Raw genomic sequence first — 113,077 nt, forward strand, 5'->3', positions numbered from 1 at the left:
AAAAAAACATTTTTAAGCCTTATTTTCTTTAAAAAATATTTTTAAAAGAGGATTTTTACTTTCCTTAAAAAAGTTTTTTGGATCTTTTTTAAGTTTTTTAAAAAGCCTATAAAATTTAGTATGAGAAAGCTTTGTGATGAAGGGGCTTAAAAGGCTTAAGCGTAAGCCTTTGAAATGTCCAAGTTCAAATTTATAAGCTGTGTAGGCTAGGGAGTTTAGGCTGATTTGATTTTTGCTTTTATCCGGACCTTGTTTTTTGCAAAAGGCTTCAAATTCTTTGATTTGTTCATAAAAAATTTGATGATTTTTTTCTTTGTGATCAAGATAGCCGTTTTGATTTGGATTTTCATGCCAAAAATGAAGAGCATAGATCCCATAAAAAGCTCCCTCATATCCAAGCAAGGAAAACAAAGCCCTAAAGCCTTTAAATTCGCTAAAATCCCAAGTCCTGCTATCATAACTTAGATCCTTTGGCAAGGCTTCAAAATAAGAGCTTTGCCTTAAAAATCTAAGCAAAAACTCAAAGTCTTCATAACCATGCCCTATAAATTTATCACTAAAGCCCTTAAGTTTTAAAAAGATTTGCTTGTTATAAACGATCAAAGATGAGGCAAGAGCGAAATTTTGAATAAATCTTTTTTCCTTACTCATCAAGTCATTTTGAGCTAGGCTATCCCATGTTTTTTCATCATTTTTTTTAAGTAAAGTGCTTCCTTCTTTGCTTAAATAAAGACAAGGAAGCATTAAAAATTTGTTTTCATTTTCTGCGATTTGTTTTGTTTGGATAAACTGCAAAAGCCTTTGCAAAGAAAACAAAGAAAGATAACAATCCACATCTAAAAACATGATAGCTTCAGCCCTTGCATGCCTTGCTCCTAAATTTCGACACTCACCTTGTGAGAAAGCACAAGAAAGTTCTTGAGCCTCATCTTTAAGATAGATATGTCCTTGTTTTAGGATCAGTTCTTTGAGTTCTGGGTGTTTTAAAGATGAAAAGCCCTCTACAAATATGAATTCCACATTTGTATCACTTGTATAGAAATTCGCCTTTTCTTCCACTCTTTCTTTGATGAAAGCCCTTTGTAAGCTCGTTCCAAAGGGAATGATAATGGAAAGTTTCATAAAGCCTTTAAATCCTACCTATATCATAAAGTTGTATTATGCCTGCGATTTTGCCTTGATCCTTGACAACGATTTCTTTTATTTTATGCCTTAACATAAGCTCTTCAGCCTCTGTTGCCATGGCTTCAGCGTCGATTGTTTTAGGGTTTTTGCTCATGATTTCTTTTGCTTTAAAATCAAATCTTGGTTTTTCACTCGCTTTTAAAGATCTACGCAAATCCCCATCAGTGATAATACCTACAAGCTCATCATTTTCAACCACTATACAAAGTCCAAGTTTTCCACTTGTCATCACATCAACAAGCTCGTTGAAATTTGTATCCAAATGCACGATAGGAAGCTTTTTTACCATAAGATCTTTAACCTTAGTAAGAAGTTTTCTGCCTAAACTACCACCTGGGTGAAACAAAGCAAAGTCATCAGGCTTGAAATTTCTTGCTCTCATCAAAACAACAGCTATAGCATCACCCATAACAAGCGTTGCTGTGGTTGATGAGGTGGGTGCTAGTTGCAAGGGGCAAGCTTCTTGTTCAACTGAGATATTTAAAAAACAAATTCCTTGTTTTGCTAGGGTTGAGCGAGCGTTTCCGCTCATTGTTATGAGAGGAATTTTTCTTTTTTTGATAGCTGGTATGATTTTAAGCACTTCTTCTGTTTCGCCTGAGTTGGAAATTGCTATTACCACATCATCAGTTGTTAGCATGCCAAGATCGCCGTGTAAAGCCTCGCCCGGATGCATAAAAAAGCTTGGCGTGCCTGTACTTGCCAAAGTTGCTGCTATCTTAGCGGCAATATGTCCTGATTTACCCATACCTGTGATCACACAACGCCCCTTTGCATGCAAGATCAAATCAATAGCCTTATTGAAATTTTCATCAAGTAAATTTTGTAAATTTATAATGCTGTCAGCTTCTATTTGCATGACTTCTTTGGCGATTTTGATCTTATCCATTGTGCATTTCTCCATTATTTATTGATATTTAATACGACATTTGTTGCAATGGCGATTTGATAGACGATTTGAGTGAGCATTCCTATGATTTGTAGGTTTTGACTATCTACCTTTGGTAAAACAAGGATAGAATCACCGGGTTTTATCTGTATGGCTGAGCTAAAAAAGCGGCTCGAGTATCTTTCAGCCTTTCCGCTTGTCCTGATGACAAGAATTTTTGACAAATCAGCCCTATCGCTAAAATCTCCTGCTAGATTGATATAGTATTTAAGCCCCTTACCTTGAGCATGAACGAAGGCTCCTGGGAGTGAAACTTCGCCCTGAACTAAGATGAGATTGTTTTTGTTTGGGATATTGATCACATCTTCATCTTCTAAGATGACTGATTTATAGGCATTTGGATTTTCGATAACGATTTGACCCTTTGGCTCAACCTCTTTTGCTCTTTGGATAAACTCAAGAATATTTCTTGCTTGATTTACCCTCATAGCAGCGCCTTCTGAATTTGCTGAAGGAGCTGTTAGAGCTAGTGTTTCAAGCTCTTTGAGCTGAGCTTCTATGAGTTTTTTTTGTGTTCTTGCTACACTTTTTCTAAAAACCTGCACCGAGTTCATGTCTGATTGGCTATTTGGCTTGATGAGTTTAACAACTTCTTCTAAGCTCGTGCCTTTTCTTACTACAAAAGAGTGCAAACCACCATGTTCGCCCTCTATCTTCACGCTAATACTTTGGGAGTTAAAATCAGGACGAAACTCTATCTCATCGCCACTATTAAGAGCCGTGTTAGCAAAGTCTTTTTTATTTACAGCCTTGATGTGAAGCTCGTGATTGTCCCCATAAGTTCTTATGATAGCACTTGTTGTAGTGGGCTTCATGCCTGCGATATTTGCAAGATCAAAAAGTGTTTTGATATCATCTTTAAGTTCAAATCTAAAAGGCTTTTGCACCTCGCCACTTGCTAGAGCATAATGCTTTAAATTTGAAACTAAGATCACATCTCCACTTCTAAAAGGAAATAAATACATCTGCCCACGCAATAAAAAATCATATAAATCAATGGTGTTAATAAGCTTATTATCCCTTAAAATTTGTATATTTCTAAAGCTTCCATAGTCTAAATTTATCCCACCTGCCTTATCGATGTATTGGATTATAGAATCAGAGCTTAGTCCTTGATAAAGTCCGGGATTATTCACATTCCCGGTTACAAAAACACTAACATTTTGATAAGCATTCATATCTGCATAAACAAAAACATTGCTTTTATAAACCTTGCTTACACTTGCTTTGATCACGCTTAAAAGCTCGCTATTTTTTACGCCCAAAACCCTTATCGCTCCAACTTGAGGGATAAAGATATTTCCTTGAGAATCCACGACTAAATTTCTTTCAAATTCAATCGCACCCCAAATTTTAAGGCTGATTTGATCGCCAACAGCAATTTTATAATCAGGATTATAAAGATGTTGCGTTGTTGCGATAAATTTCCCACCAAACAAATGAGAGCCAAAGACTTTAGGTGCTTGGTTGATGACTTGTGTTTGAGGATCTTGATTTGTTTGAGTGCTTGGTTGAGCTAAGGAGCTATTTTCATCATAAAGGCTTGCTTGTGCTGCTTGTGTTCCTGCAATCTGCGAGACATCAACTGCTAAGACATTTAGCATGCTTATAATGCTTATTAAAAGGATTTTTTTCATCAGTATTTATGCTCCTCTATGATCGTTCTAATAAGTTTTAAAACCCCAAATACAAGGCTTAAGACTACAAAGATAGTGATGATATTATAAATTTTCTTAGGATACTCAGCACTTTGTGGCAAGGTTGGAGCTTGCACGATGACTAAGTGTTTGATCTTTCTTATCGTCTCAATCCTTGTTGTTTCATAAGCCTTAAGGGCTGCTTCATACGCACTTTGAGCAAAGCCTACTTCGATTTTGAGGCTTTCAAAATCAGCAGCGAGATTGTTTAATTTTTGCGTTTGTTCGTTTAAAGATATGATTTGAGCCTTTTCTTTTTCAAGTTGGGCTTTTAAAGCTTTGATCTCAGCTTTTAAGATACTTAATTGAGGGGCGTTATCTTGGATATAGCTTTGCATGGCTAAAAGTTCTGCTTCTTTTGTGGCTATTTTACTTTCCATTTCGGTTAAAAAACTGCTTCTGCCCTTTGCTTCTTGTGAGGGATCAAAGACCCCATGTTCATTTTGAAAGACGATAAGTTTATTTGAAGCTTCTTGGTATTTTTCTTTATATTTGATAAGCTCGCTTTCGGCAAAGTTTAGATCCTCTCTTGCACTTTTATGAGAAAGTTCGTTGATAAATCTTTCACTTTCTTTAAGTATAGCACCTGCTATAAGCCTTGCTTGCTCAGGCGTAAATCCTTCTACTTGTATATTTAAAAGAGCATTATCTTCTGTGATTTTGATGCGGTCTTTGTAATACCTCACAAATTTATCTTCATTAGCACTAGGGCTTAGAGAAAAGAAAAAATCGAGCTTTTGTGCCTCATAAATTTGACGAATATTAATCTCTTTTTCTAAAACCCTGAGCATATCAGGAGATAAAATATAGGTTCTAAGATAATTTACATCATCATTTGAGCTTAAACTTGAACCACCAAGTAAAGAGCCAAGCCCGGAAATTGCTATACCTGAACTTTGTTCGCTTGATTTAACCGTAACAGCTGTTTCACTGACAAAACGATCAGCTGCGATGAAAGTATAATAAATCACAACCAAAATCATAAAAAAAATCACAGCCTTAAAGCTTCCTAGCATGAAAAGTTCTTTAAGTTTTTGAGCAAGGCTAGTTTGTTTTATGGTTTGAAAAGTGGTTGCTCCACCCTTTTTTAAATTTCTAAAGTTTTGCACAACTTCTTTTCGGTTAAAATGAGGAAGTCTTTTCATTTAAGCTTTCCTTGATACACAGCTATACCCTCATCAACATCATCATAAACATGGATATTTCCATTATCAAGTAGGACGATTTTATCGCACCATTGTTTGATTTCTTGGATATTATGAGAAACCATGATCACTTTTGAGCTTGAAAGCCTTTCTTCGTAAAGTTTTCTACTTTTTTTAGCAAAGGCAGGATCGCCCACCGCTCCAGCTTCATCGATCAAGTAATAATCAAAGTCAAAAGCCATGCTCAGTCCAAAGCCTATCCTTGAACGCATACCAGAACTATAAGTGCCTATAGGTTCATCAAAAAATTTACCAATTTCTGCAAAATCTTCTACAAATTTGATCTTTTCTTTGAGTTTTTGCCCTCTAAAGCCATAAACCCTAGCAACAAAGGCAACATTTTCTCTTGCTGTTAAAGCATTTTGAAAGCCTCCTCCTAAGCCAAGTGGCCAAGAGATGCGGACATTTGTGATGATTTTTCCACGATTTGGCACTTCAGCCCCACTTAGCATATTCATCAAAGTTGATTTTCCAGCCCCATTTTTACCCATAAGTCCAATGCTGCAATTATCAGGAAATTCAAAGGTAAAATCCTTGAAAACATAATGCTTCGTGCCATTGTTAAGCTGGTAAAATTTAGTGATATTATCAAGTCTTATCATGGTCTTGCCGCCGATAACTCTTGTCTTTTATAATAATACACCCAAAGCCCAACAAGAAGCAGTATAAGACTTACGATGATAGGATAAAGTATATTTACACCCTCTCTTGCAGGATAATGTTCAAAATAGTTCATTTTAATGGTTTCTGTTATATGAAGCCAAGGATTGTAAAGTAAGTATTCAAATAAAGAATCAGGAACAATCCAGCTTGGATAAATGATAGCTGAACTAACATAAATCAACACAACAAAATAAGGCAGGATAGATTTTAAAGGCTCAATGAAGTGATTAAGTATAGTAAGGCAAAGTCCTAAAGCAAAGCCTGAAAATACTAAAACTAAAAAAGCTCCATAAACTTCTAAAAAGTGATAGGGTAAGACACTAAGATGAAAAATCCAACCAACTAAAATCATTGTTAAAACAAAAATAAAAAAATAAATAAAGCTCTCAACTAAGGTTCTTGCGATAAAAACATGTATGGGTTTTACCGGTTTATAAGTAAAAAGCCCTAAATTTCCGCTGATTCCACCAAGCATTTGAGTAACTGTGCTTCGAAACATAAAATAAGGGATAATCCCTGTAGCTAAAAACATGAAGATAGATATCCCCTCTGGCATGGGAAAATGTCTATACTGCCTTATCATCGTAACAACGCTTAAGATCACTAAAATTTGCCCCATAGGTTCGCCAATAACCCAAAAATAACCAAGCCTTCTGTTTTTACCAAAACGAGTTTTCAACTCTCGAAAAAAAAGGGCATAAACAACATTAAACATAGCTTGATAGGCATTCATCTATATCTTATCCTCAAGTTGTTCCTTTGGCGTGAATTTAAGCACATTAAAATTAATAATTATAAATTTTTTTTACTTATATTTTACTTTGCTAAATTCGGAGTTTTTTTATAAATCTTTAGTATTCATTTTTTTATAAAAATACCGATATGAGTTTTATCTTCTTAAATCAAGGATAAAAAATGCAAGTTGAAGCAAGTAAAAATCAAAATTTCGGTTTTTCTTATACCACAAGTACCGGAAAAAGTTTATCTCTTTCCATGTTTGATAACAAAAGTGCCTCAGCTAGTCAAGATGAAAACTCAAAAAGTTTAAGTCTAAGACATGAATATGGCTTTAGTTTTTCTTTTCAAGGCTCTAAGCTCACTGAAGATGATGTGAGCGAGATCAAAAATGCCATGAAAGAAATAGAGCCTATCTTAAACGAATTTATGCAAAATAGCAAGGTTGGCGAGCTAAAACCAAAGGATTTTATCCAAAATGCTATGCAAATTGCAAATCTTTTGCCAAGTAGCGAAGATGAAAACAAGCAAAATGCAACCCTAAATAATCTTGTTAATTTAATGGACAACACCCTAAAACAACACCAAGGTGGCATTCAAAGCGAGAATGTAAATTTACTTGAAGATACTAAAAAGCTTTTTGAAGAGGTTTTAAAGCAAATTCAAGAAAAACTTGAGGCACAAAAGAAAGAGCTTGAGGAAAAAAATTCGCAAAAAGGCGAAAATCAATTCGATTTTTATGTTTGATATTTTATAATTGTGTTTAAATTTTAAAACGAGGATCAAACATGACTTATGCACAAATTGTTCAAAGTATGCTCGAGCTTCAACAAAGGCTTAATGACGAAACCAACGGCGTTGGCTGGGAAGATGGCTACACGAAAGAAGGCAAGCTCATCAGCTTTAGAAGGTGCATTTATATGGAATGTGCTGAGCTTATGGACTCTTTTGCATGGAAGCATTGGAAGAGCATAAAAAACCCTACGAATTGGCAAAATGTGCGTATTGAAATCGTCGATATCTGGCATTTTATCTTAAGCTTACTTTTAGAAGAATATAAAAGGAAAAACCCAGATAAAGAATTTATCGCTAAAGAAGTCATTAGCGTGGGTTCTTTTAATGATTTTTGTAAAGAGACAAGTAAGCCAAATGATGAAGATATTTACGGCGTTTTAAATGATATAGAGCTTATCATTCATAAGTGCAGTGGCTTTGGCTTTGATCTTGGAGAGCTTTTATCGGCGTATTTTATCCTTGCTATTAAATGTGGCTTAAATCTTGAAACCCTTTATAAAACTTATATCGGTAAAAATGTGCTTAATGCCTTTAGGCAAAATCACGGCTATAAAGATGGCTCATATAAAAAAGTGTGGAATGGCAAAGAAGATAACGAAGTTTTAAGCGAAATTTTAGAAAACGAGCTTGAGTATGACGCCATTTATCAAAGCTTAGAAAAAGCCTATAAAAACGCAAAATGAAAGAAGTTTTAAGCCTCGCACTTAGGGATTTTTTTACGAAAAAATTTCTTAAATTTGCCTTTTTGCCTTTGTTTTTAAGCTTTATTTTGCTTGCGATTTTAGCTTTTTTTGGCTTTCATTTTTTGCTTGATTATTTTGATAGCTTGTTTGCAAGCAGTGATCAAAGCGGAGTTTTAGCGTGGATTTATAGCTTTGCTTTCGTGCAAATTTTGCTTGTGATTTTAAGTTTTTTATCTGCTTCTTTTATCGTGGTTTTTGCCTCGGTTTTTTTGGCGATTTTCATCGTTTCTTTTTTAACCCCCTTAATTTCAAAAGAAATCAACGCCAAATACTATCACCACGAGCTTAGAGGGGAAGTAAGCTTTTTTAAAGCCTTACAAAAAATGCTTTGGATATTTTGTAAATTTATTTTCTTTTTTGCTTGTGCTAGCGTGCTTTTGCTTGTGCCTTTTGTGAATTTGTTTATTTATTATGTGGTGATTTACTATCTTTTTCATAAGCTTTTGATCTTAGATGTGGCAAGTAGCGTGCTTAACAAAGCAGAATTTGAACACTTTTATTTAAAAACTACGCCCTTAGAGTTTAAATTTGCAACGCTTTGCTTTTATTTGCTCTCATCAGTGCCATTTTTTGGGCTGTTTTTGCAAGTTTTTTATGTGATTTTCCTTACTCATCTTTTTTATCAAAAAGTTCTTGATCTTAAACCCTTGCAAACTGCACAAAATCAGCTATCTTAAGCCCTTTTTCAAACAAAAAGCTTCTTAAAAAGGGCGGAATTTTGGCTTTTCTACACTCTTCTTTAAATTTTTTGGGCATTTTTTCATTTTTTAAAAACTCAAAAACAAAAGCCTTTCCCTCATAAAAGCAAAGTGCGATTTTACCACTCATTACGCAGTCTTTTTTCATCATTTGCTTTCTTTGTTTAAAAGAAAGCAAAATTCCTTTTTGCTTAAAAGCCTTTGCGATAATGCTAGCATTTAAAGCACATTTTAAAATCCCCTCAAACTCGCTTAAATTCTCATCTAAAAGTGCTTTTAAATCCTCATTTAAATACTCAAAACTTTTCTTCGCTCCACTTGAAAAATGCTCTAAAAACTCGTTTGCAAAATGCTTTCTAAAAAAATTCCGCTTAAATTTCTCATCAGCATTGCTCTCATCTTCAAAAAAATGAATTTTATTTTGCTTTAAAAAGGCGTAAATTTCGCTCTTTGGCGTGTAAAGCAAGGGTCTTAAAAGAGTGTAGGATTTTCTTTTTTCAAGCTCTTTCATTCCCAAAAGCTCCAAAAGCCCAGCACCCTTGCTAAATTGCATCAAAAACCACTCAAATTGATCATTAAGCTGATGTGCTAAGATCAAGTTTTCATAGCCTTTTTGGACGCAAATTTGCTCAAAAAAATCATATCTAAACGCACGCGCATTGCTTTCAAAATTGTTTTGAAAAAAGGGTGCTTGTGTGCTAAAAATTTTTTTCTTAAATTTAAGGGCAAGTTTTTTGGCTTCAAGTTCTTCAGTATCGGCATTTAAACGCATTTTGTAATTAATCATAGCCAAATCAAAAGCAATATCAAGCCTCGTTAAAAGATAAAAAAGTGCGGTAGAATCGCTACCATAAGAAAAAGCAAGCAGATTTTTGCCCTTTTTAAGCTCTTTTAAAACCTCGGCATTAATGTTAATCATCTATTTTTCTTAAAGCCGTTGCAATGAGCTTTTTATCAACACTTTGCGTGATTTTACACTCATAAATCAAGCCACTTTCAAGCTTTCCACACAAGCTTTCATTTATAAGAATTTCCCCGTCAATTTCATGCGTCCAACGCAAATCCTTGCCCGCCACAAAAAATTCTCCCTCGCTTGAAGTGCCTGTGCATATTACTTTTCTTATCTTTTGCACTTCTTTTTCAAAGTTTTCATCTAGTTTTTGTTCGACGATTTTTTCGATGATTTTAAGGCGTTGGTTGATGATTTTGCTTGGAATTTGAGACATATCAAAAGCCTTGGTATCTTCTTCTTTGGAGTAGCCAAAAATGCTGATCCTATCAAAGTCAAATTCCTTGATAAACTCGCAAAGTTCTTTAAAATCCTCCTCATTTTCTCCCGGGTGTCCTACGATAAAACCCGTTCTTAAAAAGCTTTGCTCTGCTTTTCTCATCAAATTTAAAAGCTCTTTTAAATGCGAAGAATCAGCCCCTCGCTTCATGATCTTAAGCATTTTATCGCTGATATGTTGCAAGGGCATATCAAAGTAATTCACAAAAATATTTGATTTTATAATGCGTTCTATGAGCTTAAAACTTGCCGTAGTTGGATAAAGATAAAGTATGCGCGCAGCCTTTATGCCCTCTATCTTTTCGATCTCATCAATCAAACTTATAAGCCCATCTTTTTTGCCCTCATCAAAAAGATACGAACTTGTATCTTGAGCGATGAAAGAAAAGTCTTTAAAACCTCTTTTTACAAGGCTTTGAACCTCATTTACTATGCTTTTTATGCTTCGTGATTTAAGCCTACCTTTAAAGCTTGGGATAGCACAAAATGAGCAGTTTTGATTGCAACCCTCAGCGATTTTTATAAAGGCGTGAGAGTTTGAGCCTGTGATAATGCGAGCGGTATTTTCGCCTTGCAGGTAAGTTGAATTTGAGAAAAGATTTTGTTTTTTTAAGATAAGCTCATCTATCTTTTCAAAATCCCCTGTTCCGCTGAAAATATCAACCTCCGGAAGCTCTTTCATCAGCTCCTCGCGATATCTTTGCATCAAACAGCCAGTTACCACGAGCAAAGAGCCTTTTTTACGGCTTTCGTGAAGCTCTAAAATAGCATTTATACTTTCTTCTTTAGCACTTTTGATGAAGCCACAGGTATTGACGATCAAAACATCAGCCTTGTTTGGATCTTGCGTTAAAGCGTAGTTGCTAAGACGCCCTAGCATGATCTCGCTATCCACAAGGTTTTTGTTACAGCCCAAAGATTGTAAATAAAGTTTTGGCATTTGGCTCTCTTTAGATAAAAATAAAGCAAGATTATATCAAATTTGGCTTAAATTTGAAATCTTATTTTTATTAAAATATGGGTTTAAATTTTTTATAAAAATACCGATTTTATCTGAGTAAATTTAACATTTCAAGGAGAAATCATATTGAAAAAAATTATTTTACTCACTCTTTTATCAACCTTTCTTATAAGTTTGCTTGAAGCAAGACGCCCTTATAGACCAACAAATCCTAGTTTATCCGTAGATAGATCTTACAGACCAGGATATGCTGATCAAAACAACTACTACAACCGCTTTGAATACTGCAAAAGAATGTATGGGCATAATCGCTTAAAATATCTTGCTTGTTTGGGTTATTGATGATAGGACCTCTTTCTTATTCTCCTTATTCAAAGCTTATAAATGATAAGGCTTTGCTTCAAGCAGCTGTTTATCGCACAGGCTTTGTTAAGGGAGGAAATTTAACCCAAAAAGAGCTTGAAAGCCTTGATGAAAAGCTCAGCCAAAACAAACTTGCTTTAAATTCAAGCTCTCAAAACGAGCTTGATAACAAAGAAAAAGGCTTTTTGACAATTTATTTAGACGAGGAAAAAAGCGTTAAGCTTAGCGCTTTTTCTGTGTATTTACTTGATAGTAATTTTCAAGGTTTATATGAAAGAAAAGATGGCTCTTTCATAGCTCATGGCTCAAGTTTAAATTTCCTCAAAGCTTGGCATAATGAAATCGCTTTTAATAGAGGATATTTAGCAGCTGATGCAAACAAAGATTCATTTATAGATGAGCAAGAAAGCTTAAATCTCAAAACAGCCTTTAAACCCTCAAAAACCTTGCTTTGTTATGATCAACTTTTTATGCAAACTTATGGAGGGGTAAATTCTTATGATAAATTAAGTAAATATACCCACTTAATAGATGAAAAAACTCGCAAGATTTTTATCCAAGAAAGTTTAAATTTAGCCCTTGATACGAGTATAAAGCTGGATAAAAATTTAGACGGAATCATCACTTATGAGGATATTATCCATCAAAATTTAGATACAAAAAATAATTTTCATCTTTTTGTAAAAAATTATTTCAATGAAAAAATGAGCGAGTTTAAACCTGAGGAGTTTTTGAAATGGTATGAAGAGCAAAAAGCTAAGATCAATGCTCTTATGCAAGAAAAAATTAATGATGAATTAAAAAATTTAGAAGAAGACGAAACAGCAGAGCTAAAAAGTAAGCTACTAACACAAGGCTTTGAAAGTTTAAGTGCTGATGAAAAGCTTGCCGTAAGGAGACTTTTTCCTGATCTTGTGAAAAGCTTGGATTTGGAAGTTTAAATTTCTGCTTTGTGATTTTAATCCTTCCAAAGCAAAGAATAAAATTTGATCTATATACTCAAAAAGCTTATGAAGTGCGTTATACTTATATTGATGGTTTGCATTTAGCCTGCAAGATCAGCTCTCAAAATTCTTTAATTTCAAATGTGGATTATAGAAGATATGATTTGGCACACACTCCATATGAAAAAATACAAGCTCCAAATGATATTATCCAAAAGGTAAATTTATTAATGAATGAAATGGGGTTAAAATATGCTGCTTTAGATTTTATCGTTACTCCAAAAAATGAATGGATTTTTTTGGAAGCAAATTGTTTTGGACAGTGGCTTTGGATTGAAACTCTGAGCGGTTTAAATATTTCAGATGAAATTGTAAAATGGCTAGAGGGTCAATCATAAATTATAAATCTATGTGATTTTAATTTGAGCTTTAATTTTTAAATTTAAGTCAAAATTTGCTAAAATTACGCCTTTATTTAAGGAAAATTTTATGGACAATTACGAATACACCGAGCTTTTAAAGACTTTAAAAAATAAAGTAAGTAACATTGCTTCCATCATCAAGCCTGAAAATATCAAGGCAAGGCTAAAGGAGATCGAGGCTCTTGAAAATGACCCAAGTTTTTGGAGCGATGTAAAAAATGCCGGCATTATAGGCAAGGAAAAAACAAAAATCACAAATTTACTTAAAAACTACGAAAACGCTTTTAATGCCATTAACGACGCAAGCGAGCTTTTTGACCTAGCTAATGCAGAAAATGACACCGCCACGCTTGAAGCTATCTTTAATGACGCAAACAGCCTTGAGGACAGCATTACAAGCCTTGAAATTTCTATGCTTTTAAGTGGGGAAAATGACAGCAAAAATGCTATCGTTAGCATTCACCCAGGAGCTGGTGGAACTGAAAGCAATGACTGGGCGAGCATGCTTTATAGAATGTATCTTAGATTTTGCGAGCGTGAGGGCTTTAAGGTGGAGACCTTGGACTTTCAAGAAGGCGATGAAGCGGGGCTTAAAGATGTGAGCTTTTTGGTTAAGGGCGAAAATGCTTATGGGTATTTAAAGGCTGAAAATGGCATTCACCGCCTCGTTCGCACAAGCCCTTTTGATAGTGCGGGACGCAGGCACACAAGCTTTTCAAGCGTTATGGTAAGCCCTGAGCTTGATGATGATATTGAAATCGAGATCGAGGAAAAGGACATTCGCATTGATTATTACCGCGCAAGTGGTGCAGGCGGACAGCACATCAACAAAACAGAATCCGCCGTTCGTATAACGCACAATCCAAGCGGCATAGTCGTGCAGTGTCAAAATGACAGATCCCAGCACAAAAACAAAGCCACCGCCTTTAAAATGCTAAAATCCCGCCTTTACGAGCTTGAGCTTATGAAGCAACAAGAGGCAAATAATTCAAGCGAAAAAAGCGAAATCGGCTGGGGACATCAAATCCGCTCTTATGTGCTTTTCCCTTACCAGCAAATAAAAGACAACCGCTCAAACGAAGCCTTTTCTCAGGTTGATAGCATACTTGATGGAGATATTAAAAAAATGATCGAGGGCGTTTTGATTGCCCTTAAAAACGAGTGATTTTTACAAACTAAAATAATGCTTGTCCTGAAAAAAACGAAACATAGAAAACATAGACTATGTATAAAAATATAATGAGAGCTAAAAATTTAAGAAATGTTTTTACATTTTGCATTATTTTTCCTTTATAGTTTGAAGACAAATTCGCATGTATTCTAAGGCTTTAGAGCGATGAGAAATTTGTGCTTTTTCGTCAAATTTAAGTTCAGCTAGTGTTTTATCGTAATTTTTAGGGATAAAAAGTGGATCGTAGCCAAAGCCATTTTCTCCTTTTGGCGAAGTGATGATTTTTCCATGCAAATATCCATGTGTGCAAAATTCCACCAAATCCCCCTTAGCTGCTATACAAGCAACATAATAAGCCTTACTTTCTTGCAAATTTAAGTCCTTAAGTTTTTTTATCAACAAAGCATTGTTTGCAAGGTCTGTTTTTTCCGGACTAAATCTAGCCGAATAAATGCCCGGAGCATTGTTTAAAGCCTCAACACAAACCCCACTATCATCACTTAAAACAATAAATTCTTTTTTCTGCCTTTCATCAAGGGCTTCAAAAACAGCCTTTGCTTTAATCATAGCATTTTGTTTAAAGCTTGTGCCATTTTCTTCGATCTCAAAAGGAGTTAGCACCTCATGAAATGCGTAAATTTCAAAATTCTTAAGCAAGGCTTTTAGTTCTTTGAGTTTATGAGAATTCGAGCTTGCTAGAAGTATTTTCATATCCTGCCTTTGTTTTATTTGGGTTTTGAAATTATAGCAAAGTTTATAAATTTAACAAAGTGTTAAAAAAAATCATAGTAGAATTTATGCTTGCTGATTTTAATTTTTAGGAAAGAAAATGCTAAAGAGTGTTTTACCGCTTTCTTTTATCGTTGGAACTAGATTTTTTGGACTTTTTATAGTACTTCCGGTATTAAGTTTATACGCTACACATTTACAGGGTGCAAACACCCTTTTGATAGGATTTTTAGTAGGTGTTTATGCTCTAGCACAAATGTTTTTGCAAGTGCCTTTTGGTATCATGAGTGATAAATTTGGACGCAAAAAAACCTTGCTTTTGGGGCTTGTTATTTTTATCATCGGCTCTTTTATCTGTGCTTATGCAGATCATATTTATATGATGATTTTAGGGCGTGCTATACAAGGAGCTGGAGCTGTTGGAGCTGTGGCTGTGGCAATGATTAGTGATTTTGTGGAGGAAGAAAACAGAGGCAAGGCTATGGCGATAATGGGTATTTTTATAGGACTTAGCTTTGCTGCTTCTATGGTTATTTCTCCTTTAATGAGCGAAAAATTTGGGCTTTCAAGTCTTTTTGAGCTGAGTGCTTTTTTAAGTTTTATTTGTATTATCTTACTTTATACCTTAGTGCCAAAAGCCCCTTGCATTACTCATCAAAATATCAAAACCCCTTTGCATAAATTTTTTACCCAAAAGAATTTTGCCCTTATGAATTTTACAAATTTTATGCAAAAAATGCTTATGAGCTTGGTTTTTGTGTTTTTTCCTGTGTTGTTGGTTGAAAGTTTTGATTATCCTAAGCAAGATCTTTATGTGATCTATACTTTTTGTATGATAGCTGGATTTTTAGCTATGGGTTTAGCAGGGAGCTTAGGAGAAAAAAGAGGTTTGAGTAAAGCTATGCTTTTATTTGGAGTTTTTTGCTTTTTGGTAAGCTTTGTTTTATTTGAGTTTTCTTTTTATTTGGAAGCACTTTCGTGTTTTATCATAGCTTTTATCGTTTTTTTTATAGGTTTTAACATACATGAACCTATAATGCAAAGCTGTGCTTCTAAATTTGCTAAGGTTAATGAAAAAGGTGCTGCTTTGGGCGTTTTTAATGCTTTTGGTTATGCGGGTAGCTTTTTTGGTGGGATTTTTGGTGGGATTATGATGTATTTTGGATATTTTATTTATATGATTATCGCCTTGATAATCCTTTGGTTTATTTTGCTTTGTTTTTTAAAAAATCCAAATGAGTTTAAGAATTTATATCTTGGTCTTGATGAAAAATTTGATATACAAAAATTGCAAGATACCTTGGGTATAATCGATATATACCAAAATGCAAAAAATAAAGTGATCAAATTTGATAGTAAAATTTTAGATGAAGAGAAGATAAGAACTTTGATAAAGTGTTAAATAAAATAAGATACAATCTAATTAAATCAAATTTTTAAGGAAAAAAATGAAAAAGTTTTTTATAACAAGTTTATGTTTAAGCAGTATGCTTTTTGCTGCGAGTAATGAAGAGATTATTAAATTTTATTCGCAAATCGTTCAAACTCAGCTTCCTAAGGCTAAGGTCAGTATCATCAAAAGACAAAAGGTGCAAAACTCAGACATTGAAAGTGTAGAGCTTAAGATAAGTAGCCCTGATGGCGAGCTTACGGAGCTTTTATTTACTAAAGATAAGTTTATCTTCCCAGAGCTTATAGATATAAAGGAAGGAATTTCTTATAGGCAAGAATTTGAAATGAATAAATTTCAAGAAGCTAAATTAGCTTTTGAAAAAAAAGCTCTTGCAGAACTTAAAAAAGAAAAGCTTATTATTTCACTAGGAGATAAAAATAAACCAAAGATGTATGTTTTTAGTGATCCTGAGTGTCCTTACTGCAGACAGCATTTAGCAAATATAGAAGCAGAGCTTAAAACACATCAAATTGATTTTGTCTTTACGCCTGTTCATGATAAATCAGCTTTTGAAAAATCAGCCCTCATCTACAAAGAAAGCAAAAATGCAAAAAGCGATGCAGAAAAAATTGCTATCTTTAGAAAGTATTTTGATCCAAAGCTTCAAAACTATCCAAAGGTAAGTGAGCAGGAGTTAAAACAAATGACAGATTTGTTTTCTAAGTATCAAAAGCTTGGTTTAAGAGCTGTGCCTGCTATCATCAATGATAAATAAAATCTTAATATTTGTTTTTGTATTTATCTTTAGTGCTTGCACAACGCCTAAGATAAATACTTTCATTCATACAAATAATGAGGGCATTTTTATCAAAAATTTTTATAACAAAAGCGTAAGCTTGCATTTTCAAAATCCCTCAAATATCCAAACCAAACTAGAGCAAAAACTCAGCCAAGCTCTTGAACAAAAGGGTTTAAGAGTAGTAAAAGAAAATGCAGATATGCAAATTTTACTCAATATCGTTGATTTCAGAAAGTTAATGTATGCTCAAAGAATGAGCAATTATACCTATACCTTTTTTTATGGACCATTTATGAGAGTTGATGCAGATGTGGAGTTTGAAAATTATTTTTTAATGCAAGTGAATTTGCAAGTTATCCAAGGAGTAAATTCTCAAAGTACAAGCCTTGTTGCAAGGACAAGCTATCTTGCAGGAGTAAGTGAAAGTAAAGAGGCTTTAGAAGATAAGATCGTTACGCAAATCATCAGCTTTTTTTATTGATTTTTAGGCAGGAACGCTTTTATTAGCTTAAATTCATTATAATCACAAAAAATTTTTAGGAAGATTATGCAAAGCATTATACTTGTGGGCAAACCAAATGTCGGTAAATCAAGCCTTTTTAACCGCATCGCAAGACAAAGGATTGCCATTACAAGTGAAATTTCAGGCACAACAAGAGATGTCAATAAAACCGAAGTTTTTATAAATTCAAAAACAGCTACGCTTATTGATAGTGGCGGACTTGATGAAAGTAGCGAGCTTTTTAAAAATGTCAAAAAAAATACCTTGAAAATGGCTAAAAATAGCGATATTATCCTTTATTTAGTCGATGGTAAATTTTTGCCAGATGATGAGGATAGAGTTTTTTTTTACGAACTTAAAAAGCTTAAAAAGCCTATGGCTTTGGTCATTAACAAGGTTGATAGCAAAAAAGATGAAGAAAGAGCGTATGAGTTTGTAAATTTTGGCGTGAAAGAAATTTTTAACATTTCAGTAAGCCATAATAGCGGACTTGACGAGCTTTTTTCTTGGCTTGAAAAATTTTTAGATGAAAGCGTTTTGATCAAAGATGAGGAAGAAAGCTTAGAAGAATTCTTAGAAAATTTTGATGAAAGCTTTGCTGAGGGCGATTTTGAAGCTCAAAAAGAATTTAAAAAAATCGATGAAAATCATATCAAAGTAGGCATAGTAGGTCGCGTAAATGTCGGTAAATCAAGCCTTTTAAACGCCTTGGTTAAAGAAGATAGAAGTGTGGTGAGTGATGTGGCTGGAACTACCATTGATCCGGTTAATGAAAGTATCGAGTATCAAGGAAAGGTTCTTGAGTTTATCGATACTGCAGGCATTCGAAAAAGAGGCAAGATCACAGGGCTTGAGCGTTTTGCACTAAATCGCACGGAAAAATTGCTTGAAAAAGCTCAAATAGCACTTTTAGTTTTGGACGCAAGCGAGGGCTTTAACGAGCTTGATGAGCGTATTGCTGGGCTTATTGGTAAGCATTTTTTAGGCGTTATCATCGTGCTTAATAAATGGGATAAAAGTGAGCTTGAATTTGACAAGGTCGTAAAAGAGCTTCGTCTTGATCGTTTTAAATTCCTAGCTTACGCTCCTATCATTAGCGTTTCAGCACTCAGTGGCAAACGCGTGCATGTCTTGCTTGAAAAGATTTTGCAAGTCTTTGAAAACTGTACGCAAAAAATCCCAACTGCAAAGCTAAATGCCCTTATAAGCGAGGCGACAAAGGCTCACCCCTTGCCGCATGATTATGGAAAATTGGTTAAAATTTATTACGCCGTTCAATACGATATCGCTCCAGCTAAAATCGCTCTTATTATGAACCGTCCAAAAGCCTTGCATTTTAGCTATAAAAGGTATTTGCAAAATCAAATAAGAAAAGAATTTGACCTTGAGGGCTGTCCATTAATCCTTGCTTCACGCAAAAAAGGTAGCAAAGAAAATGAATAAAAATATTTTTCTAATAGGCTTTATGGGTAGTGGAAAAAGCACTGTGGCTAAGGCTTTAGCAAAAAAAATAAATTATAAATTTCTTGATACGGATTTGGCTATTGAGGAAAAAGTTAAACTTAAGATTAAAGCAATTTTTGCCCAAAAAGGCGAGCAGTTTTTTAGAGATGAAGAAGCAAATTTAGCCCTTGAGCTTAAGAAATATAAAAATACTGTCATTGCTACTGGTGGCGGTTTTCATAAAAATTTAAAAAAAGATAAGGCAAGTGTCATTGTGTATTTAAGGGCTGATTTTGATTATATTGAAGAAAGGCTTGGTAAGAGTGGGGCTAAAAAAAGACCCCTTTTTCAGGATAAAGAAATGGCAAAAAAACTTTTTGAAACTCGCCTAGAAGAATACGAAGAAAAAGCTGATCTCATCATTGATATTAAAAATAAAAGTGTTTTAGAGATCATCATGCAGATTATGAAGGAGCTAAAATGAGGATTTTAACAGGACTTCAACCAAGTGGGGATTTACATATAGGCAATTTTTTCGGTGCTATTAAGCCTATGATCGAGGCTCAAGATGATAATGAAATGCTGATTTTTATAGCAAATTATCACGCTATGACCTCAAATCAAAATGGCGAAATTTTGCGTCAAAACGCCCTCAAAGCAGCAGCAGCTTTTTTAGCCCTTGGAATTGATCCTAAAAAAAGTATTTTTTGGCTTCAAAGTGATGTAAAAGAGGTTTTAGAACTTTACTGGATACTTTCTCAATTTACCCCTATGGGGCTTTTAGAGCGTGCTCACAGCTTTAAGGACAAGGTTGCTAAGGGCTTAAATGCTAGTCATGGGCTTTTTTCTTATCCTGTTTTGATGGCTGCTGATATTTTGCTTTTTGATACCCAGCTTGTGCCTGTTGGAAAGGATCAAATTCAGCATGTTGAAATCGCTCGCGATATAGCCTTAAAGGTAAATAATGAATGGGGCGAGCTTTTTACCCTGCCAGAAGCAAAGATAAATGAAGATTTAGCCGTGGTTTTAGGAACTGATGGGGCTAAAATGAGCAAGTCTTATAAAAATACCCTTGATATTTTCGCACCCCTAAATACACTTAAAAAGCAAATTTCAAGTATAATCACCGATAGCACCCCGCTTGAAAGTCCAAAAGATTGGCAAACTTGCAAGGTTTTTAATATCGCTAAATTATTTTTAGATGAAAAAGGCACGAACGAGCTTAAGGCAAGATATGAAAGAGGAGGCGAGGGCTATGGGCATTTTAAAGGGCTTTTAAACGAGCTTATGCTAGAGTATTTTGCTAAGGCTAGAAGCGAGTATGAGCTTTTGCTTAAAGAACCTAACAAGCTTAAAGAACTTTTAGAATTTGGTGCGAAAAGGGCTAAGGAGCTAGCTTCGGTAAAAATGCAAAAAATTTATGAAAAGATAGGATTATAATCATGCTTGATTTAAAAAATTTACAAAACAGCTTTGATGCGGTGGCTAAAAAGCTTAAAAATAAGGGCGTTGATGAGGCTTTATTAAGCGAGCTTAAGAGCCTTTTTATAGAGCTAAAGGCTGAAAAACAAGCACTTGAAGAGCTTCAAGCTTTTCAAAATAAATTTAGTAAAGAATTAGCTAGTAGCACGGATAAAGAAGCTTTAAAGACTAAGTTAAGTGAAAATAAAGAAAAAATTTCAATTCAAAATGCCAAGGTAAATGAGCTTGAAACAAGGCTTGAAAGCTTAGCTTCTAGCATTCCAAATATCCCTGCCGATGAGGTTCCTGTTGGAATCGATGAAAGTGAAAATGTGGAGCTTAAAAGGGTTTTAACCCCACCTAAATTTGACTTTGTGCCAAAGGAGCATTTTGAGCTTGGCGAGGCCTTGAACTGGCTTGATTTTGTAAGAGGAGTTAAGATAGCAACAAGCCGTTTTTGCGTGCTTAAAAATGAGGGTGCTTTGCTAAGCCGTGCTTTAGTAAATTACATGATAGATTTTAACCGCTCAAGGGGCTTTGAGCTTGTAAATGTGCCTTTTATCGTAAATGCTAACACCATGTTTGGCACAGGACAGCTTCCTAAATTTAAAGATGATGCTTATAAGATAGAAGGAGAGGATAATTATTTAATCTCAACCTCAGAAATCCCTGTAACTAATCTTTATAGCGCAGAAATTTTAAGTAGCGAAGAACTTCCTATAAAAATGACTTGTTATAGCGCTTGCTTTAGAAAGGAAGCTGGCAGTGCAGGACGCGATACAAGGGGCATCATAAGACAGCATCAGTTTGAAAAGGTGGAACTTGTAAGCATTACAAAGCCAGATCAAAGCGAGGCAGTCTTTGAAGAAATGCTAGCTTGTGCTAGTGATTTGCTAAGTTCTTTGGGACTTGCTCACCGTCATTTAATGCTTTGTACAGGAGATCTTGGCTTTAGTGCTGCTAAGACTGTTGATTTAGAAGTTTGGCTTGCTGGACAAAATAAATATAGAGAAATAAGCTCGGTGTCAAACTGCCTTGATTTTCAAGCAAGAAGGGCTAAAATTCGCTTTAAAAACGAGCAAGGCAAAAACGAGCTTGTACATACGCTTAATGGCTCAAGCCTAGCAGTTGGTCGAACTTTAGTAGCGATTATGGAAAATTATCAAGATAAAAATGGTAAAATAAGTATCCCTGATGTGCTTAGGAAATACTTTTAAGGGGCTAACATGGCTGAAGAAGAAGTAATACTCAAAGAAAATAGCGGAGGTGGCTCTGGTTTTTCAAGAGATTCAGGCAAAGAAGAAGCTGAAAGCGGTTTTGAAGAAGTAAAACCTAAAAAATGGTATGAAGATAGTAAATTTATTTTTATTTTAGCTGTTTTGCTTGGTATTTTGTTATTTTTGATTGTAGTTTTGATGTTTTTGTATTCGCAAAATAAAACCCCTGCTAATGTTATAATCCCAAGTTCTGTTGAAGCAGGTCCTATTCAAACTACTGATGAGAGTTTAAAATTTGAAGCAGATAAGATTGATGGTATGATCCAAAAAGCAAACGCTCTTTATTTGAAAGGAGAAAGAGAGCAAGCCTTAAAGGTTTATGAGCAGATAGCTCTTTATAGTGAAGCTTTATCAAACTATAATCTAGGTGTTTCACAGATGAATCAAAAGAATTTCACTCAGGCACTTCAAAGTTTTCAAAGAGCCATTCAAAGCAATGAAAATCAAACAGTGGCAGCGATAAATGCCGCAGTTTGTGCCTTGTATCTTGGCGATCAAAAACAATTTGATTATTATTTGGATTTAGCCCTTGTGTATCTTCCAAATGAAGGGGATTCCGAGCTTTTTGAATATTATCTAAGTCTTATAAATTATTACAAAGGTTTTTATCCTGAGGCTTTACAGAGTTTTCAAAAGGTTCAAGTTGAACATTATGCTGATGAAAGCAAATTTTTAAGTGCAAAAATTTATGCAAAAATGGGACTTAATACCAAATCAATAGAAAATTTGCAAAACCAAGGTAGCTACGAAGTAAGTCTTCCTCTTGGACTTTTATATGCTAGAATGGGTCGTTATGGCGAGGCTAAGACAAATTTAGAAAGAGCGATGAAGATAGAAAGAGATTTTAATCAAAGCCTAGCAGCACTTTCTTTTATAGATCTTAAAATTGGAAAATATCAAGACATGTTAGAAAGGCTTAATGCTCTTGTAAAGGGCAATGAACATAATATCTTAAAAACAAATAAAATCAAAGTAAGCCTTAAAAAAGAGCTTACAAGCATACAAATCGCTCAAGATAATTTTATCAAGGATTTTTTAAAGGATAAAAAGGAACAAGCTGATATCTTGTTTTATTTTGCACCTTATCAGGTTTTTGATGCTAAAGAGGCTGCTAATTATATCAACAAAGCAAATGTCAGCAGTTTCTTGCAAGATGATCAAGGAGGCGATTCGTATTTGATGAGTTCGCATACACTTTCATCAACTAATGTTAAGCTTGCAAGGATTATTTCTCATGCTCTTGAGCATAAGTTAAGTCTTGCTAATGAAGAATTTAAAAATTTGCTTCAAACCTATAAAGAACATTCTATTTTGCAGTATAATCTTGCTTTAAGTTATGCACAGCTTCAAAACTATGACCTTGCTTTTAAGCATTTTTCAACTGCTTATCATATCAATCCCAAAAACTACGCAGCCGGAGCTTTTGCTATACTAGCAGGATCTTTAAGCGATAAAGATATTTTAAAGCTTCAAGGCGAAATTCTTGACAATATCAATACCGATGATAATTTTGATCAACAGCTTTATCAAAATATCATGTTCTTTGCCAATAACGAAAGCTCGACCATGCTTTCTTATCTTGATAGTGAAGATAATTCATCATTTAGCCTTATTTTTAAGGCTATTATTGCTAAAATGAATAATCTTCCTAATGAATTTGACAAAGATATTAACTTACTCAAACAAGCCTTAAATGACGATATTTTAGTAAATATTTTATATTTTAATGCAAAAAATTCAAATTTAAATATCAAAGAATATGCTCAAAATGCTCAAATTTATTTTAAGGATTCTGAGCTTGATTATAGAGCTTTAGCAGGTGGAGCAAGGGTGGTAAGGGATAGTTATGTAAGTTTAATGCGTGTTGTAGGGCTTTTAAATCAAAAAAGAGAATTCATCAAACAAAAGCTTGCGATAAAAGATGAGGATCAAGTGGGTCTTACTTCAACTTTAGCTTATATGGATATTTATGCCGGGCTTTATGGTGAAGCTTATGCACTTTATGATACTTTGATTAATGATTATAAGGTTAAGGACTCTATGACTTATTTTTTAGCAGCAGTTGCTGCCATAGGTTCAAATAACCCAAATGCCGCCATAGCTCTTTTGGAGCTTTCAAAACTTGAAGATACAGGAAATCAAGAATCAAGAGTAGCATTAGGATTGCTTTATCATGAGGTTCAAAACTACGAACCTGCTTTGTATCAATATCAACAGATTAAAAATGATTTCCAAAGCAAATTCTTTACTTTTGATATATTAAAAACTCCCTAAAAGGGAGTTTAAATTTAAGCATTGATATTAAGTGCATTACCACCAAGTTCTGTGATTTTGGCACTGACCTTTTCTATGGCTTTATCTATAGTATCTTGAGAAATCTGTGGTAGTTTTCCTCCCCAAATTTTTTCAGCTTCTTCAAAGCCTCGTTTCATACCCTCAAAGCCTTTTTGAAGTTTATCAAGATCATCTCCAGCACCCATGATCACAAAATCAGCAATTCTACTTGCCGTATTTTCAATACCAAAAAAGCCATTTTCACCCAAAAGTGCGTTAAGCTCATCAGAATTCATAGATAAAGGATTTTTTCCTGTATAACCAATAGAGGCAAAGTCAATTTGCGAAAGAACACTTGTTGCCTTTGTGCTATCCCCAAAATTACCGCTTAATAAGTCTGTTATGCTTGATTGAGTGCCTAAATTTCCAAAAACATTGTTTAGACTTTGTTGCTGGAATTGTTGGAAATAAAGCTGAGTTATACCCTTGCCACCCAAAGATTTGAGCTTATCTAATGTTTCCTGATCGACAGTAGAGCTTGACTGAGCATTTGCCGAGGCCGTGCTTTGGGTATTGGTTTGAGAATCTTGCGTTTTTTTCTCATCTTTGTTCGCCACATTTTGTGCTGCTAAATTTGCAACACTTGCTGAATTTACTTGCATCCTTGCTCCTTTATATTTTAGTGTTATGCACTGATTATGATCGTCAAAAAAAATAAAAAATTTATACTTGAAAATAAAAACTTACAAATGATTTACCCTAAGAGCTTATACTTTCACTTGCACTTAAGATAATTTAATTTATTTATAAGTTTACCTCCTTAAAGATAAAGCTCCAAAGTATTTTGGAGCTTATTTTATCTTCTCAAAAAGCGCTAAAACTTCTTCTTGAATTTGTTTTGATCTTTGTAGCGTGGTTGCTTCAAAACGCGTTACAAGATAAGGACTTGTGTTTGAAGCTCGAAGTAAAGCCCAGCCATCTTCAAAAGTAATCCTTGCCCCATCAACTTCACACAAATCCTTAACGCCGTTTAAGGCTTGATTTTTGACCGCATTTTTAAATTTTTCAACAAGTTCAAATTTTTCTTCTTCGCTTACCGGAATTTTTAGTTCTTCTGTGGTGTAAAGTTTTGGTAAGGCTTCGATCATTTTTTCAAGATCAAAGCCCTTGAAAACAAGCTCAAGAGTTCTTAAAAAAGCATAAATTCCATCATCATATCCAAAATAACGATGCTTAAAAAAGATATGTCCGCTCACTTCAGCTGCTAGGTCTATGTTTTGTTCTTTCATCATTTTTTTGATATTAGAATGTCCCGTTTTTCCCATAAAAATTTGTCCAAATTTAGCAACCTCATCAAAGAGATTTTTAGAGCATTTTACTTCCCCTAAAACACGAGGATTTTCTATATTTTTAGCAAACAAATAACAAAGCTCATCGCCAAAAAATACTCGGTTTTGATTTAAAACGACTAATCTATCAGCATCGCCATCAAATGCAAAGCCAAGCTTTAAATTTGGATTTTGTTTTAAGCATTCTTGTAGCTGTATCAAATTTTCTTTTTCTGTTGGATCAGGGGCATGATTTGGAAACTGACCATCAGGTTCTTTAAAAAGAATTTTTGCTTTTAAATTTAGGGCTTTGATTAAAGGCTCTATCACGACTCCACTTGCTCCATTTGCACAATCAACCCCAAATTCAAAATCAAAATTTTTTAAATGCTTAAATTGCTGTGTCATAAAGTTTAGATAATCGCTTAAAACATCATATTCTTCACAGTTAAAATTATCTTCAATATACATATCTAAATTTTCTTCGACCACTTTTCCAAAGGCTTTAAGCTCGCTTCCAAAAAAACTTTCTTTGTGGATAGTGATTTTAAAACCATTATAATCTTTTGGGTTGTGAGAGCCTGTGATCATGATATTAGCATCAAATTCCTTGCCCGTATAAAGAGAGAAATACCCAAGCGGAGTTGGCACAAGCCCTAGTGTAAAAACCTTTATACCAGCTTTATTTAGCCCACTTACAAGATATCTAAAAAACTCCTGCGCACTATATCTTGCATCAAAACCCACACTAACGCTTTTGCAATCTTCTTCAAGCATTTTCCGTCCTAAGAAATAACCGATGACTTTGACACTTTTTTCATTAAGTTCCTTGCCATAAAGCCCACGAATATCGTATTCTCTAAAGATAACATCTAGCATTTTCGTCCTTTGTTCGAAAAAATTTTAATTTTAACTTGTAAAATTTGGATATATCAATAAATTTTGCTACAATTTTACAATAATTTTTTTAAATTGAGGAAAAAAAATGGAAGAACAAGAAGTAGAAGCCACAGAACCCAAAAAAAAGGGCGGTTCTTTAGTCTTAATCATCGTTATATTTTTATTTGTTCTTTTGCTCGTTGTCCTTGGAGCAATAGCCTTTTTAATGTTATCTTCACCAGCTGATGAAGCAGAAGCAGCACCAGCGGCGACAACAACAACCGCAGCAAAAGAAACAAAGGGTGCGGGTGCAGCTGCTGGTGCAAAGGCAAACAATGCACAAAGGGGTAGTGATTATGCTAATATTGGTCCTATGTTTCCTTTAGCTCCTTTTACTTTAAATTTGCTCAGTGAAAGTGGAGCTAGGTTTGTAAAATGCACTATTCAGCTTGAACAAAGCACAGAGCTTTTAACCCCAGAACTTGAAAAGAAAACAGCTATCATTCGTGATGTTGTGATCAGAACACTTACTTCAAAAACCTTTGAAGAGGTTAGTACGACTAAGGGCAAGGAAAGGCTTAAAGATGAGCTTGTGGGCAGAGTGAATGAAATTTTAACTGATGGCTTTGTGAAAAATATTTATTTTACAGACTTTGTCGTGCAGTGATTTTACTTGGTTGTGATATAAGTTCTATTTCAAGGATAGAAAAAATTTATAAGAAGTATGGCAAGGCTTTTTTGGATAAGTTTTTAAACTCTCATGAACAAGCTTTAATTAAAAGTCCCGCTACTCTTGCGGGATTTTTTGCTGCTAAAGAAGCTGTGAGCAAGGCTTTGGGCGTTGGAATTTGTAAAGAGTGCAGTTTTTTTGATATAGAAATTTACAAGGATAGCAAAAATGCTCCTAAACTTCGCCTAAGTGCTAGGATCATGGAAAATTTTCGTATCAAAACAAGTGCTTTAAGTATCTCACATGATGGAAATTTTGCTATTGCTGTGGCAGTTTTGGAAAAGTAAGGATTTTAAATTTCTTTTGATTTGAGTTAAATTTGCTTGCCAATGGTTTGTTTATCAAGTCCATTTTTTAGCATGAGATCAACTATGGGTTGCTCTCTTTTGTTTGATCTTTTGCAGTGATCTTTTTGAAAGACATTAGTGATCTTGATCACAATCTTTGCCCAAGTTTTGTGTCTATCCCTCCAAGCATGCGAAGAAATAGACTCCCAAGCATAGCCATTAAACAAGGTTGCATTGACAAAATGATCCATAGCACGAACACCTTGTCTTACTCTTGACACGCTTCCAAAAGTTCCTATGATCACAATGAGTAAATATCCAACAATAGCCAAAGGCACGATAGCACAAAGCAAAATCGTCCCTGCAAGCTTTTCTTTCATTATAACCTTTAACGCTTTGTAAATTTGATATTCATGCCATTTGCAGAGCGTATAGTAAGACGCCCAACTATATCTGGCACAAAATTTTCTTGTAATTGTAGCTTATATTTCCTTAAAATACTCGCAAGGATTAAAATTGCTTCTTGCATAGCAAAGCCTTGTCCTATACATATACGCTCGCCCATACCAAAGGGCATATAAGCATCTTTTTTAAATTCTCTTTCATATCTTGAGGGATCAAAGCCATTTGGATTATCCCAAAAGCCTTTGTGGCGGTGTATGAGCCAAGGAGCAACCACTACTCCTGAATGCTCGGCAATGATTTTATCGCGCATTTTAGTTTCTTTTTTTGCTTCTCTTGCAAAAAAGCCTACAGGGGGATAAAGTCTTAGGGATTCTTTAAAGACATTTGTGAGGTATTTCATTTTCTTAAGATGAGCAATGTTAAATTTCTCATTTCCAGCAACCTCTATAACCTCTTGATAAGCCTTTTCTTGCTCTTGCTCAAAGAGGCTTAAAAGATAAAGCGTCCAAGTAAGAGAGCTTGCCGTAGTTTCATGACCTGCTAAAAAGAGCATAGAAACTTGGTCTAAAATTTCTTTAAAAGAAAATCTTTCATTTGTTTGTGCATCAACAACAAGAAGCAAAGAAGCTAGGATATCTTCTTTGTCTGGGATTTGATTTTTACTTACAGCTTCGTAGCGAGGTTTGATGATATTTGTTAAAACTTCTCTGATTACATTTCCTGCTTTCATTCTTTTTCTTTCGCCCAAAAGCTTTGAAAGCCAGTCAGGAAAGCAAAACATTTTCCTCATCGCTGTTCGCACGGTTTGTTCTTGAAAGGTTACAAAGGCATCAAGTATGATTTTTCCTTTTTCTTCATCAAGTTTTTCAGACATAATAGTTCTAAAAATCACATCAGCAGTTACAAAGGTCATCAACTCATCAACTTCTATAATAGCACCATCTTCATAAGTATCAAATTTATGCATCAAATCATCAACAGCCTCGCTCATAAGGTTAAAAACCTTAGTGATCCTTGTCATTTCAAAAGAAGGTTTTAAAAGCTCTCTTTGTTTGTGCCATACTTCTCCATTTGTCGTAAAAATACTTTCTCCAAGTAAGGGTTTTAAAAGCGTGTGTAAAAGTTCGCTTTTTGGGAATTCTTTAACCTGATCGACCATGATTTTACGCACTTCTTTTGTGTCATTGACGACAAAAAGTTCAAAACCGGGCATTTTAACCTTGCCCATTTGCATACTATAACTTCTCTCATAAAGCCCATCAAGCCAAGAACGCCTTTTAAATAAAAAGGTTGCTAGGGTTGAAGCCTTGCTTTTTTGTGGTTTTGGGTGAAATGGACATTGCATGTTGTTTCCTATAAGTTGATTTTGTTTTCAAGAAAATTTTCGCCTGCGATAAAGTCGAAAAAATCATATCTTCCCTTAAGTTCGCTTGCACAAAGGTATAAAAAATGCGCTCTATACCAGTCTCTTCTTATCTTTTGATACTCTTGTGGGGTATAAAGTTTATGAAACTGCGTTGATAAAAGCTTAAGTTTGAGTTTAGAATCTTGTATATGCGTATCTTTGATAAAATCGACCAAATAAAAACAAGCCCCATCTATTTTTGAAGTAAAATCAAACCAAATTAAATCTTGCTCCTGAGAGAGTTCTTTCAAGCCTTGTATAAATTCATTAGAACTTTTATGAAAGCTCATTAGCGGGATACATTCTCCAAGGGTAAGAATTTTTAAAGCCTTGTAAGAACATTGCGTTTTTTTGCAAAGTGCTATGAGCTTTGCTGCAACACTGCTTGCTAGGATTGTTCCTACGCTATGAGCAACAAGGATAAGTTCATATTTTTCTTCCTTGCTGTTTTGTTTGAGCTTTTTAAAGATAAACTCGGCAAATTCATCGGTTCTTGTGTTGATATTTTCAATATTTCCTTTAGACCATCTTGCACAAAAAGCACAAATTCTAGATAGCCAAAAGGCTGCTGTTTTGTTGCCTATCTTTAAAATGAGCTTACTTGCCAAAAAAATCAAAGCAAAAGATATGATCAAAGCCACGATAAAATGCGTTTTTACTGCAATAAAAGTAAAAGAATAATAAATAATTAAAAATACAAAAAGATAAGAAAACAAAACATAAAAAAAAGGATAAAAACCAGCGATTAAGGGTGCTTTACAAGATCTTGCAAAACGAAAAAAAAGCCCTGTGATGACATAAATTCTAAAAAAATCAAAGCAATCTTGCAAAACGGCAAAGATATTTTTAGGCCAGTTTTGTCTTACGATGTCATTCCAAGCTAGGAAAGTATAAGAAGTTGTTACATTTGGTGCATGAATTTGCCAAGAAGGATAGGTGGCTTGCTTTGCTTTTTCTAGTGTATAGTTTTGCGAGTGGTATTTATTTTGCAAGGCTATATTTTTTTTAAATAAAGAATAATAATACCTATAACCCCTAGGATCATATCCAGCGATATAAAACACATCTCTTTTTAGTTGCATTGAGCTTCTTTTAAATTTAAAATAAATTGCCCAATTTTACTTAAAAATGATTAATGAAAAACTTAAGAATACACCTAAAAAACTCTTATTAATCAATGTTTAGACAAGCTAAGTCGAGTTTTTTATATATTAAATAAAAGATAAATAAATTTTAAATATATCATTTGAAATTATTTAAAAAGCAACTTTTATAATAATTGCCATTGATTTGATTTGTATCAAGTAAGTAGTTTTTGAAATTGACATAAAGCTGATTAGACGGACGATTTGCGTGCGATTCTTTCCAGAAAAAATCAAGCTTTCCTTGATAAGTAAGCCCTGTTATATCATAAAAAGCTTCACCGCAAACTTTCAAGGGGCAGTTATGATAAAGAGCAGAAATACCTACTGTGCTGTTGATACTCACACAACCTAAAGCCCCATTTAAAAGGGTTGGTAAGTGTATATCATGCACATAAAAGACTCTATTTTGAAGCTGGTATCGCTCGCATAAATTTTTTATCAAGTGGCTATAATTTTTATATCCTCTATCCATGGGGTGATGTTTAAATACCAAAAAATGCTTATCTCTGGCGTTTTTTGCAAAGGATATGAGCGTATCTTCTATAAATTTTTCTATACTTTTATTTTTGTAGTGTGTTAGAATTTGTGTGTCATTAAAAACTTGCAAAACAGCAACGAAATATTTTTTTTTGTTTTCTAAGATATCTTCACAAAGTTTTTTTTCACTAAAATGATAAATGATTTTTCTGTATAAAGAGCGTATCCATGGAAAAACTTCTAAGGGATTTAAGGTTCTATGATGTAAGCGGTTATTGTAATGCCAGCCCATTAAAAAGGCAAAAAGCCAATACAAAAATGCATAAAAAGCCATGATTTTAAAAGCTCCTTTTATGCTTTTGTTTTTTTGGTTTGAGCATTTACTTAAGTAGCCAAGATAAAATTCTTTATCGCGTGGAATTTTTGAGTTTGCATTAACGCCGTCTTTTTCAAGAGTGATAAAATTTGGACGCAAGTAGCCCTCTTCAAAAACATAAATTTTTACATTCATTCTTCTTGCGACCTTGATAGCTATGCGGTGCAAAGGACGGCAGTCATTATAAACGATGAGTGTATTAATCTTATGTTCAGTGAAAAAATGTTTTATAAAATGTCTAAAAGCTTGCAATTTCCCAAGATAAGCATGAGCCTTAAAAGGATAAAATATCTTATCTCCGCCGTTAAAATTAAGCTTAAAAACCTCAGCATTCAAGCTTCTTAATTTCCTTGCGAATTTGTTAAAAAATGGACCTATAGGACCTTGAAGTAGCAATACTCTTTGATCCTTAAATTCTTTTATCTTTTCTTCAAATTTCATTTTTTTAAATTCTTCACACCAAATTCAAACATTCTTCTTATCTTTCGCAATGCAAAAGTTTTAGTATCGATCATAAACCTAATATGCCTTTTTGAAAAATAATCTTTTTGTAAATTTAACATTGTATCAAAACAAACTTCAAATTCACATAAATTTTTCGTTTTTACATCAATATATCTTGGATAAAGTAAAAGAGTACCTGCTATAAGTTCATCAAGACTTAATTTTCTTGTCCTTCTTTGACATATAAGCCTATCTTTGCTTAAACCCCAGCCAGCATAAAAGGGCAGACCATAGGTAAAAACTTTTTTATTTCTTAAAAGAGCTTCAAAACCTGTAGTAGAAGTGATAGTATGCACCTCATCACATAGATTTAAAGCACTATCAATGCTTGTATTTTTTATCACCTCATCGCAGTATTTTAAGATAATCTTTTCATCTTTTAAGCCTATTCTGTTGCCACTTAAAACATCAGGGTGAGGTTTAAAAATGATATAGGCTTTAGGATTGTTAAGACGAACTTCTTTGATGAGATCAAGGGTGCTAAAGCCCATGCCACCTAGGATCATAGAGGCATCATCTTCAACTTGAGCAGGTATGAGTATCACTTTTTGAGCAGGGTCATTTTTAGGCTTGATTTGTGTGTGTGAAAGATTGTTGTATTTAGAAAATTTATGTTTGATGATATTTTCTTTAGCCTTTTTTGCTCTTTCAAGCAAGTTTTCATCAAATTCGTAATTTTGCAAGATATTTTCAAGCTCACTTTCTTCACTAGGATCAATATAAAGCCCTTTATTATCCACGACCAAAGAATAAGGACGAGTAAGATCAGAGCCTAAAGAAACAGAGCGAATGAAGCCATCTTCAACATGATAAATTTGTTCTTTTTTGATAGCAATTTTTTCTAAAATCATCTTTTTTGTAAATTTATTGCCCCAGATGAAAATTTTATCCTCGCTTTTGATATTTAATTTTTGCAAATTTTGAAGTGAGGATAAAAAAATGATTTGGTTATTTTTTGCCTTGAAAAAGGGCTTCATAAACCATCTTTTCCAAAGTGAAAACCCAAGAAAAAACAAGCGATGAGAATTAGCTTGTTCTATTTTTTTATACTTAGCGAGTGTTTTTATGGTATCAATGATATTTGAGTTTTGTTTTAGGTAGGGGTTAAAATACCTTGGATAAAGGATATATGCTCCTGCAAAAAGTTCTTCCAAGCTTAGCTTTCTTGTCCTTCTTTGACATGTAAGCTTATCTTCGCTCAAACCCCAGCCAGCATAAAAGGGCAGACCATAACAAACGCATTTCACTCCCATGATCAAGGCTTCAAAGCCCATACCAGAAGTTTTAGTATAAACTTTTTCAAAATAAGAAAGCAAGTCTATGGGATTGAAATTTTGAGTGATGAGTATGCAATTTTGCGGTAAATTTTGGACATTAAAATCGCTTTTTTTCTTGCCACTTAAAACATCAGGGTGGATTTTGATATAAATTGTTGCTTCTTTGTTTTCATTTATTGCGTCTTTGATGATATTTTCTGTGTCAAAATTTTGTGCTAAGCCGTATTTTAAAGAAGCATCATTAGCGGTTTGAGTGATGATAAGAATGCGTTTTTCATCTTTTTTGAAAAAATCTTTAGGAACGCTTTGATTTGTGTTGTATTTAGAAATTTGATATTTTTTTATTAGTTTTATGGCAGTTTTGGCTTCTTGGAGTAAATTTAAATTTTTGCTAAAATCATAGTGATTTAAAAGTTCTTCAAGTTTTGAAGCCTTGTTTGCATCATAGTAAATTCCAAGCTCATCAAAAACCAAGCTAAAGCTTGGAGAATTTTCTACTCCAAGTGCTAAAGAGCGTATAAAACCATCTTCTAAAAGCATAAATTTAGCCCCGTATTTTTGCGCAAGTTCTATGGCTTTTTGTCCTGATTTTTTGCGTCCCCAACCATAAAAAATAGCCTCTTTAAGCGGAGGCTTTAAAAAATCATAACTCTTTGGATAAGGCTTGATCGTGATGAAATCTTTAACACTTTTGATGAGTTTTTTAGAGCTTGAAAAATGAAGCATTTGCAAGTTTTATCATTTCTTAAATTTTTTCAAATACCTATAAACACTAGGTTCTGAAATTTTCAAAAAATTTGCCACTATGGGAACAGCTCCTTTGATATTAAAAATTCCCTTCTCATAAAGGCTTTTGGCAAGTTCTTCTTTTTGAGTGGGGCTTAGCTGATAAGGAGAGTCTAGATAACTCATATCCACACTTTGAGCTAAAATTTCTTCTATAGAGCCACTTAGGGTTTCAATGCTTTGCGAGCTTGAGCCTTGAGTTAAAAACTCGCCCACATCTCCTATCTTTTCTATATCTATGATCTTACAAACCAAATCCCTCATCAAGCTTGTATCATGGTTTATACATAAAATTCCTACAAGCTTATCCGCATTTTTGATAAAAAAAGTTGAACCCCTGACGAGTTTATTTTTGCCGATCAAGGCTTTATAATCACATAAAAAATCTTCTTTTAAATACGCCTTATTTTGTATCAACTCGCTTGCAAAAGCACTAAGAGGAGAATTAAGCGTGCGTTTGCTGATATGATTGTTTGCGATAGCTGCTATGTAAGCTCCTTTTTTTGAGATGACATGAAAAACAACCTCGTATTGTTTTCCTAAGACCTCTCCTAAAAAATGCGTGAGTTTGATGAATTGTTCTTTTTGATTTTCGTCCATAAATTTAGCCTTGATAATTTATGAATTGTATCTTTGTTATGTTTAAAAAGGGATTAAAAATAAAAATTTATTATTGTGATAATAAAATATTGACAAATAATTATTATGATGATAAAATATGATTACATTTTTATTAAATGACTAAGGAGAAAAAATGTTAAGTTACCCTAAGGCTATAGGTCCTTACTCAGCTTACAAAGAAGCAAATGGCTTTGTTTTTGCTTCAGGACAGCTACCTATCAATCCAAGCTCAAGCCAAATAGAGGCTATGGATATAAAAACTCAAACCAAGCAGGCTTTGAGAAATGTCGGTGCTATTTTAGAAGAAAATGGCTTAAGCTTTAAAAATGTCGTAAAAACGACTTGTTTTTTAGCAGATATAAATGATTTTGCTGCGTTTAATGAGGTTTATGCTGAATTTTTTGAAGCACCTTATCCTACAAGAAGTGCTTTTGCGGTCAAGGACTTGCCTAAGGGTGCTAAGATAGAGATAGAAATCATCGCCTTTAAAGGATAAAAAATGCTAGGTTTATCTTTTGCACTAATTAGCGTTGTTTTGCTCGTTTTTATGCTTTACAAAAAAATCAATGCTCACATGGCTTTGCTTTTAAGTGGTCTTTTCTTGCTTAGTGTGGCTGGAATTTTTCATTATTTTGATGTGAGTGGTTTTCATGCTATCACTGAGAAAAAGTCCCTAAATTTTGGCTTTTTTGATATTTTCCAAGTGGTCAATACCACTATGTCAAGCACTTTGGCTGGGCTTGGGCTTACTTTGATGTGTATAGCAGGATTTTCAGCTTATATGGATCATGTGGGTGCAAGTTATGCTTTGTTTAAGGTTTTTGAAAAGCCTTTAAAATCAGTTAAATCCCCTTTGCTTTTGCTTATAGTGGCGTATTTTATCGTGCAGTTTTTGGTGCTTTTTATCCCATCTCATGCTGGGCTTGCACTTTTGCTTATGGTAACAATGTATCCTATCTTGGTTCGCACAGGCGTTTCTAAGCTTTCGGCCTTGAGTGTGATTGCGATTTGTCAGTATATTGATCATGGTCCTGGTTCTGGTAATGTGATCATGGCTTCAAATGTTGCAAATATCGATCCAGCCGAGTATTTTGTAAGCTATCAATTACCAACCACCTTACCTATCATCTTAGCTGTGGCTGTGGCGATTTATTTTTCAAATCGTTATTTTGATAAAAAAGAGGGTTTTAAATTTAACGCAGAGGCTGTTGAAGCCGAACTTGTAGAAAATTCAAATAAAGAAAAAGAGCTTAAAAAACCACCTTTGATTTATGCGATATTGCCTATCATTCCTTTGGTTTTGATACTTGGTTTTAGCTCAGTGCTTGATAGTATCTTGGTTTTATGTGGTCTTACCACAGCTGAAGCTGTAAAAGAAGGAGCTAGCACAGCTATTAAAATGAATGTGCCTGTTGCTATGATCATTTCAACTTTTATTGCCATTGCTTTTGAGATGATTCGTTATAAAAGCGTGGTTGAAACCTTAAATTCAATCATGATTTTCTTTAAGGGAATGGGACATTTATTTGTTATCACAGTTTCGCTTATCGTTTGTGGTCAAGTATTTGCAAGCGGACTTTTGTCAGTTGGCTTTGTGGATACCTTGCTTGAGCTTGCTAAGGGAGCTGGATTTGGCGTTATGGCTATTATCATCGCTGTTTCTATCTTGCTTGCTGTTTGTGCTTTTTTAATGGGTTCAGGAAATGCAGCCTTTTTTAGCTTTGCCCCACTTATCCCAAACATAGCAAAATCTTTTGGTATAGAAACGATCACAATGATAGCACCTATTCAAATCATGACAGGTTTTGGGCGTTGCGTTAGTCCTATAGCTCCTGCTATTTTAGCAATTTCAGCGATGACTAAGGTTAGTCCATTTCAGGTTGTAAAAAGAACAGCAATTCCTATGCTAACAGCAGCTGTTGTTAATATCATCATGACTTACATTTATTTATAAGGAGAAAAAAATGAAAAACAAAACAAAACTTATCCATTGTGGAAGAGGCGATCAAAGCCTTGAAGTAAGAGCGGTTAATCCAAGCGTAATGCGTGCTTCAACTATACTTTTTAAGGACCATGAAACTTGGCAAAAGTATAGAGAGCTTAGAAAAACGCAGCGCGTTTTAAGTTATGGTGCTAGAGGAACGGCTACAAATTTTGAGCTTGAAAAATTAGTTTGTGAGCTTGAGGGTGGTTATAGGGCTCAGCTTTTCCCAACAGGACTTGCAAGTCTTGCTATGGTGCTTTTAAACTATGCAAGTAAGGACGCTCATTTTCTTATCACTGATGCGATTTATGGACCAGTTCGCACTATTTGTGAGCTTTTTTTAGAAAAAATGGGCGTTGAAATCGACTTTTTAAAAGCTGATGCAAGCGATGTTGAAGAAAAGATCAAGCCAAATACCAAGCTTATCTTATGCGAAAGTCCGGGTTCAATCCTTTATGAAATCATCGATCTTCCAAAGCTTTGCAAAATCGCTCATGCTCATAATATCCCTGTTGCTATTGACAATACTTACTCAAGTGGGTATTTTTTAAATCCTCTTAAGCTTGGTGTAGATATTTCAGTTATCGCAGCGACTAAATATCTAAGCGGACATAGTGATGTAACTATGGGTATAGTAGTGATCAATGAAAAAGAATGGAAAAATTTTGACAAGCTTCCTGAAGCCTTAGGTTTTACTACAAGCCCTGATGATGCGTATTTGGTTCTTCGTGGTATGAGAACGCTTGATCTTAGAATGAAAGCTCATGAAAAAAGTGCTGATGAGGTTGTAGCTTTTTTACAAACAAGAAAAGAGATCAAAACAATCTTTTATCCAAAGCTTAAAACACACCCAAATCATGAAATTTTTGCAAGAGATCATGTAGGTGCTAATGGTATGGTTACTATAGAATTTGCTGATGGTTATACTAAAGATGATGCGATTAAATTTGTTGATAAGCTTAAATTCTTTTCTATCGGTGCAAGCTGGGGCGGTTATGAAAGTTTAGCCACAGTTACTACTCCTCCAAGAACGGTTACTGATTGGAGCAAAAGAGGTCCTTTTGTGCGTTTTCATATAGGACTTGAAGATGTTAGCGAACTTATAGCTGATCTTACTCAAGCACTTGATTCTATCACAAAATAAGGATAAACAATGATAAGCGTATTTGATCAAAAATTACTTGCTGATTCTTGGAGTTCTCCTGCTATGCGTGAGGTTTTTTGCGAGCAAAACCGCATTCAAAAATGGCTTGATGTAGAAGCAGCTTTGGCTAAAGCTCAAGCTAAGCTTAATATTATCCCAAAAAATGCAGCCGATGAGATCGCTAAAAAGGCTAAATTTAAATTTATGGATATGGATTTTATTTATACTGAGTTTAAAAAGACTAAACACCCTTTAGTGCCAACTGTTCGCGGGCTTGAAAAAGCTTGCGATAAGGGCTTGGGTGAATTTGTGCATTTTGGTGTAACCACGCAAGATATTATCGATACGGGGCTTGTTTTGCAGTTTAAAGAGGGTTTAGCTCTCATCAAACAAGATCTAAAAGACATAGCCAAAGCCTTGCTTAAGCTCAGTAAAGAGCATAAAAATACTGCCATGATGGGAAGAACCTTGTCTTTGCAAGCCTTGCCTATCACTTTTGGGCATAAAAGTGCGATTTGGCTTAGTGAGCTTGTGCGTCATTTTGATAGAATCACCGAGCTTGAAAATAGACTTTTTGTAGGAAGCATAGTTGGTGCTGTTGGAACTAAGGCTAGTTTAACTGACAAGGCAAATGAGGTTGAAAAGCTTACTTTAGAAAATTTAGGGCTTAATGTGCCTGAAATTTCTTGGCAGCCAGCAAGGGACAGATTTATCGAGCTTGGTTATGTTTTGGGCAATATCAACGCCACATTTAACAAAATCGCTCATCAAATTCTTATCCTTGCACATAATGAGATAGATGAACTTGCTGAGCCTTTCGGTAAGGGTCAAGTAGGTAGCTCAACCATGCCTCATAAAAGAAATCCAGCAGTAAGCGAAAATGCCGTAACCGTGAGCAATGCCTTGAAAGCAAATTTAGCTATCTTAAGTGATATCGAAAGACATGAGCATGAAAGAGATGGACAGGTTTGGAAAATGGAATGGAAGCTTTTGCCAGAAATTTTTTTAATGCTTTCTGTGGTGCTAGCAAATATGAAATTTGCACTTAGTGGTCTTGAGCTTAAAAAGGACAAAATGCTTAAGAATTTAAACACACTTAAAGGCTTTGTTTTGGCTGAACGCGTTATGTTTGCTTTAAGTGATCATTATGGCAAGCAACACGCTCATGAAATCGTCTATGAAGCAGCGATGAAAGGAATGGAGCATAACAAGGGCTTTAAGGAAGTTTTAATGGCAGATAAGAGGGTTTCAAAGGTCTTAGATGAAAAACAAATCGATGCCTTACTTGATGCTACAACTTATGTAGGCTATGCTCCAAAGCTTGTTGATGAATTTATCGTTAAAGTCAAAAATGCTAAAATTTTCAAATAGGCTTAAAAGATGACTTATAGTGAAGTTTTAGCTGAATTTATCACAAATTTAGACTATGAAGATATCCCCAAAAATGTCGTTGGGAGGGCAAAAGAACTTATGCTTGATAGCTTTGGAACGGCTTTAGCAGCCCATGATCAAACAAGCGTTTTAAATGCTATCAAGGCTTTAAGCTCTTTGCCAAACTCAGCAGGAAATGTTCAAATTTGGGGGCAAGATGAGAGCTTAAGGGCTGATTTGGCTGCTATGTGTAATGGCATAGCAGCTCATGCCCTTGATTTTGATGATACGCACACTGAGGCGATTTTGCATGCGAGTGCTATTTTAACGCCACTTTGTCTAAGCTATGGTTTTAGCGTAAATCAAAACGGCAAGGATATCTTAAAAGCCTTTATCGTTGGCTGGGAAGTAGGGGCTAGAGTAGGTATAGCAAGTAAAGGAAGCTTTCATAAAAAAGGCTTTCACACCACAGCCATAGCAGGAAGTTTTGCCGCCACAGCTGCTGCAAGCGTACTTTTAAAGCTTGATAAAGAGCAAACTATAAATGCCTTAGGCTTTGCAGGAAGCTTTGCAAGTGGGGTGAATGAGTTTTTGTCTAATGGCTCAAACTCAAAGGTCTTACATATCGCAAATGCCATTAAAAACGCTATTTATATAGCACATTTTGCAAAAAATTCAATGTTTGCACCAAGAAGCATTTTTGAGGGCAGGGATAATGTATTTCGTGCATTTGGCATAGAGGAACTTTGCGACAAAAGCAAGCTCACGCAGGGCTTAAATGAAATTTGGCAGGTTTTGCAAGTATCAATAAAGCCTTATCCAAGCTGTCATTTTGCTCATGGTTTGATCGACTGTGCTTTGGAGCTTAGAAAAGAGGGCTTAAAAGCAGATGATATAAAAAGTATTCATTGCTTTGTTGATGAGGTGCCAAGCAGTTTTATTTGCGATCCTATAAATGCAAAATACACCCCAAAAACAGCTTACGAGGCTAAATTTTCCATGCCTTTTTTAATGGCTCTAGCCTTTTTTGACGGACAGGTGAGCTTAAAATCTTATGAAAATTTAAACAGGGCTGAAATTTTAGAATTTGCTAAGAAAATAAGCTATGAAAAAAGAGCATCAAGTGGCTTTCCTAAGTATTTTCCGGGTCATTTAGAAGCCATTTTAACAAATGGAGAAAAGCTTAAAAAAGATGTCTTTATCAATAAGGGCAATTTTGACAATCCCCTAAGCTTTGAAGAACTTGAGCTTAAATTTTTAAATAATGCTAAGCTTTGTATAGATGAAGCAAGTGCAAAAAAACTTAGCGAAAAAATCTTAAGCCTTGAGACACAAAAAAGCTTTATATAGCCTTGCTTTTTAAATCAAAGTGAAAGTTTTATCGCTTTGATTTGAAATAAATATAATTTTTTACTTTAGTTTTATTTTAGTGTTGATTTGAGTTAAATTTAAAAAGAAAAATTTAAGCAAATCAATTAAAAGCTATACTATATGCAATTTTATGCTTGCGTTTGTATTGTTTTTCATGAGCTTCTTTTGTATCAATGTCAAATTTTGCACTAAATATTAAGCTTACACCACCATTTAGACTAAATTTATTGCTTATATCTAGATACTCATCGTTAGTCTTTATAGTTTCTATTTTGTATTCGTATCCGCCTAGTTTTACTTCGTCTTTGTCTAAAAAGAGTTTGACTAGATTCTTAAACTCTGTTGGTAATGCGTCAATATTAATATGCTCTTTATTGATATATTCATGTAACTCCTTTCTTGTATGTTTGCCTCCCATTACCCGTGTGCCAACACTTGTAGTAGTGCTATTATTTCGTTCTTTATTAGCTTCTACTTCTCTTTTAAATTCTGCTTCACCGTTATATACTTTATAATTACCCCCAGCTCCTACACTAAAACTACTGCTATTATTCTCACTAGAAACTTCTTCTAAAAATCCAGCAGCAACAATTTTAACATTATCTCCCATACGATTAGCTAAATCGTGCATACATTCCCAAATCTCACCATAATACACATTATTATCATATTTATATAGTGGATAATATCTGTTTTTATACACAGGACTTTGCACATACAAACCAAACTTAGCCTCATTTATCGGCACTTCATGCATATTGCCATGTATTTTTATATCCTTAGCCTCATCTGGCAAGCTATCACGCTCTACAATAGTAAATTTATCGGATATATCCTTATATGCCTTATCAAATTTTGTATTAAATTTCATCTGTTTATCTGCTATAAATATCTTATCAGGTAATTTTGTCATATTTTATCCTTTATCATTAATCTTTAAAAAGCCCTTATACGCTTTATATCCTAAAAAGCCACCGATTACGGCACCTAATGCTACTATCGCTACATTGTCTTTATAAGTATAAGCTAAGCCTCCTCCTACCACCGCACACGCAACTACTAGCATAGGCATACGCTGTGTCTTAAGAGTATTGTTTTTAGAAACTAAATATTTTTGTCTTAGATTTTTAAATCTATCGTATTCTAAGCCCATTATATCAAGTGTTTTATGCACTATATCTTCATTTTCATTTTGACTAAATAACACTAGGGCTATACGAGTTCTACCTATATCATCTTTTTTGGGATGCTGTATCAGACATAGATAATATTCATTTGCGATAGCATAAAATCCCTCATTTTCATTATTATTTATATCGCTATGATTAATAATGCTAAAAAGTTTTTCTAAGCATTTATCTTGTTCTTGATTTTCAACAAGCCTACCATCACAAGCACTAATATGCTTACCACCACTAGAGGTATCTGTGCCTTGTATTGTCGCTATTATCATCACTTTATCCTTTTTCAAAAAAATTTGGCATGATCCCCAGTGATTTCATCATTGCCACCCATGCTTTTAAAAATAAATTTCGAGCTACCCATACTTTCAAAAATAAATTTCGATATCTTTGAATGCAAGCTCTTTTTATCACTATCTTTTAGATTAAATATCTTACATTCAACATTCTTTTTGTTAAACTCATTAGTAAAAATATCTATTTCGCTACTATCTATCATATCTGCGTGAGTGCCTAGAGTAATAAATCTTTTTATTTTTTCTTTATTCATTTCAGCTTTTTCTTTGTAGCATTGTATAGACATATTGACAAATTCTTGCTGACGCATATGGTCTTTTTCACGAATCACATCGTGCTTATACTTTTCAATATCAAAGACATAGATCAAACATATTTCATCTGCAGATTTTAATTCACTTTCTATTAAATTCATATTTTCGCCTAGATTGCTACCACCTGTGTCTATGAGTGTTGAGTCTAAATAAGGTGAAGTGTTAGGGAGTTTGTGTCTTTTAGCGTTAGGAGTTGCTGTATGTTCGGTAACTTCCTCGCCCATTAAGATTTGCTTTAAGGTCGTCTTACCAGCGGCGACATCTCCTACTAGGATAAAATCTACTTTTTTAGGAGGTGCAGGAGTATCGGTATTCTCCCTCCCCCCCTAACCATTTCGCTGCTACATAGATTCCAGTTCCAACCGCACCAGCTACAGCCACACCTACTAGAACAACAGGTAATATAGGTAACATACTTCAATCCTTTCAAATCAAATATCAAAATTTAAATGTGGATTATAACATAAAAAATAAGCTTTATCAAATCTTAGATTTAATAAAAGGCGAAATAGAGCTAAAAGAGTAAAAATAAAATATCTGTTTTGATATGCTATAAATAAAGAAAGATTTATACATATTTTTTCCTCGGTAACTTTTTGCTATATGAAATATATGGCTAATAAACATTTTAATCAAGCTCTAAAACTTCTTTCAATTTACTTATCAAAACCTTTTTCGCGTTCTTCGAAAAAGTCATCAAAATTTTCTAGCGACAAATCAGTATTTGGTATTAAATGCTTCTGTAAAAACTCACTTTTACCGCAATTTTCATTAACCCACACTTACAAAGGCTTGTTTTGGACATATTAAAAGCGTTTTAAGCCCATTTTCTTACTCATCATAATCAAAGAGCAGTCATCTTTGGTGGCTTTGATGATTTTATTTTTAAAAACCTTTTCTAAAATTTTTTGCGCGACCTTTTCTCCTCTTTTTCTTTGTAGTTTAAAGAGCTTTTCTAAAAAAAGAGCAAATTTTTCATCTTTTTTTCTAAATAAACTTTCTTGTGCCCCATCACTCATCAGTATAAAAGCATCTATTTTATCTAATTTTCCTTTTATTAGTTTAAATTTGCTCAACACATTTTTAGAGCTTACAAAATTTGTGCTATTTACAAAGTCTTCTTTATCTTCTTTGCTTGCAGGTTTTATTTGCCCTTCTTTTATATAAGCAATCAACCCATCTCCTATATGTCCTATAATAAAGTCTTTTTGATTGCAAGCGACAAATAAAAGAGTAGAAGCTAGATCCTTAAGATCGCAATTTAATTTATTTGCTAAAGAATTCAAATCCTCACTTAAAGACTTTATAAGTTCTTCTTTGACCTTTAGGGCATTTTCTTCATTTAAAAAGCTTGTAAAATTATCTTTTAAAACCTTACAAATTTTAATTACATTTTTTCTTGCTCCTAGCTGAGAAAGTTTGGCAGAGCCTGCTCCATCAGCTAGTGCTATGCAAGTAAATTTTTTACTTGAAGTATAGTGGGTTTTATCCTGACAAGGAAGTTTTTCTTTTATATGCCCTCTACCTCTTTGGGCTGTATGTATAATATGCCACATTTTAAAGCTCAGCCCAATCACTAATAGTATCCGTATCAAGAGTAACCTTATCTCCGGGAGTGGATTGTGAAACTCTACTCAAGCTTTTTGAAAGCCATTCAAAATATTCTCTAAAGCTTAGACCTTTGAGTTTTAAAGGTTTTCTTTTAGGAGAAAATTTAGCTAAAGTGTCCATATCAGCATCATCTCCTATGCCTATAGCAAATACCGTAAGTTTTTTGTCATTGACCAAATCACAAGTATCCCTAATAGCCTTGTCTAGCTCGTAATTATCCCCATTTGGTTGTCCATCGCTCATTAAAACAAGCCAAGGTTGATAATAATCCACCCCATTATTTTTATAATCTTCCTTGCGTTCTTCCAAGCATTTTAAGGCTAAATTCACACCCTCTCCCATAGGTGTTCCACCATCTGCACTTAAAAATGGAGCTTGTGGAGCTAAATTTAAAGAAGCAAAATCTTGATAGCATTTTACACTTTCTCCAAAACCAACTATGCAAATTTCAACCGCATCAAAAGCATCTTCATCTTCTTTGATATTTTTATAAAAAAGATCGATCCCATTTTGAAGCTCTTGCAGTTTTGTTCCGCTCATAGAGTAACTAAGATCAAGGCATAAGCATACTGCAACTCTTGGCGTTGGATTATCTACTAAATCCTCCATTCTTTCTTTTTCTGTCATTTTTTCTCCTTTATGGTGTTGTTAAGTGTTTGAAAAATGAAGTAAGTAGCGATGCAGTATTAAGATCATTCACTACACTTACTTCATTTTGCAAATTCTTATTATGTTTTATTTTTTTTTTTTGACTACATGCAGAACACATTTTAAACTCATTAGAAATTTCATTTTTCTTACAATAAGGACAAATGATATATGTTTTATTTTTATCTTTTTTAAGTCTTGTGGGAAAAACTTCCAAGCTCATGGGATCATTTTTATACATAGATCCATTATCTAAAACTTCTAAGTAATATTTAAATAATTCAAGCCATATTTTAGGCTTTAATCTATTTTTAGGTAAGGAGCATCGACCATTTTTGATAAAGCTGTGATAAAAGGCTTCTTTTATTTTATAGCTTAAATGAGACCACATGTATTTCCAAGTTCCTTTTGGCGTTTTTTTATTAGACCTTTCTTTAAAAGGATAAGAAAAATTCATATTTATAATATTTTTAACCATATCTTCGCTTCCTTGCATAGCATAAGGATTTTGACCGGGTAACATGATCATAAAAAGCATCACTGCAATAGCAAAATACTCATCTTCAAAAGTTCTAAGCTCAGTTTCGTATTTACCGCCTTTTTTGTGAAATTCAGGCGAGGTAAAAATGATCGTTCCAACAGGACAAGGAAAGGACTCTATTTGATAGCTATCTGTATCGACAAAATATATATCATTTCCATTGATCAAAAAATTATTAGGATTAATATCTCCTAAAATAATATTTTTTTCGTGCAAGAAAATGATCTTTTGTAAAAAGTTAATGGCGATTAAGACCAAATCCCTTTTTTTCATATTTGGATAGTTTCTTTTAATCTTTTGAGCTTTAAAAGCTGTGAAATTTTTGCCCCTTGCAGCTGGCATTGTAAAACCAATAAATTCATTATTTTTGTTGAATAATAATTTTTGAGGATAACAAATTCCTTGATAAGTTATATTTTTGCTTACCATAAGGCGAAGTTTTTCAAATTTAGCCTGAGTAAGCTTTTCTTTAAAATATATTTTAGCAACTAAATTATTTTCTATATCATAGACTATACCTTCTCCACCTTTTCCTAATTCTTTTTTTAAAATAATTTTTTCTTTATTTTGCGTAAAAACGATGTCCTTTTCTTTTGGGATATATGAAATTATAAGTTTAGTATTTGCGGTCATACTTAACCTGCAAGGATACCTAAATTTATCATTTTTAGAAACTTTAGAAGATGTGTATTTGATTAAATTTCCGTTAGCTTCTATACTAAAGACTTGAATTGCATATTTTGTTTTGACGCTTTCTTGTTTTGAAATTTGAAGTATATTTTCACTAAGTTTTTTATCTTGAGTGATGATACAGATATTGTGCTTTAATTTAAATGTTTGAACCACTCTTAAAAAGGTATTATCTGCAAAACTATCAGCCTTATCTCCTTTAACTTTGATAAGTTCTATTTTTTGAAGTTTGGCAAGTTTTTCTAAGGCATTTTTTGCTTTTTTTGATAAATTCTCTTCTTTGGCTGAGGTTTTTTTAACTAGCTCATCAATCACAAGCTTAGGAATAATCAAATAATTATCGCATTCTTTTAATCTTTGCATATTTTGATCGCTTATGAATTTTAAAAATCCATCTTCTAAAATAGAGCAAGTGTCTATCAAAATTTTATAATCTTTAAAAATGGAAAAAATAGAATGTTTATACATTAACTAACCCATGTTCTCGCATTTGGCAAAAATATAACTGAATTAATTCTATCCAAAAAAAAAAAAACGCAAGAGCGTTTGAATCTTTAATGATAAAAAAGCAGAAATTTGATTTATTATGAGTGATGAGTTTTATACTTTTTCATAAAAACTAAGACTTGTAGAGCCAAATTTTTTAAGTTTTGTGCGTGTTAAAGAGCCTAAATTTAAAGGCATATTTATCTTGCTTCTGTGTTCTATGATGATCTTATAAATTTTTTCTAAATTCAAATCAAGGAGCATTTGAAGCGTTTTTTTGTAGATATTTTCAAAGCTTGTTCTTATGTCAAAAGGAGGATCAAGATAGAGTATGATTTGCTCTTCATCTAAGACAAGTTTAGGTAAAAGCTCAAAGCTACTGCCATGAAAAACTTTTAAATTTGTATCAATCCTGGCATTTTTTAAGGCGATTTGATAAGCTTTTTTGTCAAGTTCTATAGCATAAGCCCTTAAAGCTTCATTGCTTAAAGCTTCTAAAGCCATTGAAGCACTGCCTCCAAAAGCTTCTATAAAGACCTTTCCCCTAAGTTCATCTCTAAGCACATTAAAAACACAAGATCTTACTATGCTTTTTGTGCTTCTTGTTGTGCTTAAACTTGGCAAAATGAGCATTTTTCCCTTAAATTTTCCACTTTCGATCTTAGTAAAAAGCTTTTTTTCCTTTGTTTGCATGTGTTATTTTTCTTCTAAAACCTTGAACATTCTTTGTTTAAGCTCATCTAAATCAGAATCAAGCTTATGTTGATAAATTTTATGAAATTCATCAGCCAAGGCTTCTATTTTCGCTTCTAGGGCTTTGATTTTTTCTTGGGCGATTTTTTGAGCAAATTCTTCAAGAGCTGTGTTAAATTCATTTAAAGCACTCATTAATTCTTCTTTGCTAAAAGGGATATTAAGCTGAGGCGAGTTGTTGTTGATGACGAATTGAGGCTTGTTTAAAGTTGATTTTTCATCACAAACTAAAAAATCACAATCCTTCTTCATTACAAGATATTCTTTTAAAAAAAGTTGCAAAGTCTTTTCTATGAGTATGTCTTGACATTCTAGGGCTATTTTCATTCTTTTTTCCTCATAATTTTGCTTGAAATTATAGCTAATAATAATTTTTAATGCAAAAAAAACGCTCAAATTCACTTTTTAAGGACGATTTCTTAGTATAAGCTAAAAGGCTTTATGTCAAAATTTAAACTTTTTGGTAGCTTAGGTTTTAAAGTTTCTAAATCCTTTTCAAAAGCTAGGATTAGAGCAAATCCACCACGAGAGTGCTTGTCCCAAAGGTTTAGAAACTGATTTTTAGAGCTGATATACTCGCCATGACTTGGATCAAGTACTTGTAAAAAATCTCCCTTATGATTAATGATGATAACAAAATGTGGAAAGCGAGGATCATCTTCTATCTTCACAAGCAAGGGAATGCCTATGAGCTTATTTAAATTTTCTTTGTCGATTTGATAAGATTTGCTTTCAAAGCCTAGTTTTTGTGCCAACACGCTAAGATCTGCAAAGCTAAGCATATCAGTGTAAATTTCTTCAGTACTCATGGTTTGCAAAATATCAAGCTCGCTTAGCTTTTTATCGCTTATAAGATTGATAAGAGTTGCCAAAGAAGCTGCACCACAGGATTGCTCATAGTTTTGGCGAACAAGTTTTTCATTTTTTATTTCTGCGTAAGATTTGAGTATAAACTCAGCTCTTGAGTTTAAACCCAATACCAAAAATATAAAAATAAATTTCAAAACCCTCATTAAGCCTTAATATCCACTTGTAAAAATTGTAAGGCTAAATTTAAATTTTCATTTTTAAAAATATTTTTAAAACTTTGTTTATATGTCTTATCTTCAAACAAAAGTTCTAATAAATCACTTTCTTCAAATTTATCTTTTAAGAGTTTTTGTAAAAATTCATTTGTAGGTTTATCTTTATATGTTTGATTTGAACTTTTTGCTTGTATGGGTGTAGGGGTTTTTTGTGTTTTATTATTTGTATCTAATTTAGATTCGCTTATATTTTTATTTGTGTTTTCACTTGTAATTTGTTTATTTGAATTTTTTAAAGCTTCATTCATAGCTAATTCAAATTCTTTTACAAACTCATCATGTCTTTGTTTAAAATCAAGGTATTTTTCCTTAAAATCTTCAAGGCTTAAATTTGAGTTTATGAGTGTGGAGTATTCGTTTTCAAATTCCTCTGCCTTTTTTGCAATATCAGAATTTCCTAACTCTTGACTCTTGATAATATAAAGTTTCATGGAGAGTTTATCTTCAAAAATATTCCAAGAATCATCTTGAAAAGGATTATCTAGAAAAGCACTTTGAAGTTTATTTGTATTCATAAAATTTGCAAAATCCTTAAGTTCTTTTTTGCTGATATTTTTATCAAGAGTAAGAATTTTACCGAAAATATTAGTTTCTCCCTCCAAGAAATAAGCCCCAGCCCCAAAAGTGTGAGTATTAGCAAATGCCATTAAAACGCCACCTTTATCTACGCTTTCATCTGTATTTATATAAGCATTCATACTAACAAAAGATCCTCCTGCTTGAGAAAAGAGTGTTTTCGTCTCAAGTTTATCAAAAAATGATCCATTCCAAGTATGAAAACTTGTATAATTTCTTTCGTTAGTCTTTCCTAAATGATCCAAGAAATCTTTTCTGCTATGATAAATTTGTTTTACATTTAAATTCTCATCTACACTAAAGCCGTAACTTAAATTTTCTAATTCTTCTTTTGAATAACTTGCATTAGGTGTATCTGGCATAATTTTTGAAAAAAGCTTATAAGCATTAGCTAAGGTTTTAGCAAAATCAACTTTAGCATGAGTAGAAAAGAAAAAATCACTACTTTCTTGCCATTTTATGAAGCTTTGTGCATCTTTAGCATAAATCTTAAAATCCTTTGGCAAACCAGCAACTTCATTAAAATCACTTGTAAAAAAACCTTCTTTATCTACTCCATAACCTAGAATTTGATCTACAGCTTCATGTTTGTCAGTAACTAAATTTAAATTTGTTAGATTTTCATTTATAGAAGTTAAAATGTTCTTATCATTTAAATTTTGTAAATTTAAATTTCTTTCTTGTTTTAAATTTCCTTTTGAACTCATGTTTTGAGAATTTGTATAAGTATAATTTGAATTTAAAGAATTTAACATTTTTACTTCCTTGTAAAGCTTAGTTTGTAAATCGGTAGAAATGGGATTGGGTTTATATTTTATCTTCCAAGCTGAGTTTCCATATAATCTTTGTATTTGTTCGCAATTTCCCTAATGAGTATATTATTATTTAAATGAGAGCTAGAAGTCGTAGAATTAAATTTATAAAGTTGTAAATTTTTATCAACTGCTCCTGTTTTATACGAAAAAAGAACATAAGGAGTGCCTCTGTTTGAAATTTTTATTTCTCTTTTAATGATATATACAGGGAAAAATCCATACTCACCTCGTTTTTGATTTACTGCTTGATTAAATGCTATTAGTTTAACTTCGTTATGATTAGAGCAACTTAATTTTCCAATAGGACATAAGCCCTTTGAGAACTCTTCACCACTATAAAGTGCAACAGCATACATTTCAGGGCTATTGCTCCAGTCACTACCATAATAAAAATTAACCACATACCCACCCTTAACCTCTTTCATCTCATCAAAACTAAGAACCTTAACACCATTTGAATAATCACTAAGCTTACCCTTAGTAAGCTTAGCTAAAAGATCATCTGCTAAGGATAAATTTATTAAAACACTCAATAAAGAAATAAGACTTAAAAACTTTTTCATTTATTTATTAATCCTTGTATAGTATAAATTTTTTAAAATTTAATTTTTTTTATTTTTTAAGTTTTTAATGTAAAATCAATTTAAACAAATTTAAACTTAATTGTTTATAAAATTTATTTTTATGAAATAAGAATTTGAAAAATTATATTCTATTTGTTACAATAATTTTTTTTAATTCCGTTTATCAAAATAAGGAAAAAAATGAAGAAAATTTTATTTTCCATTGTGCTTTTACTTAGCTTTGTTTTTGCAAGTGATGAGCTAAGTATTGATTCACTTTTTAAAAAGCAAATTGGGTTAAGATCGATCACAAGCTTTTCTCTTTTAAGCACAGGCAATGCAAATTCCTATTCTCTTTATCCAAATATCAGTGTAACGGGCGATCCAACTATTTGGAACGATACAAAGCAGATTTTTTTGAATCAAACCCTTATCTACACCATTGCACCTAAATTTGATATACTCATTGCTGGCGGAGGAAGCTTTGCAAGACAAGAATACACAAATTTTTTTACGAATGAATACTCACATAAAAATAAAATAAGTTTTGATAGCCTTTGGTTTGGTTTTATGTATACAGCAAATAGTTTTTACGATTTTGTGCCACAAATTACCCTCCAAACAGCCATTGTACAGAGAGAAAAAGTTGTTAATGAGACAAAAAATTTTTCTTTTAAATCCCAAAGTTTACAAATAAGTTTAAGAGGATACAGCGATCCTGTTGTATACAGCTTTTATACAGGTTTTGACTACAATGCGAAAAGAAAATTTAGTATAGGGAATATAGAATATGGACATAGTATCTATGTGGGAGGGGATTTATCCATAGTATTGAGTCCTAAAATCACGCTTGATTTGGGAGCAAGACAACGCTTTCAAACCGAACAAAAAATTAATGGTTATCAAAACTCAGAGCTTCGCTCTATTCCTACTCTCAGTCTAGGCTCAACTTATAGCGTAAATAGCAACACAGCTTTTTCTGTAAGTGCAAATTTTGGAGGAAGCTCAGCTGCTCCTGATAGTGTATTTGGACTTTCTTTATGGAAAAAATTTTAAAGTTATAGAAAAAATAAATAATTATTTTCAAAATTTTATAAACAATTAAGTTTAAATTTGTTTAAATTGATTTTACATTAAAAACTTAAAAAATAAAAAAAATTAAATTTTAAAAATTTATACTATACAAGGATTAATAAATAAATGAAAAAGTTTTTAAGTCTTATTTCTTTACTGAATATTTTAATAAATTTATCCTTAGCAGATGATCTTTTAGTTAAGCTTACTAAGGGTAAGCTTAGTGATTATTCAAATGGTGTTAAGGTTCTTAGTTTTGATGAGATGAAAGAGGTTAAGGGTGGGTATGTGGTAGGGTTTAAAGCCCTTAGTAATGATGAAATATTAGCTTATGCGATACCAAATTGGGAAAATGAACTTGGCTTATATACAGAAGATGGTGTAAAGTATTATTATAATAGACAAGGCTTGCTCTTAAATGGTGGTATGTGTGGTTTGGGCATTACAAAGTGTCGCTTATCAGATAAGGAAAATAATCAAAAACACTATTATGAAAATAGAAAAAGACTCATTGAAGTCATGAGTATTTTAGGTGGAAATACAGATCCTTATACTCACTATCTTGGATACTCTGTTAAAAGAAATATTGGTACAACAAGCAGAGGGGAGCGTTTTATATATTTTTCTTATGGAGTTGCGGTTATCAATAACTCTGGAAATTGGTATAGAGTTCATTCGAGCAATGTTTTAAATCACTATAAGCTTATTAAAGAAATACGAGATGCTTATAGAGCGGATATGGAGTCTATTTTAAATAGATTTAGATAACTTGTTTCAATATGATTAATTTAAATGAGTTTTGGACGATTTTAGATTAGTTTTTAGTTTGATAAAAGGGTTTTTATGAGAGTCAATTTAAACAACGCTTTTTCCAACCAACACACGCAATTTTTAAGGCAAGCAAAAGGACAAGCTTCCTTAAATTTAAATACTCAAAATCTTGAGTCAAAAAAAGATCAAGTTGTGCAGTTTAAGGAATTTACTCTTTATAAAAATACTTATGACCCCTTAGATAGTAAGTATATTGGGGCAAAATTAGCTACCAATCCTTACTTCACAAAAATAGATGAAGAAAAAACTCTTGAAAATGTTCATAAGCTTTTTACCCAGCTTACTCAAAATTTAGAAGATAAAGATAGCTACACTATGGACGAAATTTTGCAAAATATCCCCTATGCTTTTGAATACGATAATAAAAGCTTAAAAATTACTCAAAGTTATAGTTTTGAGGAGTATGAAAAACTCGTTCTTAAAGATCCAAATAAAATCAAAACTATTGCTATAAGCTTTTCAGATGGTTTTACTTTTAGTGATTTTCCGCATAAAATTAATCCCACTAAAGATATTTTTAAAAAGTTAGATCTTGATATAGGCTCTAAATTTTATACAGATAGTGAGGGAAAGATAAGTAAAAGTGGTATTTTTGCAGTATTAAAACATAATTTTTTCTCCGCTCTTACAGAGGGGAAAACGAGTATTAGAGGTAAACTTGAAGGACTTGATAGAAACTTAAGTGATGAAGTCCTTAAAGAGCTTCAAGACTTTTTAAATGCCAATAAACTAGGTAGTGGGATAAATGGTACTCATCTTTTTATTTTCGTTGATGATAGTGATATGATGGCTTATGAAAAGCTTTTAAATTCTGATTTAAGTATAGAGGATTTTAAAAAAGAATATCTTTATTTTAAAGAATTGGTTGAAGAAAAACAAAGAAAATGGATGCAAAAAGAGGGCTTTGGAAATCTCAAAATTGGCTCAAATCAACAAAATACACAAACACAAAAAACCCCTACACCCATACAAGCAAAAAGTTCAAATCAAACATATAAAGATAAACCTACAAATGAATTTTTACAAAAACTCTTAAAAGATAAATTTGAAGAAAGTGATTTATTAGAACTTTTGTTTGAAGATAAGACATATAAACAAAGTTTTAAAAATATTTTTAAAAATAAAAATTTAAATTTAGCCTTACAATTTTTACAAGTGGATATTAAGGCTTAATGAGGGTTTTGAAATTTCATATAAGCTTAAGCCATATATTAAAATTATAAAAAGAAATTTTCAAAGCTTTCACAAGAATTTCTAGGATATTTTTGTATTGTTTTTTTGGTTTTTAAATTAAAAAAGAAGTTTAAAATATCTGTAACAAATAGAATATAATTTTTCAAATTCTTATTTCATAAAAATAAATTTTATAAACAATTAAGTTTAAATTTGTTTAAATTGATTTTACATTAAAAACTTAAAAAATAAAAAAAATTAAATTTTAAAAAATTTATACTATACAAGGATTAATAAATAAATGAAAAAGTTTTTAAGTCTTATTTCTTTACTGAATATTTTAATAAATTTATCCTTAGCAGATGATCTTTTAGTTAAGCTTACTAAGGGTAAGCTTAGTGATTATTCAAATGGTGTTAAGGTTCTTAGTTTTGATGAGATGAAAGAGGTTAAGGGTGGGTATGATCACAGCGTAATGTAGAGTGAGTAAAAAGGGATATATATGAACGCAGTAAATTTAAATAAAACAGATATAAGCAATTATCAAAATTTAAAGCCTATTAACTCAAACGCCATATCGCAAAAATTAAATCATGCTCAAAAGGATAATTCTTCTTTTCTTGATAAAGATTCTTTAGATAAGCTTATAAATACTCTTTCAAAAATTTATCTTCCTCAAATAAGCCAAGAAGATTCTTTAGAGCTTTCTAGCTTTATGCTTAAAAATCAACTTAAAGATCCAAATAAAATAGAAAAATCTTCCTTTAAAGAAATTCTTGATGATACAACACAATGGATGGGCATAGCAAGAGAGCAAAGCAAGCTTCAAACTTATCTTTATTATGCAAGTTCTTTTTCACTTGGAAATGATATAAGCACCAAAGCCTTAGCTCTTAAAAATGAATTTGAAGAGCTTTTAGAGCAAGATTTTAACTTAGAAGATTTTAAAGAAAAATACCTTGATTTTAAACAAAGACATGATGAGTTTGTAAAAGAATTTGAATTAGCTATGGGAGATAATCTTCTTGTAAAGCCCCTTGATCAATATAAAACCCCTACACCCATACAAGCAAAAAGTTCAAATCAAACATATAAAGATAAACCTACAAATGAATTTTTACAAAAACTCTTAAAAGATAAATTTGAAGAAAGTGATTTATTAGAACTTTTGTTTGAAGATAAAACATATAAACAAAGTTTTAAAAATATTTTTAAAAATGAAAATTTAAATTTAGCCTTACAATTTTTACAAGTGGATATTAAGGCTTAGAGCTAAAATATGATATTTTAAAATTTATAGATAATTAAGTTTAAATTTGTTTAAATTACTTCCACTTTGCTTAGTTTATACAAGGGGAACAAAGTAAAAAAATGGTCTATTTTTTCAAGTGCATTTTTATAATTATTGAAATTAAGTTTGATTTTTCATGAGTAAAGAAGAACTAATCATAAAAGCCTTTGAAAACAAATTTAACGGCGATGATGGTGCTATTGTTGCTAAGTGGTGTTTTAGTAAGGATTTGTTTTTTGAAAATGTCCATTTTAAAAGAGAGTGGTTTAGCTTAGAGCAAATTGCTGCAAAGGCTATGCTTGTCAATATATCTGATGCTATCGTAATGAATGCTGTGCCAAAATACGCTCTTTTAGGGCTTGCCTTGCCTAAAAACATAACAAATGATGAAATTTCACAGCTTCAAAGAGGCTTTTTAAAAACAGCAAGGGAATTTGGTATCCAAATCATTGGTGGCGATACGATAAGCAATGATAAAATAGATATCTCAATTACCATCATTTCAAAGATCAAAAAAAAGCCTGTTTTTAGAAAAGGCTTAAAAAAAGGAGATTTGCTTGCTTTTACAGGGGACTTAGGGCAGTCTTTAAGAGGGCTTGAGATTTTGCAAAATTCAGGCAAACTTGATAAAAATCATCGCTTTATAAGACCAAAGTTAAGACAGGATTTTTTTTATGATGTGGCAGAAAAATTACATTGTGCTATGGATATTTCAGACGGACTTAGTAAAGATCTATCAAGAATGCTAAAACTTAATAAACTAGGTGTAAAATGGCTTTTAAATTTAAGCCAAGAAGAGCTTTTCAGTGCAGAGGAGTATGAAATTCTCTTTGCTTTTGATGAAAAGGATAAAGAATTTATAGAAAAAAAAGCCAAAAAACATGGAGTAAGGCTAAATATTTTCGCAAAGGCAAAGAAAGGAAGATATGAATTTAGAGGAAAAGAACACCACTTCTAAGCTTCTTTATAGTCTAAAACATAGCCCTATTAATGCGTATTTTAGCAAAAATAGTGAAGATTTTGTTGTGAGAGAAAAGCCCCTTTACGACTTTAGCGGTAAGGGCGAACATTTGATTTTGCATATTAGCAAAAAAGATCTTAGCACGAACGAGGCTTTGAGAGTGCTTAGTGAGTTTAGTGGGGTTAAAATGCGAGATTTTGGCTATGCTGGACTTAAAGATAAGCAAGGGCTTACTTCCCAGTTTATTTCCGTGCCTAAGAAATTTGAAGCAAATTTTGCAAATTTTTCGCACCAAAAGCTAAAAATTAACGAAGTTTTCGTTCATGATAATAAGCTTAGGATAGGACATTTAAAAGGAAATTCTTTTTTTATCCGTCTTAAAAAGGTTTCAAAGCTTGATGCTTTAAAACTTCAAAATGCCTTTGAAATGATTGCTAATCAAGGCTTTGCAAATTATTTTGGATATCAAAGATTTGGTAAATTTCAAGATAATTTTTTACAAGGACTTGAAATTTTAAGGGGCAAAAAGCTTAAAAATAGAAAAATGAATGAGTTTTTAATCTCAGCCTTTCAAAGCGAACTTTTTAATCGCTATCTAGCAAGAAGGGTGCAATTAAGCCATTTTGCAAGAGATTTTGACTTAAAAGAATTTATGCAAATTTATAAGCTTAGCAAAGAAGAAGCAAGAGAACTTAAAGAACAAAAACAATTTTTCAAACTTCTAAAAGGCGAGGTTTTAGGTCATTATCCTTATGGAAAATACTTTATTTGCGAGGATTTGCAAAATGAGGTGCAAAGATTTTTAGGAAAAGATCTTAGTCCTTGTGGGCTTTTGTTGGGAAAAAGGGCTTTTGAATGTGGTGGCGGTTTTGCAAGGCATTTAGAAGATGAAATTTTTGGTCAATTTTATGAGCTTGGGACACATATACAAGGCTCAAGACGCTATTTGTGGAGTTTTTTAGAAGAGGCAAGGTGGCGTTTTGATGAAGAAAAAGCACATTTTTGCTGTGAGTTTTTTTTGCAAAAAGGAAGTTATGCTACTGTGGTTTTAGAAGAGCTTTTGCATAAGGATTTGACATAACTTAAAGATGAAAATAACAAATTCTCAAGGTCTAAAAGACCTTGAGTGATATTTATGCGTAAATATCAAGCCCTTGAGTTTCAGAGCTTGCCGCTAAAGTAGCAGCAGCTGCCGTAGCTTCAGCACCTCCGCTTGCTATCGTTTCTACAAGTGAGCTAAGAGCTTCTTGACTTGACTCAATAGCCTTTGATAAAGCATAAGTGCTTGTTTGAACCGCTAATGAAGCATTTGTTGCACCTGAAATCATGATACCCTCCTTTAATAAGGAAATTTTCTAGGCTTTTCATAAATCGACATTTAAAATAAAAATATAAGTATTTTTGAGTTAAATTTAGCTTAAAAATCAGTAATATGCGTAGTTGCCATATACAGCGTTCAGGATAATTAATAAATTTATATTATTTACTAATAAGACACCATTATAAAGTAAATTTGTAACTTCTTTTGACTAGAATTAAACATATTTTCAACTATTTGATCCATAAAGGGATATTTATGTTTGTTTGTAAGGCGCGTTTTGCGAAATTTTTTGTTTTATTTTTGTGTATCAATTCACTTTTTATTTTAAGTTCTCAGTTTTTTGTTTTACCCAAGCTTTTTGATGGCTATTGGTTTTATTCGCTTTTTTATAGAGAAAGTATGCTTTTTTGCACTTATTTTTTGGTCTTTGTTTTGATTTTTTATATCCCTTTTAGCTGGCTTCAAAGCTTTATTTTTTACATTTTTACCTTTATAAGCTTGCTTTTGTTTATCTTGAATATCTTTTTGATTTTTCATTTTGATAGCACTTTAAATCCTTACTTGCTAAGCATTGCTTTGCAAAGTGATCCCAAGGAAGCAAGGGAGTTTTTGAGTGTTTATTTTGATTTTAGGGTTATTTTGATTTCTCTTTTATTTTTGGCATTTTTTTATTTTGTTTTTAAGAAAACAAAAGCACTGACACGGGGGGGGGGCATTAGAGTTTTCTATATCTTTTTGATCTTACTTCTTTTTGTGATAAGTGCTCATGTGTTTAAATTTAGACCTCATTATGAAAGATATAGCGATGTGATTTATAATGCTACTTTATCTTTTAATCAGTCCTTAAATAGAATTTTAAAATCCATGAACGAATACGAGCAAATTTCTAAGAATTTTGACATTTTTATCAAGGATATAAATTACACAAAGATAGATGAAAAAGACAAGATAGATAATATCGTTTTGATTATCGGCGAATCAACTCAAAGAAATTTAATGCAAATTTATGGTTTTGAGCTTGAAGATACGCCAAATTTAGTAAAGCTTAAGCAAGAAAATCCTGATAATTTGCTTGTATTTGATGATGTGATTTCCTCTCAAACGACGACTTATGAAGCCTTAGCTCAGGTACTTACTTTTTATAATCAAGACACAAAAGAAAGAAATTGGTCCCAGTTTTTAAATGTCATTGATGCGATAAAGCTTGCAGGATACAAAGCGATAAATATCTCAAATCAAGAAAAATTCAGCCTCTGGGATAAGGCTTCAACGACGATTTTTCACAGAAGCGATAAGGTTTTTTATACAAGCATGAGTGATTATTTTGAGCAATCAAAACCTGATGAGGTGGTTTTGCCTGTGATTTCCAGAATTTTAAAAGAGAAAAAGCAAGATGAAAAGCTTTTTTTAAGTGTTCATTTAATGGGAAATCACGCCGTGTATTACAACCGCTATCCTAAGGAATTTGACCGCTTTAAAAAAGAGGACTTAGATGAGAGCATTAAAGGAAGAAAAACTATAGCAGAATATGCTAATAACACGCTTTATGGGGATTTTGTCCTAAGTTCTATCATTGATAAATTTAAGCATAGTGATAGTATAGTGATCTTTTTAAGCGATCATGGCGAGGAGGTGTATGATAGAGGGGAGCATTATTTGCATAATGATGCAAAAATAAGTCGTTTCATGGTCGAAATTCCTTTTATCATTTATGTGAGTGATGAATTTATCAAAAAACACGAAGAACTTTACAAAAGGATCAAAGCTTCTACAAATAAGCCTTTTATGAGCGATGATTTGATCCATGCACTCATTGATATAGCTGGAAATGATCATTTTAAAATAGATGGTTATGAGAGCAAAAGAAGTTTGTTTTATGAGGGAAATTTTACGCGTCAAAGGATAGTTGGAAAAACGAATTTAAAAGATTATGATAAAGAGCTTAAGGGGCAAAAAAGGATATATTAGTTATAAATTCATTTTATATAAGGAAGCAATGATGAAAATGAAAAGATTAAAAAAGAACAAAGAGTTAAAAACGGCTTTTACTTTGATGAGAGAGTTAAGATCAAATTTAGAATTTGATGAGTTCTTGCTTAAGTTTAAAAAGGCAAGCAAGAGGGCTGATTATAAGCTTTTTGCCTTTAAAAAAGCTGATGAGCTTATCGCACTTTGCGGGGTAATGCCCTTTTATGTGCTTTATCATACAAACTGCCTTTATATCTGTGATTTTGTGGTAAAAGAAAGCTTAAGAGGGCAGGGTTATGGGGAAAAATGCCTAAAAAAACTTTGTTCCTATGCGAAAGAAAAGGGCTTTGAGGAAATTGAGCTAAGTTCTAGCTTTTTTAGAACTAAGGCTCATGATTTTTATGAAAAAAAGATGAAATTTGAAAAAACCGGCTTTGTTTTTAAGACTCAAATTTGATCTTTCTCAAGATATTTTCTAGTTCTTGAAGCTTTTTTTCTAAAGCTTCAAGCTTATCCTCGCAACATTTATCAATAGCCCTTGAGTTTTCCTCTTTTTTGCTTTGGCTAAGATGAGCAGCGATTCCAATTGCTGTTGTATTTGCTGGGACATCTTTTACGACAACAGCATTTGATCCGATCTTAGCATTTTCGCCTATTTCTATATCGCCTAAAATTTTTGCTCCTGCTCCTACGATGACACCTTTTTTTATGGTAGGGTGGCGTTTTGTATTTTTATCAAGACTTGTTCCACCTAAGGTTACGCCTTGATAAATTAAAACATCATCTTCTATTACGCTTGTTTGTCCTATAACAACGCCATTTGCATGATCGATAAAAACCCTTCTACCAAGCTTTGCTTCAGGGTGTAAATCAACCCCTGTTAAAAACTGAGAAATTCCACTTAGTATCCTTGCTAGGCGTTTGAAATTCCTTTCATAGAAAAAATGTGCTATGCGGTAATTCACTACAGCCCAAACACCCGGATAATTAAAAAAAAGTTCCAAATAAGAATTAAAAGCGGGATCTTGAAGCTTTGGTTGTTTTAAATCTTCTTTAATAATCTTAAAAATATTCATCTTACACATCTAGACTTTTTAAGTATCCATTATCATTTAAGAAAAGATAAAGCTCTCCTAAAATTTGCTTTTTTTGTTTATCATTGACCAGCTTAGAGCTTTCTACTCTTTCATTTAGACTATCCATAATCTCGTGTATATCATAGTCTAAATCCTCAAGAGTATCAAGAACTGATTGGGCTTCTATAATCTTAGTGATTTCAAAATCCTTATCATCTATTTTGATAACAGCCTCAGTTGGGTGAGGGAAAAGATTGTGTCTCATGCCCAAAACCTCTTGATAAGCTCCTACTAAAAAAAATCCTAAAAAATAATTTTCTTTCTCAATATCTATATCATGCAAAAATAAGGGATTGTGTTTAGAATAAGAAATTTCGCCATCGCTATCACAAGTTATATCCCATAAACTCGCACTTCTTGTAGGTTTTTTATCAAGATGAGTAAGTGGCATGATAGGAAAACTTTGCTCCAAGCCCCAAAAATCAGGCAAACTTTGAAAAAGCGAGAAATTAACCAAATACCGCTCTTGAACCTCATTTTGAAGTGCTAAAAAATCAGCTGAATTTTGAGTATCTCCAAGTAAAGAAATAGCTTTTTTGACGATGAGATGCACTAAAATTTCAGCATTAGATCTATCTTGTAAATCCACATAACCAAGATCAAAAAGGGTAAGAATACTTTCTACATGATCTATGCTATCGTGCATGTATTCAAGAGCATTTGCTGGCTTTATGCTTTTAAAAAGATCATAAAGCTCATCAATAAGCTTTGGATTTTTTTTCTTTAAAACAAGCTTACTTTCTGTATATTCTTGGGAAAAAAGTTCCAAAACAGGAGCAACTAAAACAGCATGATTTGCTGCAACGAAACGCCCACTTTCTATAAAAATATCAGGTTCTAAATCACTTTTTTGCTCAGCTATATTTTTTAAGATAAACACAACATCATTAGCATATTCACTCAGTGTATAGTTTCTGCTTTTTTCATCTTTAAACTGCGAGTATTCTACGGCTAAGCCTCCACCTAAATTTATGGCTTTTAAATTTTTTGCTCCCATTTTTCTAAGCTCAGTATAAATATTTCCAGCCTCAATCAATGCCTTTTTGAGAGGGTGAATTTCGGTGATTTGTGAGCCTAAATGAAAATGAATCATGGTAAAATATTCGAGTAAATTTGCTTTTTTAAGCAAAGAAATAGCCTCGATAAGCTCGGTTGAAGTTAGTCCAAATTTAGAGTTTATACCTCCACTTTTTGCCCAAATTCCAACACCTGCTGAATGAAGACGCACCCGAAGCCCAATATTAGGCTTTGGCTTAAATCTTTCTTTAGCTATGTCAATAATGCTCTCAAGCTCATTAAGACCTTCTATAGTTAAAGTGATATTATGTCCCATTTCACGAGCTATAAAGCCAAGATTTATTAACTCCTTATCCTTAAAGCCATTGACTGTTATAGGAGCATGTTCATTGTTATAAGCCATAGCAAGCAAAAGCTCAGCCTTACTTCCTGCTTCAAGTCCGTAATTGTAGTCCTTGCCAAGTTCGACGAGATTTTTAACAAAGCCCGGGTATTGATTGACCTTTAAGGGATATACAGCATTAAATGAGCCTTTGTAGTCAAATTCTTTTTTTGCCTTGGCAAATTTCCCATAGATTCTTGCGATTTGTTTTGCTGTAAGATGAGGGAAGCGAAGTAAAAGAGGTCCTTTATATCCATCATTTCGAAGTTGCTTGACTATATCAATGAGGGCTGGTTTTTTACCATAATTTATACAAACTTTACCATTTTTAATAACAAAATTATCATTACTCCAAATGTCTATACCATAGTCATTCACAACTCTTCCTTTAAATTTGAAATCAAGATATTTTTTTCTTCTTTTGTTTGGAGATTTTTATAAAATAGACTTTGATTTTTTGCCTCATTTTCACCCATACAAAGAAAAATTTCAAGCTTATTTGTATCGGCTTGATTAAGGTGCTTGGCAAGTTTTTTTGCCTCATAACTCAAAAGAACCTTGTGTGTTTTTCTAAGTTTATTTGCTATGTTGAGTAAATCTTTAATATAAATTTCATCTAAGGCACAAAGATAAATGCCCTCTCTTTTCGAGCATGTTTCTTTTTGTTTTAAAATTTCCATAAGTCTTTCTATGCCTATGGCAAAGCCTATACCAAAGCCTGATTTTCCACCTAAGCTTTCAATCAAAAGATCATATCTTCCACCACCTGCTACGGCTGATTTTGCACCTATTTCATCACTTTCAAACTCAAAGGCTGTTTTTGAGTAATAATCAAGCCCACGAACAAGCCTATCATCAATGATAAATTCGACACCTTGAGCCTTTAATTGCTCACATAAAAGTTCAAAGTCAATTTTGCAAGAAGAGCATAAATTTTCTCTTATAGTGGGACAATTTTTCAAAAGTGTTTGGCAATGCTCTTGTTTGCAATCAAGCACGCGTATAGGATTAAGTTCTTTGCGTCTTAAACAATCCTCGCAAAAACCTTGTTTTGAGTTTAAAAAGGAGATCAGCTTTTCTTTAAAAGTCTTTATACACTCAGGACAACCTAAAGAATTAATCTTGAGCTTTGTTTTAATCTCAAGCTTATCAAAAATATTTACAAGCATCATAATAAGGCTAATGTCCTCGTAGACACTTTGCACGCCAAAGCTTTCTACACCAAATTGATGAAATTCACGCAGACGACCCTTTTGAGGTCTTTCGTATCGAAACATTGAGCCATGATAATACCATTTTTTTATAGGCGAGCTTTTATCAAATTTATGTTCTATATAAGCTCTTACAACTCCGGCTGTTCCCTCTGGTCTTAAGCAAACTTCGTTATTTGCTTTATCGGTAAATTCATACATTTCCTTACCTACGATGTCTGAGCTTTGCCCAACACTTCTTTTAAAAAGCGAGCTTTGCTCTAAATGCGGCACATTTATAAAGCTAAAGCCATAGTTTTTAGCCACACTTTCACAGGTTTTTATAACCCTCTCATAAAGTCTAGCTTCCTCATCATATAAATCTTTCATTCCCTTTAAAGCACTAATCATTGATAAATTCCTTAATTTTATTATAAATTTTTTCTTTTTCATTATCTGCATTGATGATCAAAAACTCAAGATGAAAACGAGTTTTTAAAAGTTCTAAAACCTCTTTAAAGCGGTTTTGAAGCTCTAAAAAATATCCAATTCCTCTTTGTTCTATCTTGTCTAAGTTTCTACCCTGAAATCTTTGCAAAATTAATTTTTCATTAGCTTCCAAAAAGACACATTTGTGAGGCAAGAAGCCTTTAAGAACAAAGGAATTTAGCTCCAAAACAAAGTTCATATCAAAGTCTTTTGCATACGCTAAATTTGAAATGAGACTTCTATCAGTGATAATGAGTTCATGGCTATTTGGTTTGATCACTTCTTCAAAATGTTGTGCCCTATCAGCCAGAAAAAGCAAAAGCTCTGCATTTTTACAAATTTGAAGCCTACTTTCAAGTAAAATTTCTCTTAATTTTTCTCCAAGTGCCGTGTTTCCCGGTTCAAAACAAAATATAGCCTCTTTAAAATTTCTTTTTAGAAGCTCTATTTGTGTGCTTTTTCCTACCCCGTCAATACCTTCAAGTGCTACATACATTCTTTATCTTTCATAAAGGGGATTATACATTCAGGCACTAATGAACTTAAATTTCCATTATGTTCATTAACTGAACGCACTATGGAGCTGGAAATAAAGGCATTTTCTAAATGAGGCATTAAAAAAATGGTTTCAAATTCTTTCCATAAGGCAGAATTAGCATAGTTAAGTTGCAACTCGTATTCAAAATCGCTCACAGCTCTAAGTCCTCTTATTACGGTATTTATACCCGTTTTTCTAGCCAAATCAACAAGCAAAAAATCAAAGCTAATGATCTTCACATTTTGAAGTTCTTTTGTTGCAAGCTCGGCTAATTTTTTTCTTTTTTCAAGTGAAAAATAAGGCTTTTTAGCCTCATTTTTTGCAACAGCAACAATAACTTCATCAAAGATATTTAAGGCTCTTTTGATAACATCTAAGTGTCCATTTGTTATGGGATCAAAAGTTCCTGGATAAATACATTTTTTCATCACTTGCTCCAAATTTTGATATAAATATAGCAAAAAATCATCAATTATTCCATTTTTCAAATAAATTATGTTGGATTTGAAGTAAATCAAGCCATTTTCCTACAATAAAATTATATTCATCTTCTAGACTACGAATTTGAGCATAACTTGCAAAAATTGGAGGAGCTATACTTACGCCAAGAGTGCTAAGTTTAGTCATGTGTTCTAAACTTATGGTCGAAAAGGGCATTTCTCTAACGCCTAAGATAAGGGTTTTTCTTTCTTTTAATGCCACAGCACAAGCTCTTGTAAGCAAGCTATCAGCAAAGCCTGCGTGAATTTTAGCTAAGGTGGAGATAGAGCAAGGTGCGATGATAGTTTTATCAATGCCAAAAGAGCCACTTGAAGCCCCAGCACTTAAATCTTCATCATCTAAAAAAGTCATCTGTTTTATTTGAAAGTGCTTTTTACAGAACTCAAGCATATCATCTTGAGCATTAAAATGCTTGTTTTCAGCAAGAAAACTTTTTTTTGCTCCCTTACTTACGATACAAAAAACTTCTGCTTTTTTTTCAAGCACAGCAAGCAAACGAAAGCCAAGTTCAACGCTACTTGAACCTGTTATGCCAACTAAGATCTTCATTCTAAAATCACCCTACCTTCTCCTATGACACTTCCTTGAAAAATTTTTCCATCATCATTTTTAAGTTTGATTTTCTGCCCCAAATTTCCACTTTGTATGGCTATAAGTTCCACGCTAATACCTATATTTTCATCTTTTAAAAGGGCATTCACTCTTTCATTTTTTTTTATGAGATGATTACTTTTAAACATAGAAGCTCTTAAAATGGTATTTTTTTTGATAGTACTTTTGGCAACAAGATCTAAATTTTCATCTTTTAAAAGTATATCACTAGGCAGTTTATCAAAATCAACCAAACTTACACTAAAGTCTAAAAGTCCAAGCTTTTGACCTCGTTTGATCTCTTTTGTGGATTTTAAAACCTCTAAATTTGCCTTAATGAAATACCTAAAAAAAAGATTTCTTTGTATATTTTCCTTTGTTTTAAACTCAGCTCTTACATAGCCGTTGGCTCTGTTAAATTTAGCAGAGCCAAGCTTTAAAAAACGATAATCCTTAAAATCACTTGGCAAAGTATTAGCATAAAGTTCTAAATTTTGTATATTTAAATCAGGAAAATTATTTTTGTATTCTTTGATAAGCTCAAGCTTAATTTCATCTAAATTTGCACAAAAAACTAATACCGGAAAAAAGAGTAAAATTAGCCTTGCCAAGATAAACTCACTTTTTAATTAGCAGGAATGACCGCACCATCAAAGTTTTTACGCACAAAATCCCCAACTTCTTTACCTTGTAAAATTTCTTTTAAAATTTTTGATTTCTCGGTATTTTCTTCGCCTTTTCGCACGGCTAAGATGATGGCATAATTGCTTGTTTTATCCTCTAAAAAAAGTCCATCTTTAAGAGGGTTTAAGCCAGCTCCTAAGGCGTAATTTGTCATGATCACTGCAATATCAACATCACTTAATGCTCTTGGAAGCTGAGCAGCTTTTAGCTCATCAAATTTAAGCTTTTTGGGATTTTTACTAATATCACTTGGAGTTGCCTCAAGTCCTGCTTGAAATTCTATAAGTCCAGCCTTTTGCAAAAGCTCTAAAGATCTTGCTTCATTGCTTGGATCATTTGGTATGGCTACTCTTGCACCTTGTTTTAAATCCTTTAAATTTTTTATTTTATTTGAGTAAATAGCCATAGGCACGAGTACAACAGCTCCTAAAGAAACAAGATTTGCTTTATTGTTTTTGTTAAAAGCTTCCATGAAAGGTTTGTGCTGATAAAAATTTGCGTCCAAATCCTTGCTTTGAAGAGCAAGATCAGGGGTTACATAGTCGTTAAATTCCTTATGTATTATCTTAAAGCCTCTTTTTTCAAACAAGGGCTTTGCAAAGGCGATGATTTCGCCATAAGGCGTTGGAGTTGAGCCGATGATAATGGTTTTTTCATCGGCTATAACAAAACTTGCAACAAAACTTAAAATAAGGAGTATTTTTTTCATTATTTTTTTACCTTTAAAATGTCAAAATAACGCTATCGCCATATCTTTGAATGATAAAGTCCTTGATTTTTTGGCTAGTGATGATTTCTCTAATGATCTTTGTTTTTTTAGAATCCTTATCTTCAGGACGCACCACAACAAAATTTGCGTAAGGACTATCTTTTTTCTCAAGATAAATGGCATCTTTTACAGGCTTTAAACCAAAATCAAGTGCGTAGTTTGTATTAATAACAGCAATATCAACATCACCTAAAACCCTTGGAAGCTGAGCAGCTTTTAGCTCTTTAAATTTAAGCTTTTTTGGATTTTCTTTTATATCTAAGGGCGTTTTAAGAGCCTTTGTTTCATCAAGTTTTATAAGTCCTGCACTTTGTAAAATTTCTAAGGCTCTGCTTTCATTTGTTGGGTCATTTGGTATGGCTATACTTGCACCATTTGCGATATTTTTAATATCCTTGATCTTGTTTGAATACACACCCATAGGGGTAATAAGCAAACTAATAGCTGCAACTAAATTTGTGCTGTTGGCTTTGTTAAACTCATCTAAATAAGGCTTGTGTTGAAACAAATTCGCATCAAGAGACTTTTCAGCCAAAGCCTTATTTGGGATAGAATAATCACTAAATTCAACCACCTTAAGTTCAAAGCCCTTTTCTTTAAATAAGGGCTTTGAAAATTCTAAAATTTCTCCAAAAGGCACAGGAGTAGCACCGATAACTATCTTTTCAGCACCTTGTAAGATAGTAAGGCTTAAGATAAATGCAAAAAGTATTTTAATCAATTTCATCTTTTTTCCTTAAAACGCTGGTACAACAGCACCCTTGTATTTATCCAAGATAAATTTTTTCACAGCTTCACTTTTTAAAGCTTTGATCAAGGCTTGTGTTTTTTTGGTATTTTCATTGCCTTTTTTCACAACAAGGATATTGACATAAGGGCTTGTAGAATCTTCGATCACTAAAGAATCCTTGATAGGATTTAAATTTGCAGCCAAGGCATAGTTTGAATTAATCACAGCAAAGTCTGCATCACTTAATGCTCTTGGAAGCTGAGCAGCTTTTAGTTCGATAAATTTAAGCTTTTTAGCATTGTCTTTGATATCCAAAGGTGTTTTAAGCAAATTCTCTTTTGCAAAGCTGATAGCTCCTGTTTTAGCTATGATGTCTAAGGCTCTGCTTTCATTTGTTGGATCATTTGGTATGGCTATGCTTGCACCTGCTTTTGGGTCAAATTGTTTGTGCTTGCTTGAGTAAAGTCCCATTGGCTCAAGATGAATGCCAGCAACATTTACAAGTGTGGTTTTGTTGTTTTTGTTAAATTCATCTAAATAAGGCGTATGCTGAAAGAAATTAGCATCCAAATCCCCACTTTGTGTTGCTAAATTTGGTTGCACATAGTCATTAAATTCCTTGATCTCAAGTTCAAAACCTTGCTTTTTAAGCTCAGGCTTGATAAGCTCTAAGATCTCAGCATGAGGCACAGGAGTAGCTCCAACTATGATTTTTTCTGCGGCGTAAAGATTTAAACTTAGCCCAAGAAGAGAGGCTAAAACGAGATTTTTTATTTTCATTGTGTTTCCTTTCAAAGTATAGTCATTTTGCTTGCTTTATGTTTGATTTTGCTCTGACTATCTTGAAAATGCTCGAATGATAGTCAGACTAACGCATCTGAGACATCATTTTATATCCTTTATGAAAATAAATTTTTTGGATAAAATCCTACACTAATTTTTCTTAAATTAAATTGAAATTTAAAATTTTGTAAATCTTTTTTACAAATTTAAAATACGATCTTTGATTAATGCTATAATAACGCAAAAATTTACAAAGGCTTATCATGTTTGAACTTCATTTTAAGGGTGTGCAAATTCCTGTGATCTTTGAGGAAGATACTGACTTAGAAGTTGTATATCTAAGGCTTGTTTTTAAAAACTCGGGCAAAATTTACGAACGACACTTAGGGCTTGCTAAGATGTTTGCTAGACTTTTAAATGAGGGTAGTGATGATAAATTTTTTCAAAAAATCGAAACAAAGGCGATAAATTTAAGCTCAAGTAGCACTCTTGAATGTTTTGAGATCAATATAAGTTGCTTAAAAGAGCATTTTGCCTTTGCGATGAAAGAGCTAAAAATCTTGCTTTCAAAGCCAAGATTTGATGAAAAGATCTTACAAAAACTCAAAAATATCGCCTTAAGTGAGCTTGCAAGTAAAAATAGCGATTATGATTTTTTAGCAAAAACCCTGCTTAATAAAATCAGCTTCAAAGCAAAAGAATTTGAAACTTCAAGCGATGGAGATGAAAAAAGTATAAGCAAAATTACCCTTTCAATGCTTGAAAACTTTTATAAAGAACATTTAAGCTTAAATAATCTTTATATAAGTTTGGGAGGAAAGATTACAAAAGATGAGTTTTGCACCTTGATAGAGCCTTGTTTAGAGCCTTTGAGCAAAAAAGAGGGTTTAAAAGATAAACATTTTAAGCAAAGTATTATTTGTGAAGATGAAATTTGCGTGAAAAAAGAAAGCGAGCAAGCTTATATTTATTTTGCTAGTCCTTTTCATGCGGATTTTAAGGATAAAAAGCTTTATTTAGCAAAGCTTGCTTTTTTTATTTTAGGTGCTGGAGGTTTTGGCTCAAGACTTATGGAAGAAATTCGTGTAAAAAGAGGATTAGCTTATTCTGCTTATGCTATTTTGGATATGAACCGCTCTTATGCTCGTTGTTTTGGATATTTGCAGACCAAAAATGAAAATGCTAAAAATGCTAAAAAACTCATCAAAGAACTTTTTAATGACTTCGTAAAAAAAGGCGTGAGTGAAAGTGAATTTGAAGCGGCAAAGAAATTTCTTATAGGAAGCACTCCACTTCGTTATGAAAGTCTTGAAAAAAGGCTTAATATAGCTTTTAGTGAGTATTATAATGAGCTTGGTTTGGGGTATTTTAAAAAAGAGCTTACTCATATCAAAAATGCAGATCTTAAGGAGCTTAATCACTATATCAAAAGCCATGAAGAGCTAGTTAAGCTTAGTTTTGCAAGCATACAAAATGAAAATTAAAAGCACGGATTTAGAGCTTTTTAAAAAATTACACATAAAAAATTGCATAGATTTAGCTTTGCTTTTGCCTAAAAAGCTTGAAAATTTATGCTTAAGTAAGGAAGTAAGCGAGGGCATTTGCACTGAAGAAGTAGAAATTTTAAGTGTAAATTCGCAAAATAACAAGCTTTTTGGCACTTGTTATTGTAAAAATTGGGACATTAAAGCTTCTTTTGTTTTTTTTCACCCAAGTAAATGGCATTATGCACTTTTTAAAAAAGGGCAGTGTCATATACTTAATTCAAAAATGACTTTTTTTAACGGAATATGGCAATTTAGCAATCCAAAAATCATCAAGCAAAGCGGGATTTTAAAACCCAGATATCAAATTTCAGGTATTAAAGATGAGAGCATTCAAAGGCTTATTCAAAATTATGTAAATGAAGAAAATTTAAAAGCCTTAAATCTTGATCAAAAATATATCAATTTGCTTTTAAATTTGCATGCTTATGATGAAAAAAGCTTTTATTTGTATGAAAATTTCAATGAATTTGCTAGGGATTTAAAATTTGTTGAAATTTATAATTTTTTACGAAGATTAAGGGGTAAAAAGCAAATTTTTAAAAGCTTTGAGTTAGAACTTTTTGATATAAACAAATGGCTTGAAGCCTTGCCCTTTAAGCCTACAAAAGATCAGCTTAGTGCCATAAAAGATATAAGAGAAGATCTTGTTCAAGAAGAGGCTAAAAGGCGCGTGATTATGGGTGATGTGGGCTGTGGAAAAACCCTAGTTTTGCTTGCCGGTGCTTTAAGTGTGTATCCAAAACAAGCTCTTTTGATGGCTCCAACAAGCATTTTAGCTAAACAGCTTTTTGATGAGGCAAAAAAGCTTTTGCCTCAGTTTATGCAAATTGTTTTTATCAAGGGTGGAAAAAAGGAAAAAGATATTGAATCAAAGCTAAAACATGCAAATTTGATTATCGGCACGCATGCACTCATTCATTTAAAACAGCATGAGGCTGTTTTGGTGATGATTGATGAGCAACACCGCTTTGGCTCAAATCAAAGGCAAAAGATTAATGATCTTGCTTCAAAAGAAGAAAGAAAGCCCCATTTTGTGCAGTTTTCAGCAACGCCTATACCAAGAACTTTAAGTATGATACAATCAGAGCTTGTAAGCTTTTCTTTTATCAAACAAATGCCCTTTAAAAAAGACATTCAAACCCTATGCGTGCAAGATAAGGACTTTTCAAATTTAAAAGCAAAAATAGACGAGGAACTTCGTAAAAATAACCAAATTATCATCATTTATCCCCTTGTTAATGAAAGTGATAACCTGCCTTATCTTTCTTTAAATGAAGCAAGTAAGTATTGGCAAGAGCATTATCAAAATGTTTTTATTACGCATGGTAAAGACAAAGAAAAAGATGAAATTTTGCTTCAATTTAGGCAAAAAGGCTCTATCTTGCTTTCTACGACCATGGTTGAGGTGGGTATATCTTTGCCCCGTTTAAGTGTCATCGTTATCGTTGGTGCTGAAAGATTGGGGCTTGCTACCTTGCATCAGCTTAGAGGAAGAGTAGGTAGAGTAGGGCTTCAAAGCTTTTGTTATCTTTATACCAAACAAAAACAAATCCCTCAAAGGCTGATAGATTTTTCTAAAACCTTAGACGGCTTTAAGATAGCTGAACTTGATCTTAAAAACCGCTTAAGCGGGGATTTGCTTGATGGTTTTATGCAACATGGAAATGAGTTTAAATTTTTTGATTTTAGTGCTGATGAAGAAATTTTAGAAGAAGCAAAGAGGGCATTAAAGGAGTGAGGTTTAAGGCAAAAGCCTTAAACTTAAGCACCTCTGTGCATAGCGATAGCTCTTTTGAAGTTATTAGCGATCATTTGCGCTCTTTGTAAGATCACTTCAGCCATTTGTGGCACAAAAAGTTCATTTAAAGAGCTTTCAAACAAGGAAAGCCAAGTATCAAACAAAGCATTATCAAAGGGTGGAAGCTCTAGGTGTGCTTTTAGGGGCTGTCCGTTGTAATCCCCCTCGCCAAGAAGCATGCCTTGCCAAAAATTGCTGATTTTTTTCTTGTGAGCTGTCCATTCTTCATCGCTTGTGCCTATTTTGTCGTTAAAAATTTTACCAAGCTCGCCTTTTTCGTTTCTTATCTTTGCATAAAAAAGATCCATTAAGGCATCAATGCCTTCTTTGTTTATGGTTTCAAATTTCATTTTCTCTCCTTTTAATTTATGAAATCATAGTAAAATAAAGCTTAAAAAAGATTGGCTCTAGTTAATTTTTTTAAATTTTTTGGGGAAAATATGCAAAATTTAGATTTTTTACAAGAAATTGCTCTTAAAAAGCACTATAAAAAGGGCAATATTTTATTTTATCAAGGCGAAAAGGCTCAAAAATTTTTCTTGCTTTTAGAAGGAAAGGTAAGAGTGTATAAAAATATAGGAGAAAAAGAGCTAAATCTTCATCATTTTCGCTCAGGCAGTTTTATAGCAGAAATGCCGGCTTTTAAGGAGATAAACTATCCTGCAAGTGCTGAGTTTGAGAGTGATTCTTGTGTTTTGGAAATTGATTTTGAGGCTTTTAAAAATTTATGTCTTAAGGATAGTAAATATAGTTTTTTAATGATCTTATCTTTGTTTGAAAAGATTAAAATTTTAGAAAATAAACTCACCCAAAGTTCTCAAAGTCTCAAACAAAGGCTAAGTTCTTATCTTTTAAAGCACAAAGAAAGCTTAAGTAAGCTTACTCAAAGAAAGATTGCTCAGGATTTAAACACAAAGGCTGAATCAATCTCAAGGATTATTAAGGAACTAAGAGCTTTAAAATATATCACGACGACTAAGGGCAAGATAGAAATTTTAAATTTCAAGGCTTTAGAGCAAAGCCTTGAGGATTAGCATGGATTTAAGGCTAAATTTCTTGAAAAAAAGATAAAAATTCTATATAATATCAGCCTTAAAAATATAAGATCATGGATTTATGAATGGATTTTGATTTTATTATAAAATACACCCCACTTTTTATAAAAGCTGGGCTTTTTACTTTAAAACTTGCATTTTGGGGGATATTTTTTTCTTTTTTAGTGGGCTTATTTTGTGTTTTGATGAGCTATTTTAAATTTCATTTTATTGATAAAATTTGTAAGGCTTATATAGAGCTTTCAAGAAATACCCCCTTGCTTATCCAGCTTGTTTTTTTGTATTATGGGCTTGTTAAACTAGGAGTAGAACTTTCTGCTTTTAGCTGTGCTGTGATAGGGCTTGCATTTTTGGGCGGTTCTTATATGGCTGAGAGTTTAAGAGCTGGCATTGAAGCGGTAAAAAAACAGCAGTTTGAAGCTGGGCTTTCTTTGGGTTTGTCGCCCTTGCAAAATTTCCGCTTCGTGATCTTTCCTCAAGCACTTGGGGTATGCATGCCAAGCATTAGTGCTAATATCATTTTTTTATTTAAAGAAACCTCAGTCGTAACTGTGATTGCTCTGCCTGATCTTGTTAATACCATGACAAGCTTAAATTCTTTATTTTATAAGACTAATGAGCTTTTATTTATGCTTTTTGTGGGATATTTGTGCATTATTTTGCCTCTTTCTTTGATTTTAAGCTATATAGAAAAAAGGCTGGCTCATGTTTGAAATTTTTTCTTTGGCTGTTTTTTTAAGATTATTTGACGGACTTTTAGCTACCTTGCATATCGCAAGTGTGAGTATTGTTATTTCAAGTATTGCGGGTTTATTTTTAGGGATTTTAATGTGTGTTAAAAATCCTTTCATATATGCTTTTTGTCGTTTTTGTTTGGAATTCGTCCGTGTTATGCCTCTTATTGTTTGGCTTTTTTTGGTGTATTTTGGCTTTTCTCGCTGGCTTGGCATTAACTTAAGCTCTATGAGTTCTGCTATCGTAGTGTTTAGTATTTGGGGTGCTTTTGAGATGATGGATTTGGTTCGTGCGAGTGTTCAAAGTATCCCAAAACACCAGTTTGAAGCCGGGCTTTCTTTGGGCTTAAATGCCTTGCAAATTTATTTTTATATTATCATTCCTCAAGCCTTTCGTCGTCTGACCCCAGCAAGTATGAATTTATTAACAAGGCTCATTAAAAGCACTACTTTTGCTTATTTGATAGGTGTTGTGGAGCTTTATAAAGTAGGACAGCAAATCATAGAACTTCATATCAAAAATATCTATGCACCACTTTTGATCTATGGCTTGATTTTCTTTGTATTTTTTATGATTTGTTATCCTATATCGCTTATTTCACGCAGGTTAGAACTAAAATGGAGTTAAGATGAGTATTTTAAAAATAGAGCATTTGCATAAGTATTATGGCACGCATCATGCCTTAAAGGATATAAATTTAGAAGTTGATAAAAAAGAAGTTGTGGTTATACTTGGACCTAGTGGGTGCGGAAAATCCACTTTTTTAAGGTGTATTAATGGACTTGAAGAAATTGCAAGCGGAAGTTTGAGTATAGATGGCGTAAAGATAGAAAAAGGCTTTAAGCAGTGGGGTAAGATCCGTCAAAAAGTGGGCATGGTGTTTCAATCCTACGAACTTTTTGATCATCTTAGCGTTGAAGAAAATATCTTGCTTGCTCCTATGAAGGTGCAAAAAAGAGCCAAAGAAGAGGTTTTAAACGAGGCTAAAGAGTGGCTTAAAAAAGTAGGGCTTTTAGATAAGCTAAAAGCCTATCCAAGAGAGCTTAGCGGTGGTCAAAAGCAACGCATAGCGATAGTTCGTAGCCTTTGTATGAATCCTGAGCTTATGCTCTTTGATGAAGTAACTGCAGCACTTGATCCTGAGATCGTTCGTGAGGTTTTAGATGTGATGTTAAATCTTGCAAAAGAGGGCATGACTATGCTCATCGTAACGCATGAGATGAGTTTTGCAAAGGCTGTTGCTGATAGGATCGTTTTTATGGACGCAGGGCAAATAGTAGAAATTTCAAAGCCAAAAGACTTTTTTGAAAGCCCAAAAACCCAAAGAGCAAGGAAGTTTTTAAATTTATTTGACTTTCATTAAGATACTTTGTTTTCATTGCGTTTTGTTTAAATATTTTTTGTTAAATTTAAAAAAACAAAAAGGAAAAACGATGAAAATGCCCGTAGTTTTTATAGGACATGGAAGCCCTATGAATGCACTTTTGGAAAATGAAAATACGCAAAATTGGCGAAATTTAGGACAAAAGATCAAGCCAAAGGCTATTTTGGCTATATCTGCTCATTGGTATGGCAAGGACATAAGGCTTAGTCATAGCGATGAAAAGCTTGAGCAAATTTATGATATGTATGGCTTTCCTAAAGAACTTTACGAACTTAAATACTCCCCAAGATCAAATGCTAAGCTTGCAAGCCATGTGCAAAGCCTTTTGAAAGATTTTAATGTAAAAATGGATAATTCTTGGGGCATAGATCATGGGCTTTGGAGCGTGCTTTGCAAGATGTATCCAAGTGCTGATATTGAAGTAGTCGTGATGAGCGTGGCGCTTGATCTTCCTATGAAAAGGCAGTTTGAGCTAGGAAAGGCTTTAAGAGCTTTGCGTGATGAGGAGATTTTAATTTTTGCAAGTGGAAATATCGTTCATAATCTTTCCTTAATGCACCCAAACTATGAAAATAAGGCTTTTGAATGGACCTTAAACTTTGATGAGTTTATCAAAAAAGCCGTGCTTGAAAAAGACTATGAAAGCATTTTAAATTTCGAACAATCCCCATTTTTTGATCAGCGTTGTTTTGCGAGCTTGGAGCATTTTTTGCCTTTCATTAACGCACTTGGAGCAAGCACAAAAGAAGATCCTATCAGCGTTTTTAACCAAAACTATAATTATGGCTCTGTGTCCATGACAAGCTATCTTTGGGGCGAGCTTTAGGGCTTTTAAGAGCAAGTATTAAGCATTAAAAATGTTTTTAAATTTAATTAAGTAAAATTATATCTGTAATTTTTAAGGGAGCTAAAATGCCAAGTATAGAAGAGATTATCGAAGATAAAACAAAGCAAGAGCTTGTAAAATTAGGAATTAATTATTTTACAAAAACGCAAACCATCAATACAGAAATAGAAAATGCCTTAAAAAAAGCCCCAAGTAAAGCAGGTGGTGGGGGTGGAAATTATCCTGATATAAAGCTTTTTTTAAAGACAAAAAGCCTAAGAAAAATCCCCATTATGATAGAAGTAAAAGGGGCAAAAAATAAACTTCTTAAATTAAAAAATGGAGAAATTTATAATTTCAATGATAAAGGCGAGTTAAGCTCCAATATCAAAGATTACGCTTTAAATGGTGCTGTGCATTATGCTAATGCTATTTTAGATTATACTCAAAGTTATGATGAGGTTATAGCATTAGGTATAAATGGCTATTATGAGAGCGAAGAAAGTAAAAATTTAAATATGGAATACGCCTTTTATTATTTAAATAGGGAAAATTTATCCTATCCTAAAAAAATAGGTGATTTTCAGGATTTATCTTGTCTTTCAAATGAATACTTAGATGATTTTTTAGAGCAAATTGATAATTTAAAGCTAAATGATAAGGAAAAAGCAAGGGTCTTAGAAGATTTAGAAAATGATGTAGAAACAAAGCTTAATAAACTTAATCAATTCTTGCACGATGAGCTTTTAGATGTAAAGCCAAATACTAGGGTTTCTTTGCTTGTTGGTATGATAATGGCAGCTCACGGCGTAAATGATAAGGTTTCTCCTTTGGAATTAAAGGACTTAAAAGGTGAAGAGGGTCAAAACTCAAATGATGGTCATATTTTTATAAATAAAATCAATGATTTTTTATTAGAAAAAAATCTACCAAAAGAAAAAATAGAAGCTGTGATGAATGAATTGAAAATGGCTTTTATAGATTCTAAATTATGGCAAAAAGCTCAATATGTTAATTTTAAAAATACCGATGAGAGTCCGCTTAAAAGAGCTTATTCTTTAGTTTTAGACCACATCTTTCCTCTTGTGAAAAAGCTTAAAAAGGCTGATATTGCAGGAAAGCTTTTTAATTCCATTACAAAATGGCTTAAAGTGCCAGACAATGAAAAAAATGATGTGGTTTTAACTCCTCGCTATGTGGTTGATTTAATGATAAAATTAGCAAGGGTAAATAAAGATTCTTATGTGTGTGATTATGCTACAGGCTCAGGGGCTTTTTTAATCCAAGCTATGAATACCATGATAAAAGATTGTGAAAGCTTACAAAGTTCAAAGCAAAGAGAGTTAAAAATAGCTCACATTAAAGCCTATCAGCTACTAGGCATTGAAAAGAGATTAGATATTTATTTGCTTGGTGTTTTAAATATGATCTTACTTGATGATGGTTCGGCTAATTTTTTACACGAAAATAGTTTGCATTATGAGGGTAAATATGAACAAGGGGCTAAAAAAGGACAAGACTTTCCAGCTGATGTTTTCTTACTAAATCCTCCATATTCAGAGTCCGGTAAAGGTTTTATTTTCGCCCAAAAGGCTTTAAAAAAGATGCAAAAAGGAAGAGCTTGTATCATAATACAAGAAAATGCAGGAAGTGGCAACGGACTTCCCTACACAAAAGAGCTTTTAAAGCACTCAAGCTTATTAGCTAGCATTAGAATGCCTCCTGATTTATTTATTGGCAAATCAAGTGTTCAAACAGCTATTTATCTTTTTGAAACAGCAAGAGCACACGATCCTAAACATTTGGTTAAATTTATAGACTTTAGTAATGATGGCTACACGAGAGCTGCAAAGAAAAAGGCAAAAGCTAGTGCAAATTTACGCGACACCGATAACGCAAAGGCAAGATATGATGAGATAGTTGATATCGTGTTAAATCGCAAGAAAAAGACAAATTATTATGATGATTTTGTGATTGAGGACACCATAAATTTAGAGGGCAAGGACTGGACTTTTTCGCAACATAAAAAGATAGACACCACCCCAAAATTAGAGGATTTTAAAAAATGCGTTAGCGAGTATCTAGCTTGGGAGGTTAGCAATATCCTTAAGGGGCAAAAAAGCCCTTTTTAATAAGCCCTCGTTTGGAAAAGCTAGAAGCTAAATTTAAGGCAAACGGGGGCGAATTTAGGGAGTTTTGTTTAGATGAGTTGTTTATCTCATCAAATGGAGATTCTGATATTCAGCAAAGACATATTAATTCAAAAGGCGAGCTAGTCGTAAGTTCTGGCGAAAATGAAATGGGGATTATAGGCAGAAGCGATGTAAAGGCTAAAATTTTCGAAGCAAATACCTTAACTATCGATATGTTTGGGAATGTATTTTATAGAAATCACAGCTATAAAATGGTTACTCACGCAAGGGTATTTTCTCTTAAATTTAAAAATCCAAATTTTACAGCCAAAGCTATGCTTTATGTTTGCACTTTGATGAAGTGGTTTAAGCTTAAATTTTCTTACTCAAATATGGCAAGTTGGAAAAAGGTAAAAGATTTAACTATATTTTTACCCACTCAAAAGGGCAAAATCGCCTTTGAATTTATGGAAGATTATATAGCGGAGCTGCAAGCGGAGCGTGTGCGGGAGCTGCAAGCTTATCTCGCCGCCGCTGGGCTAAGTGATTATAAGCTTACTAAAGAAGAAAAAGAAGCTTTAAATAGCTTTGAAAGGCTGACAAACGAGAGAGAGAGAGAGAGAGAGAGAGAGACAAGAAGCAAACTTAAATTTAGCTTATACAACGCCGCCTAGTCTAAAAGCTAGTGAGCTTAAATTTAAGGAGTTTAAAATAGGGGATTTGTTTGAGGTAAAACCTACAAAGGCTTACAAATTAACAAATATTGATTTGTTTGAAAAAGGCGGTAAATACCCTATCGTTACAAATTCAAGTCTAAATAATGGAGTAAGTGGATATACAAATTTAAAACCAACAGAAAAAGCTAATATGATAACTTATAGCGATACCACCACCTCTGAGGGTATTTTTTATCAACCACGAGACTTTGTAGGTTATTCTCATGTGCAAGGACTTTACCCCTTGCAAGATATAAATTTATGGAATGAAACAAGTTTACTTTATTTTGTAGTGGCGTTTAGAAAGTCTGCTTTTGGAAGATTTAGTTATGCTGATAAATTTAATAGAAAAATCGCAAGCCAAATGAAGGTAATTTTACCCACCCAAAACAGCCAAATCGCCTTTGAATTTATACAAAATTTTATAAAAGCGATTGAAAAAGAGACTATTAAAGAAGTAGTGCTTTTTAGCCAAAGAGAATTAAAAGCCTATGAAGAGGCTATTAAAAAAGAGTCTTAGGGCTAAATTTAGCTAGGCTTTTTTATGCTTTAAATTAAAGGCTTTAAGATTAAGTTCTAGCTAAATTTAACCCTTTAAGAAAGCAAATTTAAAAGCTAAGATCTTGAAAAAAGATCTTTAGCATAAAAGATCAAAAGCGATACCAAAAGCAAGCAAAGCCCTAGGATTTTTTCAAAAGAAATGCTTTTTGCTTCGCCAAAAATGCCAAAGCTATCAAGCAAAAAGCTTGTTAAAAGCTGTCCCACAAGTGCTAGGATAAACATATTTGCAAAGCCTATTTTAGGAGCTAGTAAAATGGTCGCAAAAAGGAAAAAAGCCCCTAAAATTCCGCCCAAAAATTTCCACCACTCCTGCGAAGCAAGCTCTTTAAAAAGACTTAAGTTTAAATCTCCCTTAAAAAGAGCCACGCTTCCTATACAAAAAGCACCGATAAAAAGCGAGATAAAGCCTGCCACAAGGGCTGTTGAGTTTAAGCTTTTAGCAAGGCTAGCATTAACGCCTGCTTGAAAAGTAATCGCAACGCCCATTAAAAAAGCTATCAAATAATAAATCATTTTCTTTCCTTAAAAACAAATTTTTATCTTTGCAAAAAGGGCTTTATGTTCGCCCAAACGGCGTCAAAATTTGCGTTAAATGCTGGGTGCGGTGCATTTGCGATAACTGCTAGGCTCGCATTTGGTATCATTTTATGAGCTGCAAGCACGCTATCAAGCGGAGCGTTAGCGTCATTTTCGCCCACTATAAGCAAAACAGGGCATTTTATGGTGCTAAAAAGCTCCTTTGAAACCTTAAGTTCGCTATAAAATTTAAAATACTCATCAAAATACTTTTGAAGATCATCAGGGCTTTCTGGACTTAATTCAAGCTTGTTTTTCATAAATTTAGCATCCATTTTAGCCCAAGTTTCAAGCTTAACTGGCGGGATTTTTCTAAGATTTGGGCTGATTAGCTCTCCAGCACCTATGGCTATGATTTTTTTGACAGATTTTGGATACATACTAGCAAGTTTATAAGCTGTATAAGCGCCATCGCTAAAGCCAAGCACTATGGCAGGCTTTTTGCTCACTTTTTTTAAAACTGCAAGTGCGTCCTTTGCCTTTTGCTCATAGCTTAAAGGCTCTTTGCCGATAGGAGATTTGCCATGAGCGCGGGTTGAAAGGGCGATAACTTGGTAATTTTTAGAAAGCTCATCGATCAAACGCCCCATTTCATAAGTACTTCCAACGCCTCCGCCGTGCAAAACAAGCACCACCTCGCCCTTACCATAAAGCTCATAATAAAGCTTCGTATCGCCCACATCGACATAGCTACCTGCTTTTTCGTTATTTCCGTAAGGAATTTTACTTGTTATGTCGCTGTCTTGCTGCATAAAATACCTTGCCTCACCAGCATTTGCAAGGCTAAAAATAGCCAAAAAGAGCATGAATTTAACAAAGTTCATTTTTGATCCTTTAATTTTTTTTGAAACTATAATAAAGCTTTTGCAAAAAGTCAATACAGAAAATAAAGTAAGATACTCACCAAAAGTGAAGTGAAAATGCCTTAAATTTAGGCTTAGAAATTTGCTAAATTCTAATTATTTAAGATGAAGAGTTAATTTGTGAAAAATATTCCACGAGTTTATTTTTAGGCATTTCAATATTTAGTTTTTCAAATGCAAATTTTAACGGATAATAAAAAGTATCTTCGCTAATCCAAAAATACTCTGTTTCACCTTTAATATTTCTTGTTTCATAAGCTTCATCGCACCATTGATTAAATAAGGCTAATACTTCTTCTTTATGCTCTTTTATTGCCAAATCTAATGCAAAGCTTTTTATTTTTTTATAAAAAAGGCGAACTTTTTCTTCATCAAAGGCATAATCTAGTATCCTATATCCAAACATATATGGAATGCTTTTGATATCATTTCTATGTTTTAAAAAGAAGCTTATCGAGGCTTCTTTGAGTGTGGTTTTTTTATCCCATTCTTTGATATATTCTGTGTGAAACATAGTATCATCGATAATTTTTTTAACAAAATTTTGTAGAAAAATACATTTTCGTGGTGATGATATATCTAAAAAACCGGTTTTTTGCATAAACTCAAAGTCATTTTTTAAATAAGGTAGTAAATATTTTAATAATTCACTATACATTGAAGTATCTGGAGAGGTCAAGATTGAAACTTGTGTTCCATCGTCTTTGTCAAAATATTCTTTTTTAAGTCCAAAATGATAAGCATAAGCAATGGGATAAAGTATATAATTGTAGATTTTTTTAAATTCTTCTGACGGATATTTTTCTAGAGAAAAATTTTTTAAAAGCCTTTGGTAGGTGTGATTTGCTTTGTTTAATTCTCTTAGATTTATATAATTACGATCTTTATCTTGTGTTTGATGATTTTCTAAGAGTTTATCTATATTTATAATATCAGGAAAATATTTATAGGCATCAAAATTTTTATCTAATTTTGGATCTAAAATAGAAAATTGCTCTATTGTAGATGGAGAAAATTTGATTTGAAAGTCAAAGACCTTTTCTTTGTATTTTCCAAATACTTCTTTATTTTGGCTATTTTTAAAGAGCTCATCTTCATTGTAGATTACTATTACAGAGCATTCTTTATTTTCTTTAAGCTCGCAGATCAAACCCAAAATATCTTGCACAGGGATTTTATCTGATAATCTTTCAAAATCATCTATACAAACAATGGTATTGCTCATATCTTTTATTTTGAGAAATTCAAATAACAAATCCAAATCTATATTTTTTCCAAATAAATTAGATATTCCTTTTATAAGCTTTCTTATGATATTTGTCTTTTTATTTTCTATCGTCAAAAACTGAGACACCAAATCCTTAATAATCTCATTTTCATCTTTTTTTCCAAAAACTGAAGTATAAATGGGATTTTTCTTAAATTCCTTTTTTAAAAGTGGTACTATTTCATTTTTGTAAAAATGACTTTTTCCAACACCCCATTTTCCATTGATCGCAATAGCAATGGGCTTAGTCTCATTTTCCTTAAAAAGCTCTTTAATTTTTTCCTTGCATCGCTTTCTATCAACACTAACATACTCTGCATAATCAAGCTCATTCATATTACACTCCTTATTATTTTATCAGGTGCTTTGAGAGCTTTTCAAAGATAGAGCCTTTGCTTTTGTTATTTAAATTTGCTTGTTTTATTTTTTCTAAGATAGTGTTAAAAGTAGTTTGCGAGTTCATTATAAAGCCTTATTTTTAAAAATATGGCAAAAATTATATCAAAATAAAACTTTATAAATTTATATATGATTAAAAACAATTTTTATATTTTTACTTCTAAATTTAAACTATATAGGGCATTTGTAAAATTTCTTTGATCTTTTTAGAGGCTTACGCCTCTTTTTTATTTAAAAAGTGCGCCAGCACTCATTTGAAGATAGTTTTCGCCTGCGTAGTCTTTAAATTCTTTTTTCATCAAAGAAATGAAAGTTTCAGCATTTTTGCTTTTTGCTATAAGCTCTTTAGCCTTTTTAAGATAAGCTATTTTCTCACTTAAAGCCTCTTGTCCTTCTGGCGTGTGATGAGCCGATAAAATAAGTTCAAAACCTGCTTTTTGATACGCTTCAAGCTTGCTTATAAGAGCATTAATTTGCTCCTTGCTTACTAAGATAGAATGCACCTTTTGTCCTAGCATATGCGTATAAACGGCGTTAAGAGCTGGAATTTTAATGTCAAACACATCATTATCAGCCACGATGTCAAATTCGACTCCTTCGATGAGGTTTTTTCCAAATTCTAGGTTTTGATTTACCTCAAGCATTTTATCCCCACCTTGAAAATCTGCTCCAAAGCTCTTTACAAGCCCGTCAGTTATAGCTTTCACGCTCCCACTTTCAATAGCCTTTTTAGCATCCTTTGTCGCATAAATTTTAACACCCTTGACATAGTCTTTTCCGGTAGCGTGATTTGCCACTAAAACCGCTTTTAAAGGCTTTTTAAGTGCCTTTGTATAGTCTTGCCATTCATCAAGATTTTTTGTAAATGAGGGCATTTCAATGGCTATCAAAGCTTTAGAAGTTTCGATGATATAAGCTTCATCGCTTAGTGCGTCCTTGGTGTTGTAAGCATGAAGCTTAAGCCCAGCTTTTTCATAAATTTGCACCTCGCCAACTTTTAGCGTTTTTTGTGTGAAATCTGCCCCAAAAACAGCACTGCTTAAAGCACCAACAAGTGCCAAAGAGCTGAAAATATGTTTAAAATTTTTCATTTTTTATCCTTTTTATTTTAGATAGAGGCTTTACGCCTCTTTTTAAGCTTCTTCGCCTACCATGCTTAAGCGTTCTTTTTTATGTCCGCCTTTAAAAGCAAGCTCAACCAAAGCCAAAGCGTAATCCGCATAGCTTCCCTTACTCTCACCCTTTGAATTTACAAAGAATTCTTCGCCTCCAAGGCTGTATTTTCCACTTCTAGGAGCTTCATAGATAAAATCAGCTGGCGGACAAAGATAAGTCCAGTCAAAATCTTGCCCTCTTAAAAATTCTAAAACCTCAGCTGTAGCCTTTGCCACGCCCATATACTCAGCTGGAAATTCAGGCAAATCCATAAGCTGTGTTTTATGCTCTTTGTCCATATATAAAGATCCAGCACCGCCTACTACGATGAGCTTAGTATTATTTAGCTCCTTAAAAAGCTTTGCTAAATGCTCGATATGTTTTTTATGAAAGCTCAAATCCTCCCACACGCCAAAGGCATCAACAACCACATCAAAGCCCTTTAAATCAGCACTTTCAAGATCAAATATATCTTTTTTGATAAGCTCTGCCTTGCTATCTACCCTTTGGCTTGCCCCTCTTACAAAGGCACTTACTTTCGCGCCCTTTGCCAAGGCTTCTTTAACGATAAGGCTTCCTGATCTGCCGTTTGCACCTAAAACTGCTATTTTCATGATATTTTCCTTTAAAAATGAATTTAAAATCAAGCTTTTTTATCGCAAGCTAAATTTTATGAACGCAATTTTAAATGATAAAATTATAAAAATCAAGTAGGGAGTTTAAAATAATATAGTTAGTTTTTTAGAACTATTATGTAAAAATAGCCTTTAAAAAGGTATAAAAAATTTTGAAATTTTTAAAATTAGCTCTTAAATTTAAGGTAAATTCTAAGAAAAAATTGCTAGAATTATCCAAAAAATTTAAAAAAAGGAAAGAAAATGAAAAAAGATCCTTATTATTCTCCTTGTCCTGTGGAAACTGCTTTAAATTTAGTGGGAAATAAATGGAAACTTCTCATCATCTCCAAGCTTTTAGAAGATAGAAAAAGATTTGGCGAGCTGAGAAAGGAGCTTATGGCGACGAAAAATCAAAGCATTTCGCAAAATGTGCTCACACAAAATTTAAGAGAGCTTGAAAGTGCTAAGATCATCAAACGCAAGGTTTATGCTGAGGTGCCACCTAAGGTTGAATACAGCCTTACAGAGCTTGGACTTAGCCTTAAATTTGTGCTTGATAGCCTTCAAAGCTTTGGGCATGGCTATCAGCAAAGCTTAGTAAAAGCTGTTTGAGCCAAAGGCTAGGATTTGTGAAATTTATTTAAACGCTTAAAATTTTCACAACCTAGCTGATCGCCGAGCCTTTTTATAAATTTTCTTAGTCTAAATGCTCTTTTCTTGTAAGCTTAAAATTATTTTTTCTAAATTTTTAGCTCAGTTTAGCAAGATATTTGAACAATTAAAAATAAAATTTTAAATTTTTTGCATTTTACCCTTGACTTAGAGTTGCTCTCATTTTTTATAATTACACAAAACAAAGCTTGTTTTATATCGCAAGCTGTTTTTTAAATTTCAAAAAAGGATACAAAATGCCAAAAGAATTAGAGCTTAGGACTTTGGAAGCTGCAAGGTATATTTGTAGCACGCCCTCAAGTATAGGGCTTGATAAAAGCCACCCTAAATTTAAAAGCACGCCAGCGCCCACTAGCAACCGCGATATTTTCACGCGTGATTTAGAAGGCGAGCTTGTGGATATGAATGATGAGGATTTTCCTCAAATTTTTGATGTGATTAAAGAGACTTTAAAGCTTACTCACAAGCTAAATACAGGAGATCACAGCGAAGAAGAAGTGCGTGAAATTTTTAGCCAGATCATAGGCAAAAAGCTTGATAAAAGTTGTATGATATTGCCACCTTTTTATGTGGATTTTGGAAAAAATATAAAAATTGGCAAAAATTTCTTTATGAATCAAGCCTGCACCTTTATGGATAGAGGTGGCATAGAAATTGGCGATGATGTTTTTATCGCTCCAAAATGCAACCTCACAACGATAAATCACGATTTTAACCCCTACAAACGCCGTGCTACCTTTTGTAAGGGCATAAAGATAGGAAATCGCGTGTGGCTTGGCATAGGCGTTACCATTTGTCCGGGCGTTTGTATAGGAGATAATAGCATAGTGGCAGCAGGTAGTGTGGTAAGTAAAGATGTGCCACCAAATGTCATCGTAGCTGGCAATCCTGCTCGTATCATCAAGCATTTAGAGATCAATCATAAGGAGTAAAAAATGAAAAAAATCTTATTTTTAGGGCTTTTTATGGCTTTAATGAGCTTTTATTTAGAAGCTAAAAATTTAGACAAAGGAGAAAAAATGATCATTTCTTTAAGCTTTAAAACTGAGGCAGGAAATGCCGAAAAGATAGTGCTTGAGCTTGAGCAAAACGCTGCTGCAAAGAGCCTTTATGCCAAGCTTCCCTTAGAGCTTGAATTTAGCGATTATGTGGGCAAAGAAAAGATAAGTAAGCCTTTAAAAAGCCCTCTTGATATGAGTGGGATAAGGGGTTATGATCCTAGTGTTGGGGATTTTTTTTATTTTTCTCCTTGGGGGAATTTGGGGATATTTTATGAAAAACAGGGCTTTCATAGTGGTTTAGCCTTTCTTGGAAAGCTAAAAAGCGAGGATTTAGCTAAGATAAGAGCTTTTAAGAATGATTTTAAAATCACTATCAACAAGGAGTAAAAATGAAAAAAATCTTAAGTTTTATAGCCTTGCTCATGGCTTTGATAAGCTTAGCCTTTGGAGCGGAAAAAACGGACATTAAAACCTTGCTCATCGCTTCGCATCCTTATCCTGAAAGCTCGACTTTCATCAAGGCTTTAGAAGAAGCTGCTAGAAGCGTGGAGGGCGTGGAGGTAAGGAATTTAGAGCAAATTTATGGCTTTGATACAAGAGCAATTGACGGCGCAAAAGAGTATGAAATCACTAAAAAATACGACAGGATAGTGTTTTTGTTTCCTACGCATTGGTTTAATATCACGCCCATGATGAAAGCTTATTTAAATGAAACTTGGGGCAGTGTGGGACCCGGACTTTGGAAAGGTAAGCAAATGCTAGTGGTTTCTACTGCTGGTGGAGGGCGTTCAACTTATGGTAAAAACGGACGCATAGGCGTGGAGCTTAAAAATGTCTTTTTGCCTATGAAAGCAAGTGCTTTGCATTGTGAGATGACTTATCTTGAGCCTTTGGTTTTTGAGGGTGTGTCTTATTCAAGGATAGAAGAGTATAAAAAAGCTTTGATTGAAAGGCTAAAAAGGTAAATTTAGGTGCTTAAGATCCATAGGTATTCGTAAATATGCCTATTTGCTTTGTTTGTATTGCTTTTAAAGTCCCTTACTAGCAAGCAAAGGTTGTTGATTTATCATTTTGTGCCATACTTTGCATTTTAGATTAAGGATAAGAATGCATAAAGTTTTCATTATAAACCTTAAAAGAAGCTTAGATAGAAAAAAGGCTATGGAGGATAAAATTTCAAAGCTCTTAAAAGAAAGTCCTAAGCTTCAATCCTTGCTTGAATTTCATTTTTTTGAGGCTGTTGATGCGAAAAATGATGAGCATTTAGCCTTTGAAAAGCATTTTAAAAAGGCTTGTTTTTTTCAAGGAAGAGAGCTTTCTTTGGGCGAAAAGGGCTGTTTTGCAAGTCATTATAAGCTTTGGCAACTTTGTGTTGATTTAAATGAAAATTTGTTTATTTTAGAAGATGATATTTTTTTTACAAAGGACTTTGAACAAGGCATTTTAAGCATACTTGAAAGTGGTTTTGAGTATGTTAGGCTTTGTGCTTTGTTTGATAAAAAAAGCCTTAGTATTGATGAGCATTTTTATATCACTTATAAGAATTTTGGCGGAACTCAGGGTTATTTTCTTGCTCCAAGTGCGGCTTTGAAATTTATGCGTCATAGTAAAGACTTGATCGCTCCGGTCGATGATTATATGGATATGTTTTATATTAACGGGGTTTTAAATATTCTTTATAAGCCTTTTTTGATAGGTGTTGAGCCAGAAAATGAAAGCACGATTGATTCGCGTTTTAAAAAGCTTAAGGGTTTTGCTAAGCTTCGAAGAGAGCTTGTAAGGGTGTATTTTCAAGCTTTAAGGGCTTTTTGGCTTTTTTTGCACCCAAATACACTAAAAAATTTACAAAGATTGTAAAATGAACGATGAATTTTATATGTCCTTAGCACTCAATGAAGCTTGGAAATATCAGTTTTTAACCTATCCAAATCCAGCCGTTGGCTGTCTTATACTTGATAAAAATGAACGCATTTTAAGCTTGCAAGCTCATGAAAAAGCAGGCACGGCTCATGCTGAGTTAAATGCTATTTGCAAGGCGTTAAAAAGTTTAAATCCCACTTTGCAAATCCCACAAGAGCCAAATTTAGCCCATGATTTTGTGTGCAAGCACCACGCAAATTTGCTCAAAGACGCCACTGCTTTTGTAAGCCTAGAACCATGCAACCACCAAGGCAAAACCCCGCCTTGTGCAAGGCTTTTTACCGAGCTTCATTTTAAAAAAGTTATCATTTCTACAAGTGATACGAACAAGATAGCAAGCGGTGGGGCTTTGTTTTTAAAACAACATGGCATTGAGGTAAAAATGGGCGTTTTAGAACAAAGGGGCAAGGAGCTTTTAAAACCCTTTTTGAAGTGGCAAAATGGCAGTTTTAAGCTTTTTAAACTAGCCCTCAGTCTAAATGGCTCAGCACTTGGCAAGGAAGTAAGTAGCTTGGAAAGTAGAACCTATGCTCATAAGATCCGCTCAAAGCTTGATTTGCTCGTTATCGGTGGGCAAACTTTAAGGCAGGATAGACCCTTGCTTGATAGCCGTTTAGCAGGAGATAAAGCTCCTGATCTTTGCATATTATCGCATTTTTTGGATCAATTTAAGGATCAAGAAAGAGCTTTAAGCCTAGAAGAACTAAGTGTTTTTGATACAACGATCCCGCTTTTTAGCGTAAAAGAGCGAAAAATTTATGCTAAGATTCCAAAAAGTGCTAAATTTATCATGTTTGAGGGCGGAGCTTCGTTTTTGCAAGGCGTTAAAGATGAAATGGATGCTTTTTTGATCTTTTCAAACTCAAGGTTCAATAGCCTTGAAAATATCCGCTTAAATTTACATTTAAAGCCTTTATTTAAGGGCTTTTTAGGAGAAGATACTTATGGAATTTATGAAAGAGCTTAGATGAGTTTTGATCCCTTTTTTATGGATAAATTTTATGTTAAATTTGCCCGTGTTGAAAAGCTTAGGTGCAGTGAAAAAAGAGGCTTTTGTTTTTATACTCTTTTTGCAAATTTTAAACAAAAAGAGCATGAGTTTAGTTATATCAGCCGTTTGCAAGGTGTTTTTAGCGATCAAGATGAGCTTTTGATACTTGCAAAAAGGGGTAAAATTTTGCTTTTTAGGAATTTCACTAAAGGGCTTGATAATTTCAAAGAAGTGATACAAAAACAGCTTATAAATGCACTTTTGCCACTTTTAGCCATGCTTTGCTTTGCTTTTTTGTGCTTTAAAAATGGCTTTTTAGTGATAGATATAAGCCTTTTTTGTCTTTTTTGTTTGCTTTTTATCTTGTCAGGCTTTAGGCTTTTTATGCTTAAAAAACAGGTTCAAATTCTTTCAAATTTAAGCAAAGAAGAGCTTGAAAAAAGATTTTTATCTTAAAAATATAACAAATTTTGCTTTTTAACTTCCTTTCAAATACCTGAAAAAAGGCACTTTATAAAAAATGTAATTTTTTTTACAAAAAAGTATAAACTTTTTTTTTCTTCGTTCGATTTAGCTTGTAACAACGAAAGGAATTCGTTGATTTTACTTAAAAGGATTTAAAATGGGATGGCGTGTAAATACGAATGTCGCTGCGCTTAACGCAACAGCAAACACTCAACTTAACAGCAGAAGTTTGGATACTTCTTTGGAAAGACTTAGTTCAGGTCTTAGAATCAACTCAGCAAAAGATGACGCTTCTGGTCTTGCGATCGCAGATCAACTTAGAACTCAGGCTTCAACTTTAGGTCAAGCTATAAGCAATGGTAATGATGCAAACTCTTTGCTTCAAGTTGCTGATAAAGCTATGGACGAGCAAACTAAGATCCTTGACTTGATCAAGACTAAGGCTACTCAAGCTGCTCAAGATGGACAAAGCACAAAGACAAGAAACATGCTTCAAGCAGATATCAACCGTCTTATGGAAGAACTTGATACTATCGCAAATACAACTTCTTTCAACGGCAAGCAACTTCTTAGTGGTGGTTTTACAAACCAAGAGTTCCAAATGGGTGTAAACTCTAACCAGTCTGTAAAAGCGACTATCGGTTCGACTCAAAGCTCTAAGATCGGGGTTACTCGTTTTGAAACAGGTGGGCAAATCACAACTTCTGGTAATGCAAATTTAAGTATCTTAAACTACAATGGGGTTGAAGACTTTGATTTTGCTAGTGTGGCTATTTCTTATAGTATCAACACAGGTATAGGTGCTTTAGCAGAAGAAATCAACAGAGTAGCTGATAAAACAGGTGTTCGTGCAACTTACACAGTGCAAACAGTAGGACTTTATACAGTTGCAGCTGGTAGTACAAGCCAAGATTTTGCCATTAACGGCGTTACTATAGGTAGGATAGACTATCAAGATAGCGATAAAAATGGTGCTTTAGTTAATGCTATCAATGCTGTAAAAGATACTACAGGTGTTCAAGCTTCTTTGGATCAAAACAACAAGCTTGTTTTAAACTCAGCTGATGGTAGAGGTATAGTGATCACTGGTGGAAATATGGGTGCTGGCTCTGGTATTGCTGGTACAAAGATGATGAATAACTATGGTCGTTTAACCTTGATCAAAAACAGCGGACAAGATATCGTTGTCTCAGGTACAGGTTTTGGCTATGACGCAGCCTTCATTTCTCAAACCTCTGTATCTTTAAGAGAAAGTAAGGGGCTTCTTGATCTTGATAAAGCTGATGCTATGGGCTTTAATACCAATAGCAAGGGCAAGCTCACTATCACAGGATCCGTAGCTGCTTTCATGTCAGCTACTGGAAATGGTTTTACAGCTGGTTCAGGCTTTAGTGTGGGTAGTGGTGCGAACTACTCAGCTATCCTTGCTAATGCGGTTGCATTTATTAGTGGTGGTTATACACAGGCTTATACCGTATCTGCTGGTTCAGGCTTTTCTGCTGGTTCAGGACAATCTCAGTTTGCAGCGGTTAAGACTTTTGTATATGACGCAGCTGATCAAACTGCAGGGGTAACCACACTTAAGGGTGCTATGGCTGTTATGGATATAGCTGAAACAGCTATACTTAATCTTGATGTGATCCGTGCTGATATCGGTTCTGTGCAACAACAAATCGAAAAAACCATCAATAACCTTACAGTAACTCAGGTGAATGTCAAATCAGCTGAGTCAAACATAAGAGATGTTGACTTTGCAAGCGAGAGTGCAAACTACTCTAAGGCAAACATACTTGCTCAAAGTGGATCTTATGCTCTAGCACAAGCTAACGCTTCTCAACAAAATATCTTAAGACTACTTCAGTAGCTTTTGATAAAGCAGGGTTTTTAACCCTGCTTTTATACTTTTGAACTTTTGAACTTTTGAACTTTTGAACTTTTGAACTTTTGAACTTTTGAACTTTTGAACTTTTGAACTTTTGAACTTTTGAACTTTTGAACTTTTGAACTTTTGAACACAAAATGATATTAAATTTTAAAATTGTATTTTTTCATTTGGCTGTGTTGGTGTTACACAAGGGGACAAAAGTATTTTGCCTTGTTTGGAAGCTCTACTTCCTTAGTTTTGATCTCATAAAGGGCGTTGATTGTATCTTCGTTTAGTATCTTTTTACTTTCCCCATAAGCAAAAACCTTACCTTGTTTTAGCATAAGGATATGATCGGCGATGAAGCATTGTTCAGGGTGATGAGAGCTTAGTATAATGCTTTTGTTTTGAAAGGATCTTAAAAGCTTTAAAAGCTTAAAGGAGTAAGAAAGATCCAAAGCACTTACAGGCTCATCTAAGATCATGATCTTTGTGTCTTGACAAAGAGCCCTAGCGATGAAGCCAAGTTGCTTTTGACCGCCTGAAAGTGAGTTGAAATTTTGCATTGCAAGATGAGAAAGTTCTAATTTTTCAAGTGTTTCTAGGGCAATTTTCTTATCTTGTTTTGAGTAGTATAACAATTTACTTTGATGAAAGCGACCCATTAAAACCACTTCAAAAAGCTTAAAAGGAAAAGAAAGGTGCTGAGTTTGAGGCACATAGCTTAGCATTTGAGCTTTTTGTTTGATACTTAGATCCTTGCATTCTTGATCTCCTATCTTAAGGCTTCCCTTATAAGCAAGTAAGCCCAAAAGCGTGCGTAAAAGCGTGCTTTTGCCACTACCATTTTGTCCTAAGATACAAAGAATTTGATCGCTTGCTAACTCAAAGCTTATCTTATGTAAAATGGGTGTTTTTTGTATAGCAACGCTTAGATCACATGCTTTTATTTTATGCATCTAAAGCCTTTTTTCTGTTGTAAAATAAAATCAAGGCAAAAAGAGGTATGCCAAAAAGACTTGTCATTATGCCTATTGGAATTTCGGTATTTGAAAGAGTGCGTGCTAGGGTATCACAAAAAAGCAAAAACAAACTTCCAAAAAGGGTGCAAAAAGGCAAACTAAAGCGATGATTTGCCCCTATGATAAAGCGAGACATATGAGGGATAACAAGCCCAATCCACCCAATAAGCCCAGCAAGTGCAACGCTACTGCTTGCAAGCAAGGTTGCACCAAGTATAAACAATAAACGCATTTTTTTCACACAAACCCCAAGCACACTTGCACTTTCATAGTCTAAATTTAAGATATCAATCACCTTTGAGCCTAAAATGACTAAGATTAAACTAAGGATAAATACAAGGCTTGCAAAAATCAAGGGCAGAGTATGTAAAGAAGCAAGCGAACCCATGAGCCAATACACGATATTTGGAAGTGTGTTGTAAGGATCTGCTAGGATCTTTATGATACTAACTCCAGCACCAAAAAACGAAGAAGTGATGATACCTCCTAAGATCAGCATTAAAATACTGCGATTTTGATCAAAGATAAAAGAAAGCAAAAGCGAAATCCCCATAGCAAGCAAGCCAAAACTAAAGCAAAAAAGTTCTATGCCTAAGGTAGAAAGCCCTAAAACCATAGCAAGTGCTGCTCCAAAACTAGCCCCACTTAAAACACCCAAAATACCCGGAGACACTAAAACATTGCCAATAACTCCTTGATATAAAGCCCCACTTAATGCCAAAGCCCCGCCAACCACGACAGCAGCGATGATCCTTGGCATTCTTGTATCATGAATGATCAAGCTTTCTTTGCTTGAATCAGGAAAGAAAACAAGAGTAAAAACCTTACTTAAAGGCATTTGCACCTCGCCAATGCTAAGAGCAAGTAGCATACTTATGAGTAGCAAAACAAATAAAAACACAAGGCTTAAAATTTGAGTATAAGGCTTAGTGATCATGGCAAGATCTTGAGTTAGTTTTTTAAAAAAAGTGCTTTATACTGCTCATCGCTTAGCTCTTGAAAAAAGAGCTTAAAAAACTCTTGTGCAAGCTCTTTGGCTAAATTTTCACTCAAAAGCTCAGGCTGAACCTTAGAAAAAGCCCAAGGAATGCCTATGCTTTGTAGAATGCTTGGTGGTCTATAAAGCCAATTACTAGGACTTGAGGGAGCATAATAGATCTTTTTGTTTTGAATGGCGCTTAAATTTTGCCAAGACTTAGAGGGCTTGTTTAAAAGCTCTTGATAAAGTCTTTTTTCACGCACAAAGATAAGATCAGGATCAAGCTTGAGCAAAATTTCAAAATTTACACTACTTAGTCCTTGTTTGCTTGAGAGTAAGGAGCAAGTTATGGCGTTTTTGCCGCCGATTTTAAAGGCAAGATCTTCTTTTTCGTTCTTAGGATCAAGGCAAGAAGTTTGCAAGCCATCATTGCCAAAGGCAAAATAAATACTTGGTCTTTTAAGGATCTTGTTTTCTAAATTTAAAAGCAAGTTTTGAGACTTTTCTAAAAAGGCATTAAGCTTTGAAGCTCTTTGCTCGATGTGTAAATTTTTTCCTATAATGCTTATGCTTTGTGGTAATTTTTGTCTGTCCCAAATTTCAAGCTCTATGATCTTAATGCCATGTTTTTCATAAGCTGTGATGAGGTGTTTGGGTGTATTTTTGGCAACAAAGATAAAATCAGGCTTTAAGGCTACAAGCTTTTCAAAGGAAACCTCAGTATTTCTTGTGCCACCAAGAACAGGAAGCTTGGCTACATTTTCTGGCATAAATTCTTTATCTTCGGGACGAGGGGTATAGTTTAGCCCAACTAAGCCTTGAGGATAGAGTATTTGAAGTAAAACGGTGATTTGCGGGGACATACCAAAAACCTTAAATTTAGGCTCTTCTTTTATATCAGCTTGTAAAATATCAAATAAAAATGCAAGAAAGATAAGGTTTTTGCAAATTTTAAACAAGAAAATTCGCATGATCAAGTCCTTTTTGTTTGATTTTATGAATTGTATATTAGAATGGATTAAAATTTCATTATTTTGCCCAAGTTTTATAGACTTAGTTAAAAGTGTTTGAGTTTTTATAGCTATTTTACCCTTTTAAGACTTATGAGCTTTAAGCATTTTAAAGGCTTTAAATTTGCTTTTGGCTTTTTTATTATATTTTAAAATGAAACAAAGCTAAGTTATGATCATCAATTTTTTTCTAGCTGTGAGGATAGTTTATATAAAAAATTACTTTTAATCTATCTTTTAAACTTAAATTATAGAGCCAAGCAGAAAAAGAAGTGAAATTTAGCCTCAAGCTGAGGCTAAGGATTATTTACTTAAAAAATCATTAATGATAACGCCGTCATTAAGACCAACAACTATACTTGAGCCATTTTTGGAGGCTATATCTCCTGCGACAAAAATGCCTTTGACATTGCTTTGTCTGTTTTCATCAAAGCTTGGAACACCTTTATCATCAACTTGTATGCCACATTTTTGAAGAAAATCCACAGGAGTAGAACCACCTATGGCATAAATAGCCCTATCATAAAGTTCGCTTGTTCCGTCAGTAAAATTGATCTTGATCTTGCCATTTTCATCAAGAACTTCTGTGATATCTATGCCAAGCTTGAGTTTGACCTTGCCACTCTTGCCTGCTTCTTCTATATCTTTTAAATTTGTATCATTTAGCCTAGTAAATTTATCTTTTCTATAACAAAGCGTAACCTCGTTTTGTCCTGCAAGATCTACAGCATATTCAGCTGCTGAGTTTCCACCGCCTATGATGATAAGCTTTTCTCCTTTTTGCACTGAATTAGCATTGAAATTAATGAGCTTTGAAAGAGAACTTGGAAGTTTATAATCAGGCTTATTTGGCTTGCCCATTCTACCTATAGCAATGATGATATTTTGACATTCATAGCTTTGTTTTGGAGTCGTTACGATGAAGTTTTCATTTGTTTTTTTTACGCTTTCAACTTCGCTTGAAAACTGAATGTCGATATTATGCTCTTTAAGTGCTTTTTCAAAGGTTTCAAGCGTGCTTTCCTTTGTCCCGTCTTCAAAAGGGATATGTCCGCGGTTGTTGCTGTCATGTCCTTTGTATTCTTTATCTACTCTTTTTCCGTCCTTATAAAAAACCCTAAAGGTTTGACAAGTTTCATTTGCCTTTTCAAGCAACACAACTTCCTTGCCCTTAAGCTTTGCTTCAACAGCAGCACCTATGCCAGCAGGTCCTGCACCCACTATGACTAAATCCACTTTTTTCATATAGTTTTTACCTTTCTTCAATATGATTTTTTGTATAATGTATCAAATTTTTTATAAATAAAGGATTAAAATGCGAACCTTGATTGAAAATATCAAAGAAAATTCCCCAAAATTACTCGAACTAAAACCCAAACAAAAAGAACAAATCATCTTAGAAATCGCTTCAAATTTAAGAAAAAATTTGGATTTTATTTTAAAAGAAAATGCTAAGGATCTGCTTGTTTTTGATAAGAGTGAAGCCTTTAGAGATAGGCTTTTGTTAAATGAAAAAAGACTTGAGGGACTTTGTGAGGGCTTAGAATGCATAGCAAGACTTGATGAACCTATCGGTAAGGTGCTTGGTGGCTTTGTTAATCATGCTGGATTAAAGATAGAAAAAGTAAGTATCCCCATAGGTCTTTTATGCGTGATCTATGAAGCACGCCCAGCCTTAAGCGCTGAAATCACTGCTTTAATGCTTAAAAGCTCAAATGCTTGCATTTTTAAAGGCGGAAGCGAGGCTACAAATTCAAGTAAGGCCTTTTATAAGCTTGTTTTAGAAGTGCTTGAAAAATATGATTTGCAAAAATGCTACTTAATGCTTGAAAGTAAAGATGAGATCAATGAACTTTTAAAATTTGATGATCTTATTGATGCACTCATTCCAAGAGGTAGTACGCAAATGATCAAAGAAGTAGCACAAAACACTAAAATTCCACTCATTAGGCAAGATAAGGGGCTTTGTCATATCTTTGCTGATGAAAGTGCAAATTTAAAGCAAGCTGTAAGTATAATCATCAATGCAAAATGCCAAAGACCAAGCGTTTGCAATGCCCTTGAAAGCTTGCTTGTGCATGAAAAAATAGCTTCTGAGCTTTTTACGCTTTTAAAGCCTGAACTTGCTAAATTTAAGGTAAAAATCCACGCTCATCAAAATGCCTTTGATTTTTTTAAAGATTATGAAAGCGTGGTTTTAGCAGACGAAAAGGACTTTGAAAATGAGTATTTGGCTTTAGAACTGAATGTAAAAATTGTTAAGGATATAAATGAAGCCATAAAACATATTCATAAATTTAGCTCAGCTCATAGTGAAAGCATACTTTCAAATGATCACGCTCATATAGAAAAATTCCAAAAAATGATCAATTCAGCCTGCGTTTATGCTAATGCTTCTACTCGCTTTAGCGACGGAGGCGAATTTGGCTTTGGAGGCGAGGTTGGCATTTCTACAAGTAAGCTTCATGCAAGAGGTCCTATGGGAGTAAATGAAATCACCACTTATAAATACCTTATCAGTGGCGACGGACAGATAAGAAAATAAAACGAACTGAGTTTTTATATCAAAAACTCAGGTTTTTTAGATAAATTTTACCACTTCATCAAAGCTATATCTTTGCTTTGGCGGAATTTTCTCATCAGCACTTTTCCCAAGTGCAACGATAAGACTTGTAAATTCCTTGCTTGTATCAAGTTTAAGATAAGCATTTAAGGCATTTTTATCAAAGCCACCTATGGCACAAGTAGCGATTTTCAGAGCATTTGCTGCATATAAAATGCCTCCAAGTGCAAGATGAGCTTGTTCTCTAGCATAAAATACCTTTTGTTCAGCATTCATTGCCTCCAAAAAAGGCTTATAGGTCTTAAGTCTCATTTGCAAGTCCTCCTCGCTCATCTTTCTAGCTCTTAATTTGCTTTCAAAAGTGCTTGCAAAATCAAGCTTTGAAACGATGATGATCAAAGCAGCAGCATTTTTTACATGAGCTTGATTATTTGCTATTTTTGAGATCTCAGCCTTTTTAAACTCATCTTTGACGACTAAAAACTTCCACGGCTCAAGCCCTAAGGAGCTAGGACTAAGCCTTGCCACCTCTAAAATTTGCCTTAAATCCTCATCATTTAAGGCTTCATTTGTGAAATTCCTACAAGAATACCTTGTGGAAAAAAGTTCTAATTCTTTTTTCATGTCATCTCCTTTTATTTTATGTAAATTCATTATCAATTAAGTTTGTTGTATTTGTTTAAGAGTATTTAAAACTCCCAAATCCTTTATCCATTCAAGCTCTAGAAAGATTTTTATTTGTCTATTTTTACATTCTAAAACTTTTTGAAATTTTGTTGAATTATCAAAGATGATAAGCTCATCACATAAATGTGCGATTTTAGCTAAATTTCTTAAGGATTCATAATCTCTTTTTTCTATAGTCTCATCATTAACATGATGTCCACCCTTAGCTACTCTTATTTTCACTCTTTGCTTGGCAAGACTTGGGCTTTCTAAACCCACATATAAGAGTTTGATTTGATAATCTTGTTCCTTTAATTTTTCAAAGAGCTTTAAAATAGCTTTTCCACATAGTGTACTTTCTTGGTTAAAATCTTTATGGTATTTGATATAATTTTCTCTCATTTTTATGGCAATTTTTGAAGCTCTAACCTGATCTTTCGCATTTTTTGGATCTCCAAAACTACTTACGATCTCATTGACATTGATTCTGTAGCCAAGATCTTTACCCAGCTCAAGTTCATTGTAATAAAGAGTAGTTTTTCCAGCTCCATTTACCCCTGCAAAAATGTTGGCTACGGCTTGAGACATTTTCATTTATCCTAGTGATTTTTTATTGTATATTTTATCTTAAAATTTAGAGCTTCTATTAAAAAATAATATATTTTTTATTTTTACAAAATAATATTAAAAATCAATAAATCATATTTTGCTACAATTTCACTTTAAATTCACAAAAAAAATTTAAAATTACTCTTTTATAAATGAGGAAAAATAATGAAAAAATACCTTATCATCACATTTTTAGCCCTTATGTTTTTTTTGATCATTTTTTTTGTATTTTTTAAGACAGAAAAGCCAAATTTCATCACTCAAAAAGTGGGCAAAATAGACATTGAACAAAGCATTGAAGCTATTGGCGAGGTTTATGCCAAAACTCAGGTTGATGTGGGTGCTCAGGTTAGTGGACAAATCACTAAACTTTATGTTAAGATAGGAGATAGGGTAAAAGTAGGGGATTTGATCGCACAAATTGATAAGGATAAACAACAAAATGAGCTTGATATCACTAAAGCCCAGCTTGCAAGTGCTAAGGCTAAGCTTGAAAGCAACAAGGTTTCCCTTGAAATTGCTAAACGCCAATACGAAAGAGAGCAAAAGCTCTACGCTGCTAAAGGTACTTCGCTAGAAAGCTTAGAAACAAGCAAGAGTAATTTTTACACCCTAAAGGCTAATGTTGCTGATCTTGAGGCTCAGGTTGTTCAGCTTGAAATCACACTTAAAAATGCCCAAAAAGATCTTGACTACACCACGATAACAGCTCCTATGGAAGGTATCATCATCAATGTAGCCGTTGATGAGGGACAAACCGTAAATGCTAATCAAACCACGCCTACTATCGTAAAAATCGCAAATTTAGACGAAATGGAAGTTAAAATGGAAATTGCTGAAGCTGATGTGGGTAAGCTCAAGGTTGGAGAGCTAGTGAGATTTTCTATCTTAAGCGATCCAAATACCAAATTTGAAGCTAAAATAGCAACCATAGATCCAGCAAATACTGAAATTTCTGATGCAACAGGTTCAAATTCAAGCTCAAGTTCATCAAGTTCCAGCACAGCCATTTACTACTACGCAAATTTTTTTGTTAAAAATGAAAACAATCTCCTACGCATAGGCATGAGTACGGAAAATCAAATCATAGTAGCCTCTGCTAAAGCCACACTTGCTGTGCCAACTTATGCGATAAAAACAGATAAACAAGGGTATTTTGTCGAACTTTTAAAAGATGGACAAAAGATCAATCAGCCTGTAAAACTAGGGTTAAAAGATTCTTTAAATACTCAAATTTTAGAAGGACTAAGTGAGGGAGAAGAACTTATCGTAAGTTCGGATACAAGCAATGTTAGTAAGCCAAAAATTCCCAAAAGATAAAGCATGATCACTTTAAAAAATATACGCAAAAATATCGGCGAAGCAAAGATTTTAAAAGGCATTGATCTGCATATTAGTAAGGGCGAATTTGTTGCTATCATCGGGCAAAGTGGAAGTGGTAAAACAAGTCTTTTAAATATCATCGGCACACTTGATGAGCCAAGTAGCGGGAGTTATCTTTTTGAAAATTATGAGGTAACAAAGCTTGACAAGGACGAAAAGGCTAAGCTTAGACGCGAAAAGATAGGCTTTATCTTTCAAAGATACAATCTCTTAAGTCTTTTAAGTGCAAAAGAAAATGTTGCCCTACCTGCTGTATATGCAGGAAAAACAAGTTCTCAAAGAGATCAAAGAGCCAAACAGCTTTTAAGCGATCTTGAGCTTCAAAATAAACTTAATTCAAAGCCAAATGAACTTAGTGGCGGACAACAACAAAGAGTAAGTATCGCAAGGGCTTTGATGAATGGTGGGGATTTGATCTTAGCTGATGAGCCAACCGGTGCACTTGATAGCAAAAGCGGTATCATGGTGCTTGAAATTTTACAAGATCTTAATGCCAAGGGTCATACCATAGTGCTTGTAACGCATGATCCAAGTATAGCTGCCAAGGCAAAAAGAGTGATAGAAATCAAAGATGGCGAAATCATCAAAGATAGCCAATTTGCGGAGCTTCCAAAGCAAAAAGCAAGCCATAAAATGCCAAAGGAGCTTAAAAACTATGCCTTACTAAAAAACCAGCTCACCGAATGCTTTAAAATCGCTTATTCATCAATACTTTCAAATAAACTAAGATCGCTTTTAACCATGCTAGGCGTGATCATAGGCATTGCCTCTGTGGTTTGTGTCGTGGCTTTAGGACTTGGCTCACAAGAACAAGTGCTTTCTTCTATCTCAAGACTTGGCACAAATACGATAGAAATCAAAGCAGGTAGGGGTTTTGGCGATATTAGAAGTGGGAGAAGTTATCTTAATCTTAATGATCTTAAAGCTGTGCAAAGTCTGCCTTATCTTGAAGCTGTTGAGGCACAGGTTAGCACTTCTGGTATTGTTACTTATAAAGAAATTTCGCTAAATGCTACAGGAAGTGGCATAGGAAAAAATGAATTTAAGATCAAGGGGCTAAATTTCGCTGCTGGAAGCTCCTTTGATGATGAGGATATTTTATCAAGTGCAAATGTTGCTGTGATTGATTATAACGCTCATCAGCAAATTTTTACAGATCTTGATGCCCAAGATGTGTTGAATAAAACCTTTATTTTTAGCGGTCAGCCCTTTAGAGTCATAGGGGTGCTTGAAAAAGATACGAACAGAATGTTTGAAAGCACTACGGTTAGAATTTATGCTCCTTATACAACGATCATGAACAAGGTTACAGGAGATAAGAGGATAAAAGATATAGTTGCCAAGGTCAAAGATGAAGCAAATCCAACTCTAGCAGAAGCTGGCATTATCAGGCTTTTAGAGATCAAAAGAGGCAAAAAAGATTTTTTCACCATAAATTCAGATAGCATAAAACAAGCTATCGAAGAAAACACCCGCACAATGACGATTTTAATCTCCTCAATAGCCCTTATAGCCCTCATCGTAGGGGGTATTGGCGTGATGAATATCATGCTTGTTTCCGTGAGCGAACGCACAAGAGAAATTGGCATTCGCATGGCTGTTGGTGCTAGAAGAGAGGATATTTTAATGCAATTTTTGATTGAAGCTGTGATGATTTGTGCTATGGGTAGCATTTTGGGCGTGGCTTTGTCTTTTGCTGTTGTATTTATTTTTAATGCTATCAGCAGCGATTTTTTAATGATCATGTCTGCTAGCTCCGTGGTACTTGGGCTTTTAAGCTCGGTGCTTATAGGCATTATCTTTGGCTTTTTTCCAGCCAAAAACGCAGCAAATTTAAACCCTATCTCAGCCCTTTCAAAGGAATAGATCATGAAAAAAATACTTTTTTATATCGTTTTGAGTGCATTTTTCATAGCTTGCTCAGGAAAATTAAAACAAATCAATGAGCCAAATTTGCAAACTATCAAGCTTCAAGAGCTTAATCTAAGTAAAGAATGGTGGAAAAGCTATGAAAATGAGGATCTAAATGCTTTTATCACATATATAGAGCAAAATAATGCAGATATAAATATAGCAAGGATAAATTTGCTTAAGGCTGTGGCAAATTATAAGCTTATCAATTTTGACATGTATCCAAGCTTGAGCGGAAATTTAGGAGCAAATGTAGCTAAGGATTTGAATTTAGGAACACAATCAAAAAGCTTTTCAAATTCCTTAAATTTAAGCTATGAACTTGATATTTATGGCAAAATTTCAAATCAAATTTCATCTAAGGAATTTAGTGCAAAAGCAAGCGAATATGATCTTGAAAATTTGCGTCTAAGCACTATAAATTCAAGTATTGATTATATTTTTGATCTGGCTTATTTTAATGATGTTGAGAACTTACTCAAAGAATATATCTTAAATTTAGAACAAAGTTATGAAATTTACAAATTAAAATACGAACTTGGAAAGGTCGAAGAACTTGAGTTTTTAAACATGGAACAAAGCCTTTACCAAGCCAGACAAAATTTACTTTCAAACCAGCAAAATAAAGAGCTTGTTATAAAAAATATAAAAGATCTCTTAGGTCAGCAAGAGGGCTTTTTAAGGCTCAAAAACTTTGAGAGCTTGTCCTTGACGGATTTTAAGGATTTAAATATTAGCTTTGATTTGCCTTTGGAAATTTTTGCTTATAGAGCTGATGTGCGTTCAAAAGCAAATGCTCTTTTTGCAGCCTTTGAGGATACTAAAGCAGCTAAAAAGGCTATTTTACCAAGTGTTAGCTTGGGTGGAAGTTTAAGCGGTAGCGATGAAAAATTTAATCCAAGCTTTAAATACTTAAATTTAGGTGGTGCTTTGCAAATTTCTTTGCCTTTTTTGGACTTTGCTAGGGTTAGACAAAATATCAAAATTTCTGAGTTTTCCTACGAGGCTTTAAGACTTGAGTATGAACAGGCTTTGCAGGTGGCTTTAAATGAGTTTTATTTATGCTATAAAGACTATGAATTTAACAAAAAACTTTTGGAAAATATCAGACTTATAAATGCCAAACAAGAGCTTATCACTAAGGCTTATGCGCAAAAATACGAGCTTGGCAAAAGTGAATTAAAAGACTTTTTAGACGCTCAAAATAGCTTTATTTCTTCTTCTCAAGAAATTTTAAGCTCAAGGCTTAAGGTACTTAAAACGACAAATTTGTATTATAAAATCACAACCATAAAACCTTGAAAAAGATACGCTATAAATTAGGTTAATTTTAGTTTTAATACTAAAAAAGATTTATAAATTTGAGAAAATTTTGCCATAAATTCCTGCTTTTTTTAACCAGCCTTTAAGATATCTACAAAATAAAGCTTTTGTATTATTTTTTAAGAAAAATTAATAAAAATTTTAGAAAAAATTTAGAATATTTTATCAAGATTTATATTTTTTTAATAATTTTTATTTTATTATGATATGAAATATTTTAATATTGAATAAAAAGAAAGGATATTCTCATGGATTTTAAACAAATTGAGACTAGGCTCAATGAGCTTGAAAGAATGCCAGCGTTAAATCCACAAAATTCTATCCCAAAGGCTTTAGAAAAGGCTGGATTTTCTCGTCGCGATTTTATGAAGTGGGCTGGAGCAATGACAGCTTTTTTGGCTTTACCAACTACTTTTGTTCCCCTTGTTGCAAGGGCTGCTGAGCTTGCGGATCGTTTGCCTGTTGTATGGCTTCATATGGCTGAATGTACCGGTTGTAGTGAAAGTTTGTTAAGAAGTGATACACCAACGATTGATAGTCTTATTTTTGATTATATTTCCTTAGAATATCATGAAACAGTCATGGCTGCTTCAGGTTGGCAAGCAGAAGAAAATTTAGAAAATGCTATTAAAAAATACAAGGGAAATTATGTTTTAATGGTAGAAGGTGGTATCCCTATGGGTTCTACTGAAAGTTTTTTAACAGTAGGAGCACATGGAAAAACGGGTTATGAAATTTCAAAACAAGCCTGTGAAGATGCTTATGCTATTTTAGCTATTGGCACCTGTTCTTCATATGGAGGTATTCAGTCTGCAAGACCAAATCCAAGTAACGCCCAGCCTCTAAGCAAAGTTACAGGCAAAACAGTTATCAATGTTCCTGGCTGTCCTCCAAGTGAAAAAAATATCGTGGGCAATGTTTTGCAATTCCTACTTTTTAAAGAAGCTCCAGCACTTGATGTGTTTAATCGTCCAAAATGGGCTTATGGGCTTAGAATTCATGATCTTTGCGAAAGAAGAGGGCATTTTGATGCCGGCGAATTTGTCGAACATTTTGGTGATGAGGGTGCAAAGCAAGGGTATTGCCTTTATAAAGTGGGCTGCAAAGGACCTTACACCTTTAATAACTGCTCAAGAGAAAGATTTAACTCACACACTTCATGGCCTATCCAAGCAGGACATGGCTGTATAGGCTGTTCGGAGCCAAATTTCTGGGATACTATGCAACCTTTTGAAAAACCTATGGCGGAGCATAAATTTGATTCTGTCTTTGGTGGTTTGGGAGCTGATGCGGTCGCTGATAAGATAGGTGTAGGTGTGCTTTGTTTAGCTGGCGTTGCTATAGCGGCACATGCAGTAATCGCTACGATGAGTAAGGAAAAAGGGGAATAAAATGAGTAAAAAGATAATTGTTGATCCTATCACGAGGATAGAAGGACACTTAAGGGTTGAAGTTGTTGTTGATGATAATAATGTCGTTCAAGAAGCTTATGCAGGCTCAACTCTTTGGCGTGGGATAGAAACCATAGTAAGGGGTCGCGATCCTCGTGATGTGGGTTTTATGACTCAAAGAATCTGTGGTGTTTGTACTTTTTCTCACTATAAAGCTGGTATTGTTGCTGTTGAAGACGCACTTGGCATAACACCTCCTTTAAATGCTCTTTTAACAAGAACCTTGATGAACGCAGCTTTATTTTTACATGATCATATCGTGCATTTTTATCAGCTTCATGCTCTTGATTGGGTGGATATAGTTAGTGCTTTGAGTGCTGATGTAAAAAAGGCGAGTGATTTAGCTTTTGCTTATACTGATGTGCCTTATGCAACAGGAGCTGATAAGCTTTTGGAAGTGCAACAAAGAGTAAAAGCCTTTGTTGATAAGGGAAATTTAGGACCTTTTGCTAATGCTTATTATGGTCACCCAACTTATCGTTTAAGTCCTGAGCAAAATCTTATCGCTCTTTCTCACTACCTAGAATGTTTAAGAGTACAAAGGATAATTGCTCAATGTATGGCTATTTTTGGAGCAAAAAATCCTCACCCTCAAAGCCTTACAGTTGGCGGTGTAACTTGTGTTATGGATCTTTTATCTCCTGCTAGAATGGGTGAATATCTTGAAAAAATGAGAGAGGTGGTTGATTTTGTTAACCGTGCTTATTATCCTGATCTTATCATGGCAGGAAAAGCCTATGCAAATGAGCCTAGCGTAGTTAATGATGTGGGTGTGCCAAACCTCTTCACTTATAAAGAATTCCAACTTGGAGCTAATGAATGGCTGTTTGAAAGTGGTATCATTAAAAATGGCGATTTGAGCAAGGTTTATGAAGTAGAAGAAGAAAAGATCACTGAAGAGGCGACTCATTCTTGGTATCAAAAAGATGAGCCTTTGCACCCTTATGATGGCGATACTACTCCAAATTATACAGGGCTTGTTGATGGAGAAAGTATAGATCATCATGGAAATGTAGCTCATACGAAGAATTTTGATACCAAAGGCAAATACAGCTGGATAAAAGCTCCAAGATATGATGGTGAGCCTATGCAAGTAGGACCTTTGGCAAATATCGCTGTGAATTATGTAAAAGGAAATGCAAATGTTGTTCCTGTTGTTGATAAATTCTTAAAAGATACAGGACTTCCTATAACAGCTGTATTAAGCACGCTTGGAAGAACCGCTACTCGTTGTATAGAAGCAGCGATCATCGGTAAAAATGTCTTTAGGGCTTTTGACAATTTAGTAGAAAATTTAAAGGTCGATGAAAGCACTTGTGCGCCTTATGTTATCGATGTAAATAAAGAATACAAAGGCAGATACATAGGCAATGTACCTCGTGGAACACTTAGTCATTGGTGTAGGATTAAAAATGGCGTGATTGAAAATTGGCAAGCTGTTGTTCCTTCGACTTGGAATGCTAGTCCAAAGGATTCCAAAGGTGTTGGTGGAAGCTATGAGCAATGTCTTTTGGGACTAAAAATTGCCGATGTAAAACAACCACTTGAAATCATACGCAAAATTCACTCATACGATCCTTGTATCGCTTGTGCTGTGCATGTTATGGATACAAAAGGCAACAACTTGAGTGAATATAAAGTGAGCGTAAATTAAAGGAGCGAACATGGAACAAAGAGTCGCACTTAACAGCGTTAGAGCTGAACTTGATGGGCAGCCACGCAGAACAGAGTATGAATTTAGCATAGGTTTAAGAGCTACACATTGGCTAAGAGCGGTTAGTATCGTGATCTTGGTGGGCACAGGCTTTTATCTTTCTTATGTTTTTCAAAGTCCTCTTTCAACAGGAGAGCCAACAAATTTTATGCAAGCAAAATACCGCTTCGTGCATGAGGTAGCAGGTTTTGTTTTGATCGCTTGTGTGATTTTCAAGGTTTATCTTTTCTTTTTTGATAAAATGAGCGTGAAAGAAAGAAATAGCTTTAAAGAAGCACTTGATCCTAAAGCTTGGATAGAACAAATTAAATTCTATCTTTTCATAGGCAAATACCCTCATCATAAGGGCTGTTATAATCCTTTGCAGTTTGCAACTTATACCTTTTTTTATGCGATTATGTTTGGGATCATCTTAACAGGACTTATTCTTTATGTGCATGTTTATCATGAGGGACTTGGTGGCATGCTTTATGACTTGCTTCGTCCTTTTGAGGCTATGTTTGGAGGCTTAGCTGAGGTTCGCACCTATCATAGAATTTTTATGTGGGTGATCATTATCTTTTTGCCTGTTCATATTTATATGGCGGTATTTAATGCACTTAAGGGGCGTGATGGAAGCTTGGACGCTATTTTTAGCGGATACAAGTATATAAGAGATGATGCAAGATTTTGAAATACTTAATCTTAGGCATTGGAAATATCATGTTTGCAGATGAGGGCATAGGCGTTCATCTTTGCAAACAGCTTCAAAAAAACTACAAATTTACACACAAAGAGCATAGCCTTGATTTTATCGACGGAGGGACCTTGGCTATGCAACTTAGCTACATTATAGCTAGGTATGATAAAATGATCGTTATTGACTGCATAGAAGCAGATAATGCAAGTGTTGGAGATGTTTTTTTCTTTCCTTATGAGACTATGCCAAAGAGTATAAGTTGGAGTGGTTCAGCTCATGAGGTTGAAATGCTTCAAACTCTGCAGTATATGGAGCTTATGGGAGATTTACCCCAAACTCAAATTTTAGCCGTCGTTCCAAAGAGGATAAAGCCTATGAGCTTTGAGCTTTCAAATGAAATTGTAAAGGCAAGCACTATCATGCAAAAAAGTTTGTTAGAATACCTTAGCAAAGAGGGCTTTTCGTATGAGAAAATCGCAGATTTTTCCTTACAAGAGCTGGCAAATACTTCTTATAAGGATGAATAAAGTATTAAAACTTAAGTTTTTTTGTTTTTTGCCGATTTTGCTTCCAAGGAGTTTGTATGGAAATTTCAAGAGTAAATTTTGCGTATCAGCAAATTTTAAGTGCAAATACTGAAAAAAATGATGAAAAAATAAGTCCTTATCCTTTAGAACAAAAGGATAAGATAGAGGCTATAAGAGAGCTTCAAGGAACACAAACTGAAGAAAGCCAAGAAGCAAACTCTGATCCTGTGTCAGATACTTTAAATCAACTTTATAAACAACTTGAACAACTTTACAAGCAACTTGCACAGGTTAATAGTCTTGCAAGATCAAGCGATGATATAAATATGCAAGCACAATACCATGTGCAAGCACAAGATATCATGGCTCAAATTGTTAGAGTACTTGGGCAAATTTTGAAAATTTTAGAAAGCTTAGAAAAAGCTGGATAGCTCATTTTAAAACAAACTAAAACTCAAAATCATAGATATAACGCAAGAATAGATTATAATTTTCTTTCATTGTTAGCTTATAAGCTCTGGTTTCAGTGATGACATTTTCATTTGCGAAAGGGATTTTTGCTCCAAATTCTATATTGTGGGCTGAAAATTTACTCCTTATACCTACATTAAATCCCAAGCTACCAAAAAAATATTCTGCATCATTAGTTCCTGTATAAAGCTTTTCGTCCCATTCTATACCACCTGAGTTTATGCCTACAAAAATGCCACCTGATTTTTTTGCTTCATTATAAAAATTATACAAAAGATCTAAATTTACACTAGCTCTTATGTAAGAAAGACTTTCATCTAAACCCTCTTTTTAAAATATATTGCTATTGGCATCAAGATATGCTCTAAAGCCTAGTTTATCATTAAAAAAGTGTTTATATCCTATCAAAGCTCCTGCACCAAAAGCAGTAGCATTGCTTTTTTCCCAAGCTGTGAAAAGAAAAGTATTTGCTTCTTGTTCTTGTGCAATACGAGCAAAATTTATATTTGCACCTATAAAAAAGATGTTTTGCTCAGCTAATAAAGAGCTACTTAAAAGACAAGCTACGCCAAGGCTTAGAAAGGTTTTTTTCATAAATTCTCCTTAAAATAAAATACAAAATTCTATTTTTTTGAAATTTTGCTTAAATTTTGAATAAAAACGGAAATTTAGGAAAAATTAAGGAAAATAAAATCAAGGCTTAAATTTGTAGATTTGATAAAGATTTTTTTAAGTTTGATTTTGAAGTGCTTTAAAGATGATAGAGCCAAGCCTTAGCATGTTTGAGCCACATTTTATAGCAAGTTCAAAATCCCCACTCATTCCCATAGAACAAATCTTTGCTCCATGTTTTTGCAAGGCTTCATAAATTTTATAAGTGCTTTCAAAGCTTTTGATGATCTCCTTTTTATCCTCTGTGTGTGCGCCTATGCTCATCACTCCGCAAAGCTCTAAATTCTTACATTCTTGCTTGATTTTAAGATATTCATCGATGGCTCTTTTTGTATCCAAGCCACTTTTTGAGTTCTCATTTGCTGAATTTATCTCAAGCAAACAAGGCAGGGTATAATCAAGCCTTTTATCTACCGCACAGGCTAATTCATAAGAATTACAAGACTGCCATAAAATAGGCTTTTGTTTAAGCAAAAGATTAATTTTATTGCTTTGAAGCGTACCGATGAAATGCCATTTTATGTTTAAGCTTTCATCTTTTAAAGCTTCTTTTTTGCTTGCTAGTGCTTGGACCTTATTTTCTCCAAATTCTTTAAAGCCAAGCTTTGCTAGCTTTTTGATCGTGAGTTCATCTGCGTATTTGCTTGCGATGATGAGGCGGACATTTTTGGTTTTTTCTAAGATTTCTTCAAGAGTCATTTTTACTCACTAAGCTTGTAAGAAGTGGCGCGCTCAAGAGGATTCGAACCTCTGACCTTTTGAACCGCAATCAAATGCTCTATCCAGCTGAGCTATGAGCGCTAAAAAGTTGTTATTTTAACAAAATATTTTTAAAAATAAGTTTAAATTATATCCTTGTCTTTTTTGATTTTTTTTCTTCAAATAAAATAAGTTCTTCGCTCTGGCTTGTTTTGCGTTTGTAATACCAAATTCCAGCCACGAAAATAAGTATGATAAAAGCCGTTATAATGCTTGTTCCATAAGGATTTTGCGCTAGAAAAAGCCCGCCTGTGTTCATTCCAAAAAAGCCCACGATCAAATTTAAAGGTAGGATTATCGTTGAAATCACACTTAAAATGTATATATTTTTATTCGTTTTCTCGCTTTTCAAAGAAGCAATGAGAGTATATAAGCTATCTAGGCGGTAAAGAATTTCTTTTGCGTGTTTTTGCAAGGTGTTTGCTGAAAAAATTATAAATTTCAAAGACTTTTTAAGGCTTTCTTCCTCGCTTGAAAGCAAATTTAAAGCCTCGTTAAGCTGGGTAAGGAATTTAAGATTTTTATTGATTTTTTGCTTTAAAATGAAAGACTTTCTAAAGAAATTCTGTGAGCTTTTGCCTTTTAGGACATTGTTTTCTTTATTTTCAAGTATGTTTTGCAGGTGATTAAGCTCAGCACTTATTTTTTCAAGGCTAGTTTTAAGCTCGTTTTTAAATTCGTTTAAGCTAAAAGGCGTGAATTGTTCGTTTTGAAATTTATAAATTTGACCCTCTTCAAAAGAAAATATTTTACTTTCATTCTCAAAGCTTAAAATCAAAAATTTCTTTGAATCAAACTCGGCATATAAGGTATTTGAAAGCTTGCTTTGTAAAAATACTTTTAAATTTTCATCAAGCATAAACGCCTCTTTTTGCATAAAATTCTTTTTTAAACTCGCTAAATTTATCCTCCTTAATCGCCTTTCTTATTTGAGCCATTAAATTTAGATAAAAATGTAGATTATGAAGGCTTGCAAGGCGAAAAAAGCTAAGCTCTTTTGCCCTAAAAAGATGATTTAAATAGCTTCTTGAATAATGCTTGCAAGTATAGCATTCACAAGCTTTTTCAATAGGCTCATTTTCACTTATAAACTCGGCCTTTTTGATATTAAATTTACCAAAGCTTGTAAAAAGCGTGCCATTTCTTGCATTTCTTGTTGGCATGACACAATCAAACATATCAACGCCCCTTTGCACATTTTCCACCAAATCCTCAGGAGTTCCAACCCCCATTAAATACCTTGGACGGTTTTCATTCATAAAAGCCATTACAGCTTCCACTGTATCATACATAGCCGTGTTTTCTTCTCCAACGCTAAGCCCTCCGATAGCAAGTCCGTCAAAGTCTAATTCACAAAGAGCCTCAGCACAAAGCTTTCTTGCTTCAAAGTCAGTGCCACCTTGCACAATGCCAAAAATATTTTGATCTAGCCCTATGCCCTCATTTTGCTTAAGCTTATGATAATTTATAGACTCTTTTGCCCATTTTATAGTCCTTTGAACCGATAAATCAATGCGTTTTTTACTAGCTGGCAAGGCTACAAGATCATCAAGTATCATCATAATATCTGAATTTAAATCATACTGAGTATCAAGAACTGATTTTGGGGTAAAAAGATGGCTACTTCCATCAATATGGCTTTTAAATTTAATGCCCTCTTCAAAATGCTTGGTATTTTTACTCAAAGAAAAGGCTTGAAAGCCCCCGCTATCAGTTAAAAAAGAATGTGGAAATTTAGTAAAGCCATGAAGTCCGCCAAGAGCTTTTATGATCTTTGAACCAGGTCTTAAGTAGCAATGATAAGTATTTGCAAGTATGATCTTTGCCTTTAAGATCTCATTCATATCCACACTATCAAGAGCCTTTACAGCCGCAGCTGTGCCAACAGGCATAAAAATAGGTGTTTCAAAGCTTGAATGTGCTGTTTTAATCTCACAAAGCCTAGCCTTAGTATTTTTATCTTTATGCTTTATTTTAAATTCCATTTGCTATAATTTCCTTTTTTTCTTTGGAGTTTTTATGGATAATATTTTAGTTATTATTGATGGTATTTTAGCAAAGTATTTCTTAGAAAGGCTTTGTTTGCAAAAAGCTTTAACTTCTTTTTTGCATATTGTTTATTATAATGATGAAAGCATAAGCATGAATGTGCAAAATGAAAATACTAAATTTTATAAATTTGATCCCACAAGTTCTTCAAAAATGCAAAATTTATTGATACAAGATTTTACCCAAATTTTTATCTATATGAAAGATGAATTTGATGCTAAAAACACCTATGAAAACTTAAGAAGCTTAAATAAAGAAGTGGATATTGTCCTTATGGATTTTTGGGGACTTAGTATTAATGATAAGCATTGTGATCTTATCGATGCTAGAGGCATTTTAAGCAATAGATTTTTAAATTTCTTGCCAAATATCGCACATACAGCACAATTTGTAGGACTTGGAATAGGCGAGATTATGGAGGTTAAAATTCCTGCTAACTCAGCCTTTGCGTATAGGTATGTAGGATCTATCGAGCAGAAAAAATGGCGTATTGCTCTCATTTACCGCAATGCTAAAATGATCTTTGCAAATCCTTCTTTGATCTTACTTCCAAATGATAGTATGCTTATCGTTGGAGAGCCAAGTGTTTTGCAAGGTATCTTTCATAAGACCACGCAAAGTAGGGGGCAGTTTCCAAGCCCTTTTGGAAGCAATATACTAGCCATTTTAGATATGAAAAATATGAGCTTAGAAGAGCTTGAAAATGCCTATGAATCAAGCCTTTTCTTGCACTCAAAAATCAATAACAAAAAACTACTTTTTAGAGTGATCAATCCAAGCTTAAATCCTCTTTATCACAAGCTAAAAGAACTTAATAAAAATAATATCAGCGTTCATTTTGAATACGATGAACACAAGCTTGAAAAAAGCGTAATGGGCAATGATGTTGGCGTGTTGGTTCTTGGCACTAAGTATTTTGAAACGCATAAAAAAGAACTTTTTAAGCTTAAGATCCCTGTGCTTAAACTTGGTCTCATGCCTTTAAAGGATATTAAAGAAGCCATTATCTTAAGCTCTGATGAAAGCGAGATCGAAAAGCAAGCAAATGTTACTATAGACTTAGGAAAACAACTTGATATGGAGGTAAAGCTTTATCATTATGATCCAAATTTAGACTCAAAGCAAATTTTAGAGCATTTTTCAACCCTTTCAAAGCTTTATAACAAAGAGATCAAGATCATTGATAAAAAGGATAAAAATCCTATACTTGAGTTTTCTTTAAGATCAGATAGCTTGCAGTTTATTAGTTTTAATCAAGATCTTGCAGGTATAAATTTTGCTCAAAGTTTGAGTATGGATTTAAGCAGGCTGTATTATAAAATGAATAAAAATTACCAACTTTTTATCCCAATGGGCTAAAATTAGATAAAATTTACTTTTTTAAAAGGTAAGAAAACGATGAAAATTCCAATAAATTTAGAAAAAAACTCTTATGATGTTTTTATTGATGAGTTAGAAAGACTCGAATTTAAAGGAAAGGTAGCTATATTAACAAATGCAAAGGTGGCAGGACTTCATCTTCAAAGCTTGCTTGAGAAGATCAAGGCTAAGGAGCTTTTTATCATCACTATAAAAGACGGAGAAGAGTATAAAAATTTAAATACAGTCGAATATATCTTAGATCAAATGTTTATCTCAAAGCTTGATAGAAAAAGCACGCTTATAGCCTTTGGCGGAGGAGTGATTACAGATATTGGGGGCTTTGTAGCAAGCATTTATCAAAGAGGGATCAAATTTATTAATATCCCTACAACGCTTTTAGCTATGGTTGATGCGGCTGTTGGCGGAAAAACGGGTGTCAATTCAAGTTTTGGAAAAAATCTCATCGGCAGTTTTTATCAGCCAAGTGCTGTGTATTGTGAGAGTAAGTTTTTAAGAACTTTGGGATCAAGGGAATTAAGTGCTGCAATGGCTGAGTTTATCAAAATGGCTGTGGTTTTTGATGAACAGATTTTAAGTTTTATAGAAACACTTAATGAGAGTGATTTTTTAAATGCAAGGCTTGATGATAGTATTTATGGCGAGATTATCTTTAAGAGTATAAATTTAAAGGCTAGAGTGGTTGAAGAAGATGAAAAAGAATCAGGGCGTAGAATGCTTTTAAATTACGGACATACCTTTGCTCATGTCATAGAAAATCAAACCCATTATAAGACTTATTTGCACGGAGAAGCTGTAGCTATTGGTATGAACATGGCAAATGTCTTGGCTTTAAAATTAAAGATGATTGATAAAAATGAGTTTGAGAGGATTAAAAAACTCATAGAGAAATTTAAACTTCCTAGTTTTTATCAAATTCAAAATATTAATGAATTTTACGAAGCCTTTTATCTTGATAAAAAAAGTCTCAATCAGAGCTTAAATTTTATTTTGGCTCAAAATATAGGCAAGGCTAAAATCGTTTCAAATATAGACAAGGAAGTTATCTTAGAAGCCTTAGCACATTTTGAAAGAGAAGAATTTGTTGCGGTGTAAGGAAAAAGTCTTTTTTAAAACCTTTGGTTGTAGGACAAATATCTATGACACAGAGCTTTTAAAAAGCTATGTTAAAGACTATGAGATCACTAATGAAGAAGAAAAAGCACATATTGTTGTTGTAAATTCTTGCACGGTTACAAATGGTGCAGATAGTGGCACAAGAGCTTATATAAACTCGCTTAAAAAAAGAGGGGTTAAGGTCATACTCACAGGTTGTGGAGCAGTGAGTAAGGGCAAGGAGCTTTTGGATAAAAGGCAAATTTTTGGTGTGCTTGGAGCTTCAAATAAAGATAAGATTAACGAATTTTTAGGCTTTAAGGAAAGTTTTTTTGAGCTTGGGGATTTAAATTTCATCGATAAAGATATCGTTTTGCAGTATGAAAATCATACTAAGGCTTTTGTAAAAATTCAAGAGGGTTGCGATTTTGCTTGCAGTTACTGCATTATCCCTAGTGTTCGTGGCAAGGCTAGAAGCGTGAGTAAAGAAAAGATTTTAGAGCAGGTTAAAATTCTAGCACAAAATGGCTTTAACGAAGTTGTCCTAACAGGCACAAATATCGGTAGCTATGGGCTTAAAGAAGGTTTTAGCTTAGGAAAGCTCTTGCAAGAAATGGGGCTAATAAGGGGCATAAAACGCATTCGTTTAGGCAGTCTTGAGCCTGTGCAAATTGATAAAAGTTTTGAAGAAATTTTAAGCGAGCCTTGGCTTGAAAAGCACCTGCATATAGCACTTCAGCACACTAGCGAAAAAATGCTTCGCATTATGCGTCGCCGTTCTCATACAAAAAATGATCTTTTGCTTTTTAAAAAGCTCCAAGATAAAGGCTTTGCTTTGGGAACTGATTTTATCGTAGGACACCCGGGAGAAAGTGAGGAAATTTGGAATGAGGCTTTGGAAAATTTTAAGGAATTTAAGCTTACGCATTTGCACGCTTTTATTTTTAGTCCTCGCTCAAACACGCACTCAGCTACGCTTAAAAACGAAGTTTTAGGAGATCTTGCAAAACAAAGGCTAAATTTACTCAAAGATATTGTCGCACAAAACAATCTCGAGTTTAAAAAGTCTCAAAAAGCTTCTAATGTAGCACTTGAAGTGCTTGTGGAAAGTGCTAAGGAAGATGATTTGGGTAAGATTTTTTATGAGGGCTATGATCAGTTTTATAATAAAATGAAAATTTATTCCCCCACAAATTTACAAAAAGAGTGGATAAATCTTAGCAATTATGAAGTAAAAATGAATTATAATCAAACAAATTTAGGAGTTTAGCTTGAAAAAGACGAAAAAAATCATTTATATTTCTTTTATTTTGCTTTGTGCTTTGCTTGTTTTTGCGTATTTTAAAAACGAGCCAAAATACATAGACAAAGCCCTTTATGAAAGTTTGCTTGAAAAGAATTTGATCCAAAAGGCTATTTTTGATGGTCATGAACTTAGGCTCAAAACAGCTGATACGAACTATATCATCATTAAAGACGGGGTTGATCTTAACA

At 33.6% G+C, this 113,077-nt stretch carries 119 protein-coding genes, 1 tRNA gene and 1 pseudogene (1 of these 121 cut by a window edge); 62 read left to right on the forward strand and 59 right to left on the reverse strand.

Annotated features, from left to right (window positions below; genetic code table 11):
• Positions 1-12: 12 nt before the first annotated feature.
• The 6 genes from DMB92_RS00005 to DMB92_RS00030 form a co-directional block, all read right to left on the reverse strand.
• Positions 13-1,122, reverse strand: coding sequence for a galactosyltransferase-related protein (locus DMB92_RS00005; protein WP_142680993.1), 1,110 nt, complete (start codon positions 1,120-1,122; stop codon positions 13-15).
• A 7-nt stretch (positions 1,123-1,129) separates the two neighbouring features.
• Entirely contained in the window at positions 1,130-2,074 is a 945-nt protein-coding gene (locus DMB92_RS00010; RefSeq protein WP_142680994.1) for an SIS domain-containing protein, read from the reverse strand.
• A gap of 14 nt (positions 2,075-2,088) precedes the next feature.
• Positions 2,089-3,771 carry a polysaccharide biosynthesis/export family protein gene (locus DMB92_RS00015; protein WP_142680995.1) on the reverse strand — a complete coding sequence of 561 codons (1,683 nt, stop codon included), beginning with the start codon at positions 3,769-3,771 and terminating at the stop codon, positions 2,089-2,091.
• Complete coding sequence (locus DMB92_RS00020; RefSeq protein ID WP_185900147.1) at positions 3,771-4,847, reverse strand: capsule biosynthesis protein; 1,077 nt, start codon at positions 4,845-4,847, stop codon at positions 3,771-3,773. Before DMB92_RS00020 ends, DMB92_RS00015 begins: the two co-directional genes overlap by 1 nt.
• A 125-nt stretch (positions 4,848-4,972) precedes the next feature.
• Entirely contained in the window at positions 4,973-5,638 is a 666-nt protein-coding gene (locus DMB92_RS00025) for an ABC transporter ATP-binding protein (RefSeq protein ID WP_142680997.1), read from the reverse strand.
• Positions 5,635-6,414: an ABC transporter permease gene (locus tag DMB92_RS00030; RefSeq protein ID WP_142681336.1), complete on the reverse strand. Its 780-nt coding sequence runs from the start codon at positions 6,412-6,414 to the stop codon at positions 5,635-5,637. Before DMB92_RS00030 ends, DMB92_RS00025 begins: the two co-directional genes overlap by 4 nt.
• 200 nt (positions 6,415-6,614) lie before the next feature.
• Between DMB92_RS00030 and DMB92_RS00035 the strand changes: the two genes are divergently transcribed.
• The 3 genes from DMB92_RS00035 to DMB92_RS00045 are packed head-to-tail and all read left to right on the forward strand — an operon-like array spanning position 6,615 to position 8,649.
• Positions 6,615-7,181 carry an ATP-binding protein gene (locus DMB92_RS00035; RefSeq protein ID WP_142680998.1) on the forward strand — a complete coding sequence of 189 codons (567 nt, stop codon included), beginning with the start codon at positions 6,615-6,617 and terminating at the stop codon, positions 7,179-7,181.
• Positions 7,182-7,222: 41 nt separating this feature from the next.
• On the forward strand, positions 7,223-7,912 hold the full coding sequence (locus DMB92_RS00040; protein ID WP_142680999.1) for a dUTP diphosphatase: 690 nt from the start codon (positions 7,223-7,225) through the stop codon (positions 7,910-7,912).
• Complete coding sequence (locus DMB92_RS00045) at positions 7,909-8,649, forward strand: EI24 domain-containing protein (RefSeq protein ID WP_142681000.1); 741 nt, start codon at positions 7,909-7,911, stop codon at positions 8,647-8,649. Before DMB92_RS00040 ends, DMB92_RS00045 begins: the two co-directional genes overlap by 4 nt.
• Here the strand turns inward: DMB92_RS00045 and tilS are convergent.
• Entirely contained in the window at positions 8,612-9,586 is a 975-nt protein-coding gene (gene tilS, locus DMB92_RS00050) for a tRNA lysidine(34) synthetase TilS (protein ID WP_142681337.1), read from the reverse strand. The genes DMB92_RS00045 and tilS overlap by 38 nt on opposite strands.
• Positions 9,582-10,898, reverse strand: a complete 1,317-nt coding sequence (gene rimO, locus DMB92_RS00055) for a 30S ribosomal protein S12 methylthiotransferase RimO (protein ID WP_142681001.1) — start codon at positions 10,896-10,898, stop codon at positions 9,582-9,584. The genes tilS and rimO overlap by 5 nt, the downstream gene beginning before the upstream one ends.
• Before the next feature lie 147 nt (positions 10,899-11,045).
• Here rimO and DMB92_RS00060 point away from each other — a divergent pair, with 147 nt between their 5' ends.
• From DMB92_RS00060 to prfB, 4 genes are all read left to right on the forward strand, one after another.
• The gene (locus DMB92_RS00060) at positions 11,046-11,261 is read left to right on the forward strand and encodes a hypothetical protein (protein ID WP_142681002.1); all 216 of its coding nucleotides are present in this window, start codon (positions 11,046-11,048) and stop codon (positions 11,259-11,261) included.
• The gene (locus DMB92_RS00065) at positions 11,261-12,223 is read left to right on the forward strand and encodes a hypothetical protein (protein ID WP_142681003.1); all 963 of its coding nucleotides are present in this window, start codon (positions 11,261-11,263) and stop codon (positions 12,221-12,223) included. Before DMB92_RS00060 ends, DMB92_RS00065 begins: the two co-directional genes overlap by 1 nt.
• A gap of 74 nt (positions 12,224-12,297) precedes the next feature.
• Entirely contained in the window at positions 12,298-12,624 is a 327-nt protein-coding gene (locus DMB92_RS00070; RefSeq protein WP_142681004.1) for a hypothetical protein, read from the forward strand.
• 91 nt (positions 12,625-12,715) lie between these two features.
• Positions 12,716-13,813 (forward strand): peptide chain release factor 2, encoded by a 1,098-nt coding sequence (prfB, locus tag DMB92_RS00075; protein ID WP_142681005.1) that lies wholly within the window; start codon positions 12,716-12,718, stop codon positions 13,811-13,813.
• A gap of 114 nt (positions 13,814-13,927) precedes the next feature.
• Here the strand turns inward: prfB and rdgB are convergent, their stop codons facing one another.
• Entirely contained in the window at positions 13,928-14,530 is a 603-nt protein-coding gene (gene rdgB / locus DMB92_RS00080; RefSeq protein ID WP_142681006.1) for an RdgB/HAM1 family non-canonical purine NTP pyrophosphatase, read from the reverse strand.
• Positions 14,531-14,648: 118 nt separating this feature from the next.
• Between rdgB and DMB92_RS00085 the strand changes: the two genes are divergently transcribed.
• Positions 14,649-15,950, forward strand: a complete 1,302-nt coding sequence (locus DMB92_RS00085; protein ID WP_142681007.1) for an MFS transporter — start codon at positions 14,649-14,651, stop codon at positions 15,948-15,950.
• 46 nt (positions 15,951-15,996) lie between these two features.
• Complete coding sequence (locus DMB92_RS00090; protein ID WP_142681008.1) at positions 15,997-16,716, forward strand: thioredoxin fold domain-containing protein; 720 nt, start codon at positions 15,997-15,999, stop codon at positions 16,714-16,716.
• 4 nt (positions 16,717-16,720) lie between these two features.
• On the opposite strand, the gene DMB92_RS09300 is transcribed toward DMB92_RS00090, so the two are convergent.
• Positions 16,721-16,843, reverse strand: a complete 123-nt coding sequence (locus DMB92_RS09300) for a hypothetical protein (RefSeq protein ID WP_260604671.1) — start codon at positions 16,841-16,843, stop codon at positions 16,721-16,723.
• Here DMB92_RS09300 and DMB92_RS00095 point away from each other — a divergent pair.
• The 6 genes from DMB92_RS00095 (at position 16,838) to DMB92_RS00120 (ending at position 23,697) form a co-directional block, all read left to right on the forward strand.
• Complete coding sequence (locus DMB92_RS00095; protein ID WP_260604672.1) at positions 16,838-17,221, forward strand: hypothetical protein; 384 nt, start codon at positions 16,838-16,840, stop codon at positions 17,219-17,221. The two genes, DMB92_RS09300 and DMB92_RS00095, sit on opposite strands and share 6 nt — an antisense overlap.
• A 66-nt stretch (positions 17,222-17,287) precedes the next feature.
• Positions 17,288-18,685, forward strand: a complete 1,398-nt coding sequence (gene der / locus DMB92_RS00100; protein WP_142681010.1) for a ribosome biogenesis GTPase Der — start codon at positions 17,288-17,290, stop codon at positions 18,683-18,685.
• A complete protein-coding gene (locus DMB92_RS00105) occupies positions 18,678-19,169 on the forward strand; it encodes a shikimate kinase (RefSeq protein ID WP_142681011.1) in 492 nt (163 codons plus the stop codon). The genes der and DMB92_RS00105 overlap by 8 nt, the downstream gene beginning before the upstream one ends.
• Positions 19,166-20,125, forward strand: a complete 960-nt coding sequence (trpS, locus tag DMB92_RS00110) for a tryptophan--tRNA ligase (protein WP_142681012.1) — start codon at positions 19,166-19,168, stop codon at positions 20,123-20,125. Before DMB92_RS00105 ends, trpS begins: the two co-directional genes overlap by 4 nt.
• A gap of 2 nt (positions 20,126-20,127) precedes the next feature.
• Positions 20,128-21,363: a serine--tRNA ligase gene (gene serS, locus DMB92_RS00115; RefSeq protein ID WP_142681013.1), complete on the forward strand. Its 1,236-nt coding sequence runs from the start codon at positions 20,128-20,130 to the stop codon at positions 21,361-21,363.
• Between the two features lie 9 nt (positions 21,364-21,372).
• Positions 21,373-23,697 carry a tetratricopeptide repeat protein gene (locus tag DMB92_RS00120; RefSeq protein WP_142681014.1) on the forward strand — a complete coding sequence of 775 codons (2,325 nt, stop codon included), beginning with the start codon at positions 21,373-21,375 and terminating at the stop codon, positions 23,695-23,697.
• A 14-nt stretch (positions 23,698-23,711) separates the two neighbouring features.
• On the opposite strand, the gene DMB92_RS00125 is transcribed toward DMB92_RS00120, so the two are convergent.
• Both DMB92_RS00125 and DMB92_RS00130 read right to left on the reverse strand, forming a co-directional pair.
• Positions 23,712-24,359, reverse strand: coding sequence for a hypothetical protein (locus tag DMB92_RS00125; RefSeq protein WP_142681015.1), 648 nt, complete (start codon positions 24,357-24,359; stop codon positions 23,712-23,714).
• 189 nt (positions 24,360-24,548) lie between these two features.
• Positions 24,549-25,904 carry a phosphomannomutase/phosphoglucomutase gene (locus DMB92_RS00130; RefSeq protein WP_142681016.1) on the reverse strand — a complete coding sequence of 452 codons (1,356 nt, stop codon included), beginning with the start codon at positions 25,902-25,904 and terminating at the stop codon, positions 24,549-24,551.
• A 106-nt stretch (positions 25,905-26,010) separates the two neighbouring features.
• Between DMB92_RS00130 and fliL the strand changes: the two genes are divergently transcribed.
• Both fliL and acpS read left to right on the forward strand, forming a co-directional pair.
• Entirely contained in the window at positions 26,011-26,571 is a 561-nt protein-coding gene (fliL, locus tag DMB92_RS00135) for a flagellar basal body-associated protein FliL (protein WP_142681017.1), read from the forward strand.
• A complete protein-coding gene (gene acpS / locus DMB92_RS00140) occupies positions 26,571-26,921 on the forward strand; it encodes a holo-ACP synthase (RefSeq protein ID WP_142681338.1) in 351 nt (116 codons plus the stop codon). Before fliL ends, acpS begins: the two co-directional genes overlap by 1 nt.
• Positions 26,922-26,947: 26 nt before the next feature.
• On the opposite strand, the gene DMB92_RS00145 is transcribed toward acpS, so the two are convergent.
• The 6 genes from DMB92_RS00145 to DMB92_RS00170 form a co-directional block, all read right to left on the reverse strand.
• Positions 26,948-27,301, reverse strand: coding sequence for a hypothetical protein (locus tag DMB92_RS00145; protein ID WP_142681018.1), 354 nt, complete (start codon positions 27,299-27,301; stop codon positions 26,948-26,950).
• Positions 27,302-27,309: 8 nt separating this feature from the next.
• A complete protein-coding gene (locus DMB92_RS00150) occupies positions 27,310-28,671 on the reverse strand; it encodes a cytochrome P450 (RefSeq protein WP_142681019.1) in 1,362 nt (453 codons plus the stop codon).
• Positions 28,672-28,679: 8 nt separating this feature from the next.
• Positions 28,680-29,813, reverse strand: coding sequence for a DUF829 domain-containing protein (locus DMB92_RS00155; RefSeq protein ID WP_142681020.1), 1,134 nt, complete (start codon positions 29,811-29,813; stop codon positions 28,680-28,682).
• Positions 29,814-29,973: 160 nt separating this feature from the next.
• The gene (locus DMB92_RS00160; RefSeq protein WP_142681021.1) at positions 29,974-31,170 is read right to left on the reverse strand and encodes a capsule biosynthesis protein; all 1,197 of its coding nucleotides are present in this window, start codon (positions 31,168-31,170) and stop codon (positions 29,974-29,976) included.
• Positions 31,167-33,236, reverse strand: a complete 2,070-nt coding sequence (locus DMB92_RS00165) for a capsular polysaccharide biosynthesis protein (protein ID WP_142681339.1) — start codon at positions 33,234-33,236, stop codon at positions 31,167-31,169. The genes DMB92_RS00160 and DMB92_RS00165 overlap by 4 nt, the downstream gene beginning before the upstream one ends.
• A gap of 12 nt (positions 33,237-33,248) precedes the next feature.
• Positions 33,249-33,896 (reverse strand): transcriptional regulator, encoded by a 648-nt coding sequence (locus DMB92_RS00170; protein ID WP_142681022.1) that lies wholly within the window; start codon positions 33,894-33,896, stop codon positions 33,249-33,251.
• Positions 33,897-34,050: 154 nt separating this feature from the next.
• Between DMB92_RS00170 and DMB92_RS00175 the strand changes: the two genes are divergently transcribed.
• The 5 genes from DMB92_RS00175 to DMB92_RS00195 are packed head-to-tail and all read left to right on the forward strand — an operon-like array spanning position 34,051 to position 39,766.
• A complete protein-coding gene (locus DMB92_RS00175; RefSeq protein WP_142681023.1) occupies positions 34,051-34,413 on the forward strand; it encodes a Rid family detoxifying hydrolase in 363 nt (120 codons plus the stop codon).
• A gap of 3 nt (positions 34,414-34,416) precedes the next feature.
• Entirely contained in the window at positions 34,417-35,871 is a 1,455-nt protein-coding gene (gene dcuC, locus DMB92_RS00180; RefSeq protein ID WP_142681024.1) for a C4-dicarboxylate transporter DcuC, read from the forward strand.
• Positions 35,872-35,881: 10 nt separating this feature from the next.
• A complete protein-coding gene (locus DMB92_RS00185) occupies positions 35,882-37,045 on the forward strand; it encodes a trans-sulfuration enzyme family protein (RefSeq protein WP_142681025.1) in 1,164 nt (387 codons plus the stop codon).
• A 9-nt stretch (positions 37,046-37,054) separates the two neighbouring features.
• The gene (gene purB / locus DMB92_RS00190) at positions 37,055-38,416 is read left to right on the forward strand and encodes an adenylosuccinate lyase (protein WP_142681026.1); all 1,362 of its coding nucleotides are present in this window, start codon (positions 37,055-37,057) and stop codon (positions 38,414-38,416) included.
• Between the two features lie 9 nt (positions 38,417-38,425).
• Positions 38,426-39,766, forward strand: coding sequence for an MmgE/PrpD family protein (locus tag DMB92_RS00195; protein ID WP_142681027.1), 1,341 nt, complete (start codon positions 38,426-38,428; stop codon positions 39,764-39,766).
• A gap of 121 nt (positions 39,767-39,887) precedes the next feature.
• On the opposite strand, the gene DMB92_RS00200 is transcribed toward DMB92_RS00195, so the two are convergent.
• The 12 genes and pseudogenes from DMB92_RS00200 to DMB92_RS00250 form a co-directional block, all read right to left on the reverse strand.
• A complete protein-coding gene (locus DMB92_RS00200) occupies positions 39,888-40,700 on the reverse strand; it encodes a hypothetical protein (protein WP_142681028.1) in 813 nt (270 codons plus the stop codon).
• 3 nt (positions 40,701-40,703) lie between these two features.
• A complete protein-coding gene (locus DMB92_RS00205; protein WP_142681029.1) occupies positions 40,704-41,240 on the reverse strand; it encodes a hypothetical protein in 537 nt (178 codons plus the stop codon).
• Between the two features lie 14 nt (positions 41,241-41,254).
• Positions 41,255-41,803: a hypothetical protein gene (locus DMB92_RS00210; RefSeq protein ID WP_409513378.1), complete on the reverse strand. Its 549-nt coding sequence runs from the start codon at positions 41,801-41,803 to the stop codon at positions 41,255-41,257.
• A gap of 404 nt (positions 41,804-42,207) precedes the next feature.
• Positions 42,208-42,358, reverse strand: a pseudogene (locus DMB92_RS09495) (hypothetical protein); the annotation flags it as partial.
• Between the two features lie 27 nt (positions 42,359-42,385).
• Positions 42,386-43,135, reverse strand: coding sequence for a PP2C family serine/threonine-protein phosphatase (locus tag DMB92_RS00215; RefSeq protein ID WP_142681031.1), 750 nt, complete (start codon positions 43,133-43,135; stop codon positions 42,386-42,388).
• Position 43,136: 1 nt separating this feature from the next.
• Positions 43,137-43,817, reverse strand: a complete 681-nt coding sequence (locus DMB92_RS00220) for a vWA domain-containing protein (protein ID WP_142681032.1) — start codon at positions 43,815-43,817, stop codon at positions 43,137-43,139.
• Between the two features lie 10 nt (positions 43,818-43,827).
• The gene (locus DMB92_RS00225; RefSeq protein ID WP_142681033.1) at positions 43,828-45,537 is read right to left on the reverse strand and encodes a protein kinase domain-containing protein; all 1,710 of its coding nucleotides are present in this window, start codon (positions 45,535-45,537) and stop codon (positions 43,828-43,830) included.
• Positions 45,538-45,669: 132 nt separating this feature from the next.
• On the reverse strand, positions 45,670-46,248 hold the full coding sequence (locus DMB92_RS00230) for an RsmD family RNA methyltransferase (protein ID WP_142681034.1): 579 nt from the start codon (positions 46,246-46,248) through the stop codon (positions 45,670-45,672).
• Positions 46,249-46,251: 3 nt separating this feature from the next.
• Positions 46,252-46,635, reverse strand: coding sequence for an ornithine carbamoyltransferase (locus DMB92_RS00235; protein WP_142681035.1), 384 nt, complete (start codon positions 46,633-46,635; stop codon positions 46,252-46,254).
• A 92-nt stretch (positions 46,636-46,727) separates the two neighbouring features.
• Positions 46,728-47,321, reverse strand: a complete 594-nt coding sequence (locus DMB92_RS00240; protein WP_142681036.1) for a C39 family peptidase — start codon at positions 47,319-47,321, stop codon at positions 46,728-46,730.
• Positions 47,321-48,724, reverse strand: coding sequence for a Cj0814 family flagellar-dependent secreted protein (locus DMB92_RS00245; protein WP_142681037.1), 1,404 nt, complete (start codon positions 48,722-48,724; stop codon positions 47,321-47,323). The genes DMB92_RS00240 and DMB92_RS00245 overlap by 1 nt, the downstream gene beginning before the upstream one ends.
• 59 nt (positions 48,725-48,783) lie before the next feature.
• A complete protein-coding gene (locus tag DMB92_RS00250; protein WP_142681038.1) occupies positions 48,784-49,347 on the reverse strand; it encodes a bacteriocin in 564 nt (187 codons plus the stop codon).
• A gap of 201 nt (positions 49,348-49,548) precedes the next feature.
• On the opposite strand from DMB92_RS00250, the gene DMB92_RS00255 reads away from it, so the two are divergent.
• The 7 genes from DMB92_RS00255 (at position 49,549) to truD (ending at position 55,758) form a co-directional block, all read left to right on the forward strand.
• A complete protein-coding gene (locus tag DMB92_RS00255) occupies positions 49,549-50,403 on the forward strand; it encodes a hypothetical protein (RefSeq protein ID WP_142681039.1) in 855 nt (284 codons plus the stop codon).
• 144 nt (positions 50,404-50,547) lie between these two features.
• The gene (locus tag DMB92_RS00260) at positions 50,548-51,189 is read left to right on the forward strand and encodes a hypothetical protein (RefSeq protein ID WP_260604673.1); all 642 of its coding nucleotides are present in this window, start codon (positions 50,548-50,550) and stop codon (positions 51,187-51,189) included.
• 75 nt (positions 51,190-51,264) lie between these two features.
• Positions 51,265-52,425, forward strand: coding sequence for a hypothetical protein (locus DMB92_RS00265; protein ID WP_142681040.1), 1,161 nt, complete (start codon positions 51,265-51,267; stop codon positions 52,423-52,425).
• Between the two features lie 301 nt (positions 52,426-52,726).
• Positions 52,727-52,906: a hypothetical protein gene (locus tag DMB92_RS00270; protein WP_142681041.1), complete on the forward strand. Its 180-nt coding sequence runs from the start codon at positions 52,727-52,729 to the stop codon at positions 52,904-52,906.
• 21 nt (positions 52,907-52,927) lie between these two features.
• Complete coding sequence (locus DMB92_RS00275; RefSeq protein WP_142681042.1) at positions 52,928-53,695, forward strand: hypothetical protein; 768 nt, start codon at positions 52,928-52,930, stop codon at positions 53,693-53,695.
• A gap of 157 nt (positions 53,696-53,852) precedes the next feature.
• Positions 53,853-54,674 carry a thiamine-phosphate kinase gene (locus tag DMB92_RS00280; protein WP_142681043.1) on the forward strand — a complete coding sequence of 274 codons (822 nt, stop codon included), beginning with the start codon at positions 53,853-53,855 and terminating at the stop codon, positions 54,672-54,674.
• On the forward strand, positions 54,643-55,758 hold the full coding sequence (truD, locus tag DMB92_RS00285) for a tRNA pseudouridine(13) synthase TruD (RefSeq protein ID WP_142681044.1): 1,116 nt from the start codon (positions 54,643-54,645) through the stop codon (positions 55,756-55,758). Before DMB92_RS00280 ends, truD begins: the two co-directional genes overlap by 32 nt.
• A gap of 52 nt (positions 55,759-55,810) precedes the next feature.
• Here truD and DMB92_RS00290 read toward each other — a convergent pair whose 3' ends face one another.
• Complete coding sequence (locus DMB92_RS00290) at positions 55,811-56,005, reverse strand: hypothetical protein (RefSeq protein ID WP_142681045.1); 195 nt, start codon at positions 56,003-56,005, stop codon at positions 55,811-55,813.
• A 248-nt stretch (positions 56,006-56,253) separates the two neighbouring features.
• Here DMB92_RS00290 and DMB92_RS00295 point away from each other — a divergent pair, with 248 nt between their 5' ends.
• Both DMB92_RS00295 and DMB92_RS00300 read left to right on the forward strand, forming a co-directional pair.
• Positions 56,254-57,966 (forward strand): phosphoethanolamine transferase, encoded by a 1,713-nt coding sequence (locus DMB92_RS00295; protein WP_142681046.1) that lies wholly within the window; start codon positions 56,254-56,256, stop codon positions 57,964-57,966.
• A 37-nt stretch (positions 57,967-58,003) separates the two neighbouring features.
• Positions 58,004-58,423, forward strand: coding sequence for a GNAT family N-acetyltransferase (locus DMB92_RS00300; RefSeq protein WP_142681341.1), 420 nt, complete (start codon positions 58,004-58,006; stop codon positions 58,421-58,423).
• Here DMB92_RS00300 and cysE read toward each other — a convergent pair.
• From cysE to DMB92_RS00350, 10 genes are read right to left on the reverse strand one after another with little or no spacing between them, the layout of a single operon-like run.
• Positions 58,407-59,042: a serine O-acetyltransferase gene (cysE, locus tag DMB92_RS00305; RefSeq protein WP_142681047.1), complete on the reverse strand. Its 636-nt coding sequence runs from the start codon at positions 59,040-59,042 to the stop codon at positions 58,407-58,409. The genes DMB92_RS00300 and cysE overlap by 17 nt on opposite strands.
• 1 nt (position 59,043) lies before the next feature.
• On the reverse strand, positions 59,044-60,879 hold the full coding sequence (speA, locus tag DMB92_RS00310; protein WP_142681048.1) for a biosynthetic arginine decarboxylase: 1,836 nt from the start codon (positions 60,877-60,879) through the stop codon (positions 59,044-59,046).
• Entirely contained in the window at positions 60,876-62,102 is a 1,227-nt protein-coding gene (hisS, locus tag DMB92_RS00315) for a histidine--tRNA ligase (protein WP_142681049.1), read from the reverse strand. The genes speA and hisS overlap by 4 nt, the downstream gene beginning before the upstream one ends.
• Complete coding sequence (tmk, locus tag DMB92_RS00320; protein WP_142681050.1) at positions 62,095-62,676, reverse strand: dTMP kinase; 582 nt, start codon at positions 62,674-62,676, stop codon at positions 62,095-62,097. Before tmk ends, hisS begins: the two co-directional genes overlap by 8 nt.
• On the reverse strand, positions 62,667-63,146 hold the full coding sequence (gene coaD, locus DMB92_RS00325; RefSeq protein WP_142681051.1) for a pantetheine-phosphate adenylyltransferase: 480 nt from the start codon (positions 63,144-63,146) through the stop codon (positions 62,667-62,669). The genes tmk and coaD overlap by 10 nt, the downstream gene beginning before the upstream one ends.
• A gap of 40 nt (positions 63,147-63,186) precedes the next feature.
• Positions 63,187-63,768, reverse strand: coding sequence for a UbiX family flavin prenyltransferase (locus DMB92_RS00330; RefSeq protein WP_142681052.1), 582 nt, complete (start codon positions 63,766-63,768; stop codon positions 63,187-63,189).
• Complete coding sequence (flgA, locus tag DMB92_RS00335; protein ID WP_260604675.1) at positions 63,765-64,421, reverse strand: flagellar basal body P-ring formation chaperone FlgA; 657 nt, start codon at positions 64,419-64,421, stop codon at positions 63,765-63,767. Before flgA ends, DMB92_RS00330 begins: the two co-directional genes overlap by 4 nt.
• Before the next feature lie 14 nt (positions 64,422-64,435).
• Positions 64,436-65,203, reverse strand: a complete 768-nt coding sequence (locus DMB92_RS00340) for a MetQ/NlpA family ABC transporter substrate-binding protein (protein ID WP_142681054.1) — start codon at positions 65,201-65,203, stop codon at positions 64,436-64,438.
• Between the two features lie 13 nt (positions 65,204-65,216).
• A complete protein-coding gene (locus tag DMB92_RS00345; protein WP_142681055.1) occupies positions 65,217-65,990 on the reverse strand; it encodes a MetQ/NlpA family ABC transporter substrate-binding protein in 774 nt (257 codons plus the stop codon).
• 9 nt (positions 65,991-65,999) lie between these two features.
• Positions 66,000-66,773 carry a MetQ/NlpA family ABC transporter substrate-binding protein gene (locus DMB92_RS00350; RefSeq protein ID WP_142681056.1) on the reverse strand — a complete coding sequence of 258 codons (774 nt, stop codon included), beginning with the start codon at positions 66,771-66,773 and terminating at the stop codon, positions 66,000-66,002.
• Positions 66,774-67,039: 266 nt separating this feature from the next.
• Here DMB92_RS00350 and DMB92_RS00355 point away from each other — a divergent pair, with 266 nt between their 5' ends.
• Positions 67,040-68,260, forward strand: a complete 1,221-nt coding sequence (locus tag DMB92_RS00355; protein WP_142681057.1) for a M16 family metallopeptidase — start codon at positions 67,040-67,042, stop codon at positions 68,258-68,260.
• Positions 68,250-70,061, forward strand: coding sequence for an ATP-dependent DNA helicase RecG (gene recG / locus DMB92_RS00360; RefSeq protein WP_142681058.1), 1,812 nt, complete (start codon positions 68,250-68,252; stop codon positions 70,059-70,061). Before DMB92_RS00355 ends, recG begins: the two co-directional genes overlap by 11 nt.
• 23 nt (positions 70,062-70,084) lie before the next feature.
• On the opposite strand, the gene DMB92_RS00365 is transcribed toward recG, so the two are convergent.
• The gene (locus tag DMB92_RS00365) at positions 70,085-70,471 is read right to left on the reverse strand and encodes a group III truncated hemoglobin (RefSeq protein WP_142681059.1); all 387 of its coding nucleotides are present in this window, start codon (positions 70,469-70,471) and stop codon (positions 70,085-70,087) included.
• A 90-nt stretch (positions 70,472-70,561) separates the two neighbouring features.
• On the opposite strand from DMB92_RS00365, the gene DMB92_RS00370 reads away from it, so the two are divergent.
• From DMB92_RS00370 to DMB92_RS09310, 8 genes are all read left to right on the forward strand, one after another.
• Positions 70,562-71,155 carry a Crp/Fnr family transcriptional regulator gene (locus DMB92_RS00370; protein ID WP_142681060.1) on the forward strand — a complete coding sequence of 198 codons (594 nt, stop codon included), beginning with the start codon at positions 70,562-70,564 and terminating at the stop codon, positions 71,153-71,155.
• Positions 71,156-71,241: 86 nt separating this feature from the next.
• Positions 71,242-71,889: an amino acid ABC transporter permease gene (locus DMB92_RS00375; protein WP_142681061.1), complete on the forward strand. Its 648-nt coding sequence runs from the start codon at positions 71,242-71,244 to the stop codon at positions 71,887-71,889.
• Positions 71,882-72,538, forward strand: a complete 657-nt coding sequence (locus DMB92_RS00380) for an amino acid ABC transporter permease (protein ID WP_142681062.1) — start codon at positions 71,882-71,884, stop codon at positions 72,536-72,538. Before DMB92_RS00375 ends, DMB92_RS00380 begins: the two co-directional genes overlap by 8 nt.
• A gap of 1 nt (position 72,539) precedes the next feature.
• Complete coding sequence (locus DMB92_RS00385; RefSeq protein WP_142681063.1) at positions 72,540-73,274, forward strand: amino acid ABC transporter ATP-binding protein; 735 nt, start codon at positions 72,540-72,542, stop codon at positions 73,272-73,274.
• Between the two features lie 70 nt (positions 73,275-73,344).
• Positions 73,345-74,121 carry a dioxygenase gene (locus DMB92_RS00390; RefSeq protein WP_142681064.1) on the forward strand — a complete coding sequence of 259 codons (777 nt, stop codon included), beginning with the start codon at positions 73,345-73,347 and terminating at the stop codon, positions 74,119-74,121.
• Between the two features lie 86 nt (positions 74,122-74,207).
• Positions 74,208-76,253, forward strand: a complete 2,046-nt coding sequence (locus DMB92_RS00395) for a class I SAM-dependent DNA methyltransferase (protein WP_142681065.1) — start codon at positions 74,208-74,210, stop codon at positions 76,251-76,253.
• A gap of 11 nt (positions 76,254-76,264) precedes the next feature.
• A complete protein-coding gene (locus DMB92_RS09305) occupies positions 76,265-76,927 on the forward strand; it encodes a restriction endonuclease subunit S (protein ID WP_142681066.1) in 663 nt (220 codons plus the stop codon).
• A gap of 46 nt (positions 76,928-76,973) precedes the next feature.
• The gene (locus DMB92_RS09310; RefSeq protein WP_260604676.1) at positions 76,974-77,489 is read left to right on the forward strand and encodes a restriction endonuclease subunit S; all 516 of its coding nucleotides are present in this window, start codon (positions 76,974-76,976) and stop codon (positions 77,487-77,489) included.
• A gap of 95 nt (positions 77,490-77,584) precedes the next feature.
• Here DMB92_RS09310 and DMB92_RS00410 read toward each other — a convergent pair whose 3' ends face one another.
• From DMB92_RS00410 to DMB92_RS00430, 5 genes are all read right to left on the reverse strand, one after another.
• The gene (locus DMB92_RS00410) at positions 77,585-78,043 is read right to left on the reverse strand and encodes a DMT family transporter (protein WP_142681068.1); all 459 of its coding nucleotides are present in this window, start codon (positions 78,041-78,043) and stop codon (positions 77,585-77,587) included.
• Between the two features lie 23 nt (positions 78,044-78,066).
• Positions 78,067-78,930, reverse strand: coding sequence for an alpha/beta fold hydrolase (locus tag DMB92_RS00415; RefSeq protein WP_142681069.1), 864 nt, complete (start codon positions 78,928-78,930; stop codon positions 78,067-78,069).
• Positions 78,931-79,069: 139 nt separating this feature from the next.
• Positions 79,070-80,572 carry a P-loop NTPase fold protein gene (locus DMB92_RS00420; RefSeq protein WP_142681070.1) on the reverse strand — a complete coding sequence of 501 codons (1,503 nt, stop codon included), beginning with the start codon at positions 80,570-80,572 and terminating at the stop codon, positions 79,070-79,072.
• Positions 80,573-80,862: 290 nt separating this feature from the next.
• Positions 80,863-81,726, reverse strand: a complete 864-nt coding sequence (locus DMB92_RS00425; RefSeq protein ID WP_142681071.1) for a hypothetical protein — start codon at positions 81,724-81,726, stop codon at positions 80,863-80,865.
• Between the two features lie 42 nt (positions 81,727-81,768).
• Positions 81,769-82,404 (reverse strand): SDR family oxidoreductase, encoded by a 636-nt coding sequence (locus tag DMB92_RS00430; RefSeq protein ID WP_142681072.1) that lies wholly within the window; start codon positions 82,402-82,404, stop codon positions 81,769-81,771.
• A 264-nt stretch (positions 82,405-82,668) separates the two neighbouring features.
• Between DMB92_RS00430 and rrpB the strand changes: the two genes are divergently transcribed.
• From rrpB to DMB92_RS00470, 8 genes are all read left to right on the forward strand, one after another.
• A complete protein-coding gene (gene rrpB, locus DMB92_RS00435) occupies positions 82,669-83,019 on the forward strand; it encodes a MarR family transcription factor RrpB (protein ID WP_142681073.1) in 351 nt (116 codons plus the stop codon).
• Between the two features lie 296 nt (positions 83,020-83,315).
• Entirely contained in the window at positions 83,316-84,011 is a 696-nt protein-coding gene (locus DMB92_RS00440) for a sugar O-acetyltransferase (protein ID WP_142681074.1), read from the forward strand.
• Between the two features lie 3 nt (positions 84,012-84,014).
• A complete protein-coding gene (locus DMB92_RS00445; protein WP_142681075.1) occupies positions 84,015-84,467 on the forward strand; it encodes a cyclophilin-like fold protein in 453 nt (150 codons plus the stop codon).
• Between the two features lie 2 nt (positions 84,468-84,469).
• Positions 84,470-85,045 carry an NAD(P)H-dependent oxidoreductase gene (locus tag DMB92_RS00450; RefSeq protein ID WP_142681076.1) on the forward strand — a complete coding sequence of 192 codons (576 nt, stop codon included), beginning with the start codon at positions 84,470-84,472 and terminating at the stop codon, positions 85,043-85,045.
• A 142-nt stretch (positions 85,046-85,187) separates the two neighbouring features.
• Complete coding sequence (locus tag DMB92_RS00455) at positions 85,188-85,937, forward strand: glycosyltransferase family 25 protein (protein ID WP_142681077.1); 750 nt, start codon at positions 85,188-85,190, stop codon at positions 85,935-85,937.
• Between the two features lies 1 nt (position 85,938).
• Complete coding sequence (gene ribD / locus DMB92_RS00460) at positions 85,939-86,967, forward strand: bifunctional diaminohydroxyphosphoribosylaminopyrimidine deaminase/5-amino-6-(5-phosphoribosylamino)uracil reductase RibD (RefSeq protein WP_142681078.1); 1,029 nt, start codon at positions 85,939-85,941, stop codon at positions 86,965-86,967.
• Complete coding sequence (locus DMB92_RS00465) at positions 86,968-87,447, forward strand: hypothetical protein (RefSeq protein ID WP_142681079.1); 480 nt, start codon at positions 86,968-86,970, stop codon at positions 87,445-87,447. It abuts the gene before it with no gap.
• A gap of 166 nt (positions 87,448-87,613) precedes the next feature.
• The gene (locus tag DMB92_RS00470) at positions 87,614-89,320 is read left to right on the forward strand and encodes a flagellin (protein WP_142681080.1); all 1,707 of its coding nucleotides are present in this window, start codon (positions 87,614-87,616) and stop codon (positions 89,318-89,320) included.
• Positions 89,321-89,523: 203 nt separating this feature from the next.
• On the opposite strand, the gene DMB92_RS00475 is transcribed toward DMB92_RS00470, so the two are convergent.
• The 4 genes from DMB92_RS00475 to DMB92_RS00490 all read right to left on the reverse strand — a co-directional run bounded on the left by DMB92_RS00475 (position 89,524) and on the right by DMB92_RS00490 (position 93,576).
• Positions 89,524-90,279, reverse strand: coding sequence for an ABC transporter ATP-binding protein (locus tag DMB92_RS00475; RefSeq protein ID WP_142681081.1), 756 nt, complete (start codon positions 90,277-90,279; stop codon positions 89,524-89,526).
• Entirely contained in the window at positions 90,272-91,279 is a 1,008-nt protein-coding gene (locus DMB92_RS00480; protein ID WP_142681082.1) for an iron ABC transporter permease, read from the reverse strand. The genes DMB92_RS00475 and DMB92_RS00480 overlap by 8 nt, the downstream gene beginning before the upstream one ends.
• Positions 91,280-91,293: 14 nt before the next feature.
• Positions 91,294-92,292, reverse strand: coding sequence for an ABC transporter substrate-binding protein (locus DMB92_RS00485; protein WP_142681083.1), 999 nt, complete (start codon positions 92,290-92,292; stop codon positions 91,294-91,296).
• Positions 92,293-92,634: 342 nt separating this feature from the next.
• Positions 92,635-93,576, reverse strand: coding sequence for an NAD(P)-binding domain-containing protein (locus DMB92_RS00490; protein WP_142681084.1), 942 nt, complete (start codon positions 93,574-93,576; stop codon positions 92,635-92,637).
• 70 nt (positions 93,577-93,646) lie between these two features.
• Between DMB92_RS00490 and DMB92_RS00495 the strand changes: the two genes are divergently transcribed.
• The gene (locus tag DMB92_RS00495; protein WP_142681085.1) at positions 93,647-94,876 is read left to right on the forward strand and encodes a glutamate-5-semialdehyde dehydrogenase; all 1,230 of its coding nucleotides are present in this window, start codon (positions 93,647-93,649) and stop codon (positions 94,874-94,876) included.
• A gap of 36 nt (positions 94,877-94,912) precedes the next feature.
• Here the strand turns inward: DMB92_RS00495 and DMB92_RS00500 are convergent, their stop codons facing one another.
• Both DMB92_RS00500 and DMB92_RS00505 read right to left on the reverse strand, forming a co-directional pair.
• Positions 94,913-95,518 (reverse strand): nitroreductase family protein, encoded by a 606-nt coding sequence (locus DMB92_RS00500; RefSeq protein WP_142681086.1) that lies wholly within the window; start codon positions 95,516-95,518, stop codon positions 94,913-94,915.
• A 36-nt stretch (positions 95,519-95,554) separates the two neighbouring features.
• Positions 95,555-96,154 carry an ATPase gene (locus DMB92_RS00505; RefSeq protein ID WP_260604678.1) on the reverse strand — a complete coding sequence of 200 codons (600 nt, stop codon included), beginning with the start codon at positions 96,152-96,154 and terminating at the stop codon, positions 95,555-95,557.
• Positions 96,155-96,331: 177 nt separating this feature from the next.
• Between DMB92_RS00505 and DMB92_RS00510 the strand changes: the two genes are divergently transcribed.
• The 8 genes from DMB92_RS00510 to DMB92_RS00545 all read left to right on the forward strand — a co-directional run bounded on the left by DMB92_RS00510 (position 96,332) and on the right by DMB92_RS00545 (position 105,588).
• Positions 96,332-97,489, forward strand: coding sequence for an efflux RND transporter periplasmic adaptor subunit (locus DMB92_RS00510; protein ID WP_142681087.1), 1,158 nt, complete (start codon positions 96,332-96,334; stop codon positions 97,487-97,489).
• A 3-nt stretch (positions 97,490-97,492) separates the two neighbouring features.
• A complete protein-coding gene (locus DMB92_RS00515) occupies positions 97,493-99,418 on the forward strand; it encodes an ABC transporter permease (RefSeq protein ID WP_142681088.1) in 1,926 nt (641 codons plus the stop codon).
• A gap of 3 nt (positions 99,419-99,421) precedes the next feature.
• Entirely contained in the window at positions 99,422-100,765 is a 1,344-nt protein-coding gene (locus DMB92_RS00520; RefSeq protein WP_142681089.1) for a TolC family protein, read from the forward strand.
• Positions 100,766-101,034: 269 nt separating this feature from the next.
• Entirely contained in the window at positions 101,035-102,177 is a 1,143-nt protein-coding gene (locus DMB92_RS00525) for a hydrogenase small subunit (RefSeq protein ID WP_142681090.1), read from the forward strand.
• A gap of 1 nt (position 102,178) precedes the next feature.
• A complete protein-coding gene (locus DMB92_RS00530) occupies positions 102,179-103,891 on the forward strand; it encodes a nickel-dependent hydrogenase large subunit (protein WP_142681091.1) in 1,713 nt (570 codons plus the stop codon).
• Positions 103,892-103,901: 10 nt separating this feature from the next.
• On the forward strand, positions 103,902-104,624 hold the full coding sequence (cybH, locus tag DMB92_RS00535) for a Ni/Fe-hydrogenase, b-type cytochrome subunit (protein WP_142681092.1): 723 nt from the start codon (positions 103,902-103,904) through the stop codon (positions 104,622-104,624).
• Positions 104,621-105,157 carry a HyaD/HybD family hydrogenase maturation endopeptidase gene (locus tag DMB92_RS00540; protein ID WP_142681093.1) on the forward strand — a complete coding sequence of 179 codons (537 nt, stop codon included), beginning with the start codon at positions 104,621-104,623 and terminating at the stop codon, positions 105,155-105,157. Before cybH ends, DMB92_RS00540 begins: the two co-directional genes overlap by 4 nt.
• A 56-nt stretch (positions 105,158-105,213) precedes the next feature.
• Positions 105,214-105,588 (forward strand): hypothetical protein, encoded by a 375-nt coding sequence (locus DMB92_RS00545; protein WP_142681094.1) that lies wholly within the window; start codon positions 105,214-105,216, stop codon positions 105,586-105,588.
• 16 nt (positions 105,589-105,604) lie between these two features.
• On the opposite strand, the gene DMB92_RS00550 is transcribed toward DMB92_RS00545, so the two are convergent.
• The 6 genes from DMB92_RS00550 to tgt all read right to left on the reverse strand — a co-directional run bounded on the left by DMB92_RS00550 (position 105,605) and on the right by tgt (position 109,044).
• Positions 105,605-105,928, reverse strand: coding sequence for an outer membrane beta-barrel protein (locus tag DMB92_RS00550; protein WP_142681095.1), 324 nt, complete (start codon positions 105,926-105,928; stop codon positions 105,605-105,607).
• A gap of 30 nt (positions 105,929-105,958) precedes the next feature.
• Positions 105,959-106,222 carry a hypothetical protein gene (locus DMB92_RS00555; protein ID WP_142681096.1) on the reverse strand — a complete coding sequence of 88 codons (264 nt, stop codon included), beginning with the start codon at positions 106,220-106,222 and terminating at the stop codon, positions 105,959-105,961.
• A 135-nt stretch (positions 106,223-106,357) separates the two neighbouring features.
• Positions 106,358-106,999, reverse strand: a complete 642-nt coding sequence (locus DMB92_RS00560; protein WP_142681097.1) for a YggS family pyridoxal phosphate-dependent enzyme — start codon at positions 106,997-106,999, stop codon at positions 106,358-106,360.
• Between the two features lie 25 nt (positions 107,000-107,024).
• Positions 107,025-107,101 (reverse strand) — tRNA-Arg (locus tag DMB92_RS00565).
• A gap of 46 nt (positions 107,102-107,147) precedes the next feature.
• Positions 107,148-107,936, reverse strand: a complete 789-nt coding sequence (locus DMB92_RS00570) for a CorA family divalent cation transporter (RefSeq protein WP_142681098.1) — start codon at positions 107,934-107,936, stop codon at positions 107,148-107,150.
• Positions 107,911-109,044 carry a tRNA guanosine(34) transglycosylase Tgt gene (gene tgt, locus DMB92_RS00575; RefSeq protein ID WP_142681099.1) on the reverse strand — a complete coding sequence of 378 codons (1,134 nt, stop codon included), beginning with the start codon at positions 109,042-109,044 and terminating at the stop codon, positions 107,911-107,913. Before tgt ends, DMB92_RS00570 begins: the two co-directional genes overlap by 26 nt.
• 34 nt (positions 109,045-109,078) lie before the next feature.
• Between tgt and DMB92_RS00580 the strand changes: the two genes are divergently transcribed.
• The 4 genes in view from DMB92_RS00580 to DMB92_RS00595 are tightly spaced (at most 39 nt apart) and all read left to right on the forward strand, a layout consistent with a single transcriptional unit that may run on beyond the window.
• A complete protein-coding gene (locus DMB92_RS00580; RefSeq protein ID WP_142681100.1) occupies positions 109,079-110,467 on the forward strand; it encodes a COG3400 family protein in 1,389 nt (462 codons plus the stop codon).
• A 39-nt stretch (positions 110,468-110,506) separates the two neighbouring features.
• The gene (gene aroB, locus DMB92_RS00585; protein WP_142681101.1) at positions 110,507-111,583 is read left to right on the forward strand and encodes a 3-dehydroquinate synthase; all 1,077 of its coding nucleotides are present in this window, start codon (positions 110,507-110,509) and stop codon (positions 111,581-111,583) included.
• Entirely contained in the window at positions 111,573-112,853 is a 1,281-nt protein-coding gene (gene mtaB, locus DMB92_RS00590) for a tRNA (N(6)-L-threonylcarbamoyladenosine(37)-C(2))-methylthiotransferase MtaB (protein ID WP_142681102.1), read from the forward strand. Before aroB ends, mtaB begins: the two co-directional genes overlap by 11 nt.
• Position 112,854: 1 nt before the next feature.
• Positions 112,855-113,077 carry the beginning of an ATP-dependent metallopeptidase FtsH/Yme1/Tma family protein gene (locus DMB92_RS00595; protein ID WP_260604682.1) on the forward strand. It continues 1,388 nt past the right edge of the window, so 223 of the gene's 1,611 nt are visible here — the first part of the coding sequence; the start codon lies at positions 112,855-112,857; the stop codon falls past the right edge of the window.

Origin of the sequence: Campylobacter sp. MIT 99-7217, assembly GCF_006864365.1 — a bacterium.
GTDB lineage: Bacteria > Campylobacterota > Campylobacteria > Campylobacterales > Campylobacteraceae > Campylobacter_D.

Excerpts from the sequence above, each read along its gene's own strand:
- DMB92_RS00005 (WP_142680993.1), bottom strand. The coding sequence starts at position 1,122 with ATGAAACTTTCCATTATCATTCCCTTTGGAACGAGCTTACAAAGGGCT.
- DMB92_RS00010 (WP_142680994.1), bottom strand. The coding sequence starts at position 2,074 with ATGGATAAGATCAAAATCGCCAAAGAAGTCATGCAAATAGAAGCTGAC.
- DMB92_RS00015 (WP_142680995.1), bottom strand. The coding sequence starts at position 3,771 with ATGAAAAAAATCCTTTTAATAAGCATTATAAGCATGCTAAATGTCTTA.
- DMB92_RS00020 (WP_185900147.1), bottom strand. The coding sequence starts at position 4,847 with ATGCTAGGAAGCTTTAAGGCTGTGATTTTTTTTATGATTTTGGTTGTG.
- DMB92_RS00025 (WP_142680997.1), bottom strand. The coding sequence starts at position 5,638 with ATGATAAGACTTGATAATATCACTAAATTTTACCAGCTTAACAATGGC.
- DMB92_RS00030 (WP_142681336.1), bottom strand. The coding sequence starts at position 6,414 with ATGTTTAATGTTGTTTATGCCCTTTTTTTTCGAGAGTTGAAAACTCGT.
- DMB92_RS00035 (WP_142680998.1), top strand. The coding sequence starts at position 6,615 with ATGCAAGTTGAAGCAAGTAAAAATCAAAATTTCGGTTTTTCTTATACC.
- DMB92_RS00040 (WP_142680999.1), top strand. The coding sequence starts at position 7,223 with ATGACTTATGCACAAATTGTTCAAAGTATGCTCGAGCTTCAACAAAGG.
- DMB92_RS00045 (WP_142681000.1), top strand. The coding sequence starts at position 7,909 with ATGAAAGAAGTTTTAAGCCTCGCACTTAGGGATTTTTTTACGAAAAAA.
- rimO (WP_142681001.1), bottom strand. The coding sequence starts at position 10,898 with ATGCCAAAACTTTATTTACAATCTTTGGGCTGTAACAAAAACCTTGTG.
- DMB92_RS00065 (WP_142681003.1), top strand. The coding sequence starts at position 11,261 with ATGATAGGACCTCTTTCTTATTCTCCTTATTCAAAGCTTATAAATGAT.
- prfB (WP_142681005.1), top strand. The coding sequence starts at position 12,716 with ATGGACAATTACGAATACACCGAGCTTTTAAAGACTTTAAAAAATAAA.
- rdgB (WP_142681006.1), bottom strand. The coding sequence starts at position 14,530 with ATGAAAATACTTCTAGCAAGCTCGAATTCTCATAAACTCAAAGAACTA.
- DMB92_RS00085 (WP_142681007.1), top strand. The coding sequence starts at position 14,649 with ATGCTAAAGAGTGTTTTACCGCTTTCTTTTATCGTTGGAACTAGATTT.
- DMB92_RS00090 (WP_142681008.1), top strand. The coding sequence starts at position 15,997 with ATGAAAAAGTTTTTTATAACAAGTTTATGTTTAAGCAGTATGCTTTTT.
- DMB92_RS09300 (WP_260604671.1), bottom strand. The coding sequence starts at position 16,843 with ATGCAAGCTTACGCTTTTGTTATAAAAATTTTTGATAAAAATGCCCTC.
- der (WP_142681010.1), top strand. The coding sequence starts at position 17,288 with ATGCAAAGCATTATACTTGTGGGCAAACCAAATGTCGGTAAATCAAGC.
- DMB92_RS00105 (WP_142681011.1), top strand. The coding sequence starts at position 18,678 with ATGAATAAAAATATTTTTCTAATAGGCTTTATGGGTAGTGGAAAAAGC.
- trpS (WP_142681012.1), top strand. The coding sequence starts at position 19,166 with ATGAGGATTTTAACAGGACTTCAACCAAGTGGGGATTTACATATAGGC.
- serS (WP_142681013.1), top strand. The coding sequence starts at position 20,128 with ATGCTTGATTTAAAAAATTTACAAAACAGCTTTGATGCGGTGGCTAAA.
- DMB92_RS00120 (WP_142681014.1), top strand. The coding sequence starts at position 21,373 with ATGGCTGAAGAAGAAGTAATACTCAAAGAAAATAGCGGAGGTGGCTCT.
- DMB92_RS00125 (WP_142681015.1), bottom strand. The coding sequence starts at position 24,359 with ATGCAAGTAAATTCAGCAAGTGTTGCAAATTTAGCAGCACAAAATGTG.
- DMB92_RS00130 (WP_142681016.1), bottom strand. The coding sequence starts at position 25,904 with ATGCTAGATGTTATCTTTAGAGAATACGATATTCGTGGGCTTTATGGC.
- fliL (WP_142681017.1), top strand. The coding sequence starts at position 26,011 with ATGGAAGAACAAGAAGTAGAAGCCACAGAACCCAAAAAAAAGGGCGGT.
- DMB92_RS00145 (WP_142681018.1), bottom strand. The coding sequence starts at position 27,301 with ATGAAAGAAAAGCTTGCAGGGACGATTTTGCTTTGTGCTATCGTGCCT.
- DMB92_RS00150 (WP_142681019.1), bottom strand. The coding sequence starts at position 28,671 with ATGCAATGTCCATTTCACCCAAAACCACAAAAAAGCAAGGCTTCAACC.
- DMB92_RS00155 (WP_142681020.1), bottom strand. The coding sequence starts at position 29,813 with ATGCAACTAAAAAGAGATGTGTTTTATATCGCTGGATATGATCCTAGG.
- DMB92_RS00160 (WP_142681021.1), bottom strand. The coding sequence starts at position 31,170 with ATGAAATTTGAAGAAAAGATAAAAGAATTTAAGGATCAAAGAGTATTG.
- DMB92_RS00165 (WP_142681339.1), bottom strand. The coding sequence starts at position 33,236 with ATGCTTCATTTTTCAAGCTCTAAAAAACTCATCAAAAGTGTTAAAGAT.
- DMB92_RS00170 (WP_142681022.1), bottom strand. The coding sequence starts at position 33,896 with ATGGACGAAAATCAAAAAGAACAATTCATCAAACTCACGCATTTTTTA.
- DMB92_RS00175 (WP_142681023.1), top strand. The coding sequence starts at position 34,051 with ATGTTAAGTTACCCTAAGGCTATAGGTCCTTACTCAGCTTACAAAGAA.
- dcuC (WP_142681024.1), top strand. The coding sequence starts at position 34,417 with ATGCTAGGTTTATCTTTTGCACTAATTAGCGTTGTTTTGCTCGTTTTT.
- DMB92_RS00185 (WP_142681025.1), top strand. The coding sequence starts at position 35,882 with ATGAAAAACAAAACAAAACTTATCCATTGTGGAAGAGGCGATCAAAGC.
- purB (WP_142681026.1), top strand. The coding sequence starts at position 37,055 with ATGATAAGCGTATTTGATCAAAAATTACTTGCTGATTCTTGGAGTTCT.
- DMB92_RS00195 (WP_142681027.1), top strand. The coding sequence starts at position 38,426 with ATGACTTATAGTGAAGTTTTAGCTGAATTTATCACAAATTTAGACTAT.
- DMB92_RS00200 (WP_142681028.1), bottom strand. The coding sequence starts at position 40,700 with ATGACAAAATTACCTGATAAGATATTTATAGCAGATAAACAGATGAAA.
- DMB92_RS00205 (WP_142681029.1), bottom strand. The coding sequence starts at position 41,240 with ATGATAATAGCGACAATACAAGGCACAGATACCTCTAGTGGTGGTAAG.
- DMB92_RS00210 (WP_409513378.1), bottom strand. The coding sequence starts at position 41,803 with ATGGGCGAGGAAGTTACCGAACATACAGCAACTCCTAACGCTAAAAGA.
- DMB92_RS00215 (WP_142681031.1), bottom strand. The coding sequence starts at position 43,135 with ATGTGGCATATTATACATACAGCCCAAAGAGGTAGAGGGCATATAAAA.
- DMB92_RS00220 (WP_142681032.1), bottom strand. The coding sequence starts at position 43,817 with ATGACAGAAAAAGAAAGAATGGAGGATTTAGTAGATAATCCAACGCCA.
- DMB92_RS00225 (WP_142681033.1), bottom strand. The coding sequence starts at position 45,537 with ATGTATAAACATTCTATTTTTTCCATTTTTAAAGATTATAAAATTTTG.
- DMB92_RS00230 (WP_142681034.1), bottom strand. The coding sequence starts at position 46,248 with ATGCAAACAAAGGAAAAAAAGCTTTTTACTAAGATCGAAAGTGGAAAA.
- DMB92_RS00235 (WP_142681035.1), bottom strand. The coding sequence starts at position 46,635 with ATGAAAATAGCCCTAGAATGTCAAGACATACTCATAGAAAAGACTTTG.
- DMB92_RS00240 (WP_142681036.1), bottom strand. The coding sequence starts at position 47,321 with ATGAGGGTTTTGAAATTTATTTTTATATTTTTGGTATTGGGTTTAAAC.
- DMB92_RS00245 (WP_142681037.1), bottom strand. The coding sequence starts at position 48,724 with ATGTTAAATTCTTTAAATTCAAATTATACTTATACAAATTCTCAAAAC.
- DMB92_RS00250 (WP_142681038.1), bottom strand. The coding sequence starts at position 49,347 with ATGAAAAAGTTTTTAAGTCTTATTTCTTTATTGAGTGTTTTAATAAAT.
- DMB92_RS00255 (WP_142681039.1), top strand. The coding sequence starts at position 49,549 with ATGAAGAAAATTTTATTTTCCATTGTGCTTTTACTTAGCTTTGTTTTT.
- DMB92_RS00260 (WP_260604673.1), top strand. The coding sequence starts at position 50,548 with ATGAAAAAGTTTTTAAGTCTTATTTCTTTACTGAATATTTTAATAAAT.
- DMB92_RS00265 (WP_142681040.1), top strand. The coding sequence starts at position 51,265 with ATGAGAGTCAATTTAAACAACGCTTTTTCCAACCAACACACGCAATTT.
- DMB92_RS00270 (WP_142681041.1), top strand. The coding sequence starts at position 52,727 with ATGAAAAAGTTTTTAAGTCTTATTTCTTTACTGAATATTTTAATAAAT.
- DMB92_RS00275 (WP_142681042.1), top strand. The coding sequence starts at position 52,928 with ATGAACGCAGTAAATTTAAATAAAACAGATATAAGCAATTATCAAAAT.
- DMB92_RS00280 (WP_142681043.1), top strand. The coding sequence starts at position 53,853 with ATGAGTAAAGAAGAACTAATCATAAAAGCCTTTGAAAACAAATTTAAC.
- truD (WP_142681044.1), top strand. The coding sequence starts at position 54,643 with ATGAATTTAGAGGAAAAGAACACCACTTCTAAGCTTCTTTATAGTCTA.
- DMB92_RS00290 (WP_142681045.1), bottom strand. The coding sequence starts at position 56,005 with ATGATTTCAGGTGCAACAAATGCTTCATTAGCGGTTCAAACAAGCACT.
- DMB92_RS00295 (WP_142681046.1), top strand. The coding sequence starts at position 56,254 with ATGTTTGTTTGTAAGGCGCGTTTTGCGAAATTTTTTGTTTTATTTTTG.
- DMB92_RS00300 (WP_142681341.1), top strand. The coding sequence starts at position 58,004 with ATGAAAAGATTAAAAAAGAACAAAGAGTTAAAAACGGCTTTTACTTTG.
- cysE (WP_142681047.1), bottom strand. The coding sequence starts at position 59,042 with ATGAATATTTTTAAGATTATTAAAGAAGATTTAAAACAACCAAAGCTT.
- hisS (WP_142681049.1), bottom strand. The coding sequence starts at position 62,102 with ATGATTAGTGCTTTAAAGGGAATGAAAGATTTATATGATGAGGAAGCT.
- tmk (WP_142681050.1), bottom strand. The coding sequence starts at position 62,676 with ATGTATGTAGCACTTGAAGGTATTGACGGGGTAGGAAAAAGCACACAA.
- coaD (WP_142681051.1), bottom strand. The coding sequence starts at position 63,146 with ATGAAAAAATGTATTTATCCAGGAACTTTTGATCCCATAACAAATGGA.
- DMB92_RS00330 (WP_142681052.1), bottom strand. The coding sequence starts at position 63,768 with ATGAAGATCTTAGTTGGCATAACAGGTTCAAGTAGCGTTGAACTTGGC.
- DMB92_RS00340 (WP_142681054.1), bottom strand. The coding sequence starts at position 65,203 with ATGAAAAAAATACTCCTTATTTTAAGTTTTGTTGCAAGTTTTGTTATA.
- DMB92_RS00345 (WP_142681055.1), bottom strand. The coding sequence starts at position 65,990 with ATGAAATTGATTAAAATACTTTTTGCATTTATCTTAAGCCTTACTATC.
- DMB92_RS00350 (WP_142681056.1), bottom strand. The coding sequence starts at position 66,773 with ATGAAAATAAAAAATCTCGTTTTAGCCTCTCTTCTTGGGCTAAGTTTA.
- DMB92_RS00355 (WP_142681057.1), top strand. The coding sequence starts at position 67,040 with ATGTTTGAACTTCATTTTAAGGGTGTGCAAATTCCTGTGATCTTTGAG.
- recG (WP_142681058.1), top strand. The coding sequence starts at position 68,250 with ATGAAAATTAAAAGCACGGATTTAGAGCTTTTTAAAAAATTACACATA.
- DMB92_RS00365 (WP_142681059.1), bottom strand. The coding sequence starts at position 70,471 with ATGAAATTTGAAACCATAAACAAAGAAGGCATTGATGCCTTAATGGAT.
- DMB92_RS00370 (WP_142681060.1), top strand. The coding sequence starts at position 70,562 with ATGCAAAATTTAGATTTTTTACAAGAAATTGCTCTTAAAAAGCACTAT.
- DMB92_RS00375 (WP_142681061.1), top strand. The coding sequence starts at position 71,242 with ATGGATTTTGATTTTATTATAAAATACACCCCACTTTTTATAAAAGCT.
- DMB92_RS00380 (WP_142681062.1), top strand. The coding sequence starts at position 71,882 with ATGTTTGAAATTTTTTCTTTGGCTGTTTTTTTAAGATTATTTGACGGA.
- DMB92_RS00385 (WP_142681063.1), top strand. The coding sequence starts at position 72,540 with ATGAGTATTTTAAAAATAGAGCATTTGCATAAGTATTATGGCACGCAT.
- DMB92_RS00390 (WP_142681064.1), top strand. The coding sequence starts at position 73,345 with ATGAAAATGCCCGTAGTTTTTATAGGACATGGAAGCCCTATGAATGCA.
- DMB92_RS00395 (WP_142681065.1), top strand. The coding sequence starts at position 74,208 with ATGCCAAGTATAGAAGAGATTATCGAAGATAAAACAAAGCAAGAGCTT.
- DMB92_RS00410 (WP_142681068.1), bottom strand. The coding sequence starts at position 78,043 with ATGATTTATTATTTGATAGCTTTTTTAATGGGCGTTGCGATTACTTTT.
- DMB92_RS00415 (WP_142681069.1), bottom strand. The coding sequence starts at position 78,930 with ATGAACTTTGTTAAATTCATGCTCTTTTTGGCTATTTTTAGCCTTGCA.
- DMB92_RS00420 (WP_142681070.1), bottom strand. The coding sequence starts at position 80,572 with ATGAATGAGCTTGATTATGCAGAGTATGTTAGTGTTGATAGAAAGCGA.
- DMB92_RS00425 (WP_142681071.1), bottom strand. The coding sequence starts at position 81,726 with ATGAAAAATTTTAAACATATTTTCAGCTCTTTGGCACTTGTTGGTGCT.
- DMB92_RS00430 (WP_142681072.1), bottom strand. The coding sequence starts at position 82,404 with ATGAAAATAGCAGTTTTAGGTGCAAACGGCAGATCAGGAAGCCTTATC.
- rrpB (WP_142681073.1), top strand. The coding sequence starts at position 82,669 with ATGAAAAAAGATCCTTATTATTCTCCTTGTCCTGTGGAAACTGCTTTA.
- DMB92_RS00440 (WP_142681074.1), top strand. The coding sequence starts at position 83,316 with ATGCCAAAAGAATTAGAGCTTAGGACTTTGGAAGCTGCAAGGTATATT.
- DMB92_RS00445 (WP_142681075.1), top strand. The coding sequence starts at position 84,015 with ATGAAAAAAATCTTATTTTTAGGGCTTTTTATGGCTTTAATGAGCTTT.
- DMB92_RS00450 (WP_142681076.1), top strand. The coding sequence starts at position 84,470 with ATGAAAAAAATCTTAAGTTTTATAGCCTTGCTCATGGCTTTGATAAGC.
- DMB92_RS00455 (WP_142681077.1), top strand. The coding sequence starts at position 85,188 with ATGCATAAAGTTTTCATTATAAACCTTAAAAGAAGCTTAGATAGAAAA.
- ribD (WP_142681078.1), top strand. The coding sequence starts at position 85,939 with ATGAACGATGAATTTTATATGTCCTTAGCACTCAATGAAGCTTGGAAA.
- DMB92_RS00465 (WP_142681079.1), top strand. The coding sequence starts at position 86,968 with ATGAGTTTTGATCCCTTTTTTATGGATAAATTTTATGTTAAATTTGCC.
- DMB92_RS00470 (WP_142681080.1), top strand. The coding sequence starts at position 87,614 with ATGGGATGGCGTGTAAATACGAATGTCGCTGCGCTTAACGCAACAGCA.
- DMB92_RS00475 (WP_142681081.1), bottom strand. The coding sequence starts at position 90,279 with ATGCATAAAATAAAAGCATGTGATCTAAGCGTTGCTATACAAAAAACA.
- DMB92_RS00480 (WP_142681082.1), bottom strand. The coding sequence starts at position 91,279 with ATGATCACTAAGCCTTATACTCAAATTTTAAGCCTTGTGTTTTTATTT.
- DMB92_RS00485 (WP_142681083.1), bottom strand. The coding sequence starts at position 92,292 with ATGCGAATTTTCTTGTTTAAAATTTGCAAAAACCTTATCTTTCTTGCA.
- DMB92_RS00490 (WP_142681084.1), bottom strand. The coding sequence starts at position 93,576 with ATGAAAAAAGTGGATTTAGTCATAGTGGGTGCAGGACCTGCTGGCATA.
- DMB92_RS00495 (WP_142681085.1), top strand. The coding sequence starts at position 93,647 with ATGCGAACCTTGATTGAAAATATCAAAGAAAATTCCCCAAAATTACTC.
- DMB92_RS00500 (WP_142681086.1), bottom strand. The coding sequence starts at position 95,518 with ATGAAAAAAGAATTAGAACTTTTTTCCACAAGGTATTCTTGTAGGAAT.
- DMB92_RS00505 (WP_260604678.1), bottom strand. The coding sequence starts at position 96,154 with ATGAAAATGTCTCAAGCCGTAGCCAACATTTTTGCAGGGGTAAATGGA.
- DMB92_RS00515 (WP_142681088.1), top strand. The coding sequence starts at position 97,493 with ATGATCACTTTAAAAAATATACGCAAAAATATCGGCGAAGCAAAGATT.
- DMB92_RS00520 (WP_142681089.1), top strand. The coding sequence starts at position 99,422 with ATGAAAAAAATACTTTTTTATATCGTTTTGAGTGCATTTTTCATAGCT.
- DMB92_RS00525 (WP_142681090.1), top strand. The coding sequence starts at position 101,035 with ATGGATTTTAAACAAATTGAGACTAGGCTCAATGAGCTTGAAAGAATG.
- DMB92_RS00530 (WP_142681091.1), top strand. The coding sequence starts at position 102,179 with ATGAGTAAAAAGATAATTGTTGATCCTATCACGAGGATAGAAGGACAC.
- cybH (WP_142681092.1), top strand. The coding sequence starts at position 103,902 with ATGGAACAAAGAGTCGCACTTAACAGCGTTAGAGCTGAACTTGATGGG.
- DMB92_RS00545 (WP_142681094.1), top strand. The coding sequence starts at position 105,214 with ATGGAAATTTCAAGAGTAAATTTTGCGTATCAGCAAATTTTAAGTGCA.
- DMB92_RS00555 (WP_142681096.1), bottom strand. The coding sequence starts at position 106,222 with ATGAAAAAAACCTTTCTAAGCCTTGGCGTAGCTTGTCTTTTAAGTAGC.
- DMB92_RS00560 (WP_142681097.1), bottom strand. The coding sequence starts at position 106,999 with ATGACTCTTGAAGAAATCTTAGAAAAAACCAAAAATGTCCGCCTCATC.
- DMB92_RS00570 (WP_142681098.1), bottom strand. The coding sequence starts at position 107,936 with ATGCAAAAAGAGGCGTTTATGCTTGATGAAAATTTAAAAGTATTTTTA.
- tgt (WP_142681099.1), bottom strand. The coding sequence starts at position 109,044 with ATGGAATTTAAAATAAAGCATAAAGATAAAAATACTAAGGCTAGGCTT.
- DMB92_RS00580 (WP_142681100.1), top strand. The coding sequence starts at position 109,079 with ATGGATAATATTTTAGTTATTATTGATGGTATTTTAGCAAAGTATTTC.
- aroB (WP_142681101.1), top strand. The coding sequence starts at position 110,507 with ATGAAAATTCCAATAAATTTAGAAAAAAACTCTTATGATGTTTTTATT.